Source organism: Micromonospora echinospora, assembly GCF_014203425.1.
Classification (GTDB): domain Bacteria; phylum Actinomycetota; class Actinomycetes; order Mycobacteriales; family Micromonosporaceae; genus Micromonospora; species Micromonospora echinospora_A.
The window spans coordinates 5,488,142-5,601,812 of record NZ_JACHJC010000001.1; the positions used below are offsets into that span (position 1 = coordinate 5,488,142).

Annotated in this window: 102 protein-coding genes (2 of these 102 cut by a window edge); 38 read left to right on the forward strand and 64 right to left on the reverse strand. The window is 72.8% G+C overall.

Annotated features, from left to right (window positions below; translation table 11 throughout):
- The 3 genes from FHU28_RS24455 to FHU28_RS24465 form a co-directional block, all read left to right on the forward strand.
- Positions 1 to 2,146, forward strand: partial view of an aconitate hydratase gene (locus tag FHU28_RS24455; protein WP_184686766.1) — the 3' portion only. Its footprint begins 710 nt before the window's first position; only the last 2,146 of its 2,856 coding nucleotides appear in the window; its start codon lies off the left edge, out of view; it ends in the stop codon at positions 2,144 to 2,146.
- Between the two features lie 248 nt (positions 2,147 to 2,394).
- Positions 2,395 to 3,360 (forward strand): trypsin-like serine peptidase, encoded by a 966-nt coding sequence (locus FHU28_RS24460; RefSeq protein WP_184686767.1) that lies wholly within the window; start codon positions 2,395 to 2,397, stop codon positions 3,358 to 3,360.
- Between the two features lie 76 nt (positions 3,361 to 3,436).
- Positions 3,437 to 3,640, forward strand: coding sequence for a hypothetical protein (locus FHU28_RS24465; RefSeq protein WP_184686768.1), 204 nt, complete (start codon positions 3,437 to 3,439; stop codon positions 3,638 to 3,640).
- Positions 3,641 to 3,689: 49 nt separating this feature from the next.
- On the opposite strand, the gene FHU28_RS24470 is transcribed toward FHU28_RS24465, so the two are convergent.
- On the reverse strand, positions 3,690 to 4,094 hold the full coding sequence (locus FHU28_RS24470; RefSeq protein WP_184686769.1) for an SRPBCC family protein: 405 nt from the start codon (positions 4,092 to 4,094) through the stop codon (positions 3,690 to 3,692).
- Positions 4,095 to 4,178: 84 nt separating this feature from the next.
- Here FHU28_RS24470 and FHU28_RS24475 point away from each other — a divergent pair, with 84 nt between their 5' ends.
- Complete coding sequence (locus FHU28_RS24475; protein ID WP_260413091.1) at positions 4,179 to 4,649, forward strand: YfbM family protein; 471 nt, start codon at positions 4,179 to 4,181, stop codon at positions 4,647 to 4,649.
- A gap of 79 nt (positions 4,650 to 4,728) precedes the next feature.
- Positions 4,729 to 5,505: a hypothetical protein gene (locus tag FHU28_RS24480; RefSeq protein WP_184686771.1), complete on the forward strand. Its 777-nt coding sequence runs from the start codon at positions 4,729 to 4,731 to the stop codon at positions 5,503 to 5,505.
- Between the two features lie 10 nt (positions 5,506 to 5,515).
- On the opposite strand, the gene FHU28_RS24485 is transcribed toward FHU28_RS24480, so the two are convergent.
- Positions 5,516 to 6,247: an SDR family oxidoreductase gene (locus tag FHU28_RS24485; RefSeq protein WP_184686772.1), complete on the reverse strand. Its 732-nt coding sequence runs from the start codon at positions 6,245 to 6,247 to the stop codon at positions 5,516 to 5,518.
- A gap of 95 nt (positions 6,248 to 6,342) precedes the next feature.
- On the opposite strand from FHU28_RS24485, the gene FHU28_RS24490 reads away from it, so the two are divergent.
- Complete coding sequence (locus FHU28_RS24490; protein WP_184686773.1) at positions 6,343 to 7,191, forward strand: LysR family transcriptional regulator; 849 nt, start codon at positions 6,343 to 6,345, stop codon at positions 7,189 to 7,191.
- Between the two features lie 9 nt (positions 7,192 to 7,200).
- Here the strand turns inward: FHU28_RS24490 and FHU28_RS24495 are convergent, their stop codons facing one another.
- From FHU28_RS24495 to FHU28_RS24530, 8 genes are all read right to left on the reverse strand, one after another.
- Positions 7,201 to 7,683 carry a GNAT family N-acetyltransferase gene (locus FHU28_RS24495; RefSeq protein WP_116507209.1) on the reverse strand — a complete coding sequence of 161 codons (483 nt, stop codon included), beginning with the start codon at positions 7,681 to 7,683 and terminating at the stop codon, positions 7,201 to 7,203.
- 63 nt (positions 7,684 to 7,746) lie between these two features.
- Positions 7,747 to 8,355, reverse strand: coding sequence for a GTP-binding protein (locus FHU28_RS24500; RefSeq protein ID WP_184686774.1), 609 nt, complete (start codon positions 8,353 to 8,355; stop codon positions 7,747 to 7,749).
- Positions 8,336 to 8,725, reverse strand: a complete 390-nt coding sequence (locus tag FHU28_RS24505) for a DUF742 domain-containing protein (protein WP_184686775.1) — start codon at positions 8,723 to 8,725, stop codon at positions 8,336 to 8,338. The genes FHU28_RS24500 and FHU28_RS24505 overlap by 20 nt, the downstream gene beginning before the upstream one ends.
- On the reverse strand, positions 8,722 to 9,147 hold the full coding sequence (locus FHU28_RS24510) for a roadblock/LC7 domain-containing protein (RefSeq protein WP_091420341.1): 426 nt from the start codon (positions 9,145 to 9,147) through the stop codon (positions 8,722 to 8,724). The genes FHU28_RS24505 and FHU28_RS24510 overlap by 4 nt, the downstream gene beginning before the upstream one ends.
- Positions 9,148 to 9,212: 65 nt before the next feature.
- A complete protein-coding gene (locus FHU28_RS24515) occupies positions 9,213 to 11,666 on the reverse strand; it encodes a sensor histidine kinase (RefSeq protein WP_184686776.1) in 2,454 nt (817 codons plus the stop codon).
- A 94-nt stretch (positions 11,667 to 11,760) separates the two neighbouring features.
- A complete protein-coding gene (locus FHU28_RS24520) occupies positions 11,761 to 13,287 on the reverse strand; it encodes a prenyltransferase/squalene oxidase repeat-containing protein (RefSeq protein WP_184686777.1) in 1,527 nt (508 codons plus the stop codon).
- Positions 13,284 to 14,159, reverse strand: a complete 876-nt coding sequence (locus FHU28_RS24525) for a terpene synthase family protein (RefSeq protein ID WP_184686778.1) — start codon at positions 14,157 to 14,159, stop codon at positions 13,284 to 13,286. Before FHU28_RS24525 ends, FHU28_RS24520 begins: the two co-directional genes overlap by 4 nt.
- The gene (locus tag FHU28_RS24530; RefSeq protein WP_184689863.1) at positions 14,156 to 15,493 is read right to left on the reverse strand and encodes a cytochrome P450; all 1,338 of its coding nucleotides are present in this window, start codon (positions 15,491 to 15,493) and stop codon (positions 14,156 to 14,158) included. The genes FHU28_RS24525 and FHU28_RS24530 overlap by 4 nt, the downstream gene beginning before the upstream one ends.
- A gap of 322 nt (positions 15,494 to 15,815) precedes the next feature.
- On the opposite strand from FHU28_RS24530, the gene FHU28_RS24535 reads away from it, so the two are divergent.
- A complete protein-coding gene (locus tag FHU28_RS24535; protein WP_184686779.1) occupies positions 15,816 to 16,064 on the forward strand; it encodes a DUF2630 family protein in 249 nt (82 codons plus the stop codon).
- A gap of 52 nt (positions 16,065 to 16,116) precedes the next feature.
- Here FHU28_RS24535 and FHU28_RS24540 read toward each other — a convergent pair whose 3' ends face one another.
- The 3 genes from FHU28_RS24540 to FHU28_RS24550 form a co-directional block, all read right to left on the reverse strand.
- On the reverse strand, positions 16,117 to 17,043 hold the full coding sequence (locus tag FHU28_RS24540; RefSeq protein ID WP_184686780.1) for a serine protein kinase RIO: 927 nt from the start codon (positions 17,041 to 17,043) through the stop codon (positions 16,117 to 16,119).
- 246 nt (positions 17,044 to 17,289) lie between these two features.
- Complete coding sequence (locus tag FHU28_RS24545) at positions 17,290 to 17,934, reverse strand: HAD family hydrolase (RefSeq protein ID WP_073831388.1); 645 nt, start codon at positions 17,932 to 17,934, stop codon at positions 17,290 to 17,292.
- 56 nt (positions 17,935 to 17,990) lie between these two features.
- Positions 17,991 to 18,836 (reverse strand): carbon-nitrogen hydrolase family protein, encoded by an 846-nt coding sequence (locus FHU28_RS24550; RefSeq protein ID WP_184686781.1) that lies wholly within the window; start codon positions 18,834 to 18,836, stop codon positions 17,991 to 17,993.
- 104 nt (positions 18,837 to 18,940) lie between these two features.
- Between FHU28_RS24550 and FHU28_RS24555 the strand changes: the two genes are divergently transcribed.
- The 6 genes from FHU28_RS24555 (at position 18,941) to mug (ending at position 23,397) form a co-directional block, all read left to right on the forward strand.
- A complete protein-coding gene (locus tag FHU28_RS24555) occupies positions 18,941 to 19,513 on the forward strand; it encodes a TetR/AcrR family transcriptional regulator (RefSeq protein ID WP_184686782.1) in 573 nt (190 codons plus the stop codon).
- Positions 19,514 to 19,616: 103 nt separating this feature from the next.
- Positions 19,617 to 20,537 carry a TIGR04222 domain-containing membrane protein gene (locus FHU28_RS24560; RefSeq protein WP_184686783.1) on the forward strand — a complete coding sequence of 307 codons (921 nt, stop codon included), beginning with the start codon at positions 19,617 to 19,619 and terminating at the stop codon, positions 20,535 to 20,537.
- On the forward strand, positions 20,534 to 21,352 hold the full coding sequence (locus FHU28_RS24565) for an MbnB/TglH/ChrH family RiPP precursor modification enzyme (protein ID WP_184686784.1): 819 nt from the start codon (positions 20,534 to 20,536) through the stop codon (positions 21,350 to 21,352). Before FHU28_RS24560 ends, FHU28_RS24565 begins: the two co-directional genes overlap by 4 nt.
- On the forward strand, positions 21,349 to 21,795 hold the full coding sequence (locus FHU28_RS24570) for an SCO6045 C-terminal-like domain-containing protein (RefSeq protein WP_184686785.1): 447 nt from the start codon (positions 21,349 to 21,351) through the stop codon (positions 21,793 to 21,795). The genes FHU28_RS24565 and FHU28_RS24570 overlap by 4 nt, the downstream gene beginning before the upstream one ends.
- 32 nt (positions 21,796 to 21,827) lie before the next feature.
- Positions 21,828 to 22,589 carry an SDR family oxidoreductase gene (locus FHU28_RS24575; protein ID WP_184686786.1) on the forward strand — a complete coding sequence of 254 codons (762 nt, stop codon included), beginning with the start codon at positions 21,828 to 21,830 and terminating at the stop codon, positions 22,587 to 22,589.
- 187 nt (positions 22,590 to 22,776) lie between these two features.
- Positions 22,777 to 23,397, forward strand: a complete 621-nt coding sequence (gene mug / locus FHU28_RS24580; protein WP_116507226.1) for a G/U mismatch-specific DNA glycosylase — start codon at positions 22,777 to 22,779, stop codon at positions 23,395 to 23,397.
- A 42-nt stretch (positions 23,398 to 23,439) separates the two neighbouring features.
- On the opposite strand, the gene FHU28_RS24585 is transcribed toward mug, so the two are convergent.
- The 3 genes from FHU28_RS24585 to FHU28_RS24595 form a co-directional block, all read right to left on the reverse strand.
- Positions 23,440 to 25,422 carry an ABC transporter ATP-binding protein gene (locus FHU28_RS24585; protein WP_184689865.1) on the reverse strand — a complete coding sequence of 661 codons (1,983 nt, stop codon included), beginning with the start codon at positions 25,420 to 25,422 and terminating at the stop codon, positions 23,440 to 23,442.
- A 136-nt stretch (positions 25,423 to 25,558) separates the two neighbouring features.
- Positions 25,559 to 26,326 carry an enoyl-CoA hydratase/isomerase family protein gene (locus FHU28_RS24590; RefSeq protein WP_184686787.1) on the reverse strand — a complete coding sequence of 256 codons (768 nt, stop codon included), beginning with the start codon at positions 26,324 to 26,326 and terminating at the stop codon, positions 25,559 to 25,561.
- Positions 26,327 to 26,372: 46 nt separating this feature from the next.
- Positions 26,373 to 26,600: a helix-turn-helix domain-containing protein gene (locus FHU28_RS24595; RefSeq protein WP_007072022.1), complete on the reverse strand. Its 228-nt coding sequence runs from the start codon at positions 26,598 to 26,600 to the stop codon at positions 26,373 to 26,375.
- Between the two features lie 549 nt (positions 26,601 to 27,149).
- Between FHU28_RS24595 and FHU28_RS24600 the strand changes: the two genes are divergently transcribed.
- Positions 27,150 to 27,755, forward strand: coding sequence for a cadmium resistance transporter (locus FHU28_RS24600; RefSeq protein WP_184686788.1), 606 nt, complete (start codon positions 27,150 to 27,152; stop codon positions 27,753 to 27,755).
- Positions 27,756 to 27,924: 169 nt separating this feature from the next.
- Here the strand turns inward: FHU28_RS24600 and FHU28_RS24605 are convergent, their stop codons facing one another.
- The gene (locus tag FHU28_RS24605) at positions 27,925 to 29,532 is read right to left on the reverse strand and encodes an ABC-F family ATP-binding cassette domain-containing protein (protein WP_184686789.1); all 1,608 of its coding nucleotides are present in this window, start codon (positions 29,530 to 29,532) and stop codon (positions 27,925 to 27,927) included.
- Between the two features lie 247 nt (positions 29,533 to 29,779).
- Between FHU28_RS24605 and ypfJ the strand changes: the two genes are divergently transcribed.
- The gene (gene ypfJ, locus FHU28_RS24610) at positions 29,780 to 30,694 is read left to right on the forward strand and encodes a KPN_02809 family neutral zinc metallopeptidase (RefSeq protein ID WP_184689867.1); all 915 of its coding nucleotides are present in this window, start codon (positions 29,780 to 29,782) and stop codon (positions 30,692 to 30,694) included.
- 68 nt (positions 30,695 to 30,762) lie between these two features.
- Here ypfJ and FHU28_RS24615 read toward each other — a convergent pair whose 3' ends face one another.
- From FHU28_RS24615 to FHU28_RS24670, 12 genes are all read right to left on the reverse strand, one after another.
- On the reverse strand, positions 30,763 to 31,974 hold the full coding sequence (locus tag FHU28_RS24615) for an RCC1 domain-containing protein (RefSeq protein ID WP_184686790.1): 1,212 nt from the start codon (positions 31,972 to 31,974) through the stop codon (positions 30,763 to 30,765).
- Positions 31,975 to 32,136: 162 nt separating this feature from the next.
- Positions 32,137 to 32,775 carry an acVLRF1 family peptidyl-tRNA hydrolase gene (locus tag FHU28_RS24620; RefSeq protein WP_184686791.1) on the reverse strand — a complete coding sequence of 213 codons (639 nt, stop codon included), beginning with the start codon at positions 32,773 to 32,775 and terminating at the stop codon, positions 32,137 to 32,139.
- 85 nt (positions 32,776 to 32,860) lie between these two features.
- Entirely contained in the window at positions 32,861 to 36,553 is a 3,693-nt protein-coding gene (locus FHU28_RS24625) for a reprolysin-like metallopeptidase (protein WP_260413093.1), read from the reverse strand.
- A 206-nt stretch (positions 36,554 to 36,759) separates the two neighbouring features.
- Positions 36,760 to 37,386 (reverse strand): LysE family transporter, encoded by a 627-nt coding sequence (locus FHU28_RS24630; RefSeq protein WP_184686792.1) that lies wholly within the window; start codon positions 37,384 to 37,386, stop codon positions 36,760 to 36,762.
- 582 nt (positions 37,387 to 37,968) lie between these two features.
- Complete coding sequence (locus FHU28_RS24635; protein ID WP_376700825.1) at positions 37,969 to 38,424, reverse strand: metal-sulfur cluster assembly factor; 456 nt, start codon at positions 38,422 to 38,424, stop codon at positions 37,969 to 37,971.
- On the reverse strand, positions 38,421 to 38,894 hold the full coding sequence (gene sufU, locus FHU28_RS24640) for a Fe-S cluster assembly sulfur transfer protein SufU (RefSeq protein WP_184689874.1): 474 nt from the start codon (positions 38,892 to 38,894) through the stop codon (positions 38,421 to 38,423). The genes FHU28_RS24635 and sufU overlap by 4 nt, the downstream gene beginning before the upstream one ends.
- Positions 38,894 to 40,198, reverse strand: a complete 1,305-nt coding sequence (locus FHU28_RS24645) for a cysteine desulfurase (protein ID WP_184686793.1) — start codon at positions 40,196 to 40,198, stop codon at positions 38,894 to 38,896. The genes sufU and FHU28_RS24645 overlap by 1 nt, the downstream gene beginning before the upstream one ends.
- Before the next feature lie 8 nt (positions 40,199 to 40,206).
- The gene (gene sufC, locus FHU28_RS24650) at positions 40,207 to 40,980 is read right to left on the reverse strand and encodes a Fe-S cluster assembly ATPase SufC (RefSeq protein WP_184686794.1); all 774 of its coding nucleotides are present in this window, start codon (positions 40,978 to 40,980) and stop codon (positions 40,207 to 40,209) included.
- On the reverse strand, positions 40,980 to 41,324 hold the full coding sequence (locus FHU28_RS24655; protein ID WP_013475890.1) for a non-heme iron oxygenase ferredoxin subunit: 345 nt from the start codon (positions 41,322 to 41,324) through the stop codon (positions 40,980 to 40,982). Before FHU28_RS24655 ends, sufC begins: the two co-directional genes overlap by 1 nt.
- Positions 41,324 to 42,466, reverse strand: coding sequence for a Fe-S cluster assembly protein SufD (gene sufD / locus FHU28_RS24660; protein ID WP_184686795.1), 1,143 nt, complete (start codon positions 42,464 to 42,466; stop codon positions 41,324 to 41,326). Before sufD ends, FHU28_RS24655 begins: the two co-directional genes overlap by 1 nt.
- Positions 42,467 to 42,526: 60 nt before the next feature.
- A complete protein-coding gene (sufB, locus tag FHU28_RS24665) occupies positions 42,527 to 43,957 on the reverse strand; it encodes a Fe-S cluster assembly protein SufB (protein ID WP_184686796.1) in 1,431 nt (476 codons plus the stop codon).
- Positions 43,954 to 44,730 (reverse strand): helix-turn-helix transcriptional regulator, encoded by a 777-nt coding sequence (locus FHU28_RS24670; RefSeq protein ID WP_184686797.1) that lies wholly within the window; start codon positions 44,728 to 44,730, stop codon positions 43,954 to 43,956. Before FHU28_RS24670 ends, sufB begins: the two co-directional genes overlap by 4 nt.
- A gap of 97 nt (positions 44,731 to 44,827) precedes the next feature.
- On the opposite strand from FHU28_RS24670, the gene FHU28_RS24675 reads away from it, so the two are divergent.
- Together FHU28_RS24675 and FHU28_RS24680 are read left to right on the forward strand one after the other, a co-directional pair.
- On the forward strand, positions 44,828 to 45,793 hold the full coding sequence (locus tag FHU28_RS24675) for a COX15/CtaA family protein (protein ID WP_184686798.1): 966 nt from the start codon (positions 44,828 to 44,830) through the stop codon (positions 45,791 to 45,793).
- A gap of 73 nt (positions 45,794 to 45,866) precedes the next feature.
- Positions 45,867 to 47,534 carry a right-handed parallel beta-helix repeat-containing protein gene (locus FHU28_RS24680; RefSeq protein ID WP_184686799.1) on the forward strand — a complete coding sequence of 556 codons (1,668 nt, stop codon included), beginning with the start codon at positions 45,867 to 45,869 and terminating at the stop codon, positions 47,532 to 47,534.
- Positions 47,535 to 47,564: 30 nt separating this feature from the next.
- Here the strand turns inward: FHU28_RS24680 and FHU28_RS24685 are convergent, their stop codons facing one another.
- From FHU28_RS24685 to FHU28_RS24695, 3 genes are all read right to left on the reverse strand, one after another.
- Positions 47,565 to 48,479, reverse strand: coding sequence for an ATP-grasp domain-containing protein (locus tag FHU28_RS24685; RefSeq protein WP_184686800.1), 915 nt, complete (start codon positions 48,477 to 48,479; stop codon positions 47,565 to 47,567).
- Between the two features lie 9 nt (positions 48,480 to 48,488).
- Complete coding sequence (locus FHU28_RS24690; RefSeq protein WP_013287454.1) at positions 48,489 to 48,821, reverse strand: hypothetical protein; 333 nt, start codon at positions 48,819 to 48,821, stop codon at positions 48,489 to 48,491.
- A 219-nt stretch (positions 48,822 to 49,040) separates the two neighbouring features.
- Entirely contained in the window at positions 49,041 to 50,000 is a 960-nt protein-coding gene (locus FHU28_RS24695) for a heme o synthase (protein ID WP_184686801.1), read from the reverse strand.
- 263 nt (positions 50,001 to 50,263) lie between these two features.
- Between FHU28_RS24695 and tkt the strand changes: the two genes are divergently transcribed.
- The 6 genes from tkt (at position 50,264) to pgl (ending at position 58,781) form a co-directional block, all read left to right on the forward strand.
- Positions 50,264 to 52,402, forward strand: a complete 2,139-nt coding sequence (gene tkt / locus FHU28_RS24700) for a transketolase (RefSeq protein ID WP_184686802.1) — start codon at positions 50,264 to 50,266, stop codon at positions 52,400 to 52,402.
- Positions 52,403 to 52,418: 16 nt separating this feature from the next.
- Positions 52,419 to 53,597 (forward strand): transaldolase, encoded by a 1,179-nt coding sequence (gene tal, locus FHU28_RS24705; protein ID WP_184686803.1) that lies wholly within the window; start codon positions 52,419 to 52,421, stop codon positions 53,595 to 53,597.
- 197 nt (positions 53,598 to 53,794) lie between these two features.
- Positions 53,795 to 55,363, forward strand: a complete 1,569-nt coding sequence (locus tag FHU28_RS24710) for a glucose-6-phosphate isomerase (protein ID WP_184686804.1) — start codon at positions 53,795 to 53,797, stop codon at positions 55,361 to 55,363.
- A gap of 50 nt (positions 55,364 to 55,413) precedes the next feature.
- Positions 55,414 to 56,928, forward strand: a complete 1,515-nt coding sequence (gene zwf, locus FHU28_RS24715) for a glucose-6-phosphate dehydrogenase (protein WP_184686805.1) — start codon at positions 55,414 to 55,416, stop codon at positions 56,926 to 56,928.
- Entirely contained in the window at positions 56,925 to 57,941 is a 1,017-nt protein-coding gene (locus tag FHU28_RS24720) for a glucose-6-phosphate dehydrogenase assembly protein OpcA (protein WP_184686806.1), read from the forward strand. Before zwf ends, FHU28_RS24720 begins: the two co-directional genes overlap by 4 nt.
- 69 nt (positions 57,942 to 58,010) lie before the next feature.
- Positions 58,011 to 58,781, forward strand: coding sequence for a 6-phosphogluconolactonase (pgl, locus tag FHU28_RS24725; protein ID WP_184686807.1), 771 nt, complete (start codon positions 58,011 to 58,013; stop codon positions 58,779 to 58,781).
- A gap of 67 nt (positions 58,782 to 58,848) precedes the next feature.
- Here the strand turns inward: pgl and FHU28_RS24730 are convergent, their stop codons facing one another.
- The 8 genes from FHU28_RS24730 to rapZ form a co-directional block, all read right to left on the reverse strand.
- Complete coding sequence (locus FHU28_RS24730; RefSeq protein WP_073831415.1) at positions 58,849 to 59,193, reverse strand: RNA polymerase-binding protein RbpA; 345 nt, start codon at positions 59,191 to 59,193, stop codon at positions 58,849 to 58,851.
- A 130-nt stretch (positions 59,194 to 59,323) separates the two neighbouring features.
- Complete coding sequence (secG, locus tag FHU28_RS24735) at positions 59,324 to 59,584, reverse strand: preprotein translocase subunit SecG (RefSeq protein ID WP_073831416.1); 261 nt, start codon at positions 59,582 to 59,584, stop codon at positions 59,324 to 59,326.
- A gap of 95 nt (positions 59,585 to 59,679) precedes the next feature.
- Positions 59,680 to 60,471: a triose-phosphate isomerase gene (gene tpiA / locus FHU28_RS24740; RefSeq protein ID WP_184686808.1), complete on the reverse strand. Its 792-nt coding sequence runs from the start codon at positions 60,469 to 60,471 to the stop codon at positions 59,680 to 59,682.
- Positions 60,472 to 61,671: a phosphoglycerate kinase gene (locus FHU28_RS24745; protein ID WP_184686809.1), complete on the reverse strand. Its 1,200-nt coding sequence runs from the start codon at positions 61,669 to 61,671 to the stop codon at positions 60,472 to 60,474.
- Positions 61,668 to 62,672 (reverse strand): type I glyceraldehyde-3-phosphate dehydrogenase, encoded by a 1,005-nt coding sequence (gene gap / locus FHU28_RS24750; protein ID WP_184686810.1) that lies wholly within the window; start codon positions 62,670 to 62,672, stop codon positions 61,668 to 61,670. The genes FHU28_RS24745 and gap overlap by 4 nt, the downstream gene beginning before the upstream one ends.
- Before the next feature lie 264 nt (positions 62,673 to 62,936).
- Complete coding sequence (gene whiA, locus FHU28_RS24755) at positions 62,937 to 63,917, reverse strand: DNA-binding protein WhiA (RefSeq protein ID WP_030503240.1); 981 nt, start codon at positions 63,915 to 63,917, stop codon at positions 62,937 to 62,939.
- A gap of 54 nt (positions 63,918 to 63,971) precedes the next feature.
- Positions 63,972 to 64,979, reverse strand: coding sequence for a gluconeogenesis factor YvcK family protein (locus tag FHU28_RS24760; RefSeq protein WP_184686811.1), 1,008 nt, complete (start codon positions 64,977 to 64,979; stop codon positions 63,972 to 63,974).
- On the reverse strand, positions 64,976 to 65,899 hold the full coding sequence (rapZ, locus tag FHU28_RS24765) for an RNase adapter RapZ (RefSeq protein ID WP_376700827.1): 924 nt from the start codon (positions 65,897 to 65,899) through the stop codon (positions 64,976 to 64,978). Before rapZ ends, FHU28_RS24760 begins: the two co-directional genes overlap by 4 nt.
- A 171-nt stretch (positions 65,900 to 66,070) precedes the next feature.
- Here rapZ and recQ point away from each other — a divergent pair, with 171 nt between their 5' ends.
- Positions 66,071 to 67,927, forward strand: a complete 1,857-nt coding sequence (gene recQ / locus FHU28_RS24770; RefSeq protein ID WP_184686812.1) for a DNA helicase RecQ — start codon at positions 66,071 to 66,073, stop codon at positions 67,925 to 67,927.
- Between the two features lie 115 nt (positions 67,928 to 68,042).
- Here the strand turns inward: recQ and FHU28_RS24775 are convergent, their stop codons facing one another.
- The 5 genes from FHU28_RS24775 to rsgA form a co-directional block, all read right to left on the reverse strand.
- A complete protein-coding gene (locus FHU28_RS24775) occupies positions 68,043 to 68,702 on the reverse strand; it encodes a C39 family peptidase (protein ID WP_184686813.1) in 660 nt (219 codons plus the stop codon).
- A 1,000-nt stretch (positions 68,703 to 69,702) separates the two neighbouring features.
- Positions 69,703 to 71,646 (reverse strand): excinuclease ABC subunit UvrC, encoded by a 1,944-nt coding sequence (gene uvrC / locus FHU28_RS24780; protein ID WP_184686814.1) that lies wholly within the window; start codon positions 71,644 to 71,646, stop codon positions 69,703 to 69,705.
- A 74-nt stretch (positions 71,647 to 71,720) separates the two neighbouring features.
- A complete protein-coding gene (locus tag FHU28_RS24785) occupies positions 71,721 to 72,209 on the reverse strand; it encodes a Rieske (2Fe-2S) protein (RefSeq protein WP_184686815.1) in 489 nt (162 codons plus the stop codon).
- A 100-nt stretch (positions 72,210 to 72,309) separates the two neighbouring features.
- Positions 72,310 to 75,255, reverse strand: coding sequence for an excinuclease ABC subunit UvrA (gene uvrA / locus FHU28_RS24790; RefSeq protein WP_184686816.1), 2,946 nt, complete (start codon positions 75,253 to 75,255; stop codon positions 72,310 to 72,312).
- Between the two features lie 211 nt (positions 75,256 to 75,466).
- Complete coding sequence (rsgA, locus tag FHU28_RS24795; RefSeq protein ID WP_184686817.1) at positions 75,467 to 76,546, reverse strand: ribosome small subunit-dependent GTPase A; 1,080 nt, start codon at positions 76,544 to 76,546, stop codon at positions 75,467 to 75,469.
- A 222-nt stretch (positions 76,547 to 76,768) separates the two neighbouring features.
- Between rsgA and FHU28_RS24800 the strand changes: the two genes are divergently transcribed.
- Together FHU28_RS24800 and FHU28_RS24805 are read left to right on the forward strand one after the other, a co-directional pair.
- The gene (locus tag FHU28_RS24800) at positions 76,769 to 77,485 is read left to right on the forward strand and encodes a maleylpyruvate isomerase family mycothiol-dependent enzyme (RefSeq protein ID WP_184686818.1); all 717 of its coding nucleotides are present in this window, start codon (positions 76,769 to 76,771) and stop codon (positions 77,483 to 77,485) included.
- 8 nt (positions 77,486 to 77,493) lie between these two features.
- Complete coding sequence (locus tag FHU28_RS24805) at positions 77,494 to 78,147, forward strand: MBL fold metallo-hydrolase (RefSeq protein ID WP_184686819.1); 654 nt, start codon at positions 77,494 to 77,496, stop codon at positions 78,145 to 78,147.
- A gap of 45 nt (positions 78,148 to 78,192) precedes the next feature.
- Here FHU28_RS24805 and FHU28_RS24810 read toward each other — a convergent pair whose 3' ends face one another.
- Together FHU28_RS24810 and FHU28_RS24815 are read right to left on the reverse strand one after the other, a co-directional pair.
- A complete protein-coding gene (locus FHU28_RS24810) occupies positions 78,193 to 78,807 on the reverse strand; it encodes a DedA family protein (protein ID WP_184686820.1) in 615 nt (204 codons plus the stop codon).
- A gap of 89 nt (positions 78,808 to 78,896) precedes the next feature.
- Complete coding sequence (locus FHU28_RS24815) at positions 78,897 to 79,571, reverse strand: class I SAM-dependent methyltransferase (protein WP_184686821.1); 675 nt, start codon at positions 79,569 to 79,571, stop codon at positions 78,897 to 78,899.
- Between the two features lie 181 nt (positions 79,572 to 79,752).
- Between FHU28_RS24815 and FHU28_RS24820 the strand changes: the two genes are divergently transcribed.
- Positions 79,753 to 79,956, forward strand: a complete 204-nt coding sequence (locus FHU28_RS24820) for a cold-shock protein (protein WP_184686822.1) — start codon at positions 79,753 to 79,755, stop codon at positions 79,954 to 79,956.
- 51 nt (positions 79,957 to 80,007) lie between these two features.
- Here FHU28_RS24820 and FHU28_RS24825 read toward each other — a convergent pair whose 3' ends face one another.
- The 5 genes from FHU28_RS24825 to FHU28_RS24845 all read right to left on the reverse strand — a co-directional run bounded on the left by FHU28_RS24825 (position 80,008) and on the right by FHU28_RS24845 (position 85,265).
- Positions 80,008 to 81,282 (reverse strand): MFS transporter, encoded by a 1,275-nt coding sequence (locus FHU28_RS24825; RefSeq protein WP_184686823.1) that lies wholly within the window; start codon positions 81,280 to 81,282, stop codon positions 80,008 to 80,010.
- Positions 81,283 to 81,334: 52 nt separating this feature from the next.
- Positions 81,335 to 81,910: an ArsR/SmtB family transcription factor gene (locus FHU28_RS24830; RefSeq protein ID WP_184686824.1), complete on the reverse strand. Its 576-nt coding sequence runs from the start codon at positions 81,908 to 81,910 to the stop codon at positions 81,335 to 81,337.
- A gap of 96 nt (positions 81,911 to 82,006) precedes the next feature.
- The gene (locus tag FHU28_RS24835) at positions 82,007 to 82,915 is read right to left on the reverse strand and encodes a hypothetical protein (protein WP_184686825.1); all 909 of its coding nucleotides are present in this window, start codon (positions 82,913 to 82,915) and stop codon (positions 82,007 to 82,009) included.
- A 167-nt stretch (positions 82,916 to 83,082) separates the two neighbouring features.
- Complete coding sequence (locus FHU28_RS24840; protein WP_376700828.1) at positions 83,083 to 84,735, reverse strand: CocE/NonD family hydrolase; 1,653 nt, start codon at positions 84,733 to 84,735, stop codon at positions 83,083 to 83,085.
- Between the two features lie 2 nt (positions 84,736 to 84,737).
- Positions 84,738 to 85,265, reverse strand: a complete 528-nt coding sequence (locus FHU28_RS24845) for a MarR family winged helix-turn-helix transcriptional regulator (protein WP_184689881.1) — start codon at positions 85,263 to 85,265, stop codon at positions 84,738 to 84,740.
- 134 nt (positions 85,266 to 85,399) lie between these two features.
- Here FHU28_RS24845 and FHU28_RS24850 point away from each other — a divergent pair, with 134 nt between their 5' ends.
- A complete protein-coding gene (locus FHU28_RS24850; RefSeq protein ID WP_184686826.1) occupies positions 85,400 to 87,535 on the forward strand; it encodes an MMPL family transporter in 2,136 nt (711 codons plus the stop codon).
- Between the two features lie 76 nt (positions 87,536 to 87,611).
- Here FHU28_RS24850 and FHU28_RS24855 read toward each other — a convergent pair whose 3' ends face one another.
- Both FHU28_RS24855 and FHU28_RS24860 read right to left on the reverse strand, forming a co-directional pair.
- The gene (locus FHU28_RS24855; RefSeq protein ID WP_184686827.1) at positions 87,612 to 88,466 is read right to left on the reverse strand and encodes a lytic transglycosylase domain-containing protein; all 855 of its coding nucleotides are present in this window, start codon (positions 88,464 to 88,466) and stop codon (positions 87,612 to 87,614) included.
- Between the two features lie 32 nt (positions 88,467 to 88,498).
- The gene (locus FHU28_RS24860; RefSeq protein WP_184686828.1) at positions 88,499 to 89,956 is read right to left on the reverse strand and encodes a DedA family protein; all 1,458 of its coding nucleotides are present in this window, start codon (positions 89,954 to 89,956) and stop codon (positions 88,499 to 88,501) included.
- A 131-nt stretch (positions 89,957 to 90,087) separates the two neighbouring features.
- On the opposite strand from FHU28_RS24860, the gene typA reads away from it, so the two are divergent.
- On the forward strand, positions 90,088 to 91,956 hold the full coding sequence (typA, locus tag FHU28_RS24865) for a translational GTPase TypA (RefSeq protein ID WP_184686829.1): 1,869 nt from the start codon (positions 90,088 to 90,090) through the stop codon (positions 91,954 to 91,956).
- Positions 91,957 to 92,581: 625 nt separating this feature from the next.
- Here the strand turns inward: typA and FHU28_RS24870 are convergent.
- The gene (locus FHU28_RS24870; RefSeq protein WP_184686830.1) at positions 92,582 to 93,247 is read right to left on the reverse strand and encodes a class I SAM-dependent methyltransferase; all 666 of its coding nucleotides are present in this window, start codon (positions 93,245 to 93,247) and stop codon (positions 92,582 to 92,584) included.
- 73 nt (positions 93,248 to 93,320) lie between these two features.
- Here FHU28_RS24870 and FHU28_RS24875 point away from each other — a divergent pair, with 73 nt between their 5' ends.
- On the forward strand, positions 93,321 to 94,187 hold the full coding sequence (locus FHU28_RS24875; RefSeq protein WP_184686831.1) for a serine hydrolase: 867 nt from the start codon (positions 93,321 to 93,323) through the stop codon (positions 94,185 to 94,187).
- 4 nt (positions 94,188 to 94,191) lie between these two features.
- Here FHU28_RS24875 and FHU28_RS24880 read toward each other — a convergent pair whose 3' ends face one another.
- Entirely contained in the window at positions 94,192 to 94,989 is a 798-nt protein-coding gene (locus tag FHU28_RS24880; RefSeq protein ID WP_184686832.1) for a tyrosine-protein phosphatase, read from the reverse strand.
- Between the two features lie 44 nt (positions 94,990 to 95,033).
- Between FHU28_RS24880 and FHU28_RS24885 the strand changes: the two genes are divergently transcribed.
- Positions 95,034 to 96,131 carry a mandelate racemase/muconate lactonizing enzyme family protein gene (locus FHU28_RS24885; protein WP_184686833.1) on the forward strand — a complete coding sequence of 366 codons (1,098 nt, stop codon included), beginning with the start codon at positions 95,034 to 95,036 and terminating at the stop codon, positions 96,129 to 96,131.
- Between the two features lie 59 nt (positions 96,132 to 96,190).
- Entirely contained in the window at positions 96,191 to 97,099 is a 909-nt protein-coding gene (locus FHU28_RS24890) for a C40 family peptidase (protein WP_184686834.1), read from the forward strand.
- Positions 97,100 to 97,159: 60 nt separating this feature from the next.
- Here the strand turns inward: FHU28_RS24890 and FHU28_RS24895 are convergent, their stop codons facing one another.
- Positions 97,160 to 98,158, reverse strand: a complete 999-nt coding sequence (locus FHU28_RS24895; RefSeq protein ID WP_184689883.1) for a TerC family protein — start codon at positions 98,156 to 98,158, stop codon at positions 97,160 to 97,162.
- A gap of 415 nt (positions 98,159 to 98,573) precedes the next feature.
- On the opposite strand from FHU28_RS24895, the gene FHU28_RS24900 reads away from it, so the two are divergent.
- The gene (locus tag FHU28_RS24900) at positions 98,574 to 98,867 is read left to right on the forward strand and encodes an antibiotic biosynthesis monooxygenase family protein (RefSeq protein WP_184686835.1); all 294 of its coding nucleotides are present in this window, start codon (positions 98,574 to 98,576) and stop codon (positions 98,865 to 98,867) included.
- 173 nt (positions 98,868 to 99,040) lie between these two features.
- Here FHU28_RS24900 and FHU28_RS24905 read toward each other — a convergent pair whose 3' ends face one another.
- From FHU28_RS24905 to uvrB, 4 genes are all read right to left on the reverse strand, one after another.
- Complete coding sequence (locus FHU28_RS24905; protein ID WP_184689885.1) at positions 99,041 to 99,937, reverse strand: DUF5753 domain-containing protein; 897 nt, start codon at positions 99,935 to 99,937, stop codon at positions 99,041 to 99,043.
- A gap of 95 nt (positions 99,938 to 100,032) precedes the next feature.
- Positions 100,033 to 100,401, reverse strand: coding sequence for a VOC family protein (locus FHU28_RS24910; protein WP_184686836.1), 369 nt, complete (start codon positions 100,399 to 100,401; stop codon positions 100,033 to 100,035).
- A gap of 24 nt (positions 100,402 to 100,425) precedes the next feature.
- Complete coding sequence (locus tag FHU28_RS24915; RefSeq protein ID WP_184686837.1) at positions 100,426 to 101,259, reverse strand: helix-turn-helix transcriptional regulator; 834 nt, start codon at positions 101,257 to 101,259, stop codon at positions 100,426 to 100,428.
- A 25-nt stretch (positions 101,260 to 101,284) separates the two neighbouring features.
- Positions 101,285 to 103,390, reverse strand: coding sequence for an excinuclease ABC subunit UvrB (gene uvrB, locus FHU28_RS24920; protein WP_184686838.1), 2,106 nt, complete (start codon positions 103,388 to 103,390; stop codon positions 101,285 to 101,287).
- A 347-nt stretch (positions 103,391 to 103,737) separates the two neighbouring features.
- On the opposite strand from uvrB, the gene FHU28_RS24925 reads away from it, so the two are divergent.
- On the forward strand, positions 103,738 to 105,309 hold the full coding sequence (locus FHU28_RS24925) for a hypothetical protein (protein WP_311773646.1): 1,572 nt from the start codon (positions 103,738 to 103,740) through the stop codon (positions 105,307 to 105,309).
- A gap of 56 nt (positions 105,310 to 105,365) precedes the next feature.
- Here the strand turns inward: FHU28_RS24925 and coaE are convergent, their stop codons facing one another.
- Positions 105,366 to 106,544, reverse strand: coding sequence for a dephospho-CoA kinase (coaE, locus tag FHU28_RS24930; protein ID WP_184686839.1), 1,179 nt, complete (start codon positions 106,542 to 106,544; stop codon positions 105,366 to 105,368).
- A gap of 162 nt (positions 106,545 to 106,706) precedes the next feature.
- A complete protein-coding gene (rpsA, locus tag FHU28_RS24935; RefSeq protein WP_184686840.1) occupies positions 106,707 to 108,236 on the reverse strand; it encodes a 30S ribosomal protein S1 in 1,530 nt (509 codons plus the stop codon).
- Positions 108,237 to 108,548: 312 nt separating this feature from the next.
- Between rpsA and FHU28_RS24940 the strand changes: the two genes are divergently transcribed.
- The 4 genes from FHU28_RS24940 (at position 108,549) to FHU28_RS33325 (ending at position 111,277) form a co-directional block, all read left to right on the forward strand.
- Positions 108,549 to 109,352, forward strand: coding sequence for a class I SAM-dependent methyltransferase (locus tag FHU28_RS24940; RefSeq protein WP_184686841.1), 804 nt, complete (start codon positions 108,549 to 108,551; stop codon positions 109,350 to 109,352).
- A 90-nt stretch (positions 109,353 to 109,442) separates the two neighbouring features.
- Entirely contained in the window at positions 109,443 to 109,661 is a 219-nt protein-coding gene (locus tag FHU28_RS24945) for a hypervirulence associated TUDOR domain-containing protein (protein WP_030503817.1), read from the forward strand.
- A complete protein-coding gene (locus tag FHU28_RS24950) occupies positions 109,648 to 109,995 on the forward strand; it encodes a DUF3140 domain-containing protein (RefSeq protein WP_184686842.1) in 348 nt (115 codons plus the stop codon). The genes FHU28_RS24945 and FHU28_RS24950 overlap by 14 nt, the downstream gene beginning before the upstream one ends.
- Positions 109,996 to 110,035: 40 nt before the next feature.
- Positions 110,036 to 111,277: a hypothetical protein gene (locus FHU28_RS33325; RefSeq protein WP_425326179.1), complete on the forward strand. Its 1,242-nt coding sequence runs from the start codon at positions 110,036 to 110,038 to the stop codon at positions 111,275 to 111,277.
- Between the two features lie 81 nt (positions 111,278 to 111,358).
- Here FHU28_RS33325 and polA read toward each other — a convergent pair whose 3' ends face one another.
- On the reverse strand, positions 111,359 to 113,671 hold the 3' portion of the coding sequence (gene polA, locus FHU28_RS24965) for a DNA polymerase I (RefSeq protein ID WP_184686844.1). Its footprint extends 387 nt past the window's final position; the window shows 2,313 of its 2,700 coding nt (coding positions 388-2,700); the start codon falls outside the window, past its right edge — the gene reads right to left on this strand; its stop codon occupies positions 111,359 to 111,361.

Consider the following 113,671-nt stretch of genomic DNA (forward strand, 5'->3'; position numbering starts at 1 on the left):
GCCGGTCAGCATGCTGATCCCCCGCGTCGTCGGCTTCAAGCTCTCCGGCGAGATGCCGGCCGGCACCACCGCCACCGACCTGGTACTGACCATCACCGAGATGCTGCGCAAGCACGGCGTGGTCGGCAAGTTCGTCGAGTTCTACGGCCCGGGCGTGAGCGCGGTGCCGCTGGCCAACCGCGCCACCATCGGCAACATGTCGCCGGAGTACGGCTCGACTGTGGCGATCTTCCCGATCGACGCCGAGACCGTCCGGTACCTGGAGCTGACCGGCCGCGACGCGTCTCAGGTGGCGCTGGTCGAGGCGTACGCCAAGGAGCAGGGCCTCTGGCACGACCCGGAGCGCGAGCCGGAGTACTCCGAGCGCCTGGAGCTGGACCTGAGCACCATCGAGCCGTCGCTGGCCGGCCCGAAGCGCCCGCAGGACCGGGTGCCGCTGGGCAGCGCCAAGACGCTGTTCCGCGCCGCGCTCAGCGACTACGTGGCCGCCGACGAGACCGGCGGCGACCCGGGCCGCAAGCCGGGCGTGCCGCAGCAGGAGAAGCCGTTCGGCGCCGACGGCCCGGCCGACGAGGCGTCCGCCGAGTCCTTCCCGGCCAGCGACTCCCCCGCCAACGGCGTGAACGACCCGGCGGACGCGCCGCGCGACCTGGAGACCGCCGCGGTGGGCGCGGGCGGCCGGGCCAGCAATCCGGTACGCGTGACGGGCGCCGACGGCGCCGAGTACGAGCTGGACCACGGCGCGGTGGTGATCGCCGCGATCACCTCCTGCACCAACACCTCGAACCCGCAGGTGATGATCGGCGCCGCGCTGCTGGCCCGCAACGCGGTGGAGAAGGGCCTGGCCCGCAAGCCGTGGGTGAAGACCACCCTGGCGCCGGGCTCGAAGGTCGTCATGGACTACTACGACCGCGCCGGCCTCACCCCGTACCTGGACAAGCTCGGCTTCAACCTGGTCGGCTACGGCTGCACCACCTGCATCGGCAACTCCGGCCCGCTGCCGGAGGAGGTCTCCGCCGCCGTCAACGACGGTGACCTGGCCGTCGTGTCGGTGCTGTCCGGCAACCGGAACTTCGAGGGCCGGATCAACCCGGACGTCAAGATGAACTACCTGGCGTCCCCGCCGCTGGTGGTCGCGTACGCGCTCGCCGGCACCATGGACATCGACCTGGCCAACGAGCCGATCGGCGAGGACTCCCAGGGCAACCCGGTGTACCTGCGGGAGATCTGGCCGAACAGCGCCGAGATCCAGGACGTCATCGCCTCGGCGATCGGCGCGACCGGCTTCAGCGCCGCGTACGCCGACGTGTTCGCCGGTGACGAGCGCTGGCAGTCGCTGCCCACCCCGACCGGTGACACGTTCTCCTGGGACGGCGAGTCGACGTACGTGCGCAAGCCCCCGTACTTCGAGGGCATGCAGCAGGAGCCGGCCCCGGTGCAGGACATCGCCGACGCGCGGGTGCTGGCGAAGCTGGGCGACTCGGTGACCACCGACCACATCTCCCCGGCCGGCTCGATCAAGGCGGACTCCCCCGCCGGCAAGTACCTGGCCGAGCACGGCGTGGCCCGGCACGAGTTCAACTCGTACGGCTCCCGCCGGGGCAACCACGAGGTGATGATCCGGGGCACGTTCGCCAACATCCGGCTGCGCAACCAGCTCGTCCCGGGTGTCGAGGGCGGCTTCACCGTCAACCACCTGACCGGTGAGCAGACCTCGATCTACGACGCCTCGATGGCGTACCAGGAGGCGGGCGTCCCGCTGGTCATCCTGGCCGGCAAGGAGTACGGCTCCGGGTCGTCGCGTGACTGGGCCGCCAAGGGCACCATGCTGCTGGGCGTGAAGGCGGTCATCGCCGAGTCGTACGAGCGGATCCACCGCTCGAACCTGATCGGCATGGGCGTGCTGCCGCTGCAGTTCCCGGGCGGCGAGACCGCCGAGTCGCTGGGCCTGACCGGCACGGAGACGTTCTCGATCAGTGGCGTCACCGCGCTGAACGACGGTGACACCCCGCGCACGGTGAAGGTCACCACCGACACCGGCGTGGAGTTCGACGCCGTGGTCCGTATCGACACCCCGGGTGAGGCGGACTACTACCGGCACGGCGGCATCCTGCAGTACGTGCTGCGCCGGATGATCGCCAGCTGATCGCGTACGGCTGACGAAAGGGCCGCTTCCCGCTCCGGCGGGGAGCGGCCCTTTCGCGTATCCCGCTCATTGCGCAATTGCCATTCAATGAAATCCCTCGGCCCCCCGATCGCACATCCGACACTGCAAACAATCGACGTTGATGATTCATTGACGTGCGCCGACATCCGTCGATACGTTGCCGATATCGCGATGAACTGTGGGGCGCTCCAGTTTCGATCCAGGAATCGAACACTGGGAAGGATTTCATGAAAACGACTATCAGACTCCTGGCCCTGCCGGCCCTGATCCTGCCGGCCATCCTCGCCGGCACTCCGGCACTGGCCACCACCGGCACCACAGCGGGCACTGCAGCTCCGGCCGCTGTCACGTCGATCGAGCGCAAGGCGGGGTCGTCCTCGCAGGCCAGGGCCTACTGGACGGCCGAGCGGATGGCAGCCGCCACCCCGGCGGACGAGGTGGAGAAGTCCGCCGGCCCGGTCACCCAGAGCCCCACACCGGAGCGGGTGCGGCGCTTCGCGGAGTCGGTGGCGCCGAAGGACGGCAGCGGCTTCGGCGCCCAGCTCAACGAGTCGATCACGGTGGGGAAGATCTTCTACACCAGCTCGACCGACGGTCTGGGCCACTACTGCTCCGCGAGCGTGGTGAACAGCGCGGCGCGCAACATGGTCTTCACGGCCGCGCACTGCGTCCACGACGGGCCCGGCCGGGACTGGCACACCGCGAACTGGATGTTCGTGCCGTCCTACCGCAACGGCGCGCAGCCGTACGGCACCTGGGACTGGTCCACGCTCGCGGTGCCGAGCGGCTGGATCAGCACCCGCGAGCGGCAGTACGACGTGGCGGTGGCGCTCGTCTACGGCAGCCGGTCGGTCGTGGACGCGGTCGGCGCGAACGGGCTGCTCACCGGCGGTGGCCGGGCGTACCACTACGACGTCTTCGGCTACCCGAGCAACAAGGACAGCGGCGAGATCCAGTGGGTCTGCTCGGGCACGTCGCGGGACGCGGGCAGCAACCGCATCGAGATGAACTGCGGCTTCGGCGGTGGTTCCAGCGGTGGTCCGTGGTACTACAGCTATGACAACACCACCAGGCGTGGTGACGTGCACGGGGTGATGAGTTACTCCAGCGGCTCGAACACGAACGGCTCGCCCTACTTCTCCGCCGCTGTGGTGGGGACGCTCTACAACACGTACGCGAACGACACCTGGTGAACGACGGTCTGCCTGGTGTGCCGAGCGGCACGCCAGGCAGACCGGCACCCGACCCGAAGGCCCGCAGGGAGGCGACATGTCACACCGGGTGCTGCTCGGCGCGGCGGGCGCGGCGGCGCTCGCAGTGGCCGTCGCCGTCGTGGTCGTCGCGACGCGCGACACCGGGACGACGCGTCCCGCGCCCGGCCCGGTGGTCGCCACACACAATCCGAGTCCCGGCGCCACCGATCCGTCCGAATACTGGACGAGGGAAAGAATGCGGGACGCGATCGGCGACTGAATCGACATTACGCTTCGCGGAAATCGTCGGCGCAATTCTCGTCCCGGCCTCAGCCGACGGCGCTCTCCAACACGGCCTTGAGCCGGGCCAGATCCCCCTCTACGAGCGCGGTGTCCCGGTCGAAGTCCGCGTCGCTCATGCCGGGCATCCGCCGCAGGCTGAACACCACCTCGGTGGCGTCGCCGTCGGCGATGGCGCGCAACGGCACGTACACAGTTTCGCCGGCCGGCGTCAGCACCTCGTGGTCGAGCACGCCGTACTCGTTTGCCGGCGCGAACGTCAGTCGCGCCCGCCCCTCGGGTGTGTCCACGAACCACTGGCCGTCGACCCGGGCCACCGAGCCGCCGAGGCCCGGCGCCCAGCGGGGCAGGTTCGCCGGGTCGGCGGCGAAGGCGTACACCTGCGCGACCGGCCGGTCGATGTGGACGCCGAGGTGCCGGGTGTCAGTGGCCATGCGCCGATGGTGCCATGCCTGTCGCACGCGCACGCTACGCTGCCGCCGATTCCGACAGGCACCCCGAGAGGCAACCCCATGGGCATGATCTTCAACGCACGCCGGCTGTCCGCCGAGGAGCTGGCGGCGGTGCTCGCCGACCCGGAGAAGGTCGGCACCCTGTTCCAGGGTGGCCCGGACGAGCTCGACCTCGACAAGGCGTGGCACGGGCTGCACTACCTGCTGAACGGCACCACGTACGAGGTCCGGGGCGACGCCGGCCCGGCGATCATCGGGGGCGACCCGATCGGCCCGGATCTCGGGATGGGCCCGGCCCGGCTGCTCATGCCCGACGCCGTGCGCGCCGTGGCCGCCGGGCTCGACACGTTGGACGAGGCGACGCTGCGGGACCGCTTCGACCCGGCGGCCATGTCGGAGGCCGAGATCTACCCCCACATCTGGGAGGACGGCGACGACGAGTTCGACGGCTACCTGCTGCCGAACTTCACCGCGCTGCGCGACTTCTACCGCGCCGCGGCCGAGCACGGGGACGGCGTGCTGCTCGCCATCACCTGACCCGCCGGCAACGAGCCGCCGCAAACGAGCCGCCGGAAACGGGTGCGCACCGACGGCCGGGCGCCGGTAGCGTGCCGGCGTGGGACTCGACGCGTTCGTGTACTGCCGGTGCTGGCAGGACGGCCTCACCACGCTCTGCCCGGTCGAACCGGTCGGCATCGACGAGGAGGGCTATCTCGCGCTGTTGCTGCAGTGGGAGGGCAACAAGGCCGCGCACCGCACGTTCGACGCCTGGCAGGCGGAGGCGTGCCCGCACAAGGCCATGGAGCAGGCGAGCGAGCACGTGTCCAACTGGGCCGGTGTGCGGCTGTTCCAGCAGGCGCTACGCGCCGCCGGCCCGGAGCACTTCCCGACGCTCGCCACCGCGCTCCCGAACCTCAACGGCGGCTCGCTGCCGGCCGACCGGGCGGCGGTGGCGCTCGCCGAGCTGGACGCGTTCGCGCGCACCGACCGGATCACCGACGAGGTCGAACTGATCGACGAGGCGACCGGCCGGGTGCTGATGCAGTACGTCGAGAGCTACCACGGGGTGTTCATGTTCGGCCCGGACTACCAGGCCGGGGTCGATCCGGACGGCTTCTTCGTCCTCGACCGCGCCGATCCGCCCGCCACGCTGTTCCGGGCCGTCCGGTTCGGCCAGCGGCCGCTGCCCGGCGACCGGGTGGAGCTCACCGCCGGCGGGACGCGGACGGTGCTGGCGATGCGGCCGGTGGGCACGCACGGCGAGCCGCCGCCCGAGCGGCTCGCGGTACGGTCCCGGAGCCGGTCGGGCGACGACTTCGCCTACATCGTGGAGCCGCTGCGCCGGCTGTGTGCGGCGTCCGTGGCCACCGGCAACCCGGTGATGTGGGTCTGACGCGCCGCACTCACCACGGGATGACGCCCGCGTCCTCGAAGTAGCCGCCGGTCGGACCGTCGTCGGGCAGCGTCGCCAGCCGGATCGCGATCGCCGCGCCCTGTTGCGGCGTCCGCACACCGCGGAAGCCGTTCAGGTCGGTCGCTGTGAAACCCGGGCAGCCGGCGTTGATCAGGAGGCCCGTGCCGGCCAGCGCCCGCGCGTACTGGATGGTCACCGCGTTGAGCATGCTCTTCGACGGCGAGTACGCCACGGACAGCGGCCCGGTCTGATGCTCGCCCTCCGAGGCGCTCTGCCGGGTCAGTGAGCCGACGCCGCTGGACATGTTGACGATCCGGGGCGACGCCGAGCGGCGCAGCAGCGGCAGCATCGCCTCGGTCACCCGGACCACCCCGATCACGTTGACCTCGACGGCGGTCCGGATGGTCGCGAGGTCGACGTCACCCGGGTGCTGCGGCACGCCACCGGTCACGCCCGCGTTGTTGACGAGCACGTCCAGGCCGCCGGCCTCCGCCTCCAGCAGCCGGACGGCGGCGGTCACGCTCGCGTCGTCGGTGACGTCCAGCGGTACGCCGAACGCGTCCACGCCGCCCGCGCGCAGCTTCGCCACCGCCTCGGCGAGCCGCCGCTCGTCGCGGGCGCCGACGCCCACCCGCCAGCCGAGCGCGCCCAGGCCGGCCGCGATCTCGTACCCGATTCCCTTGTTCGCGCCGGTCACCAGCGCAATCGTCCGTTCACTCATGCCCTCGATCCTGGCCGCGGGCCGCACGGGCCTCCAACACCGCTTCGGTGGCGTGCGATACCTGGCGGGTATCGATCCGGGGGTACGGTGACGGAATGGAGACGCGGGAGCTTCGCTACTTCGTGGCGGTCGCCGAGGAGCTGCACTTCGGCCGGGCCGCGCGCCGCATCGGCATCGCCCAGCCGCCGCTGTCGCGGGCGATCCGGCAGCTCGAACGCCGCCTCGGCGTGACCCTGCTGGAGCGGGACAGCCGCAGCGTCGCGCTCACCGCGGCCGGGTCGGTGCTGCTGCGGGAGGGCCGGGCCGCCCTCGACGCCGTGGACGCCGCCGACCGCCGCACCCGCCGCGCCGGGCAGGCCGCGACCGGTGGCCCCGGGCTGGTGCTGGCGACCAAGGCGGGGGCGTCGAGCGAGCTGCTGCCGAAACTGCTCGACGCGTACGCCGCCGAGCCGGACGCGGTCCCCGTCGAGGTCCTGCTGTGCGGCATCGGCGAACAGGAACGGCTGCTGCGCGACGGGCGCGCCGACGTGGCGCTGCTGCACCTGCCGTTCGACTCGACGACCGGGCTGGACACCGAGGAGCTGATCACCGAACCACAGGTGGCGATCCTGCCGACCGGACATCCGCTGGCCCGGCGGCCGCACCTGCTGATGGCCGAGGTGGAGGCGCTGCCGGACCTGCCGATGCCGCGCTGGCCCCGGGCCGACGGGTCGTACCCGGACGGGCCGGGCCCCGAGGTCCGGGACCACGCCCAGTTGTTCCAGCTCATCGCGCTCGGCCGGACCGTGGTGGTGCTGCCGGAGTCGGCCCGGTCGCTGCTGCTCGCCGACCTGGCCGCGGTGCCGGTGCCGGACGCGCCCGCGGTGACCACAGTCATCGCGTGGCCACCGCACAGCCGGTCCCGGGCGCTGGCCGGCCTGATCCGGACCGCCACCCGCCTCTGACGACGGCTCCTAGGCGGGCAACTCCTTGCGCATCTGCTGGGTGACCACCCGGTATCCCGACGTCTCGTACAGCTTGCGCGCCGTCTCGTTGGCGCCGAAGACGTTCAGCTCCAGCGCCTGGGCCCCGTGCTCTCGGGCCGCCCGCTCCCCGGCCGTGAGCAGCGCCCGCCCGAGCCCTCGGCCCCGGTGCCCGGCCGCCACCTCGATGTCGTAGAGGTAGGCGCAGCCGGCGAGGCCGCGCGGATGGGTGAGGCTGATCCACAGGCGTCCGACCGGCGAGCCGTCGGCCAGCACGCCGAGCAGGAACAGCATGCCGGGCGTGGCCATGCCCTGCGGCAGCAGCACGGCGTTCGCCTCCCGTGCGCGGTCGGGCGCCTCCTCCGGAGTCCAGTTGCCGGCGGTGACGTGCTCCCGCGCGTACTCCGCGGTCAACTCGTCCTGCCAGCTGTCGAACTCCTCCGGGGTCATCGCCCGGACGCTCAGCTCGGTCATGCGGCTCAGGCTCTCACGATTCGCCCGCCCGGGCTGCCCCGGGAATCCGTGGCGGCGAGGCGCTCAGTCGGTGGCGGCGCGACGGCGGGCCTCGCGCACCTTCATGGCGTGCTCCAGCAGCGTGATCAGCACCTCCTTGGCCGACTCGCGCTTGCGCGCGTCGCACAGCACCACCGGTACGCCCGGGTCCAGGTCGAGCGCGGCCTGCACCTCGTCGAGCCGGAACTTCTTGGCGCCCTCGAAGCAGTTCACCGCCACCACGAACGGCGTGCCGCGCCCTTCGAAGTAGTCGATCGACGGGAAGCAGTCCGCCAGACGGCGTGTGTCGGCGAGCACCACCGCCCCGAGCGCGCCGAGCGCCAGCTCGTCCCAGACGAACCAGAACCGGTCCTGCCCGGGCGTGCCGAACAGGTAGAGCACCAGGTCGTCGCTGATGGTGATCCGGCCGAAGTCCATCGCCACAGTGGTGGTCGACTTCTCCTCCACGCCGGACAGGTCGTCGATGCCGATCCCGGTCTCGGTCAGCACCTCCTCGGTGCGCAGCGGTTTGGTCTCGCTGACCGCGCCCACCATGGTGGTCTTGCCGACGCCGAACCCGCCCGCGATCAGGATCTTGATCGCGGTGGGCAGCGGCGCGGCGCCCGCCGGCCGCTCAGAGCGCCCGTAGTCCATTGATTACCGCCTCGAAAACGTGCTCGTCGGGAAGGCCGGCGGCGGTCGCGCGCGGCTCGCGTACCTGCACCAGGCTGCGGGCGGCCAGGTCTCCGAGGAGGACCCGGACCGTGCCCACCGGCAGGTCGAGATGAGCGGCGATCTCGGCCACGGAGAGAATCCGCTGGCAGAGGCCGACTATCGCCACATGCTCCGGGCCCAGCCCGGAATCCGATCCGACCTCCGCGCGGGTCGCGGTGACCAGCGAGATCAGGTCGAACGTGCCGGTCACCGGGCGGGCCCGGCCGCCGGTCACCGCGTACGGGCGCACCACCGGGCCGGCGTGGTCGTCCACCCACTCCTGCTCCGCGGAGTCCCCCCGGCCGGTCATCGTGCCGTGTTCTCGCCGAGGGGCTGTTCCCGGGTCGGTGACGCGACGAACCGGCCGACCCGGGTGACCAGCATGGCCATCTCGTACGCGATCAGGCCGACGTCCGCGTCCTCCGAGGCCAGCACCGCCAGGCAGGCGTTGCGCCCGGCCGCGGTGACGAACAGGAAGGAGGACTGCATCTCGATGATGGTCTGCTGTACGTGCCCGCCGCCGAATCGCTTGCCCGCGCCACGGGCCAGGCTCTGGATACCCGCCGCCATGGCGGCCAGGTGCTCGCCGTCGTCCCGGCTCAATCCGCGGGACGAGGCCATCAGCAGTCCGTCGGTGGAGAGCGCCACGGCGTGCTCCGCCTGCTTGACCCGGCCGACCAGGTCATCCAGCAGCCACGTCAGATCCGCGCTCGAAGCCGTCTTCTGCGCCACTCGTCGTCCTCTTCTTCCCGGCTGTGTGCCGTTCTCTTCCGGTTTGCGTCGCGTCGACGTTCCGGTCAGGTGACCTGCTCGTCCGCGTCGGCCGGCGCACCGCCGGCCCCCTGCGCCCTGCCGAGCAGGCGCGCGGCATCGGTACGGCCGCGTCGGGTGCCGCTCTGGTAGGAGCTCATCATCCGGCGCACCTGCTCCGGTGCACGCGCCGTGTCGTCGTCGTCGGCGGCGTCCTCGTCCGCCTCGGTCTGGTCGTGTCGCAGTTCCGGCGCGAGGCTGGCCTGGCGTACCCGGACCGGCAGCCCGGCGTCGGTCACCGGCGACGCCTCCGGCTCAGCCGCCGGAGAGGGAGTCGGCTCGGCGGCCGGACGGCGTTCCACCACCGCCAGCTCCGTGGTCGGGCCCGCCACCGCCGGCTGCCGCTTACGGGTACGGGCGGGCAGCCCGGACGGGGTCAGCCGGGGCGCCTGCGTCGCCGGCTCCGGCACGGGCGGGGCCGGCTCGGCCGGGTCGTCCGGTTCGGCGCCACCGTCGGCGCCGGACGCGGTGGCCGGTTCGGTACCGGCGTCGGCCGGTGTGCTCTGGGTGGCGGGCACGGCCCGCTCGGCGGCCGGAGGGCCGTCGGATCCACCGGCGCCGTCGGCGGTGGTGATCAGTTCGCGCGGGATCAGCACCACGGCTGTGGTCCCGCCGTACGCGGATTCCTTGAGCTGCACCTTGACGCCGTGCCGCTCGGTGAGCCGGCTGACCACGAACAGGCCGAGCCGGGCGGCGTCGGCCAGGTTCAGCTCGGACCGGTCGACGATGCGCGCGTTGGCGGCGGCCATCTCGTCGTGGCTCATGCCGAGGCCCCGGTCCTCGATCTCGATGGCGAAGCCGTTCGCGACGAGCTGACCGCGGACCTCCACAGTGGTCTGCGGCGGCGAGAAGGAGAGCCCGTTCTCGATCAGCTCGGCCAGCAGGTGGATGACGTCGCCGACGGCGCGGCCGGTCAGCGACACCTCGCCGAGCGGACGCACTGTCACCCGGGTGTAGTCCTCGACCTCGGCGACCGCGCCGCGGACCACGTCGACCATCGGCACGTTGCGTCGCCAGGCCCGGCCGGGCGTCGAGCCGGAGAGCACGATCAGGTTCTCGGCGTTGCGCCGCATCCGGGTGGCCAGGTGGTCGACCCGGAACAGGTCCTCCAGCTCCTCGGCGTCGTGTTCCCGCCGTTCCATCGCGTCCAGCAGCGTGAGCTGCCGGTGCACGAGCGCCTGGGTGCGCCGGGCCAGGCTGAGGAAGACCTCGCGTACGCTGCGGCGCAGCTCGGCCTGCTCGACGGCGGTGCGGACGGCGGTCTCCTGCACGACGTTGAACGCCTTACCCACCTGGCCGATCTCGTCGTCACCGAACTGCAACGGCGGCGCCTCGCGGGCGACGTCCACCTCCTCGCCGCGGCCCAGCCGCTCCACCACGCTCGGCAGCCGCTCGTGCGCCAGGTGGAAGGCCGCCTCCCGCAGCCGTTCGAGCTGCCGCACAAGCGCCCGCGCCGTGGTGATCGAGACGACCACGGAGGCGATGACGGCGAGCAGGCCGAGACCGGCGGCGAGCACCAGCCGCACGATGACGCCGATCGCGACCGGCATGGCGCGGGCCACGATGTCCTCACCGCCGGCCAGGATCACCCCGCGCAGGTCGGCCATCGCCTGCTCGGCGGCGGCCTGCCACGCCGCGGCGGTCACCGGCGGGCGCACGTCGGCGCCCTTGGCCGCGAGGACCCGGTCCTGCAGTGTCCGCAGCTGCTGGAACGCGTCGCCCTCGACCATCCGTTCGAAGCGTGCGCGGTCGGTCGGGGCAAGGTCCCGGGCGGTGCGGTCGGCGAGGAACCACTGCGCGCCGACCAGGCGGGCGAACGCGGTCTGCTCGGCCACGGTGATCCGGTTGGCCGCGATCGCGCCGGTGATCAGCGCGTCCTGTTGGGACAGCAGTTCCCGGGACCGGTTGAGGTCGATGAGCGCGGCGGTGTCCTTGGCGATCTCGTCGTCGTCGAGACCACCGAGCGCGTCGAAGACGGCGAAGATCGCGTCGACCGCCTCGTCGTACGCGGCGAGCGTGGCGGTCCGGTCGATGGTCTTGCGGCTCACGTCGGCGCGTACCTGGCCGATCTGGTCCAGCTCGGTCTTCAGCTCACCGAGCCGCTGCATCAGCTCCTCGCTGGCCGGGACCTCGGTGCGCCAGTCCTGCACCGAGCGCCACAGCGCGGCGGCGGTCTCGTCGGTACGCGCGCGCTGGGCGTCCAGCTCCCGCAGCCGGACCGGGTCGGACTCGCCCAGGTAGCGCAGCGACAGCCGCCGCTCGGCCTGCAGGTCCTGCAGCAGCGGGTCGCTCGGCTCGAAGACGCGCGCGTTGAGCGCCTGCACTCCGAGCAGGTTGAACCCGTCCCGCACGGTCACCCACGCGGCGAACGCCCACAGCGCGATCAGCGACGCCAGCAGCGCGATGATCTTCGTACGGAGATTCGTACTGCGGGAACCCATCACACCGTCCTGGCCCGGTCTACGGTCGGTCCGAAATCCGATCGACTCCGGCGCACGCTAGCAGCCGTCGTGAACTCCGTTCAAGCGATCCTGATCATGGTGGTCCGGCCTCGACGGCGCGGCCGGAGGCCGCCAGCACCGCCGCGCGCACGATCTGCGTCGGGCGGTAGAGATCCTTGTCGTGCCATAGTGCCGGTTCGTCGTCGCATCCGTCCAGCTCGGACAGTCGACGTCGGCCGCGGGCGAGCGCCGCGACGATCCGCGCGTCCCCGGAACGGCCCGCGCCGGCCAGGGCGAGCACCGCGTACGCGGTCTCCTCGGCGGTGCCGTGCCATCGTCCCCAGGAGCCGTCCGGGCGCTGCGTGTCCAGCAGCCAGGCGACGCCGCGCTCGACGGCGGTACGCGCCGTGCCGTCGGGCGCGTGGTCGGCCAGCGCCAGCAGCACCGCGTAGGTGGCGTAGTAGGCCGAGGCGTGCCAGCGGTCCTCCCACCGCCCGTCCGGCTCCTGCCGTTCGAGCAGCCACGCGGTGACCCGGCGGCGCGCCCCGGTGACCCCGGGTCCGCTCGGCTGCTCGCCGAGCGCGTCGAGCACGTGCGCGTTGGTGGTCAGCGAGGCGCCGTCCTCCCCCGGCCAGGTGCAGAAGTGCCGCCCGGTGTCGAACCCGGCCAGCGGCCCTACGCCCGGCGCACGGCCCAGCCGGGCCAGCGCGTAGAGCGCGACCGCCGTGGTGTCCGCGTCGGCGGGCAGGCCGGGCGCGGTGGCCGCGCCGGCCGGGCCGACGGCGGCGCGCAGCTCGGTGAGCACCGGCTCGGGCGCGCCGACCGGCACACCGGCCCGGACCAGGATGCCGAGCACCCAGGCGCGCTCGAACACGGTGATCGGGCTGGCGCAGGGCACCGGGCCGGGCCGGGCCACCGCGCGCAGGTAGTCCAGCGCCGCTCCGGGCTCCGGCCGGCCCAGCCAGGCGGCCGTGGCGGCCGGGGAGGCGCCCACCGCGCCGCTGGCCGAGGGACGCACTCCGGACGCCCGGTACGCCAGCTCACCGGCGACCTCCAGCGCGTGCGCCAGCTTCTCCGGCACAGCCCGCCCGGCGGCCAGCAGCCCGCGTACCCGGGTCAGCCGGGCCGGGTCGAGACCGGCCGGCAGCGGCAGGCGGGGCCGGCCGGCCCACTCGGCCAGCCCGGGTGGTGGCCCGGCCGGTCCGGCGAGGTGCCGGTCCACGGCTGTGAGCAGCGCCGGCACGATCAGGTCGGTGGCCGGGAGGTCGGGCGGGGCGCCGCCGCGCAGCGCGCGGGCCAGGAACGCCAGGCCCCGGTGCGCCGCGGCGGCCGGCGCGGCGGCGGGGCCGGCGCGGCGCAGCACTGTCAGCAGCGCCTCGACCGCGCTCAGCGTCGGCACCAGCGCGTAGCCACCGGCGCCGCCCCAGCCGCCGTCCGGCCGCTGCTGGCCCAGCAGCCAGGCCAGGCGCCGGTCGTGGCCGTCCAGCCAGGGCGCGAGCGCGACCAGCCGGGCGCTCTCGTAGATCGACGGAGACGTCTGCCCGGACGGCTCACCGGTGAGCGCGGCGACCAGGTCACGCGCGGGCGCGGGCCGGGTGGCCGGGCCGGCGGTGAGCGTCACCGCACGCCCCAGAAGTCGGTGCTCCGGTAGAAGCCGGTGGTGAAGCCGAGCTGCCGGGACAGGAAGTCGGCCTCCCGGGGCGCCTCACCGGCCAGCTTCGCCAGCAGGACGCGGCAGTGGTCGACCTGTTCGGCGAACCGCCGCTCGACCTCCGCCGGGTCGTCCACCAGCAGCAGCGCGTTGAGGTCGCCGGACTCGGCGTCCCGGCGGTGGGTGCCGAGGTCGTTCACGAGCCGCAGGGCCCGCTGCACCTCGTCGCTCACCGGAACGACCCGATCCATCGCCTCGGCGGTGGACACCGATCCGGTGTGGATCCAGTGCGCCACGTTCACCACCGTCGCGGCGAGGTTGTCGGCGTTCGCCAGGTAGTCGGCGAGCGTGGGACGGCCGGTGCGCCGCCAGTCCCACTCGCGGGCCATCGCGTCGAGCGTGCGTTCCATCGCGGCACGCCAGTGGCCGCGCAGCGCCGGGTAGCCGGGCGCGGCCGCCACGTCGTCGCGCAACTCGGCCAGGAACCGGCCCAGCGGGTCGTCGGCGCCGGCGCCGTCGAGCACGTCCAGGCAGGTGCGGGTGACCCGGTCGACAGCCGCCCGGCTGGTCGCCTGGTGGTCGACCAGCCAGTCCACGGCGAAGCCCCAGAGCACCGCGCGGTTGGTCACGGCCAGCTCGGCGGCGCTGTGCCAGGGGGCGCTGAACGCCATCGCCTGCGCGATACTGCTGAACAGCGTCGCGTCGAACGGGTCCGCGGGGAACAGCTCGGGGTGCGCGGCGGCGGCCTTGCGCAGGCCGCGCTGGCCCTGCGCGGCGAGCGCGCAGACCCGGCCCTGCTCCGCCGCGGCGGCCAGCGGATCCGGTGTCGGCCCGTCGGTCATGCCCGCTCCGCCCGCCCGGCCGCGACGAGCGTCAGCTCCACCCGCTCGCGCGGCCGCAGCGCCGCGGCCAGCCGCAATCCGGGTACGCCGGGGCGGTGCAGCCGGAACCGGTAGCGGCTGAGCATGGTGGCGAGGATGAGCTGCGCCTCCAGGTAGAACAGGTACATGCCGAGGCACTGGTGCGGCCCGCCGCCGAACGGGAAGTGGGCGTACCGGTGGCGGGCCCGGACCCGCTCGGGCCGGAACCGTTCGGGGTCGAACTCGTCCGGGCGGTCCCAGAACTGCCGCATCCGCTGGGTGATCAGCGGGCTGACCGCCATCGTGGCGCCGGGCTCGATCGGCACGCCGTCGATGACGTCCTCGGCGACCGCGCGGCGCGGGATGATCCATCCGATCGGGTAGAGCCGCAGCAGCTCGTCCAGCACCATCCGGGTGTACGTGAGCCGGCTCAGGTGCTCGCGGCGTACCGGCTCGTCGCCGACCACCTCGTCGATCTCGGCGTAGAGCCGCTCGGCCACCTCGGGGTGCTCGTCCAGGTGCGGCCAGGCCCAGGTCAGGACGTTGATGGTGGTCTCGGTGGTGGCGGCGAACATCGCCACGGTGTCGTTGCGGACCTGCCGCTCGTCGAGCTGCCGCCCGTCGTCGGTGCGGGCCTGCCAGAGCGTCGAGATGACGTCGTCGCCCTGGTCGGCGGACTCGCGGGTCTCGCGGACGACCGGCACCAGCACGTCGTCCACGATGCGTACGGCGCGGGCGAACGTCCGGTCCCCCGGCATCGGCAGGGACAGCGGCGCGAACGGCACGATGATGCGCGGGATGACGGCGGTGGCGATCCGGTCCTGCGCCTCGATCACGCGCATCGCGTCCGGCACCGAGATCCGGTCGGCGAAGAGCACCTTCATGATCGCCCGGCTGACGATGCGCGCCTGCTCCACGCCGATGTCGACCGGGCGTCCGGCGCGGGCCGGCTCGTCCAGCTCGTCGACCGCGTCGCGGATCGCGTCGGCCATGCCGTCGACGAGCGCCTCCACCCGCTTGGCGGTGAACATCGGCTGGAGCATGCGGCGGCTGGCCGACCAGATCTGCCCCTCGCCCAGGATGCCCTCGCCGAACAGTCGCTTCACCGGGCGCCAGAACAGCCCGTCACCGGCCCGTTCGTAGTTGTCCGCCCGGTCGCGCAGCACGTGCTGCACGTGCCTGGGGTGGGTGACCAGGTACGGCCGGAACGAACCGAGGTTGAGCCGGACCAGCTCGCCGTCGGTACGGTTACCGATGTCGATGAGAGCCCGGGCGGGATCGCGGAGCGCCGCCGGCAGGATCTTCCGCAGCGGCACGGTTCGGGGTCGGCCGGTGGGCCCCGGTGTGTCCGTCGGTTCGGGCACCTGAACGCTCCCTCGGTTGACTCAGGGTCGCGACTCCGTATCGAGCCGTAATGTTGCTCGCGAGCATGCCATCCTGAGCCGCAGATCAAAAGGCAGGTCGGAGGATATTTCACGTAACAACAATCCCTTTGTCGAGAATGGAGACGGTGGGATGTACGTCACGTGCGTACACAGTGGTGAGTCCCGCGGAATGCGAGCCCGCCTCACCTGTCCCGGTACGGCCGACGCCGCCAGAACCCGGGCGGCGACCCGCCCGCTGTGCCAAGCTTCGGGCATGGACGACAAGACCATCCTGAGCCGGATCTCCGAACTCGTCGACGAGGAGCACCGGCTGCGGGCCGACGCGCAGCAGCACGAGTCCGGCACCGACGGCGAGGCCCGGGAGCGGCTGCGGGCCCTGGAGGAGTCCCTGGACCAGTGCTGGGACCTGCTGCGCCGTCGCCGTGCCGCGCGCCAGGCGCACGGCGACCCGGACGCCCAGGGCGAGCGCCCGGTGCCGGAGGTCGAGCGCTACCTGCAATGACCCGCACGGGTGGGCGTCCCGGGCGGTCGAGCCGCCCGGGACACCCGCCCCGTCAGCGGATCCCCGCCTCCCGCAGCAGCGCCTCGGTGAGCGCCTCCGGGTCGGTGACGGTGGCGGGCATCCCGCGGGCCGCGAACCAGGCGGCCACCACCCGCACGTCCCGGGCCAGGAACTCGCCGCCCTGCGGGTTGGCCACCACGTCCACCACCTGCGGCAGGTCGATCAGCACCAGCCGGCCCGCGTGCACCAGCAGGTTGTACGGGGACAGGTCGCCGTGGGCGTACCCGGCCCGGGCCAGCACGGTCAGCGCCTCGACCAGCTGATCCCACAGATCGCGCAGCTCGGCGGCGTCGGGGCGGACCTGCGCCAGCCGCGGCGCGGCCTCCCCCGCCCCGGCGTCGCCGACGAACTCCAGCATCAGCTCGGTGCCGAGCATCTGCACCGGATAGGGCACGGCGATCCGCCCGGAGGCGGCGCCGATCTCCCAGAGCTGGGACAGCGCGGCGAACTCGGCCGCCGCCCACTGCCCGGCGATCATCTGCCGGCCGAACGCGGTACGGCCGGTCATCGCCCGCATCTCCCGCGACCGGCGCACCCGGCGGCCCTCCAGGTAACCGGCGTCGCGGTGGAAGAGCCGGTGCTGGGCGTCGCGGTACCGCTTGACCGCCAGCAGGCAGGAGCGGTCGGTGTCCGGCACGGCGCGGCGGACCAGGTGGACGTCCGCCTCCTTGCCGGTCTTGAGCACCCCGAGCTCGGTGTCCCGGGCGGCCAGTTCGGTGACCAGCCAGTCCGGGTAGGGCTCCGGGCCGTGGACGGCCTGGTCCCAGGAGGACCAGCTGTCCTCCGCGTCGGGCTCGGCGTCCGGGTCGGTGAGGGTCGGCGTGGGCCGCCCCCGCTTCAGGAAGTCGGGTTCGTCGTCGTCGAAGCGGCTCTTGCCGCGGCCACGGCGCTGCGGCGCCGGGAAGTCGTGATCGCGCACGGGTGGATCTGTCCTTCGATCGAGGCTGGTGGAGGCAGGTGGAACGACCCTGCGAAGACGGCCATGACCGACCTCCTCTCCTCGACCGGGCATCACCCGGCTGCGCACTCGCGCGGCACCATGCTCGTCCGCGGCCCGGTGTGGGTCAACGGATTTTCCGCCGGTGTGCGGCCTGCCCGTCCGGCCGCCGTGCGGCCCGTCGATCCGGCCGTGGTGCCGCCGGGCGGCCTGTCGATCGGCCGCCGGTCAGCCGGCCAGCACGGCCGCGACGGCCGCGATCAGCCCGTCCTCGATCCGGGTCGGTGCGAACCGGGGGTCCGACCAGCGGCGTCCCCGATGCAGCCAGACGCTGGGCAGACCCACTGCTGTCGCGCCGCCGATGTCCGCCTCCGGGCTGTCGCCGACCACCCACGCGCCGCGCAACGGCATCCGGGCCCGCTGGGCGGCGAGCGCGAAGATCCTCGGGTTCGGCTTGCTGACGCCGGCCTCCTCCGAGATCACCCAGTCGGCGACGTAGCGGTCCAGGCCGGTCTTGCGGATCTTGGCGTCCTGTTGACGGGTAGCGCCGTTGGTGACCACCACCGGCACCCAGCCGGCGTCGGCGGCGATCCGCAGCGCGCAGGCCACCAGCGGATCGAGCCGCATGTGCGCCACCACGCCGTCGTGCAGCTCGTCGACCAGGTCGATCGAGGGGATGCGCAGCGCGTACCGGTCGCGGATCGCGTCCGCCACGTCCCACCGGTTGGTCAGTCCGTCGGCGTCCACGGACACCAGCCAGTCGAGGTCGACGGGCGGCGCGCCGATGCCCGCCAGGAAGCGTTCTCCCCAGACACGGAACGGCCCGTCGCGGTCCAGCAGGGTGTTGTCCAGATCGAGCAGGAGCAACGGCACTTGGGCACCCTACGGGAACGCTCGGAGCACCGACAGGGCCCCGGGGGCGGCCACGGTCAGGCGACGAACGCGGCGCGGGCGGCCCCGGCGTCCACCGGCCGGTCGAGCAGCATGGTGTGCGCTGCGCGGGTGGCCGCCAGCGCGTCCGGGTCCAGCGTCGCCACCAGCACGTCCTCTCCGGTGTCGGCGCCCCGCGCCAGCGGCCGGCCCTCCGGGTCGTACACCGCCGCGCCGCCGTTGAACCGCCAGGGATCCGCGCCGCCGACCACGTTGGCGAACACGACGTACATCGTGTTGTCCAGCGCCCGGGCGGCGTAGTAGAGGTCGCGGCGGTGCGCCGAGCCGGCCAGGTAGCCGCTCGGGCAGAGATACCCGTGCGCGCCGTCGCCGGCCGCGGCCCGCGCGTGCTCCGGGAAGCAGCCGTCGTAGCAGACGCCCAGGCCGAGCCGCCACGTCTCGACGAGCAGCGTGGCGCCGCGCCGGCCGGCGTCGAACATCTCGCGCTCGCCACCCCAGAGCTGCTGCTTGTCGTACGCGGCGGTGACCGTGCCGGCCGGGTCCACGACGAGCGAGGAGATCGTGCGCCGCCGGTCGGGGTGGCGGACGGCGGCGCCGATCACCACGGCGGCGCCCGCGTCTGCGGCAGCGGTACGCAGCGGGTCCAGCCGGGGGTCGGCGACCCGGCCGTTGGCGTCGGCGGCCACGTCGGTCGCGTCCGGGTCGGCGCCCAGCGTCGGCGGGTGATACGCCGGCAGGAACAGCTCGGGCAGCACCACGACCCGGGCGCCCACGGCGCGGCCGACGAGGCGGGCGGCGGCGCGGGCGTTGCCGGCGACGTCGCCGGGCTCCGGCTGAGCCTGGACGGCGGCCACTGTCAGCGGATCACTGGGGAGGGGGGTCACCCGCCGATCCTAACCACCGGACACCGGCGGATGATCATCCCGAATCGCATCTCAAGCCGTACGTACGGTTTGCATCACGCGGTCCCGCCTGCGACGATCCACAGGTGCCCAGAGTAAGCCAGGACCAGCTCGACGCGCGCCGGCAGGAGATTCTCGCGGCGGCGCGGGCGTGTTTCGCCCGGCACGGCTACGAGGGCGCCACAGTGCGGCGGCTGGAGGAGGCCACCGGCCTGTCCCGTGGCGCGATCTTCCACCACTTCCGGGACAAGGACTCCCTGTTCCTGGCCGTCGCCGAGGACGACGCCGCCGCCATGGTGGAGACGGTGGCCCGCAACGGCCTGGTCCAGGTGATGCGGGACCTGCTCGCCCGGGCGGTCTCGCCGGACACCACCGGCTGGCTCGGCAGCCAACTGGAGGTCTCGCGCCGGCTGCGTACCGACCCGGCCTTCGCCAAGCGCTGGACGGAGCGTTCCGAAGCCATCGCCGGGGCGACCCGGGAACGCCTGGTGCGTCAGCGCGAGGCCGGCGTGCTCCGCGACGACGTCCCGATCGACGTGCTGGCCCAGTTCCTGGAGCTGGCCTACGACGGGCTGGTGCTGCACCTGGCGATGGGCCGCCCGGCCGGCGACCTGGCCCGGGTGCTCGACCTGGTCGAGGAGGCCGTGCGCCGGCACTGAGCCGCGCCGGTCTCGGTCCGGTAACTGCGCCACTTGAGGAGATCGACTCTGGCGCGCCTGCTCCACAATGAGCCGCGACCCCTCCGCGCGACAGGAGCAGCCGATGAGCCTCCCCTCGGACGACACCTGGGGCATCCCCGGCCCCACCTTCCTGCGCTGGTACCTGCTTGTCGCCGTCGTCCTGGTGGTCGGTGCGATCGTGTACCGGCGTCGCATGCTGGCCGGCACGCCGGTGACCGACCACGGCGCGTTGGGGCCGCAGCAGGTCGCGTACCTCAACGGCGGTGACCAGCTCGCCGTCTGGGCCGCGCTCGGCGCGCTGCGCCACGCCAGCGCGGTCGGCGTACGACCGGACCGGCGGCTCACCACCGGCGGTCCGCTGCCGGCCGGGGCCACCCCGCTGGACCAGGCGGTCCACTACGCGGCGAGCCGCGGCCTGCGTACCCGGGACCTGGCCGCCGACGAATGGGTGCGGCGGGCGATCGACGAGCTGCGCGACGGTCTGGTCCGCCGGGGCCTGGCACTGGACCAGGAGCGACGCCGGACGCTGCGGCGCGGCGCGCTGCTGATCGGCTTCCTGCTGGTGATCGGCATCGCCCGCGCCGTCTTCGGGCTGCTCAACGGGCGGCCCACCGGCTGGCTCCTGCTCAGCCTGGTCGCGCTCGGCATCGCGTTCATGCTGCTCAACCGCGTGCCCTGGCGTACCCGGGCGGCGACCGCCGCGCTCGACGACATGCGCCGCCGGCACGCCTGGCTACGGCCGGCCGCCTCCCCCGCGTACGCCACGTACGGCGCGACGGATGTGGCGCTGGGCGTGGCGCTGTTCGGCACCGCCACGCTCTGGACCATGGACCCGGGCTTCGCCGAGCAGGCCGAGATCCAGCGGCAGGCGATGGGCAACGCGGGCGGCGCCAGCTCCGGCACCTCGTGCGGCGGCGGAGCAACCGCCGGCGGCGGCTCCTGCGGGGGCGGCAGCTCCTGCGGCGGGGGCGGTGGCTGCGGCGGAGGCGGGTGCGGCGGATGACCGGCCCGGCCGGCGTCGGCATCGGCTGGCGCCCCGAGATCGCCGGATTCGTCGCCGGGCTGCCCGGGTTGCGGTTCGTCGAGGTGGTCGCGGAGACGGTCACCCCGGCCGGTCCGCTACCGGACGGGCTCGCCGAGCTGCGCGCGCGCGGCGTCGACGTCGTACCCCACGGGGTGCGGCTGTCCCTCGGCGGCGCGGAACCGGTCGACCCGGCGCGGGTGACGCACCTGGCCGCGGTGGCGGCGGCGCTGGACGCGCCGCTGGTCAGCGAGCACATCGCGTTCGTGCGGGCCGGTGGTCTGGAGGCCGGGCACCTGCTGCCGCTGCCGCGCAGCCGCGAGGCGGTGGCCGCCGTGGTGGCGAACGTGCGGCGGACGCAGGCGGAGCTGCCGGTGCCGCTGGCCCTGGAGCCGATCGCCGCGCTCTTCGACTGGCCCGACGACGAGCTGGACGAGGCGGACTTCCTCACCGAGATCCTCGACGCCACCGGCGCGCTGCTGCTGCTCGACGTCGCGAACGTGCACGCCAACGCCCGCAACCGGGGCGACGACCCGACCGCGCTGCTGGACCGGCTCCCGCTGGAACGCATCGCCTACGCGCACATCGCGGGCGGCGCCGAACACGGCGGCTTCTACCACGACACGCACACCGATCCGGTGCCCGCCGCCGTGCTCGACCTGGTCCGCGAGTTGTGTCAGCGGCGCCGGCCGCCCGCGTTGCTGCTGGAACGCGACGGGCACTACCCGCCCGCCGCCGAGCTGCGCGCGGAACTGGACGCGCTCGCCGCCGCCTCCGGCCACCCGGTGGTCACGTGAGCGGCGACCTGGCGGCCCGGCAGGCCGAGCTGGTCGCCGCGCTCGTCGCCGGTGGGCCACTGCCGCCCGGCTTCGCCCCCGCGCCGGTCGAGGCGGCCCGCCGGGCGCTGCTGCGCAAACGCTCCGGCGACGTGGCCCGGCACTGGCCGCTGCTCGCCGCCGGCCTCGGCGCGGACTGGCCGGCGACGTTCACCGCGTGGGCGGACGGACGGCCGACGAACGGCTCCCTGCGCGACGGCTGGGACCTGGCCCGGAAGCTGAGCGACCAGGGCACGCTGCCGCCGCTGGGCGCGGAGGAGCTGGCCGCGCGCGAGGCCGCCAGCCACTACGACGGTCACCGCCCACCCCGGCCCCGCCGGATGCCGGCCGTCGCCCGGGCCGGCGGCGCCGTCGCGGCCCAGTTCGCCGGCCGGGTACGCCTGCTGCGGCCCGCCCCGCGCTGACACGCGCCCTCCGGTACGGCAGGATCGGGCGTATGGATCTCGGACTCGCCGACCGGGTGTACGTGCTGACCGGCGCCTCCGGCGGCCTCGGCTTCGCCACCGCCGAACAACTCGTCGCCGACGGCGCCAGGGTGGTCATCGCCGCGCGCGCCCCGGAACGGGTGGCCGCCGCGATCGAGGCGCTCGGCGACCCGCAGCGGGCGATCGGACTGACCGCCGACCTCGCCGACCCCGGCACCCCGGACCGCCTCGTCGCCGCCGCCCGCGAACACTTCGGCCGGCTCGACGGCGCGCTGATCTCGGTCGGCGGCCCGCCGCCCGGCACCGCCGCCACTGTCACCGACGAGCAGTGGCGCGAGTCGTTCGAGACCGTCTTCCTGGGCAGCGTCCGGCTCGCCCGCACGGTGGCCGGGGCGCTCACCGACGGCGGCGCGATCGGTCTGGTGCTGTCCACCTCGGTACGCGGACCGCTGCCCGGGCTCGGCATCTCCAACGGCCTGCGGCCGGGCCTGGCCGGCGTGGCGAAGGACATGGCCGACGAGTTCGGGCCGCGCGGCGTACGCGTGGTCAGCCTGTTGCCAGGACGGATCATGACCGACCGCAACCGGGAGCTGCTGGCCGGCTCCGGCGACCCCGAGCGGGCCCGAGCCCAGGCCGAGGCTGCGATCCCGCTGGGGCGCATCGGCGACCCGGCGGAGTTCGGCCGGGTGGCGGCGTTCCTGCTCTCCCCCGCCGCCGGGTACGTCACAGGGGTGACCGTCCCGGTCGACGGCGGCGCGCTGCGCGGGCTGTGACCGTGGCTGCTGTGAGTCGGCTTTCCGCGACGGTGGGTGCGGTGATTGGGCTTCCCGCCGCCGTTGCGTCGGTGAGCGTGCTTTCCGCGGCCGTGGCTCCCGTGAACGCGCTTCCCTCGGCGGCTGCGGTGAGCCGGGTGCGGACGGCGGCTCCCGCGGTGGATCGGACACCCTGGTCGGTGGGTCGGTGAGCGACCGACGGCGGCCGGGCGGTGGACGGCCCGAGGCGGCCCCGGGGCCGGGCACGCCCGCCCGGCGGCACCCACGCCCCAGCCGCGAACAGCTCGCGGCGGCGGCCGACCGGCTGCTGCCGGACGTCATCGCGCCCGGCCTGGACGTGCTCTTCGTCGGCATCAACCCGGGTCTGTGGTCGGCTGCGACCGGCTGGCACTTCGCCCGTCCGGGCAACCGGTTCTGGCCCGCCCTGCATCGGGGCGGCTTCACCCCGCGTCTGCTGCACCCCAGCGAGCAGGACACGCTGCCCGCGCTCGGCCTCGGCATCACCAACATGGTGGCTCGTGCCAGTGCCCGCGCCGACGAGCTGACCGCCACGGAACTTGTCGACGGCGCCGCCACGCTCACCGCGAAGGTCGAGCGGTACCGGCCACGCTGGGTGGCGGTGGTCGGCGTGACCGCGTACCGGATCGGGTTCACCCGGCCGAAGGCCGGCTTCGGGCCGCAGCCCGAGACGCTCGGGCCGGCCCGGCTGTGGGTGCTGCCCAACCCCAGCGGCCTGAACGCCCACTTCACCCCGGAGACGCTCGGCGCCGCGTTCGCCGAGCTGCGTGCCGCGGTCGTGGCGGGTTAGGGCTCCGGTCGTCCGGCGCCGGCCGGGTCGCCGCCGGGTCCGCTAGTTGGCCGCCGCCGGGGGCAGTGCCTCGTGGGCGACGTAGGTGCCCATCGGCACCGTGGTGACCACCGGCTCGGGCTGCTCCGCCTCGGCGTGGGGCGTCGGCGAGTCGGTGACCGCGAACTGGGTGCGGTACAGCTCGGCGTACAGGCCGCCGACGGCCACCAGTTCGTCGTGCCGGCCGCGCTCCACGATCCGGCCCTCGTCGAGCACGAGGATCTGATCGGCGTCGCGCACTGTGGAGAGCCGGTGCGCGATCACCAGCGCGGTACGCCCGGTCAGCGCCACCGACAGCGCCCGCTGCACCGCCGCCTCGCTCTCCGAGTCCAGGTGTGCGGTGGCCTCGTCCAGGATCACGATCGACGGGGCTTTGAGCAGCAGCCGGGCGATGGCGATGCGCTGCTTCTCGCCGCCGGAGAAGCGGTAGCCACGCTCGCCGACTGTCGTGTCGAGCCCGTCCGGCAGCGCCCGGACCAGGTCGGCCACCTGCGCGCCGGCCAGGGCGGCCCAGATCTCGTCGTCGGTGGCGTCGGGCTTGGCGTAGCGCAGGTTCTCCCGGATGGTCTCGTGGAACAGGTGCGAGTCCTGGGTGACCACACCGATCTCGTCGCGCAGCGAGGCGAGCGTGGCGTCCCGCACGTCGACGCCACCGACAAGCACCTGGCCCTCGCTGACGTCGTAGATCCGGGAGATCAGCATGGACAGCGTCGACTTGCCGGCGCCGGAGGGGCCGACAAGGGCCACCATCTGCCCGGGCTCGACGGCGAACGAGACGCCCTTGAGCACCGGCTCGTTCACCGTACGGTCGAGGGTCGAGACCTCCTCCAGCGACGCGAGTGACACCTCGGCGGCGCTCGGGTAGCGGAAGCGCACGTCGCGGAACTCGACGCGGCCGCTGCGGCGCGGCACCGGCACCGCGTCGGACTTCTCGGTGATGGACGGGCGCAGGTCGAGCACCTCGAAGACGCGGTCGAACGAGACGAGCGCGCTCATCACGTCGACCCGGACGTTGGAGAGCGCGGTGAGCGGGCCGTAGAGGCGGGTCAGCAGCAGCGCCAGCTTGACGACGGTGCCGGCGCTGACAGCCCCGGTCACCGCCAGCCAGCCGCCGACCCCGTAGGTGAGCGCCTGGGCCAGCGACGCGACGAGCAGCATCGCCACGAAGAACGTCCGCGAGTACATCGCGGACTGGATGCCGATGTCGCGCACCCGCTCGGCCCGGCGGGCGAACCGGTCGGCCTCGACCTCCGGCGCGCCGAACAGCTTGACCAGCAGCGCTCCGGCCACGCCGAACCGCTCGGTCATTGTCGCGTTCATCTTGGCGTCGAGGTTGTACGACTCGCGGGTGATCTCGGCCAGCCGCCGGCCCACCCGGCGGGCCGGGATGATGAAGATCGGCAGCAGCACCAGCGCCAGCACGGTGATCTGCCAGGACAGCACGAGCATCGCGGCGGCGGTGAGCACGAGCTGGATGACGTTGCTGACCACGCCGGACAGCGTCGAGGTGAACGCCCGCTGCGCGCCGAGCACGTCGTTGTTGAGCCGGCTCACGAGCGCGCCGGTCTGCGTGCGGGTGAAGAACTGCAGCGGCATCCGCTGGACGTGGTCGTAGACCCGGGTGCGCAGGTCGAGGATGATGCCCTCGCCGATGCGGGCCGAATACCACCGCTGGACCAGGGAGAAGAGAGCGTCGGCCACGGCGAGCGCGGCGATGATCAGGGCGAGCCGGACCACTGTCGCGCGGGCGTCCGGGCCGGCCCCGGCGATCGCGTCGATGACGTCGCCGGCGAGCAGCGGGGTGGCCACGCCGATGACCGCGGCGACGATCACGGTGATCAGGAAGACGACGATGTCACGCCGGTAGGGCTGGGCGAACGCGACGATCCGCCGGGCGGTGCCGCGCTTGAGCTCGTGGGCGGAGACCTCGTCCCGGTTACGCAGCGACCGGAGCATGCTCCAGCCGCCCATGCCGCCGCCGGCCATCGGGTGGGACACGCGTCACCTCCGGGTCGTCAGGCAGCATGAATCGTCGGAGTCCATTCTCCAGACGCCTGTGACAACCTCGCGAGTAACCCAGTTCTTCCCGAACGGTCCTTACGAAATCGCGCTTCCGGGCCGGCTACTCGCCCCGGCCGGCCAGGTCCCGGATGCGCCGGGTCTGCGCCTCCCGCTCGGCGCGCTGCTGCTCGGCGTGCGAACGGTTGGCCGCGCCCGCCAGGAGCGCCTTGATCTCGACGATCGCGTCCCGGTTGTTGGCGAGCAGCCCGGCCGACAGGTCACGCACCGCGGCGTCCAGCTCGTCATTCGGCACCACGAGCGTGGCCAGGCCGATCCGGTCCGCCTCGGCGGCGTCCATCCGGCGGCCGGTGGCGCAGATCTCCAGGGCACGCGAATAGCCGACCAGCTCGACCAGGCGGCGCGTGCCGGCCAGATCGGGCACCAGGCCGAGCGTCACCTCGGCCATCGAGAGCTTGGCGTCGGCGGCGAGCACACGCATGTCGCAGGCGAGCGCGAGCTGGAAACCGGCGCCGATGGCGTGGCCCTGCACCGCGGCGATCGACACGACGTCCGGCCGGTGCAGCCAGGTGAAGCCGCCCTGGTATTCGACGATCCGGTCGGCGCATTCCGCCTCCGGGAGCGCGGCCAGTTCGGCGAAGGAACCCGGCCCGGTGGCACCGGCGACCGCCAGGTCCAGGCCCGCGGAGAAGGCTCGCCCCTCGCCGCGTACGACGACCACGCGGACGTCGCCGGGCAGGTCGCGGGAGAAGTCGCTCATCGCGCGCCACATCGCCGGGGTCTGCGCGTTGAGCACGTCGGGCCGGCACAACGTCACCGTCGCGACCGGCCCGTCGCAGTCGAAGCGCACTCCGGTCGTCTCGGCGGTCACCGGACGGCCCGGAACATTGCGCTGATGGACGACGCTGGGCGGCGGGTCACGCCTTCTTCCGGCGCCGGGCGCCGCCGCGCTGCCGCAGCTGCACGCCGGATTCGGTGAGCACACGGTGGATGAACCCGTAGGAACGGCCCGTCGAGGCCGCCAGAGCACGGATGCTCTCACCCCCGGTGTACCGCTTTACCAGGTCTTTGGCGAGCGTCTGACGCTCGGCCCCGACGATCCGGCGACCCTTCTCAGTGCTGGTGGCTGTGCCGGTGGCTGCCATGCTGATCCCTCACGTCCCAGACTGTGCGGTTCGGATACGGTCCCACCTATTAGACCGCCTCGGACGATCATGCGCCAGATATCAACTATTCGCCAACCGACACGCTACGCAATGTCAGCTTCCCGATAGAGTGATCCTTCCGACCGGCTGATCCGTACCGGCCCGCCCGACGAGCCCCTCCGCGGCAGTTCGGCGAGGTGGCGGCATCGCAGCGGGTGGACGGCCCCACGCCCGCCCGGTGACCGGCCGTCCATGCCGGCGAAAGCACGAGAGGTGCCGCCAACCGGCCCACCGATCGACAGGCGACGATTCGCTTCGCGCCACTTCGGCGAAGTGGCGGCATCCTCCCGCATGATCGACACCACTTCCCGGAAGTGGCTGCATCACCGCGCTCCGGACACCTCCACTTCGGCGAACTGGTGTGGATCATGCGGATGGTGCGTGCGCGGGGAAGGCCACCAAGGCAGTCCGGCGGGCCGAGCCGGCGAGCGGGGTCCGGTGGCTTGGGTGCGCTGGGACGACCGGTGTGACGGGCCGTATCGTGCTCGGGTGATTGACGTGATCACGGCCGCGGTGGGTGCTGCCGGTGTCTTCGCCGCCACGAACCTCGACGACATCGTCGTGCTCACCGTGCTGTTCGTAGCTGCCCGGCACAGCGGCCGCCCCCGGCCGTGGCAGATCGTCGCCGGGCAGTACGCGGGTATCGGCGCGCTCGTCGCGATCGCGGTGGTGGCCGCCGCCGGGCTGCTCGTGGTGCCGGACCCGTGGCCCGGCCTGCTCGGGCTGCTGCCGATCGGGCTCGGCATCCGCGCGTTGCTGTCCCGCGCCGACGACGACGAGCCGCCGCCGGCGGTGGTCGGCAGCCTGCTGGGCGTCGCCGGGGTGACCGTGGCGAACGGCGCGGACAACATCGCCGTCTACGTACCGGTGTTCCGCTCCCTCGACCCGGCCACCGGTCTGGTCTGGCTGCTGGTGTTCGCGCTGCTGGTGGCCGTGTGGTGCGCGGTCGCCGCAGCACTCGGCGGGCACCCCCGGGTGGTGGCCCTGGTCGGCCGCGCCGGCCACTGGCTGGTCCCGGTGATCTTCATCGTCATCGGCGCGACCATCCTGCTCACCTCCGGCGTCCTCCCCCACCTGGCCGCCCTCCTGACCTGACCGGCACTCCGGCCGCCCGGCCAACCGACCCAGCCCCGCTCAGCCCGGCGCGGCACGGCCCCTACCCGACCCGTCGATCATGAGGTTGACGGCGATGTGGATCTCCAGCGGTGCCGCCAACCTCATGATCAACGAGGAAGAGGTCGGGGAAGGCCGACCACGAGCGAGGTCAGGCCAGCTCTACCAGTTCCAGCAGGTCGTCGGACCAGGCGTCCTCGTCGCCGTCGGGCAGCAGGATGGCGCGGTCCGGCTTGAGCGCGCTGACCGCGCCCGGGTCGTGCGTGACCAGCACGATCGCGCCCGGGTAGCGGGCGATCGCGTCGAGCACCTGCTCGCGGCTGACCGGGTCGAGGTTGTTCGTCGGCTCGTCCAGCAGCAGCACGTTGGCGCCGGAGCAGACCAGCGTGGCCAGCGCCAGCCGGGTCTTCTCGCCGCCGGAGAGCACGCCGGCCGGCTTGTCCACGTCCTCGCCGGAGAACAGGAACGCGCCGAGGATCTTGCGCAGGTCGGTGTCGGTCTGATCCGACGCGGCGCTGCGCATGTGCTCCAGGATCGTCCGGTCCACGTCGAGCGTCTCGTGCTCCTGGGCGTAGTAGCCCAGCCGCAGCCCGTGCCCGGGGCGCACCTCGCCGGTGTCCGGTTCCAGCAGCCCGCCGAGCATCCGCAGCAGCGTGGTCTTGCCGGCGCCGTTGAGGCCGAGGATGGCCACCCGGGAACCGCGGTCCACCGCCACGTCGACGTCGGTGAAGATCTCCAGCGACCCGTACGACTTGGACAGGCCGGTGGCGGTCAGCGGCGTCTTGCCGCACGGGGCGGGGCTCGGGAACCGTACCTTGGCGACCTTGTCCGCGACGCGGACCTCGTCCAGGCCGGAGAGCAGCCGCTCGGCGCGCCGGGCCATGTTCTGCGCGGCGACGGTCTTGGTGGCCTTGGCCCGCATCTTGTCCGCCTGCGCCATCAGCGCGCCGGCCTTCTTCTCGGCGTTGGCCCGCTCCCGGCGGCGGCGCCGCTCGTCGGTCTCCCGCGCCTCCAGGTACGCCTTCCAGCCCAGGTTGTACGTGTCGACCACGGACCGGGTGGCGTCCAGGAACCAGACCTTGTTGACCACTGCCTCCAGCAGCGAGGCGTCGTGGGAGATCACGATCAGGCCGCCCTTGTGGTTGGCGAGGAAGCCGCGCAGCCAGGTGATCGAGTCGGCGTCGAGGTGGTTCGTGGGCTCGTCGAGCAGCAGGATGCCGCCGCCGTTCTCCCCGGCGTCGCGGAACAGGATCCGGGCCAGCTCGATGCGGCGGCGCTGACCGCCGGAGAGCGTGCCGATGGTCTGCGCCAGGGCGCGGTCGGGCAGGCCGAGGTTGGCGCAGATCCGGGCCGCCTCGGCCTCGGCCGCGTAGCCGCCGAGTGAGGCGAACTGGTCCTCCAGCGCGCCGTAGCGGCGGACCAGCCGCTCGTCGTCGGCGCCCTCGGCGAGCTTGTTCTCCAGGTCCTTCATCTGCGCCATGAGCACATCCAGGCCACGGGCGGAGAGCACCCGGTCCCGGCCGGTGACGTCCAGGTCGCCGGTACGTGGGTCCTGCGGCAGGTAGCCGATGGCGCTGCGCCTGTCGATCTGGCCGCCGTACGGCTGGCCCTCCCCGGCGAGCACCTTGAGTGTGGTGGTCTTGCCGGCGCCGTTGCGGCCGACCAGGCCGATCCGGTCCCCCGGCTGCACCCGCAGGGTGGTGTCGGACAGCAGGATCCGGGAACCGGCGCGCAGTTCGAGGCCGGTGGCAGTGATCATTTCGGAGTACTCGCTCTCGGGTCCGGAAGGGCTGACTCAGGGCACGCGAAAGCGCCGGCGGGTGGTGATTTCCCGTCGGCGCGGGGCCGTTCAGCCTTCGCAGCGCAGCACGGGAGCAAGTGTACCGGGCCCCGCGGGCCCCTTCCGCCGGATTACCGGGCAAGATCATCGGGTACCGAGAACGCCGTCCGGACCCGGTCCGGTACCGCAACCACCACAAACGGACACATCGGTGATCGGGGTCAACATGGAGCTGAACGAGAACGCGCGCGTCGACACCAGCCAGGTGGACGACCGGCGAGGGTCCGGCGGAGGCGGCGGGATGGGCATTCCGATCCCGATCGGCGGTGGCCGGGGCGGAATCGTGGGCATCATCATCGCCGTGCTCGTCGCCCTGGTGGGTGGCGGCTTCGGCCTCAACGCCGCCACCAACGGCGGCGGCTCCGAGCAGGGTGACAACACCTCGCTGGAGCAGAAGTGCTCGGCGCAGGACGCGCTGGAGCAGCTCGACTGCCGCAACACCCTCTACGTCAACTCGATCCAGGCGTACTGGCGTACCGCGATGCCGGAGGCGTTCGGCGAGCAGTACAAGCCGTCGAAGACCGTGTTCTTCAGCCAGAACGTCAGCACCGCCTGCGGCGCCGCCGACTCCGGCGTCGGCCCGTTCTACTGCCCGGCCGACGACCAGGTCTACATCGACCTCACGTTCTACCGGCTGCTGGCCGACCAGCTCGGCGCCAAGGGCGAGTTCGCCCAGCCGTACGTGCTGGCCCATGAGTACGGCCACCACGTGCAGGACCTGCTCGGCACCGAGGCGCAGATGCGCCGCCAGCAGGAGCGCGACCCGCAGAGCGCGAACGCGCTGTCGGTGAAGCTGGAGCTGCAGGCCGACTGCTACGCCGGCGCCTGGGCGAAGAACGCCACCGGCACCGCCGACGAGGGCGGGCAGAAGATCTTCAAGAGCATCACCGAGGAGGACATCTCGCAGGCCATCGACGCCGCCGAGAAGATCGGCGACGACGCGATCCAGGAGCGTTCCGGCCGGCCGGTGAACCCGGACGAGTTCACCCACGGCACCTCGGAGCAGCGCAAGCAGTGGTTCACCAAGGGCTTCACCACCGGTGACCCGAAGTCCTGCGACACCTTCGGCGCCGGGGCCTGATCCCCGCGCCGCGCATCGGCCCGCACCGCCGCAGACGGCGGTGCGGGCCGATGTCGTTTCCGGACCGGTCAGGCCGGCACTGTCACCTGAGCCGGAGTGGACCGGTTGGCGGTCGTCCCGTCACCGAGCTGACCACCGCTGTTGTCGCCCCAGCACCACAGGCCGGCGTCGGTACGGATCGCGCAGCCGTGGTCGGTGACCGCGAGGCCGCCGGTCCAGCTGGTGGCGGTACCGACCTGGGCGGGCGCGGACCGGTGGGTGGTGCTGCCGTCGCCCACCTGCCCCGCCGAGTTCTTGCCCCAGCACCACAGGGTGCCGTCGGTGCGGGACGCGCAGGTCGTGTCGCTGCTCGCGGCGATCCGGCTCCACGTGGTGGCGGTGCCGATCTGCACCGGCGCGGTCCGGTACGAGCCGGTCACGCCGAGCTGCCCGTATCCGTTCTCACCCCAGCACCACAGCGCGCCGGCGCGGATCCCGCAGGTGTGCGCGTACCCGGCCGCGACGCCGGTCCACCCGGTCGCGGTGCCGACCTGCGCGGGCGCGGTCTGGGGCGCCAGGTTGCCGAGCCCGAGCTGGCCGTCCGAGCTGGACCCCCAGCACCAGAGCGTGCCGCCGGTACGGACACCGCAGGTGTGCCCGTAGCCGGTCGAGACGCTCACCCAGTCGGTGGCCGTGCCGACCTGCAACGGGGTGTTCGCGACGTACGGCGAGACGCCGACGCCCAGCTGGGTGGTCCGGTTGAAGCCCCAGCACCAGAGCGTGCCGTCGGTGCGTATCGCGCAGGTGTGCTGGGGGCCGGCGTCGACCCGGGCCCAGGTGGTCGCGGTGCCGACCTGCACCGGGGTGCTGCGGCTGGTGGTGCTCCCGTCGCCGAGCTGGCCCCGGAAGTTCGAGCCCCAGCACCACAGCGTCGCGTCCGTGCGGACCGCGCAGGTGTGCCCGGAGCCGGCGTCGACGTTCGTCCAGGTGGCGGTGCCGACCTGCGTCGGGGCGCTGCGGTTCGTGGTGGTCCCGTCGCCGAGCTGACCGCCGTAGTTCGAGCCCCAGCACCACAGTCCCCCGTCGGTGCTGATCGCGCACGTGTGCGCGCCGCCCGCGGTGACGCTGCTGACGGTGGGCGCGGCGAGCGCGGCGCGCTGCACCGGGCTCGCGTTCGCCGTACCCGCTGTCAGCGTGGCGGTGAGCACGAGGCTTCCGGCGCTCATTGCCGCCGCTACGACGAGGAGTCTCGTCGCACGGCGCCACCGGGCCCGCAGGCGGCCGTCCTGATATCCGCTCATGAAGTTGTTCTCTCCCAACGATGTCGGCGCGTGATGGCGGAGGCGAAGCTGCCCTGCGGGTCGCCCGGAGACCCGGCTTCGTGACACCGACGATAGGCATCGAGTCGATTCGATGCACCATCGAGGAGCGGGATTGAGCCGTCTTGAGGTGATCTTTCCTGTTCAGCGGACCAGGATGTGGACCGCCCGGGCGGCGGCGACGGCGGCCACCAGGACGGCGTGCCGGGGCTCCGGCACGTCGAGCAGGCGCGGCGCGCGCAGCGCCGCCAGCGGGGCCAGCCGCCGGTCGGCCAGCACCGTGTCCACCGCGCGCCGGTCGCCGCCGCACGCCAGCGTCGTCAGCGTGCCCGCCTCCGGCAGCAGCAGGCGTACGGCCAGCTCGGCCGCGTCACCCAGCGCCGCCTTCGCCTGGTTGTCGCGCCGCCGGGCGAACCGCTGCTGGGACCAGCCGCCCGCCGCGGTACGGCCCTGCACGTACCGGGTGTCCACCTTGGAGACCACCAGGTCGGCGCCGTCGGCGATACCGACCGCGACGGCGCCCTTGCGGGCCAGGAGCAGACCGATCCGGCGGGCCGCCGTGGCAGAAGCGACGAATCCGGGTACGTCCGCCGACGCGCTCGCGCCGGGCGGGGTGTGCAGCTCGGCGGTGGCGTCGTCCGGGGCGGTGAGCAGCAGCCCGTACTCCTGGACGGTCGTCGCCGGCGGGCCGTGCCGGTCGGTGAAGCCCTCGACCCAGCGGGTGACGCGGCCGGGGTCGACCTCGACCCACCGGCCGCCGCCGGCGGCGGGTCGGCTGCTCATGGCCCGACGGTACGCCATCGCCGGACCCGGGAACGCAACGCGGGAGGACACCGTGACCGGCGCCCTCCCGCGTCTACCGCGTGGATCAGTGGACGGTGAGGTTGCCGCCCTTCAGCGTGACCTCGGCGGTGCCGCCGCCCGTCCAGTCGGACGAGAAGAGCAGCGAGCCGCCCTTCCACAGGGTGACCCCGACGGTGTCGTTCCTACCGGGGGCGCCCCGGTCGGTCACCGTCACGGCGAGGGTCAGGCCGGAGGCCACCAGCTTGCCCTTGCTGTCGTAGAGGGCGGCCTGGTAGCGCACCTGGGCGGCCTTGCCCGCAGAGGTGACGCCGAGCGCGTCGACGGTGTCAGCCTTGATCGTGTACGACTTCCCGCCGGAGCGGAACTCGATCTCGGCCTTGCCCGTGGCGGGCTTGTTCGCCTTGCCCGGCTTCGCGTTCAGCTCCACCTCGACTGTGGAGTTCACGTCGGCCGGGTAGGTGCCCGCCGAGCGGGTGGCGGTGAGGTGACCGCCGCCGGTGAGGAACCCGCCGTCGGAAACGGCGACTGTCACCTGGGCGGTGGTGCTGCCCGTGTAGTTGCCGCCCACAGTCGCGGTGACGGTGTGCGTGCCCTTCGGCAGGGTGGCCGTGCACGCCGCGGAGGCGCTCGTGGTCGCCGTGCCGAGCAGGTCGAGCACACCGGTGCAGAGCGTCGCGCCACCCGAGGTGAAGGTGACGGTGGCGGTCCGGATGTCGCCCGCGGTGGTGTCTGTCGCTCCGGGCAGCACCGAGCTGTCCCGGATCACGGCCCGCAGCAGGGCCTTGCCGGAGGCGCCGCTGGTGGCGGTGTTCACCAGCGTGTCACCGGCCCAGCTCACCGCCGCGTCCTCGGCGGCGACCGTGATCGTGAACGAGGTGCTGCCGGTCAGGCCCGAGCCGTCGGCGACGGTCACCGTGACCGGGTAGTCACCCGGGGCCGCCGTCGTGGTGCCGGCGACCGTCCAGGTACGCGAGCCCGGCCGCGCGTCGGTCGCCGAGGTGCTCGTGACGGCCAGGGACAGGCCGGCGGGCAGCCCGGTGGCCGCAGCGGTCAGGTCCGCGCCGGCGGTGTCGCCGTCGGTGGCGGTGACCGTGACAGCAGGCGAGAGCGCGTCGCTGTACTGCACGCGTACGCCGTCCGGGGCGGTGCTGGTGACGGCCGGGGCGGACCGGACGGTGAAGTCGGCGTCGTTGACGTCGAAGAAGACGTTGCCAACCGCCTCGATCTTGATCCGGGCCTTCTCGGTCGCCACGTTCGGCAGCGTCACCGTCGCCGAGCCGGTGTTGGCGGTCTGCTCCGCCAGCACGTACGGGAAGGTCAGCCCGCCGTCGGCGGACAGCGAGATCTTCACCTGCGCGGCGTTCACCGGCGCCGCGTCGGTGCCGGCCACGTCCCACGTCACGGTCTGGGCCGAGCCACCGTCCACGACGGCGGCGGCGCCCTGCGAGGTCACCAGGAACGGACCCGCGTCCGGTGCCAGCACCACGGCGACGTCGCCGCTGCCGATGCCGCCGCCACCCAGCCGCCCGTCCCGGGCGGTGAGCTTGAAGTGCAGGGTCCGGTCGCCCGCGATGCCGACCCAGTCGCGGGTGGGCAGGAACTCGGAATAGCAGTCGACCAGCTCGACCGGCACGTTCGAGGCGCCACCGGTGGCCGGCGGCGCCGGGGGCGACGGGCAGGCGCCGGTGGCCGCGTTGGTGTTGCCGGCCAGGATCTGCCGCATGTCCGGGAAGACCCGGGTCGAATCGGTGGTGACCGCGTTCAGACCCGGCGAGTAGTACTTCAGCGTGTCGGTCGGCGACACGATCGCCGCCTCGCCGAACACCCGGAACAGCGGGCCGTTGACCTTCGTGTTGTTCGTCAACGCGGTGCCGGTCGTGGCGCCCCTGTCGTTCTGCTCCCACAGGTACGTGACAGTGTCGCCGTCGGCGTCGGTGGCGCTGCCGGTCAGCGCGAACGGCGTACGCACCGGGATGGTGACGGTCTCCGGCACGGTGACCACCGGGGCGTGGTTGGTGGTCTCCTCGACCAGCCAGCCGCCGTTGTCGATGGCGCCGCCCTTGGCCGTCTCGCCGACGAAACCGGAGGCGCCGGAGACGTCGGTCAGCTCCAGCGACGCCACGTTGGTGGTGGCGAGCGTGCCGCCGAAGGTCACCTGGAAGCCGTTGTCGTTGAGCGTGCCGCTGCCGCCGAAGGCGGCCACGGTGACCGTCGCGCCGGCCGGCCAGCCGGCAATGCCCTCGATGGCGGCCTTGATGCCGGCGGTGGTGTAGTTGACGCCCCGCACGATCGGCGCCGAGTCGTTGCCCGCGTAGCGGACGGTGAACGAGTCGCCGTCGGCGTCGAACCCGTACAGCGAGACGTTCTGCACCTCGTTGATCGCCGGTCGGTTCGACGTGACGTAGTTGGTGATCTCGGTGTAGCTACGGTGCGACCAGTACGGGTCGCTGTGCGGCTGGAGGTTGTCCTGCTGGCAGATGCCCGCGTACGCCATGATCGACGAACCGCTGCCCGGCTCGTACGAGTTGGCCGCGCTGCGGTTGCCGCCCGAGCAGTTGTACTGCGTGCCGTTGAAGGTGTGGTTGCCGGCGAACTGGTGACCCATCTCGTGCGAGACGTAGTCGACCGCGTAGAAGTCGCCGACCGGTGTCGGCAGGCCGGTGCAGCCCTGCGCCTTGCCGTTGCCGCCGATCACGCCGAGGCTGGCCACGCCGCCGCCGTTGACGCCCAGGCCGATGTGGCCCACGTCGTAGTTGCTCGCGCCGACCAGCTGGCCGAGCACGATCCGGTTACGGCTGAGCGTGCCGCTGCCGCAGGAGGTGAGCTGCGCCGGCGTGAAGCAGGCCGCCGCGCCGCACGGGCCGTTCGGCTCGGTCGCCAGGGCCGGCGTGTTCAGGTTGGTCTTGTCGGTGTCGTTGATCAGCACGAGCCGGATCGCGGTCTCGTCCTCGTAGATCTGCGTGACCCGGTTCATCAGCGTCACCTTCGCGGCCGTGACGTTCTCCGCGCCGAAGTAGGTGGCGTACGACGGGTCGGTCACCAGCGCCACCCGGTAGGTGCGCAGCTTCACCAGCGGCCCGGCCGGGACCTCCGCCTCGGCGATCTCCTCGGCCAGGGCGTGCGCCTCCTGCGTGACGTCCTCACGCTCGACGAACTCGCCCTCGGGGTGCTCCAGGTCGCGGGCGAAGTAGCTCGCGTACAGGCTCTGGTCGCGCTGGTAGTACGGGTCGATGTACCAGTTGCCCTTCGCCGAACGGACCGAGGCGTGGAACCCGAGCGGGGTGAGGTCCGCGCGGATGGTCGCGGTCGGGTCGTCAAGGCCCTTGCCGGCGTACGTGGTGATCTCCGGATACCTGGCGGCCAGGCCGGCCTCCATGACCGGCGAGTCGACCAGCTCGAAGCGCTGGAGCGTGCCGTCCGGAGCGGGCAGCGACACCACCTGCTTCGGCACCCGGGCCACCGCCACGCGCTTCTCGGCCGGCGCCTTGTCCAGCAGGCCCTTCATGGTGCCGCGGTCCAGCTTGTACGCGGCCAGCCGCTTGGCCTTGACGGCGGCCTTGCGGCCCGCCTTCGTGGCCGCCGGCTTGCCGTCCACCTTCTGCCACGGTCCGTGGACGCCGGGTGCGGCGGAGGCGGGCGCGGGCGCCGCGAGAACGGGAAGCGTCGCCGCGGCCAGCGCGGCGACGAGGAGGGCAGCGGTTCGTCCGCGCCGGGCGGGTTGCCGGTCGCGCGGCGTACGCCACAGGGTGATCCTCAAGTCTTCTCCCTGCCGGGTCGAGTGTGGACCGACGGACGACCGGCGGGGATGACCGGAATGCACGTCGATGGTCCACGGATTGTTCCGTGACCCTAGGACCACTCGCGAGCCCGAACATCACCCGCAAAGACGATGCGGTTCCACCTCGACGGTGCTTCGGGTCGTCCCCGGCTCGCGGGATCCGCGCTTCACAACGCCGAGACGAGTCAGACACCGAGCACTGTGGCGACCGCGAGGGCGGCGATGATGACGCTGGACAGCAGCGCGGTGACCCGCCGCCCACGGGGACCGGTGAGGGCCCGGCCAATCAGCGAGCCGCCCCCGGCGATCAGCAACTGCCAGCTGGCCGAGGCGAGGAACACCCCGGCGGTGAAGGCGGCCGCGCGAAGCGGGGCGGATCCGAGCACGTCGCCCCGGCCGAGGACGAGCGCCACGAAGTAGACCACTGTGGCCGGGTTGAGCAGGGTCAGCGCGAGAACCGCGGCGAACGCCCGCACCGGCGTGTCCAGCCCACCCCGCGCGCTCGGCTGTTGCGTGGTGGCCGGCGGGCGCAGCGCGCGCCAGGCGGTGAGGCCGGCGAGGGCCAGCAGCACGCCCGCGGCGATCAACCGCAGCGGACCCGCGAACGGCGCGAGGCCGCTCGCCACCGCGGCCCCGCCCAGCGCCGCCACGGCAGCGTAGAGACCGTCGGCGGTGGCCACGCCGAGCGCCGCCGCCGCACCGACCCGGAACGAGGTACGGGCGCTGAGCCCGAGAATGAGGATCGCGATCGCGCCGACCGGAATGGCGACGCCGTAGCCGGCGACCAGGCCGGCCAGGAACGCCCCGCTCACAACGACGGGAGGTGGGGCGAGGCGGCCGGCGGCAGGGCGCGCTGTCGACGCGCGGCGGTGGCCGCACGGACAGGAGCCTGCTTCGGGTACGCCTCGATCACCCGCTCATCCTGCACTCCGCTCCCCCACCCCGCGACCACTTTTCCCGCGCCCGCGCCCGCGCCCGCGCCCGGGCTGGGCTGGGCTGGGCTGGGCTGGGCTGGGCTGGGCTGGGCTGGGCTGGGCTGGGCTGGGCTGGGCTGGGGATCTTGGCACGAGATCTAGCTGTTTTCTGGCCCCGCCGCCAGTGACGGTGCAGTCATCCCACCTTGATCGACACCATTACGCCGATGTGGCGGCATCAGCGCCACTCCGACCACGCCACTTCGGCGTAATGGTGCCGATCATGCGAACATGTGACGGCTTTCCCAGAATGAGGGAGCCGCGTCTCGGCATGAGGGAGGCGGAGAGATCTTGGAAGGAAGTGGCCCTCCGAGGGGCTCCGAGGGGCCGTCTCCTTCCAAGATCTCCCGGGGGCAGCAGGACGCTGCGGGCGCGGCACCCCTGAGGGGTGCCGCGCCCGTGGCGGGACCGGGAGAACTGTCAGACGTTGAAGCCGAGCGAGCGGAGCTGGTCGCGCCCCTCGTCGGTGATCTTGTCGGGGCCCCACGGCGGCAGCCAGACCCAGTTGATCCGGATGTCGTTCACGAGGCCGCCGCCGGGACCGGTGGTCAGCGCCTGCCGGGCCTGGTCCTCGATCACGTCGGTCAGCGGGCAGGCCGCCGAGGTCAGCGTCATGTCCAGGGTGGCGATGTTGTCGTCGTCGACGTGGACGCCGTACACCAGGCCCAGGTCGACCACGTTGATGCCCAGCTCGGGGTCGACGACGTCCTTCATCGCCTCTTCGATGTCGCCAACCGCGGCCTTGCCGCCGGCCGACGCCGCCGCACCCGCGGCCGCGCCGTCAGCAACAGTCCCGTTGACGGCCGCGCCACCGGCAACCGTGCCGTCGGTCGCCACCGCGCCGGTCTCCGAGGTCATGTTGGTCTCGTCGCTCATGCCTTCACCTCCGGGCTCACGCCCACCCCGGCGCGTGCCGCGGCGTCCTTGAACGCCATCCACGACAACAGCGCGCACTTGACCCGGGCCGGGTAGCGCGCGACACCCGCGAACGCCACCCCGTCACCGAGCACGTCCTCGTCCGGCGTGACCTGGCCCCGTCCGGACATCAACTGCACGAACGCCTCGTGCACCACGGCGGCGTCGCTCGCGGCCCGGCCGCGCAGCAGTTCGTGCAGGATGCTCGCCGACGCCTGGCTGATCGAACAGCCCATTCCGTCGTACGAGATGTCGGTGAACACCGTGCCGTCGGTCGCCACCCGCACGGTGATCTCGTCGCCGCAGGTCGGGTTGACGTGGTGCGCCTCGCCGACCCGGGCCGTCGGGTCCGCCGACTCCCGCAGGCCGCGGCCGTGCGGGTGCTTGTAGTGATCCAGGATGATCTCCTGGTAGAGCTGGTCGAGTTGCATCACTCGAACACCTTCCGCACCTGTTCCAGACCCGCCACCAGGGCGTCGATCTCCGCGGTGGTGGTGTAGAGGTAGAACGACGCCCGCGTCGTGGCCGCCACCCCGAACCGGGTGCACACCGGCCGGGCGCAGTGGTGGCCCACCCGCACCTGCACGCCGAGCGAGTCGAGCACCTGCCCGACGTCGTGCGGGTGCACGTCACCGAGCGCGAAGGAGATCGTCCCGCCCCGGCCCACCGGCACGGTCGGACCGAAGATCCGCAGGCCGGGCACGGTGGCGAGGGCGTCCAGCGCGTACGCCGTCAGCTCCTTCTCGTGCCACTGGATGGCAGGCATGCCGATCGCGGTGAGGTAGTCCACCGCCGCGCCGAGCGCGACCGCCTCGGCGATCGGCGGGGTGCCCGCCTCGAACCGGGCCGGCGGCGCGGCGAACGTCGAGCCCGCCATGGTCACCGTCTCGATCATCGAGCCGCCGCCCATCACCGGGGGCATCGCGGCGAGCAGCTCGCCCCGGCCCCAGAGCACACCGATGCCGGTCGGGCCGCACATCTTGTGCCCGGTGAAGACGATGAAGTCGGCGTCGTAGTCGACCACGTCCATCGGCAGGTGCGGCACCGACTGCGAGCAGTCGAGCAGCAGCAGCGCGCCGACCTCACGGACCCGCGCGGTGATCCGCGAGGTCGCGTTGACGGTGCCGAGGATGTTCGACATGTGCACCAGCGAGACGATCTTCGTCCGCTCGGTGACCAGGTCGTCCAGGCCGGACTCGTCGAGCCGGCCCTGGTCGGTGACCGGGAACCAGCGCAGCGTCGCGCCGGTGCGCTCCGCGAGCAGCTGCCACGGGACGATGTTCGAGTGGTGCTCCATCTCGGAGATCACGATCTCGTCGCCGGGGCCCAGCCGGAACCGCGGGTCGCCGTCCGCGCGCAGCGAGGCGTTGGAGAACGCGTACGCCACGAGGTTGATCGCCTCGGTGGAGTTCTTTGTGAACACCACCTCGTCGACGCTCGGCGCGTTGATGAACGCGGCGATCTTCGCCCGCGCGCCCTCGTACGCCTCGGTGGCCTCGGTGCCCAGCGTGTGCACCGAGCGCGACACGTTGGCGTTGTGCAGCGCGTAGTGCTCGGTGAGCACGTCGAGCACCTGCCGCGGCTTGTGCGAGGTGTTGGCGCTGTCCAGGTAGACCAGCGGGTGGCCGTTCACCTCCCGGTCGAGGATCGGGAAGTCGGCCCGCACCTTCGCCACGTCGAAGCGCGGCACGTCGTCGTACTGCGGCATGCCCGCCGGGATGGCCATCGAGGTCATGTCGAGTCTCAGGCCCGCGCCGCGCCGGCTCCGGCGAGGTACCGCTCGTAGCCCTCTTCCTCGAGCTTGTCGGCCAGCTCCCGGCCGCCCTGCTCGACGATCCGGCCGGCCACGAAGACGTGCACGAAGTCGGGCTTGATGTAGCGCAGGATGCGGGTGTAGTGGGTGATCAGCAGCAGGCCGGTGTCACCGGTGTCGCGCACCCGGTTCACGCCCTCGCTGACCACGCGCAGCGCGTCCACGTCCAGGCCGGAGTCGGTCTCGTCGAGGATCGCGATCTTCGGCTTGATCAGCTCCAGCTGCACGATCTCGTGCCGCTTCTTCTCGCCGCCGGAGAAGCCCTCGTTGACGTTGCGCTGGGCGAACGCCGGGTCCATCTGGAGCTTCTCCATGGCGCCGCGCAGCTCGCCGGCCCAGGTGCGCAGCTTCGGCGCCTCGCCGTCGATGGCGGTCTTGGCGGTACGCAGGAAGTTGGCCACCGACACGCCGGGGACCTCGACCGGGTACTGCATGGCCAGGAAGAGGCCGGCGCGGGCGCGCTCATCGACGGACATGGACAGCACGTCCTCGCCGTCGAGGGTCACCTCGCCGCCGGTGATCTCGTACTTCGGGTGGCCGGCGATCGAGTACGCCAGCGTCGACTTGCCGGAGCCGTTCGGGCCCATGATCGCGTGGGTCTCGCCGGAGCGCACGGTCAGGTCGACCCCGTGCAGGATCGGCTTGAGCTCACCCTCGGGCAGCTTGACCGACACCTTCAGGTCGCGGATCTCCAGGGTGCTCATCAGCGGGTCACTCCATTGCTCGGCAGCGGACGGCCGTCGCCGTCCACGGAAAGGTAGATGTCGCCGTCACGGACTTCGACGGGATAGACGGGTACGGGTTCGGTCGCGGGCAGGCCGGTGGGCTCACCGGTACGCAGGTCGAAACGGGATCCGTGCAGCCAGCATTCCAGCGTGCAGCCCTCGACCTCGCCCTCGGACAGCGCCACGGCGGCGTGCGAGCACTCGTCGTGCACGGCGTAGAACACGTCGTCCTCGCCGTGCACGATCGCGACCTGCACGCCGTCCACGTCGGCGCTGATCGCGGTGCCCTTCGGCACGTCCTCGGTGGAGCAGATCTTGAGCATCAGGCGCCGGCCTTCGCCAGCCGGGCCTCGATGGCGTCGCCCAGGCGCTCGCGCAGGTCCTCGACCGGGATCTTGTTGATCAGCTCGGCGAAGAAGCCGCGCACCACCAGGCGCCGCGCCTCGCCCTCCGGGATGCCCCGGGCCATCAGGTAGAACAGCTGCTCGTCGTCGAACCGGCCGGTCGCGCTGGCGTGCCCGGCGCCGGCGATCTCGCCGGTCTCGATCTCCAGGTTGGGTACGGAGTCGGCCCGCGCGCCGTCGGTGAGCAGCAGGTTCCGGTTGATCTCGTACGTGTCGGTGCCGGTGGCCTCGGCGCGGATCAGCACGTCGCCGACCCAGACCGTGTGCGCGTCGTCGCCCTGCAGCGCGCCCCGGTAGCCGACGTTGCTGCGGCAGTCCGGCACGGTGTGGTCGACCAGCTGGCGGTGCTCCAGGTGCTGGCCGGAGTCGGCGAAGTAGACGCCGTACAGCTCGGCCTCGCCGCCGCGCTGGGTGTACTCCACCGACGTGTACTGCCGGACCAGGTCGCCGCCGAGGCTGACCTGCACGTGCACGATCCGGGCGTCGCGGCCCAGCCGCACCTTGAGGTGCTGCGCCTGCACCGCGTCGTCGGCCCAGTCGGCGACGGTGACCAGGGTCAGCTTCGCCCCGTCACCCACCGACACCTCGACGTTGTCGGCGAGCGTGGCCGAGCCGACGTGCTCGATCACCACTGTGGCCTCGGCGAACCGGTCCACCTCGACGAACGTGTGGCCGAAGGCGAGCGCCTCGGCGTTCTCGCCGACCACCCGCAGGCGCACCGGCTGCTCCACCACCGCGTCGCGGGCGATCCGCACCAGCAGCGCGCCGTCGGCCCCGCCGTACGCGAGCGCGCTGACCCGGTCGAACGGGGTGAGCACGCTGCCCACCCGGGGGTCGTCCCGGCCGATCCGGTCGACGGTGACGCCCTCGGGCAGGTCGCCGTACTCGTGCCGGACCGCACCGGTCGCGCCCTGCGCCGCCGCGGCGAGGCCGCGCAGGCGCTTGAGCGGGGTGAAGCGCCACTCCTCCTCCAGGCCGGTCAGGGCCGGGAAGTCGGCGACGTCGTACGAGCGGAGCGCCTGCGACTTGGTCGTGGGCGGCGCGGAAGCCTGGGTAGTCATCTCTTCCTTGGTCTGTTCTGCGACGAGGTGTCAGGTGAGGCGGAGGGCGGACGGCCGGCGTCAGCCGACCGCACCCTCCATCTGCAGCTCGATCAGGCGGTTGAGCTCCAGCGCGTACTCCATCGGAAGCTCCTTGGCGATCGGCTCGATGAAGCCGCGCACGATCATCGCCATCGCCTCGTCCTCGCTCAGACCCCGGCTCATCAGGTAGAAGAGCTGGTCCTCGCTGACCTTGGAGACGGTCGCCTCGTGCCCCATCGACACGTCGTCCTCACGGATGTCGACGTACGGGTAGGTGTCGGAGCGGGAGATCGTGTCGACCAGGAGCGCGTCGCACTTGACGGTGCTCTTGCTGCTGGTCGAGCCCTCCAGCACCTGGACCAGACCGCGGTACGAGGTGCGGCCGCCGCCCCGGGCGATCGACTTCGACACGATGGTCGAGGAGGTGTGCGGCGCGGCGTGCACCATCTTGGCGCCGGCGTCCTGGTGCTGACCCTCGCCGGCCATGGCCACCGAGAGCACCTCGCCCTTGGCGTGCTCGCCGGTCATGTAGACCGCCGGGTACTTCATGGTGACCTTGGAGCCGATGTTGCCGTCGACCCACTCCATGGTCGCGCCCTCGTGGCACACGGCGCGCTTGGTGACCAGGTTGTAGACGTTGTTCGACCAGTTCTGGATGGTCGTGTAGCGGCACCGGGCGTTCTTCTTGACGATGATCTCCACGACCGCGCTGTGCAGCGAGTCGGAGGAGTAGATGGGCGCGGTGCAGCCCTCGACGTAGTGCACGTACGCGCCCTCGTCGACGATGATCAGCGTCCGCTCGAACTGGCCCATGTTCTCCGTGTTGATCCGGAAGTAGGCCTGCAGCGGGATGTCCACGCGCACGCCCTTCGGCACGTAGATGAACGAGCCACCGGACCAGACGGAGGTGTTCAGCGCGGCGAACTTGTTGTCGCCGACCGGGATGACCGTGCCGAAGTACTCCTTGAACAGGTCCTCGTGCTCCTTGAGCGCGGTGTCGGTGTCCAGGAAGACGACGCCCTGCTCCTCCAGGTCCTCACGGATCTGGTGGTAGACCACCTCGGACTCGTACTGCGCCGCGACACCGGCGACCAGGCGCTGCTTCTCCGCCTCCGGGATGCCGAGCTTGTCGTAGGTGTTCTTGATGTCCTCGGGCAGGTCCTCCCAGGAGGTGGCCTGCTTCTCGGTGGACCGGACGAAGTACTTGATGTTGTCGAAGTCGATCCCGGTGAGGTCGGCGCCCCAGTTCGGCATCGGCTTGCGGCCGAACAGCCGCAGGCCCTTGAGCCGCAGGTCGAGCATCCAGGCCGGCTCGTTCTTCTTGGCCGAGATGTCCCGCACCACCGCCTCGCTGAGGCCGCGCTGAGCGGCCGCCCCGGCGACGTCGGGGTCGGCCCAGCCGTACTCGTAACGACCGAGGGCGGCGAGCTGCTCCTCCTGGGTCAGGGGCTGAACGATCTGCTCGGTCATTTATCTGTCCTCACAGTGGTGACGGTGGAACCGGACTGGGCGGGAATGTGCGTGGTGCACACGCCGTCGCCGTGCGCGATGGTGGCCAGGCGCTGTACGTGGGTGCCGACCAGACGGGAGATGACCTCGGTCTCGGCCTCGCACAGCTGAGGGAACTCGGCTGCCACGTGCGCCACCGGGCAGTGGTGCTGGCAGAGCTGGCCGCCCGAGGCGATCGTGGACGCGTTGGCAGCGTAACCCTCGGCGGTGAGCGCCCCGGCGAGCGCCTCGGCCCGCGCGAGCGGCGCGTCTCCCGCGTCCTCCATGGCCGCCCGGCAGCGGGTCTCCAGCGCGGAGACCTGCTCGGTCGCGAACGCCGCGACCGCCTCGGGGCCGCCGGTGCGGGCGATCCACCGCAGCGCGGCGGTGGCCATGTTGTCGTAGTGGTGGGTGCCGCAGCGGCCCCGGGCCGCCTCGGTGAGCGCGAAGACCTTGGCCGGCCGGCCCCGCCCCCGGCTGCCGCGCACGGCCTGGTCGCGGGCGACCACGTCGCCGTCGGCGAGCATGGCGTCGAGGTGCCGGCGGATCGCGGCCGGGCTGAGGCCGAGCGCCGAGCCGAGCTGCGCGGCGGTGGTCGCGCCGCGCTCCAGCAGGAGCTGGGTGACCCGGTCGCGGGTCGACAGGTCGGCCGGAGCGGACTCCCGCTCGACGGGCCGGACGTCACGACGCGACCGCGAACCGTCGGTGACCGCACTGGTCACCGACGCCCGGGACAGCGCCGCCGCGTTTTTCACAACGGCAACGTTACGTAATTCGCCCGGGGCCCGCAAACCCGGGTCCGGTGATTCCGACCACCGGGGTGGCGGAGTCACCCGATCGGGATCAACTACGGTGCGTAGGATTCGCTCCGTGAAGCGTTCCGTCCGGTTCCCGGTCTCGTCCACGCTGCTGCGCCGCCTCGCGCTCGCCTCGATCATCGCGAACGTCGCGATCGTGGTCACCGGCGGGGCCGTCCGGCTCACCGCGTCCGGCCTCGGCTGCCCCACCTGGCCCCGGTGCACCGACGACTCCTACACCACGACCGCCGAGATGGGCGTGCACGGGGTGATCGAGTTCGGCAACCGGCTGCTCACCTTCGCGGTGGGGATCATCGCACTCGCCGTCGTGCTGGCCGTGCTGGCCCACCGCCCCCGCCGCCGCGGGACGCTGCCGCTGGCAGTGGGCGTGCTGTTCGGCATCCCGGCCCAGGCGGTCCTCGGCGGCATCACGGTGCTGACCAACCTCAACCCGTGGGTGGTCGGGCTGCACTTCCTCGCCTCCATGGCCGTGATCGCCGCCGCGTACGCGCTCTGGCGGCGCCTCGGGGAGCCGGACGGGCCGGTGACCCCGACAGTGCCGGCGCCGCTGCGTACCCTCGCCTGGATCACCACGGCGGTGAGCGCGTCGGTGCTGGTGGTCGGCACCTGGGTGACCGGCAGCGGCCCGCACGCCGGCGACCACGGCGCCGCCCGCAACGGCCTGGACCCGACGCAGATCTCGCAGGTGCACGCCGACGGCGTCTTCCTGCTGATCGGCCTCTCGGTGGCGCTGTACTTCGCGTTCCGGGCAGTCGGCGCGGCGCGGGCGGCGCGGGCCGCCGCGGTGCTGATCGCGGTCGAGCTGGGCCAGGGCGTGATCGGCTTCGTGCAGTACTTCACCCACCTGCCCGCCGTGCTCGTCGGCGCGCACATGCTCGGCTCCTGCCTGGTGCTGCTGGCCACGCTCGGCGTTCTCTTCGCGACGCGGGAGCGGCTGCCGGCCGTCCCGCCGGCCCCGGCCGAGCCGGTCGCCGAGCCGGTGGGCGCCGGCGCCGCCTGAGCGGGGCGTTATCGCACGACGGGAATGGGAAAGCGGTCCGGGTCACGGACCGTACGCCCGAGGGGAGTTCCCGGTGCCGCGCAAGAGCCTCGCCACCACCACGCCGCAACGGCTGACGCCGGTCGCCGGCGCGCCGCTGTGGTGCGACGCCCACGAGCACGGCCTCACCGGCGACGGGGTGACGAACGACCAGCCGGCCCTGGCGGCGCTGGTGGACCGGCTCGGCGCCGGGTACGACGCCGACGGCCGGGCCCGGGTGATCTACTGCCCGCCGGGCCTCTACTCGATCCGCGACGCCGGCACCGTCTGGCGCAGCGGCGTCTCGCTGCTCGGCGCCGGGCCGGCCGCGACCCGGTTCCTGCTCAGCAACGAGGGCAACCGCAGCGAACCGGTCCCGCTGGCGTACTGGACCACCGTGCAGCACGGCGCCGACCGGGACCGGCACATCGCCGACTGCACGTTCGCCGACTTCGAGATCGACGGCTCCGGGGTCGCCCAGACCGCCTACGACTACCTGGCCAAAGGGCTGGGCCTGCAGTACGTGGTGCGCGGCGTGTTCCGCAACCTCTACATCCACCACACCGGCGCGACCGGCCTGGGCTGCGACTTCCTCCAGGACGGCCTGATCGACGGGGTGGTCGCGGTGGGGTGCGGCCGGCTGGACAACGGCGACCAGATGGGCGGCGCCGGGATCGGCATCGGCATCGGCGGCTGGGGCGACGTGGAGCGCCTCACCATCGCCAACTGCACCACCCTCGGCAACGGCACCAACGGCATCTTCCTGGAGCTGCAGAAGGACTACTGGACCCCGCCGCGCGGCATCCGGATCATCGGCTGCCACAGCCAGGCCAACCGGTTCGGCATCTCCGACTGGGGCGCGGACGGGCTGATCGTCTCCGGCTGCACCATGACCAACAACCTGGAGGCCGGCTTCGACGTGTCGGGCAACGGCACCGCCGGGGTGGCCGGGCGGGGCGGCCTGCTCACCGGCTGCGTGATCGACTCGAACGTCGGCGACGGGATCAGCATGGGCAACACCCCCGGCCCGTACACGGTGCAGGGCAACCGGATCAGCCGCAACGGTGGTTTCGGCTACCACGAGCACGACCTGGGCCACGGCTACCGGGGCGCGGCGGCCGACGTGGTGATCCAGGACAACGACATCCGGGAGAACGCGCTGGACGGCATCCGGATCGACCGGCCGATGCTCGACACGTCGATCGTCGGGAACCGGATCCGGGACAACGGCTGCCGCTCCGCCCCGGCCCACAGCGGTTCCGGCGAGGCGGTGCGCTACGGCCCGCGCGAGGTCACCGACGGCAACGCGGACTGGCCGGACGGCGGGCACCGGGGCAAGGTGGTCCGGGTCGGCTCGCGGGACGCTGTGGTGTCCGACAACAGCGCCACCCGGCTCTCCCTGGCGGAGGTACGCCCGGACGGCTCCACCGGCTGGAGCGCGGCCACCCCGATGCCCGGCACGGCGTACGAGCTGCCGGACGGTCCGCCGGCCTGCGGCGGCATCACCATCGCCGCGCCGTTCGACTCGGCCACCGTGCGCGCCAACCGGATCTGGCACCGGGACGCCGACACCCAGGCGTACGGAATCTGGGTCACCGAGGCGGGCAGCTGCGTCTCCTGCGCGTTCGAGGACAACGACCTGGCCGGCACCGCGGCCGCGCTGCGGCTGGACACGCCGCCGATCGGCGGCCGCTGGGCACGCAACCACAGCGACCGCGACTGAGCGTCGTGCGCCGGCCGGTGCCGCCTCGGCTCAGTGGCGTCGCAGGTGGGCGAGCACCGCGCCGGCGAGCCGGTCCGGCGCGCCGTCGGCGTACCCGACGAACAGGCTCGGCTCGGTCAGCTCCAGCTCGACCAGCACGGGCGCGCCGTCCGGGCCGGGGATCAGGTCGACCCGGGCGTACAGCAGCCGCTCCGGGCCACCCGGCACGGTCGCCAGCACCTTCTCGGCGACCGCGCGCTGCTCCGCCGTGGCGGTGCGCGGGTCGATCCGCTCCTCCTTGTAGAGCGCGGCCTCGCCCCGGTCCGGCCCGGTCAGCATCGGCCCCTTGCGGATCGCGTGACTGAACACCAGGCCGCCGGGGTCGGCCAGGAACAGCAGCGCGGTCTCCCCGGCCGTGTCCACCGCCTGCAGGTACGGCTGGACCATGGTGAGCCGCCCCGCGTCGGAGAGCCGCCGTACGTGGGCCACGGCGAGCTCGCGGTGCTCCGGGTCGGTCAGGTCGTAGCGGCCGGTGTCCTGGCTGCCGGCGCTGACCGCCGGCTTGATCACGTGCTCGCCCCCGGCGGGTGGCGTCCACGCCTGCCCCGGCTCGACCCAGACCGTCTCGACGGTGGGCACTCCGGCGGCGGAGAGCTCGGACAGGTAGCGCTTGTCGGTGTTCCAGGCGACCACGTCGGCCGGGTTGGCCAGGGCCGGCACGGTACGCGCCCAGGCCACGAACTCGTCGCGCCGCCGCGCGTAGTCCCACGGGGAGCGGAGCACGACCATGTCGTACCCGGCCCAGTCGACGGCCGGGTCGTCCCAGACCGCGATCTCGGCGGTGACCCCGCGGGCGGCGAGCGGGCCGAGCGCGAGCCGGTCGTCCGGGTCGAGGTCGGGCAGCTCGGCGCAGGTGACGAAAGCGACCCGGGGTTTCCCCCGGGTCGACTGGTGGTGGTTGGTCATTCGGTTATGTCAACGGGCCATCGTGCGCCGGGCCATCGACCGCCACAGGTCGTTGCTCGGACGCATCTGGTCCATCAGTTCACGCTCCCAGGCGTTCTCGACGTCGACCCCGGCCTTGGCGCAGGCCTGCCGCGCCACGTCGGTGCCGTCGGCGAACTGGTCTGCCCATACCCCGTCGGAACCCACGAGGACGATCCGTGCGCCGCGCTTGCCGACGTACTCGATGACCGCCTTTGCGCCGCCGTGTCCGGCGGCGAACGACTTGATGCCCGCGACCAGGCCGTTGGGGGCCTGCTCCGCGGTCTTGTCAGCCGTCAGCGTCGTATCGGAACCATCTGCCATGACGCGAAGCCTAAGCAGACTTCCACTCGGATGTGCGAGAACCATGAACTGAATGTGATGCCAATTACCCGCCGGTTTAAGGAGAACCACAGGCGATTTGCCCCTATATGTCGCTTAAATATGGGCAAATCAGGCAGGCAAGATCGTCACAATCTGTCCAGGTTGGCCCCCTCCGCGGAAGACCGAAAAAAATTTCTGATGAACCGCCGGACGGGCGGGTCAGAGCAGGGCGTCGAGCGCGACGGCGGCGAAGAGGATCGTCAGATACGTGGTGGACCAGTGGAACAGGCGCATCGGCTTGACCGCCTCACCACGCGTGGCCCGCCGGCACAGCTTGTGCGCCTCGACCAGGAAGATCCCACCCACCACGAGCGCCGTCACGCCGTAGATCGGGCTCATCCCGAGCGGCCAGACCGCCAGCGAGGAGAGCACCGTGAGCCAGGAGAAGCCGATGATCTCGGCGTTGACCCGCCGGACCGAGGCCACCACCGGCAGCATCGGCACGCCGGCGCGCGCGTAGTCGTCCTTGTACTTGATGGCCAGCGCGTAGAAGTGCGGCATCTGCCAGAAGAAGACCACAGCGAACAGGCCCCAGGCGGCCGGTGCCAGCGAGCCGGTGACAGCGGCCCAGCCGATCAGCACCGGCGCGGCCCCGCAGATGCCGCCCCAGAACGTGTTCGCCGCTGTGGTCCGCTTCAGCCACAGCGTGTAGACCAGGTCGTAGTAGGCGATCGCGGCCAGCGTCAGCACGGTCGCCAGCCAGTTGGTGGTCGCCGCCATCAGCGCCACCGAGACGGCCGCCAGCACCAGGCCGAAGATCAGCGCGCTGCGCGGCGAGACCGTGTGTGCGGGCAGCGGGCGGCGCTTGGTGCGCCGCATGAGCTGGTCGATGTCCCGGTCGATGTAGCAGTTCAGGACGCTCGCCGCGCCGGCCGCGAGCGAACCCCCGACGAGCACGACGGCGACCAGCCACAGCGACGGCATGCCGCCGTCCGCGAGCATCATCGCCGGCACGGTGGTCACCAGCAGCAGCTCGACGATCCGCGGCTTGGTCAGCGCCACGTACGCCGCCACGACGGCGCGTACGTCCCGCCGGCCGCTCGCCGGCGCCTCCGCCGCCGTGCCCACCGGCGACTGCCCGGCAGGGTTGCTGACGGGGCGCTCGGTGATCATGCTCACGGATTGCCACCTTCCGGCATCGGCGGGGGAGGTCGTTCGGCCCGGACCCTTCGAGGTCCACACACCGCCCCACACACTACGCGGCGTCGTTTTGGCTGCCCCGCGGACCCGGCAACGGTGCGAGCGGTCACACCTGCGGTTGAACGACCGAACGTTCGCGATCCGTACAGAACAGCATGCTGAGATCCCCGGGCGGACGTTTAGCACCGCTCGATAGGGTCATCAGTGAGGGTTCCGCCCATCTGCCGAGGAGCACAACCATCGTGGCTGCCAACCGACCCGAGCTTCCCGCTCTCAACTGGTCCGACCTCGACCGCAGGGCCGTCGACACGGTCCGCGTGCTGGCCATGGACGCCGTGGAGAAATCCGGCAACGGCCACCCGGGGACGGCGATGAGCCTCGCCCCGGCGGCGTACCTGCTCTTCAACCGGGTCATGCGGCACAATCCCGCCGACCCGAACTGGCCCGGACGCGACCGGTTCGTGCTCTCCGCCGGCCACTCCAGCCTGACGCTCTACATCCAGCTCTTCCTCTCCGGCTACCCGCTCGCGCTGGACGACCTCAAGGCGCTGCGCCAGTGGGGCTCGCTCACCCCGGGTCACCCGGAGCACGGCCACACCCCGGGCGTGGAGACCACCACCGGGCCGCTCGGCCAGGGCCTCGGCAACGCGGTCGGCATGGCCATGGCGGCCCGCCGCGAGCGCGGCCTGTTCGACCCCGAGCCGGACCGCGCCGACTCGCCGTTCCGGCACGACATCTGGTGCATCGCCTCCGACGGTGACATCGAGGAGGGCATCACCCACGAGGCCAGCGCGCTCGCCGGTCACCAGCAGCTCGGCAACCTCTGCGTGATCTACGACGACAACGAGATCTCGATCGAGGACGACACCCGCATCGCCAAGAGCGAGGACGTCGCGGCCCGCTACGAGGCGTACGGCTGGCACGTGCAGACCGTCGACTGGCGCAGCGGCGACGCCGACCAGGGCGACTACCACGAGGACGTGGAGGCGCTGTACCAGGCACTGCTGTCCGCCAAGGCGGAGACCGGCCGGCCGTCGTTCATCGCGCTGCGCACGATCATCGGCTGGCCCGCGCCGAACAAGCAGAACACCGGCAAGATCCACGGCTCGGCGCTCGGCGCGGACGAGGTCAAGGCCACCAAGGAAATCCTCGGCTTCGACCCGCAGCGCACCTTCGAGATCGACGAGGAGGTGCTCAAGCACGCACGCCAGGTGCTGGAGCGCGGCGCGCAGGAGCAGGCCGAGTGGACCACCGGGTTCGACGCCTGGGCGCAGGCCAACCCGGAGCGCAAGGCGCTGTGGGACCGGATGGCCACCCGTACCCTGCCGACCGGCTGGACCGACGCGCTGCCCACCTTCGGCGCGGACGCCAAGGGCGTCGCCACCCGGGCCGCCTCCGGCAAGATCCTGGAGGCCCTGGCGCCGGTGCTGCCCGAGCTGTGGGGCGGCTCGGCCGACCTGGCCGACAGCAACAACACCACCATGAAGGGCGAGCGGTCGTTCGTCCCGGCCGCGCACGCCACCAAGGACTTCCCCGGCGACGAGTACGGCCGCACGCTGCACTTCGGCATCCGTGAGCACGCCATGGGCTCGATCCTCAACGGCATCGTCCTGCACGGCGGCACCCGTCCGTACGGCGGCACGTTCCTGGTGTTCAGCGACTACATGCGCCCGGCGGTGCGGCTGGCCGCGCTGATGAAGCTGCCGGTGACCTACGTCTGGACGCACGACTCGATCGGCCTCGGCGAGGACGGCCCGACGCACCAGCCGATCGAGCACCTGACCGCGCTGCGGGCCATCCCCGGCCTGGACGTGGTCCGCCCGGCCGACGCCAACGAGACGGTGTGGGCGTGGCGGCAGGCGCTGGAGCACACCGACCGGCCGACCGCGCTGGCGCTCAGCCGCCAGGCGCTGCCCACCTTCGACCGCACCGACCTGGCCGGCGCCGAGGGCGTCGCCAAGGGTGGGTACGTGCTGGCCGAGGCGTCCGGCGGCAAGCCGCAGGTGATCCTGATCGGCACCGGCTCGGAGGTGCAGCTCTGCCTCACCGCGCGGGAGCGGCTGGAGGCCGACGGCACCCCCACCCGGGTCGTCTCGATGCCCTGCCAGGAGTGGTTCTTCGCGCAGGACGAGGCGTACCGGGAGTCGGTGCTGCCTCGCGGGGTAAAGGCACGGGTGAGCGTGGAGGCGGGCATCGCGATGTCCTGGCGGGCGATCGTCGGCGACAGCGGCGAGTGCGTGAGCATCGAGCACTACGGCGCCAGCGCCCCGCACACCGTGCTCTTCGAGCAGTTCGGGTTCACCCCCGACCGGATCGTGGCCGCCGCGCACGCGGCGCTGACCCGGGTGGGCGACATCACCGGTTTCACGACCGGCAACTGAGGGGAGCGTCGACGTCATGACGGACAGACTGAGCGAGCTGCAGGGCGCCGGGGTGGCGATCTGGCTCGACGATCTTTCCCGGGTACGGCTGAGCTCCGGCGGGCTGGACAAGCTGCGCCGGGAGAGCCACGTGGCCGGGGTGACCACCAACCCGACGATCTTCGCCAAGGCGCTGAGCGACGCCGACGAGTACGACTGGCAGCTTCGTGACCTCGCCGTCCGTGGTGTGGACGTCGAGGAGGCGGTCCGCATGCTCACCACGTACGACGTGCGGTGGGCCTGCGACGTGATGCGCCCCTCGTACGAGACCAGCGCCGGCGTGGACGGCCGGGTGTCGATCGAGGTGGACCCCCGCTCGGCGCACGACGCGGCGAAGACCGTCGCCGAGGCCAAGGCGCTGTGGTGGCTGGTCGACCGGCCGAACCTGTTCATCAAGATCCCGGCCACCGAGGAGGGCCTGCCGGCGATCACCGCGACGCTCGCCGAGGGGATCAGCGTCAACGTCACGCTGATCTTCGGCCTGGACCGGTACTCGCAGGTGATGGAGGCGTTCCTGGCCGGGCTGGAGCAGGCGCAGGCGAACGGGCACGACCTGTCCAAGATCGGCTCGGTCGCCTCGTTCTTCGTCTCCCGGGTCGACAGCGAGGTGGACAAGCGGCTGGAGAAGATCGGCTCCGACCAGGCCAAGGCGCTGCGCGGCAAGGCAGCTGTCGCCAACGCCCGGCTGGCGTACGAGCGCTACGGCGAGGTCTTCTCCTCGGCGCGCTGGCAGAAGCTGGCCGACGCGGGCGCCCACCCGCAGCGCCCGCTGTGGGCCTCCACCTCGACGAAGAACCCGGACTACCGGGACGTCATCTACGTCGAGGAGCTGATCGCGCCCGGCACCGTCAACACCATGCCGGAGCCGGTCGTCCACGCGTACGCCGAGCACGGCGAGACCAAGCCGGACACCGTCACCGTGGCGTACGACGACGCCCGCAAGGTCTTCGCGGACCTCCAGTCGGTGGGCGTGGACCTCTCCGACGTCATCGCCACGCTGGAACGCGAGGGCGTGGAGAAGTTCGAGGCGAGCTGGGTGGAGCTGCTGGAGGGGGTCAAGAAGTCCCTCGCCCAGGCGGCCAAGGGATCGGGCAGCCCGCACCGGGCCGCCGAGGAGAACGCGCAGGCGGCCCAGCAGGCCGGCGGCAACGCGTGACCGACGGCGTCCGACGCGTCCCGGGGCCGGGCCCCGGGACGCGTCGCGCCGTACCGTGGAACGGGTGAGAGGTGGCCCCGTGAGCGCGAGGAGTGAGCCGGGTCTGCGAGCCCCGCAGTCGCGAACTGAGGTAGCCCCGTGAGCGCGAGGAGTGAGCCGGGTCTGCGAGCCCCGCAGTCGCGAACTGAGGGGATGCCGTGAGTGACCTGCTGGCCGGGCGGGCGGACATGGCCGCCGGCCTGGCCGTGCGCGGCGCCGACGCCCTCGGCGCGTCGGCGCGGGCCACGCTCGTCTCCCACGACGTCCCGGCCCGGCTCGCCGCGGGGGACCCGGCCCTCTGGGGGCCCGCCGCCGAGACCGCGGCGCTCACCCGGCTGGGCTGGCTGCACGCCCACCGGCGCAGCCGGGACCTGCTCCCCCAGCTCGCCGAACTGGCCGACGAGCTGGACGATCTGGACCACGTGGTGCTGGCCGGCGACCGCGGCGACACGCTCGCCGCCGAGGTCGTCGCCGAGTGCCTGGGCCGCCGGGTGACGGTGCTCGACACCGCCGATCCGGGGCCGGCGCGGGCCGCGCTCGCCGACCGCCCGGCGCGTACCCTCCTGGTGCTCGCCGCCCGGCACGGCCTGGACCGGACCACCGACGCCCACCTGCGCGCCTACCGGCAGGCGTGGGCCGACGAGGGCCCGGACGCGGCCCGGCACGTCGTGGTGGTCACCGAGCCCGGCACGGAACTCGCGGCGCGCGCCGACGAGCTGGGCGCCGTGGTGCTCCCGGCCGAGCCCGGTGTGGCCGGGCCGTGGGCCGCGCTCACCGCGTTCGGCCTGGTCCCGGCGGCGCTGGCCGGCGCGCCGGTCACCGAGGTGCTGGACGAGGCGGAGGCGCTCACCGGCGCGCTCGACCGGGACCGGGACAATCCGGGCCTCGCGCTCGGCGCGGCCCTGGGCGCGGCGGCCGGCGAGGGTCGGGACACGATCGCGCTGGTCCCCGACGGCACCGGACTCGACGGCCTGGGCCGCTGGGCGCGCGCGCTGCTCGCCGACGCGACCGGCGGGCGGATCCTGCCGCTGGTCGCGGAATCCCCGGGCTCCCCCGGCGCCACCGGGCCGGGCGTGCTCACAGTCGGTCTCGGCGGCGCCCTCGGCGCCGGCGTCGGTCCGGGCGTGGCCGCCGACGTGGCGGTCAACGGGCCGCTCGGCGCGCACCTGCTCACCTGGGCCTACGCCGCCGCGACCGCCGCGGTGACGCTGCGGACCGACCCGTTCGCGGCGCCCGCCGCCGCAGTGGCCGGCGACGAGCCGGACAGCGGGCCGCCGTCGTCGGTCGAGGACGCGATCGAGGTGTACGCCCCGAGCGACGCGCCGGCCGACCTGACCGGCGCGCTGCGCTGGCTGCTCGACGGGCTGGGCGAACGGGAGCACCTCGCGGTCACCGCGTACCTCGACCCGCGGGCCGACGCGGCGGTGGCCGGGCTGCGCCCGCTGCTGGCGCGGCACACCGGACGGCCGGTCACCTTCGCCTGGGGACCGCGCCGGCCGGAGCACACCGACACCCGCGGCCGGCACCTCCAGATCACCGGTGCGGTCACCGATGATCTGGAAGTGCCCGGCCGTCCGTACACCTTCGCGCAGCTCCAGGCGGCCCAGGCCGCCGGTGACCGGCTGGCCCTGGCCGGCCGGGAACGACCGGTGCTGCGACTGCACCTGACCAAGCGGGCGGCTGGCGTCGCCCAGCTGCTGGATACGGCCGGACGGACACGCACGTGACGATCAATGACCTGGAATCAGCGGACCGAGACGCAGGAGGAGGTGGCCCGGTGAACCCGCTGCGCGACGTGCAGGACCGGCGGTTGCCCCGGATCCCCGAGCCGTGTGCCCTGGTGATCTTCGGGGTGACCGGCGATCTGGCCCGCAAGAAGCTGCTGCCGGCGGTCTACGACCTGGCCAACCGAGGGCTCCTGCCGCCCGGGTTCGTGGTGCTCGGCTTCGCCCGCCGGGACTGGGGCGACGGCGACTTCGAGTCGGTGGCGCACGAGGCGGCCAAGAAGCACGCCCGTACCCCCTGGCGGGAAGAGGTGTGGGCCCGGCTGGCCGGCAACATCAAGTTCGTCGGCGGCTCGTTCGACGACGACGCCGCGTTCGACCAGCTCGCCGCCACCCTCGACGAGCTGCGCGACTCGCACGGCATCGCCGGCAACGCCGCCTTCTACTTCTCCATCCCCCCGGCGGCCTTCCCGGTGGTGCTCAAGCAGCTCGCCCGCACCGGCATGGCGGACAACGACAAGTCCGGCGGCTGGCGCCGCGTGGTGGTGGAGAAGCCGTTCGGCAACGACCTGCCCTCGGCCAAGGCGCTCAACGACCTGGTCGACGACGTCTTCACCAGCCAGGACGTCTTCCGGATCGACCACTACCTGGGCAAGGAGACGGTCCAGAACATCCTGGCGCTGCGGTTCGCGAACAACCTGTTCGAGCCGCTGTGGAACTCCAAGTACGTCGACTCGGTGCAGATCACCATGGCCGAGGACGTCGGCATCGGCACCCGGGCCGCCTTCTACGACTCCGTCGGCACCGCCCGCGACGTGCTCCAGAACCATCTGCTCCAACTGCTCGCCCTGGTCGCGATGGAGGAGCCGACCAGCTTCGACGCCGACGAGATCCGCGCCGAGAAGCTCAAGGTGCTCAAGGCGATCACCGTGCCGCGCGACGTCTCCCAGGACACCGTGCGCGGCCAGTACCTGCCCGGCTGGGTGGGCGGCGAGCGCGCCAAGGGCTACCTGGAGGAGGAAGGCGTCCCGGAGGGCTCCACCACCGAGACGTACGTGGCGGTGAAGCTGGGCATCCAGAACCGGCGCTGGGCCGGGGTGCCGTTCTACATCCGGGCCGGCAAGCGGCTGCCCCGGCGGGTCACCGAGGTGGCCATCATGTTCAAGAAGGCGCCGCACCTGCCGTTCAACGCCGCCGACATGGAGTCCCTCGGCCCCAACCAGCTCGTCATCCGGGTGCAGCCGGACGAGGGCGTGGTGCTGAAGTTCGGCTCCAAGGTGCCGGGCACCACGATGGAGGTCCGCGACATCGCGATGGACTTCCAGTACGGCGAGGCGTTCACCGAGTCCAGCCCCGAGGCGTACGAGCGGCTCGTGCTGGACGTGCTGATCGGCGACCGGACGCTGTTCCCGGACGCCGCCGAGGTCGAGCAGAGCTGGCAGGTCGTCGACCCGCTGGAACACGCCTGGGAGGGCACCACGCCGGAGCCGTACCGGGCCGGCGAGTGGGGACCCCGGGCTGCCGACGAGATGCTGGCCCGCGAGGGCCGGGCTTGGAGAAGAGCATGATCGGGCTGTGGGACACCACCGGCAACGAGGTGGTCAAGGCGCTGGCCGCGGAACGGCGCAGCGCGGGCGGGGTGGCCAGCGGCATGGCCCTCACGCTGATCGTGGTGGTGGACGAGAAGCGGGTCCGGGAGGCCGAGGCGGCCGCCACCATCGCCGCGGCGGCGCACCCCTGCCGCCTGCTCGTGGTGGTCCGCTCCGACGTGGAGCGCGACCGCAACCGGCTGGACGCGGAGATCGTCGTGGGCGGCCGGCTCGGGCCGTGCGAGGCGGTGGTGACCCGGATGTACGGGCGGCTCGCGCTGCACGCCGAATCCGTGGTGATGCCGCTGCTGGTGCCGGACGTGCCGGTGGTGACCTGGTGGCACGGCGAGCCGCCGGAGGAGATCGCCACCGACTTCCTCGGTGTGGTGGCCGACCGGCGGATCACCGACTCGGCGCAGGCGGCCGACCCGATCGTCGCGCTGCGGCAGCGGGCCCACGACTACGCCCCCGGCGACACCGACCTGGCGTGGACCCGGATCACCCCGTGGCGCACGCTCGTGGCGGGCGCGTTCGACACCACCCAGGCCCGGGTCACCGAGGCGAGCGTGGTGGCGCCCCAGTCGGACCCGACGGCGGCGCTGATGAGCGGATGGCTCAAGGCCCGGCTCGGCATCGAACCGGCCTGGCAGCGGTCCGACGAGTTCCCGCGGATGCGTCAGGTGCAGCTGCGCTGCGCCAACGGCGACGAGCTGACGCTGACCCGGGACGACAGCATCGCGGTGTTCCGGCGTACCGGGCAGGAGGACCGCACGCTGCCGCTGGTCCGCCGGCCGCTCGGCGACGAGCTGGCCGAGGAGCTGCGCCGCCTCGACGCCGACCAGGTGTACGCGGAGGCGCTCGGCGCCGCGGCCGGGATCACCGGACTCGACCAGCGTCCGGCCCAGCGGGTGCACGTGTGGAAGGATCCGGCGACCGCCCAGCGGGCCGAGGCCGGCGTGACCGCGCACGCGGGCGCGACCGCGAACGAGTGACCGCCCGGACCGGGCGGCCGGAAGCACAGGTGACCGCCGGTGGGCGGCCGGAACGCGAGGGCACGACGGATGACTGAGGCTAGTGTCGCCGTACACGCCGACCCCGACCTGCTCGCGCAGGCGGTGGCGGCCCGGTTGGTGGTGAAGCTGCTCGACGCGCAGGCCGAGCGAGGCCAGGCGTCGGTGGTGCTGACCGGCGGGCGGATCGCCGCGGCGGTGTACCGGGCGGTCGGGCAGCTGCCCGCCCGGGACGCGGTCGACTGGTCCCGGGTCGACGTGTGGTGGGGTGACGAGCGGTTCCTGCCCGCCGGTGACCCGGAGCGCAACGAGACGCAGGCGCGGGCGGCGCTGCTGGACACGGTGCCGCTGGACCCGGCGCGGGTGCACCCGATGCCGGCCTCCGACGGCCCGGCCGGTGACGACCCGGAGGCGGCCGCCGCCGGGTACGCGCGGGAGCTGGCCACCGCCGCCCGGCCCGGGAACGCCGTACTGCCCCACTTCGACGTGCTGATGCTCGGCGTCGGCGAGGACGGACACGTGGCGTCGGTGTTCCCGGAGCACCCGGTGCACCACGACAACCGCCCGGTCAGCGCGGTGCGGGGCAGCCCGAAGCCGCCGCCGGTGCGGACCACGCTGACCCTGCCGACGATCAACACGGCCGAGGAGGTGTGGCTGATCGCCGCCGGGGCGGACAAGGCCCGGGCGGTGGGCATGGCGCTGGCCGGGGCCGGGCCGGTGCAGTTGCCGGCCGCCGGGGTGCAGGGCGTCTCCCGTACCCTCTGGCTGCTCGACCGGGCCGCGGCGGCGAACGTACCCCCGCGGCTGCGCAGCCTCCGCTGAGGTGTAAGGAAGGGCCCCTTCTTAACGCCTCCGGTAGCGAAGGGGCCCCTTCTTAACACGTCTCGGCTCAGGCCCGGCCGCGGCGACGGCGCAGCGCGTCGAGGGCCTCGGCGAGCAGCGCCTCACCCTCCTCCGGCGTGCGCCGCTCCTGCACGTACGCCAGGTGGGTCTTGTAGGGCTCGGCGCGCTGGCGGCCCGGCGGGTCGCCCGGGTCGGGGCCGGCCGGCTCGCCGCAGCGGGGGCACTCCCAGGCGGCTGGCGTCTCGGCCTCGGCGGCGATCAGGAACTCGACCCGGTGCCCGTGGCGGCACCAGTAGACGACCGGGCGGCGCGGGGCGGGCTCGACGCGCTGGTCGAAGCGCTCCGGGGCGGACCCGACCCGGGTGCCGCGGATGACGTTGTTGCTGGGCACTGTTGCTCGCTCCCTGTCGTCGGAGGGGACCGCCGCCGGAGGGGGTGGGCGACGGGCGACGCGCGGAGAAACAAAACTGCGCGCGGTCCGTGACGGACCGCGCGCAGATTGTACGCTTCTCAGCGCCGACTCAGGTGCCGGTGGCCATCTGCAGGCGCAGCCAGAGCCCGAGCCCGACGATGCAGGCGAACCAGACGATTCCCACCAGAACGGTGTAGCGGTCGAGGTTCTTCTCGGCCACGGAGGAACCGGCCAGGCTGGAGCTGACGCCGCCGCCGAACATGCTCGACAACCCGCCGCCCTTACCGCGGTGCAGGAGGATCAGCAGGACGAGCAGCACGCTGGTGATGACCAGCAACGTGATCATCGTGTAGGCGAACCAGATCGGCATGGCGGGGGTCAGTCCTCTCGTTACGATCACTGCCCGGACCTGTCGGGCACTACGGCACCGACCGGTGGACGGGCAGCGTCAAGGATAGCGAGCGATCAGCGGGCGGTGTGCTCCGGGAACCGGCAGATCTTCGCGAACTCCTCCGCGTCCAGGCTCGCGCCCCCCACGAGGGCCCCGTCCACGTCCGGCTGGGCCATGATCGCGGCGACGTTCGACGCCTTGACCGACCCGCCGTAGAGGACCCGAACCTGCTCGGCGGTGTTCTCGTCGTAGGTCTCGGCGATGCGCTGACGCACCGCGCCGCAGACCTCCTGGGCGTCCTCCGGCGTGGCCGTCTTGCCGGTGCCGATCGCCCAGACCGGCTCGTACGCCACGACGACCTTGGTGACCTGCTCGGCGGTGAGCCCCTTCAGCGCGCCGTCGAGCTGGTCGCAGCAGTGCCGCACCTGACCCGACTGCTCCCGGACCTCCAGACCCTCACCGATGCAGAGGATCGGGGTGAGCCCGTTCGCCAGCGCCGCCGACACCTTCGCGTTGACGAGCGCGTCGTCCTCGTGGTGGTACTGCCGCCGCTCGGAGTGGCCGACCACCACGTAGCCGCAGCCCAGCTTGGCCAGCATCGGCCCGGCGATGTCACCGGTGTACGCGCCCGACGGGTGCGGCGACAGGTCCTGCGCGCCGTAGCCGATCAGCAGCTTGTCGCCGTCCACGGCGGTCTGCACCGTACGCAGGTCGGTGAAGGGCGGCAGCACCACGCACTCGACGTCGGTGAGCTGCTTCTCGTTCAGGCTCGCGGCCAGCTTCTGCACCAGCAGGTTGGCCTCGAGGTGGTTCAGGTTCATCTTCCAGTTGCCGGCCATCAACGGCCGGCGGGTCGTGCTCGCCATTCAGTTCTCCAGAGCCGCGATGCCGGGGAGGGTCTTGCCCTCCAGGTATTCCAGGGAGGCGCCGCCACCGGTGGAGATGTGCCCGAACGAGGACTCGTCCAGGCCCAGCGCACGCACCGCCGCGGCCGAGTCGCCGCCGCCGACCACGCTGAACGCGTCGGCCTTGGTGATCGCCTCGGCCACGCCCCGGGTGCCGTTGGCGAACGCCGCCATCTCGAACACGCCCATCGGGCCGTTCCAGAAGACGGTCTTCGCCTGCGACAGCACGGCGGCGAAACCGGCCACCGTCTCCGGGCCGATGTCCAGGCCCAGCCGGTGGCTGGGGATGCCGTCGGCGGGCACGGTGTCGTGCGCGGCGTCCGGCGCGAAGGCGTCGGCGGCCACCACGTCGACCGGGAGCATGATCTTGCCGGGCGCGCGCTCCATCAGGTTGCGGCAGGTCTCGACCATGTCCTTCTCCAGCAGCGACGTGCCCACCTCGTGGCCCTGGGCCTTGAGGAAGGTGAAGCACATCCCGCCGCCGATGAGCAGCCGGTCCACCGTCGGCAGCAGCGCCTCGATCACGGCCAGCTTGTCGGAGACCTTCGAGCCGCCGAGCACCACCACGTACGGCCGCTCCGGCTCGCCGGTGAGGCGGCTGAGCACCTCGACCTCGCGCAGCACCAGCCGGCCCGCGACGTGCGGCAGCCGGGCCGGCACGTCGTGCACGCTGGCGTGCTTGCGGTGCACCGCGCCGAACGCGTCGTCCACGTAGGCGTCACCGAGCGCCGCGAGCTGGTCGGCGAACACGCCGCGCTCCGCGTCGTCCTTGCTGGTCTCGCCCTTGTTGAACCGCAGGTTCTCCAGCAGTGCGACCTGCCCGTCGGCCAGACCGGCCACGGTGGACCGCGCCGAGTCGCCGACGGTGTCCTCGGCGAAGGCCACCGGGGCGCCGAGCAGCTCACCGAGCCGCCCGGCGACCGGGCGGAGGCTGAACTGCGGATCCGGGGCGCCCTTCGGGCGGCCCAGGTGCGAGCAGACGACCACCTTCGCGCCGGCCTGCACCAGCGCGCTCAGCGTCGGCAGGACAGCCCGGATCCGGCCGTCGTCAGTGATCTCCCCGGTCTGCTTGTCGAGCGGGACGTTCAGGTCGGCGCGCACGAGCACGCGCCGACCCGACACCCCCTCGGCGAGCAGGTCGTCGAGGTTACGGATCGTCACAGCGACTGACCCACCAGCTTGACCAGGTCCACCAGGCGGTTCGAGTAGCCCCACTCGTTGTCGTACCAGCCGACGACCTTGACCTGGTTGCCGATCACCTTGGTCAGCGGCGCGTCGAAGATGCACGACGCCGGGTCGGTCACGATGTCGGCGGAGACGATCGGGTCCTCGTTGTAGGTGAGGATGCCCCGCAGCGGGCCCTCGGCGGCGGCCTTGATCGCGGCGTTGACCTCGTCCACGGTGGTCTCCCGGCCGACCGTCACGGTCAGGTCGGTGGCGGAGCCGGTCGGGATCGGCACGCGCAGCGCGTAACCGTCCAGCTTGCCCTTCAGCTCCGGCAGCACCAGGCCGATCGCCTTCGCGGCGCCGGTCGAGGTCGGCACGATGTTGAGCGCGGCGGCGCGGGCCCGGCGCAGGTCCTTGTGCGGCGCGTCCTGCAGGTTCTGGTCCTGCGTGTACGCGTGGATGGTGGTCATCAGACCCTGCTGGATGCCGAACGTGTCCTGCAGAACCTTCGCCATCGGCGCGAGGCAGTTCGTGGTGCAGGAGGCGTTCGAGATGATGTTGTGCTTGGCCGGGTCGTACTGGTCCTGGTTGACGCCCATGACCACGGTGAAGTCCTCGTTCTTCGCCGGCGCGGAGATGATGACCTTCTTGGCCCCGCCGTCGAGGTGCGCCTTCGCCTTGGTGCCGTCGGTGAAGAAACCGGTGGACTCGATGACGACATCCGCGCCGACCTCGCCCCACGGCAGGTTCGCCGGGTCCTTCTCGGCGTACGCCTTGATGGTCTTGCCGCCCACGGTGATCTCGTCGGCGGTGGCCTTCACCTCGTGCGGGAGGCGGCCCAGGATGCTGTCGTACTTGACAAGGTGGGCGAGCGTCGCGTTGTCGGTCAGGTCGTTGACCGCCACGACCTCGATGTCAGCGCCGGACGCCAGCACTGCCCGGAAGAAGTTGCGGCCGATCCGGCCGAAGCCGTTGATGCCAACCCGGATGGTCACAGGTCCCATCTCCTCGCGTTCTGGTCCGCCGGCGCCAGACCGGGGCCGGCGGAGGTGTGTGCGCCGACCGTTGGAGCCGGCCGTCGACATGTCATCTCGGCCACCCCGCCGCGGTCCCGGAGACCTGACCGCCCGAGGCGGTGAGCACGGCGAGGGATGCCTGTGCGCGGCCCCCTTGCCGTACGCAGCGACCATATCCGAGCGTGCGACGTCGCGCTGCGGCGGGTGGTGACCCCGCTCGCGGTGCTCGCCGCCCGAGTCCTATCAGACCACGAGCATGTCGGGCGTGACTGCCGCTTCCGTATCCGGGATGCCCAGGTCGCGGGCGCGCTTGTCGGCCAGCGCGAGCAGCCGGCGGATCCGGCCGGCGATGGCGTCCTTGGTCAGTGGCGGCTCGGCGAGCGCGCCCAGCTCCTCCAGGGACGCCTGACGGTGCTCCAGCCGCAGCCGGCCGGCCGAGGTCAGGTGGTTGGGCGCGTCGTCGGCGAGGATCTCCAGCGCGCGGGTCACCCGGGCCGCGGCGGCCACCGCCGCGCGGGCCGAGCGGCGCAGGTTGGCGTCGTCGAAGTTGGCCAGCCGGTTGGCGGTGGCGCGCACCTCCCGGCGTACCCGCCGCTCCTCCCAGGCCAGCACGCTGGAGTGCGCGCCGATGCGGGTGAGCAGCGCGGCGATCGCGTCGCCGTCCTTGACCACCACCCGGTCCACGCCGCGCACCTCGCGGTTCTTCGCGGTGATGCCGATGCGGCGGGCCGCGCCGACGAGCGCCAGCGCCGACTCCGGGCCGGGGCAGGTGATCTCCAGCGCGCTGGAGCGGCCCGGCTCGGTGAGCGAGCCGTGCGCCATGAACGCGCCCCGCCAGGCCGAGACCGCGCAGCAGACGTTCGCGGCCACCACGTGCGGCGGCAGGCCGCGCACCGGGCGGCCCCGCACGTCGAGCAGGCCGGTCTGCCGGGCGAGCGCCTCGCCGTCCTTGACCACCCGCACGATGAAGTGGCTGCCCTTGCGCAGGCCGCCGGAGGCGAGCACGTGGATCTCGCTCGGGTAGCCGTAGACCTCGGCCACCTCCCGCCGCAGCCGGCGGGCCACCGCGCCGGTGTCCAGCTCCGCCTCGACCACGACGCGGCCCGACACGATGTGCAGACCGCCCGCGAAACGCAGCAGGGCGGCCATCTCCGCCCGCCGACAGCAGGGCTTGGGCACGTCGACCCGACTCAGCTCGTCCTTGACCGCAGCCGTCATCGCCATAGTGCGCCCCCTCACGGACCGGTTCCGGCGTGTCGCCGGTGATTACGTACGTGTCTAACGATCGGCGCGCAGGACAGGCACCAGCGCGGCGCCCAGGGCAGCTGGATCATGACGGGGCGTGCCGTCCAGGACGGCGACGGGAGCGAGGACCAGCCGGGCACCAAGCGATTCTGCCGCACGTTCGACCGCCGCGGGATCACCCACCGCCGTCGAGTCCGCCAGCACCCGGTCCACCTTCAGCTCGGGCAGATAGCGCCGCAGCGTGTCCAGATGGTCGGGCAGGGAGAGCCCGGAGGTCTCCTTCTCCGCCACCAGGTTGAGCGTCACCAGCCGCCGCGCCGGGCTGGAGACGATCGCGTCGGCCAGGCCCGGCACCAGCAGATGCGGCAGCACGCTCGTGTACCAGCTGCCCGGCCCGAAGATCAGCCAGTCCGCGGCGCGTACCGCGGTCACCGCCTCGGCGCACGCGGCCGGCGCGGGCGGGTTGAGCCGCAGCGACTCGACGGTGCCCGGGGTGACCGCAACCTGGTGCTGCCCGCGCACGGTGGACACCTCGTCCGGATGGGCCGGGTCGGCGCCGCGGACCCGCGCCTCGATGCCCACCGGCTGACGGGACATCGGCAGCACCCGCCCCACCGCGCCGAGCATCGCGCCCGCGTGGTCGAGCGCGGCCACCGGATCGCCGAGCAGCTCGGTCAGGCCGTGCAGCAGCAGGTTGCCGACCGCGTGACCGGCGAGCGAGTCACCGGCGCGGGCGGCCGGAACCGGCTCGGCGAGCGTCGGCGCCGGCGGCACGGCGGTGGTGAAGCGGTACTGGAACAGCGCCGCGCTGCGCCGGGTGGCCGGATGGTCGCCGGCCAGCGCGACGAGCGCCTGACGCAGGTCACCCGGGGGCAGGCCGCCGCGCTCCGCGCGCAGCCGCCCGCTGGACCCGCCGTCGTCGCCGACGGTGACCACCGCGGTGATGTCCAGGTCCAGTTCGGGTACGCAGTGCCGCAGCGCCCGCAGCGACGCCGAGAGCCCGTGCCCGCCGCCGAAGGCGACCACCCTGGTCGGGGTCACTCCCGCCCCAGGTCCCGGTGCTGGGCGTTGGCGGCTATGCCGGAGCGGCGCAGCCGGGCGGCCAGTTCCTCGGCGATCGCCACGCTGCGGTGCTTGCCGCCGGTGCAGCCGACCGCCACTGTCAGGTAGCGCTTGCCCTCCCGCTCGAAGCCGGCGGTGGTGGCGTTGACCAGGTCGGCGTACCCGGTCACGAACGCGTCCGCGCCCTCCTGGCCCAGCACGTACGCGCTCACCGCCTCCTCCCGGCCGGTGTGCTCACGCAGCTCCGGCACCCAGTACGGGTTGGGCAGGAACCGGGCGTCCATCACGAAGTCGGCGTCCGGAGGCAGGCCGTACTTGAAGCCGAACGAGATCACGGTGATCCGCAGCCGGCGGGCGTCCTCGCCGCCGAACAGCTCCTCGACCCGGCGCCGCAGCTGGTTCACGTTCAGGTGGCTGGTGTCGATGATCACGTCGGCCTGCTCGCGGGCCTCCTCCAGCAGCGTCCGCTCGACGGCGATGCCGTCGGCCAGCCGCCCGTCGCCCTGCAACGGGTGCGAGCGGCGCACGCTCTCGAACCGGCGGATCAGCACCTCGTCGTCGGCGTCGACGAAGACCACCCGGGGCTGGAAGCCGCGATCGCGCAGCTCCCGGATCGCCCCGGCCAGGTCGGTGGAGAACGCGCGCGAGCGCACGTCCAGCACCATCGCCGTACGCCGGGCCGCGCCACCGGCCTTGAACGCCAGCTCGGCCATGTCGAGCAGCAGCGCCTGGGGCAGGTTGTCGACCACGTAGTAGCCGACGTTCTCCAGCGCCCGGGCCACCGTGCTGCGCCCGCCGCCGGACAGCCCGGTCACCACCACCAGTGAGGTGTCCGACTCGGCCGGCGTCGTCTCCGCCTCGGTCGGCCCCAGGTCTCCCGCTGTACGCGCCTCGCTCACCCGCTACCCCCAGCCGTGGCGCCGCGGCCGGTCGGCCGCGCATGGTCAATCAGCGACTCTAACGGCTGCGACCCGGTCCGGGATTCCACGGGGTGACGACCGGAACATGTCGCCGACCCCGGAGCGGCTCGCCGGGACGGCGCTGTCGGGGGACGCTCGTAGACTGCGCGGATGGTCTCCCCCACCGACGAGCGGACCAACGCCCCCCAGACCGACGACGCGCTGCGGGTGCTGCGGCGGGTCTTCGGGTACGACGCCTTCCGCGGCTTCCAGCAGGAGGTCGTCGAGCACGTGGTGGGCGGCGGCGACGCGCTGGTGCTCATGCCCACCGGTGGCGGCAAGTCGCTGTGCTACCAGATCCCGGCGCTGGTGCGCGACGGCGTGGCGGTGGTCGTGTCCCCGCTGATCGCGCTCATGCAGGACCAGGTCGACGCGCTCACCGCCGTCGGCGTACGGGCCGGGTTCCTCAACTCGACGCAGGACCCGGCGCAGCGGCGCCGGGTCGAGGCGGCCTACCTCGCCGGCGAGCTGGACCTGCTCTACCTCGCCCCGGAAGGGCTCGCCGTGCGCTCCACGCTCGGCCTGCTGGAACGCGGCCGGATCGCCCTGTTCGCGATCGACGAGGCGCACTGCGTCTCGCAGTGGGGGCACGACTTCCGGCCCGACTACCTCAACCTGTCGATGCTGCACGAGCGCTGGCCGGACGTGCCGCGGATCGCGCTGACCGCCACCGCGACCCAGGCGACCCGCACCGAGATCGCCACCCGGCTGCGGCTCACCGAGGCCCGGCACTTCGTGGCCAGCTTCGACCGGCCCAACATCCAGTACCGCATCGTGCCCAAGCGGGAGCCGCGCAAGCAGCTGCTGAGCCTGCTGCGCGACGAGCACCCGGGCGACGCCGGCATCGTCTACTGCCTGTCCCGGGCCTCGGTGGAGAAGACCGCCGAGTTCCTGGTCGCCAACGGCATCCCCGCGCTGCCCTACCACGCCGGGCTGGACGCCACGACCCGCGCCACCAACCAGCAGCGCTTCCTGCGCGAGGACGGGCTGGTCATGGTCGCCACGATCGCGTTCGGCATGGGCATCGACAAGCCCGACGTGCGCTTCGTCGCCCACCTCGATCTGCCGAAGTCGGTGGAGGGCTACTACCAGGAGACCGGGCGCGCCGGGCGCGACGGGCTGCCGTCCACGGCCTGGCTGGCGTACGGGCTGCAGGACGTGGTGCAGCAGCGCAAGATGATCGAGACGTCGGAGGGCGACCTGGCGCACCGGCGCAACCTCGCCGCCCGCCTGGACGCGATGCTGGCGCTCTGCGAGACGGTCCGCTGCCGCCGCGCCCAACTGCTCGAATACTTCGGCGAGACCGGAGTGGCCGCCTGCGGCAACTGCGACACCTGCCTCGACGCGCCGGAGTCCTGGGACGGCACCGTCGCCGCGCAGAAGCTGCTCTCCACCGTCTACCGGCTCGACCGCGAACGCAACCAGCGCTTCGGCGCCGGGCACAGCATCGACATCCTGCTCGGCAAGCACACCGACAAGATCGACCAGTACGGCCACGATGCGCTGAGCACCTTCGGCATCGGCTCCGAGCTGCGCGAGGCCGAGTGGCGTGGCGTGGTGCGGCAACTGCTGGCCGAAGGTCTGCTCGCCGTCGAGGGCGACTACGGCACGCTGGCGCTGACCGAGGCGAGCGCGGACGTGCTCGGCCGCCGCCGTACCGTCACGCTGCGCAAGGAGCCCGAGCGTCCGGCGGCCGGCCGCTCCGCCAAGCCCCGGGGCGCGGCCACAGTCGTCGCCGACCTCTCCCCCGCCGCCGCGCCGGTATTCGAGCGGCTCCGTGTGTGGCGCGCGGCCACCGCCAAGGAGCAGGGCGTCCCCGCTTACGTCATCTTCCACGACGCGACCCTGCGGCAGATCGCCGCCGAGCCACCGGCCTCACTGGCCGAACTGTCCCGGGTCAACGGGGTGGGCGAGAACAAGCTCGCCAAGTACGGCGAGGCGATCCTGGCCGTCCTCGCCGAGTCCTGACGTACGCGCGAAAGGGCCCGACCCCGTGGTGGGGTCGGGCCCTTTCGCGTGCTGTGGCCTCGCTGTTGGCTGCGTGTGTTCTTGCTCTGCAGCCATTGGTGCGGTGGTGTTGGTCTTAGCTGGTGCTGTAGCCGCGGGTGGCGATCCAGTCGGCGAGGTTGTCGATGCTCATGCGGTAGGTGGCGGTGTTCGGGTCGGCGCTGTCGGCGATGGTGACGGTGCGGCCGTCGTCGCGGTAGCCGATGACGCTGATGTAGTGGCCGCCTTCGAAGGAGTGGGTGTTGCCGTCGGTGTCGGTGGCGGTGCCGGCGATGTTGGCGACCACGGCCCGGCCGGCGTCGACGGTCTTCACCACGTCAGCGCGCAGGGTGTCGGTCTGCTTGTCGTCGGCCTTGGGGGTGCTGATCTCGACCGACTTGTAAGCATCCTTGGCGCCGGTCTCCTTGTTCAGCACGGGGGTGATGTCGTTGATGGAGTTGGTGCCGGACTCGGTGGTGCCCATCTCCTTGGCCATGGCGTGCACGTCGATGTTCTTGCCCTGCACGCTCAGCGCGTTGCGGGCGGCGGCGGGGCCGCAGAAGTAGAAGTTGGGCTGCGCCTCGTAGCGCACGTCCAACTCGCGCTCGCCGTGGCCGCTCTTACGGTCGGCCACCACGGCGGTGGTGCCGGTGGTGGGGGCGGCGTGGGCGGCGATGGCGGGGCCGGCGATGCCACCGGCGGTCGCGGCGATGCCGGCGGCGGTCAGGACGGTCTTGCGCAGCAGAGTGGTAGCCATGGTGGTTGCCTTCCTGAAGTGGGGGATGACGCGGCACAAGGGGGTATGCCGCGAAAGGGGGAAAGTTTGGGGGGGTGCCCGTGGGGAGAGGGCTGGCACGCGGGCGGCTCGGGGGCCTGCTCGGCGCGGCTCTGGGGGTGTAACGACCTGCGGGCGGGGCTCATTCCCGCCGGGCGTGGCTCCCGGCCGGGTTGACCGGGGGCGTGGCCTGGGGGATGTAACGACGACCGGGCCGGGGTCATTCCCGGGGGACGGCGGCGTGCCCGTGGCTCGGGGGGTGTAACGACGTCCGGGCCGGGCCGATTCCCTCACCTGCCGCAGGGTGCTCGGCGGGCCGGTGTTCGGCGGCTGGTCCCGGTGCCCGGGCGGTCAGCCATGTACAACGCCCCGCACCCGCCGCCGATTCCACCCTCCCGGTGGCACCGACCACACCCCCGCCAAGCCCAGCCCAGCGAACCGGACACCGCTCACCACACCCCCGCCAAGCCCACGCCGCGAACCGGACACGGCTCACCACACCACCCGCCCTCGGCTGCGATGCCCCGCCCGGGTGCGCATGGAACCCTCGAAACGCACAGCCTCGAACCCCACGCCGTCACAGCTCCACCGCGGCCGCATGCGCGATCTTGCACTTTGGTGCCTGGCAAACCTCGCAAACCCGGCATCCCTGGGGCGCTAACTGCAAGATCGCGTGGGCGTGGGCCGTAACCCCGTGACAAGCACTCGCGTCCAGGACTGGGCTGTGGTTTCGCGGCCACCGGCACAAGCCCTGAGCGGTGAGCGAGATCTTGGTAGCGAATGGCCCTATGGGGGGCGCTTCCGTACCAAGATCTGCCCCGCCTCTCAGAACGTGCGACAAAGTTCGCGCCAGCTGGGAAGCCCGCCGTCAGTGGAACGTCATGGGTGTCAAACGGGGGCGGAGACACCCATGGGGTTCCACTCGGGCGTTGGCGGTGACGTGCCGGCAAACCGGACAGGGAGCGCAGCCGGGCAGCGGACGTCAGGAAGGGGTCGTGGCGTCGGCCGGGGAGCCGTCCAGCGCGGCCAGGATCGCCTCCGCCGTACGCCTGCCGACGCCGGGGACCTCGGTGATCTCCTCCACGGTGGCGGTGGAGAGCCGCTTCAACGAGCCGAAGTGCCGCAGCAGCGCCTTGCGGCGTACCTCGCCGAGGCCGGGCACGTTGTCCAGCGCCGACTCGGTCATCCGCTTGGAGCGGCGCTGCCGGTGGAACGTGATGGCGAAGCGGTGCGCCTCGTCGCGTACGCGTTGCAGCAGGTAGAGCGCCTCGGACGTACGGGGCAGGATCACCGGGAACTCGTCGTCGGGCAGCCAGACCTCTTCCAGCCGCTTGGCCAGCCCGCACAGCGCCACGTCGTCGATGCCCAGCTCGGCGAGCGCCTTCGCGGCGGCGGCGACCTGGGGCGGGCCGCCGTCGACCACCACGAGCTGCGGCGGGTACGCGAACTTGCGCGGCCGCCCGGTGGTCGGGTCGATGCCGGGTCGGTCGGGGTCGGAGGCGGTCTCCTCGCCCAGCTCACCGGTCTCGGCGCGCGCGTCGAGGTAGCGGGCGAAGCGCCGCCGCAGCACCTCGGACATGGCCGACAGGTCGTCGGTGGCGCCGCGCACGATGAACCGGCGGTATTCGCTCTTGCGGGGCAGCCCGTCCTCGAACACGACCATGCTGGCGACCACGTCGGTGCCCTGGATCTGGGAGACGTCGAAGCACTCGATGCGCAGCGGCGAGGTGTTCATGGCCAAGGCGTCGGCGATCTCGTCCAGCGCCTGGCTGCGCGTGGTCAGGTCACCTGCCCGCTTGAGCTTGTGCCGGGCCAGCGCGTCCTTGGCGTTGCGCTCGACCGTCTCCAGCAGCGACCGCTTGTCGCCGCGCTGGGGCACCCGCAGCGACACCCGGCTGCCCCTGCGGGTGGAGAGCCAGTCCGCGAGCGCATCGGCGTCGCCCGGCAGCTCGGGGACGAGCAGCTCACGTGGCACGTCGGCCTCGCCCTGCTCGCCGCCGTACACCTGGGTGCAGAAGTGGTGCACGAGGTCGCCGGTGCTCAGCTCCTCGGTCTTCTCCACCACCCAGCCGCGCTGGCCGCGCACCCGGCCGGCGCGTACGTGGAACACCTGCACGGCGGCTTCGAGCGGGTCGTCGGCGAAGGCGACCACGTCGGCGTCGGTGCCGTCGCCGAGCACCACCGTCTGCTTCTCCATCGCCCGACGCAGCGCCGCGACGTCGTCGCGCAGCCGGGCGGCCCGCTCGAACTCCAGCTGCTCGCTGGCGTCGAGCATCTCCTTCTCCAGCCGGCGGACCATGGTGTCGGTGCGGCCGGCCATGAAGTCGCAGAAGCCGTCGACGATCTCGCGGTGCTGCTCGGCGGTGACGCTGCCGACGCACGGCGCGGAGCACTTGCCGATGTAACCGAGCAGGCAGGGCCGCCCGACCTGCCCGGCCCGCTTGAACACCCCGGAGGAGCAGGTCCGCGCCGGGAACACCCGCAGCAGCAGGTCGAGCGTCTCGCGGATCGCCCAGGCATGGGAGTACGGCCCGAAGTAGCGCACCCCCTTGCGCTTGACGCCGCGCATCACCTGAAACCGGGGGTATTCCTCGTCGAGCGTGACCGCGAGATAGGGGTACGACTTGTCGTCGCGGTAGCGGACGTTGAACCTGGGGTCGTACTGCTTGATCCAGGTGTATTCCTGCTGGAGCGCCTCGACCTCGGTGGCGACGGTGATCCAGTCGACCGACTCGGCGGTGAAGACCATCTGCCGGGTGCGCTGGTGCAGGCCGACCGGGTCGGCGAAGTAGGAGTTGAGCCGGCTGCGCAGGTTGCGCGCCTTGCCGACGTAGATCACCCGGCCGGTGCCGTCGCGGAAGCGGTAGACCCCTGGCGACTCCGGGATGGTGCCGGGCGCGGGACGGTAGGTCGAGGGGTCAGCCACGCTCTCAAGCCTAGTCCGCACCCCTGACACCCGGCCGCCGCCGCGCCCCCGGGTGACCGGGGGCGCGGCGGGGGTCAGGCCAGGCGGATCTGGTCGCCGTCGACAGTGATCTCCTTGGCCGCGAGCGGCTTGGTGGCCGGACCGCCCTTCACCGAGCCGTCGGTGATGGAGAACCGGCTGTTGTGGCAGGTGCAGTTGATCGTGCCGCCGTCGACGTTCGACACCGGGCAGCGCTGGTGCGTGCAGATCGGGTCGAACGCCTTGAACTGGCCGGCCTCGGGCTGGGTGATCACCACGCCCTGGCTGGCGAAGACCGCGCCGCCGCCGACCGGGATGTCCGAGGTGCGGGCCACGGCGTTGCTGCCGGCCCGGTCACCGCCACCGGCGTCACCGGTGGCGGTGGCGCCGGGCGGGCCACCGCTGGTCGGGGCGAGCCCGGGCGACGCGTCGTCGTCGCTGCCGCAGCCCGCGAGCACCACGGCCGCGCCGACCGCACCGGCGCCGGCCAGCAGGGTACGGCGGCTCTGGGTGACCGGTCGGGTCAACGCCTGGTCATCACTCATATCCGGCCTTTCTCTCGACTTACTGCGGAACACGCACCAGCGTGGGACACGGTTCATACTGGCGCGTCAACGAACCGGGCACCGCGGTGGAGGACGTCGGTCAGCGCGCCCCGGCCGGCACCTTGCGGGCGGCCCGCGGCTTGGCGCCGCCGTTGGCCTTGGCCGCCCGGGTGGTGGCCGCCTTGGCGCCCTTGGCCTGGCCGTCGAGCTTGAGGATCGGCCGCAGGAACTGCCCGGTGTGGCTCTCCGGCACCTCGGCGACCTCCTCCGGCGTGCCGGTGGCGATGACGGTGCCGCCCCGGTGCCCGCCCTCGGGACCCATGTCGATGAGCCAGTCGGCCGTCTTGATCACGTCGAGGTTGTGCTCGATGGTGATGACCGTGTTGCCCTTGTCGACCAGGCCCTCCAGCACCATCAGCAGCTTGCGGATGTCCTCGAAGTGCAGGCCGGTGGTCGGCTCGTCGAGCACGTAGACGGTGCGGCCGGTGGAGCGCTTCTGCAGCTCCGAGGCGAGCTTGACGCGCTGCGCCTCACCGCCGGACAGCGTCGGCGCGGGCTGGCCGAGGCGCACGTAGCCGAGGCCGACGTCGACGAGCGTCCTGAGGTGCCGGTGGATGGCCGGGATGGCGGAGAAGAACTCGGCCGCCTCCTCGATCGGCATGTCCAGCACCTCGGCGACCGTCTTGCCCTTGTAGTGCACTTCCAGCGTCTCGCGGTTGTAGCGCGCGCCCTTGCACACCTCGCAGGGGACGTAGACGTCCGGCAGGAAGTTCATCTCGATCTTGATGGTGCCGTCGCCGGAGCACGCCTCGCAGCGCCCGCCCTTGACGTTGAACGAGAACCGGCCCGGGCCGTACCCCCGCACCTTGGCCTCGGTGGTCTCGGCGAAGAGCTTGCGGATGTGGTCCCAGACCCCGGTGTAGGTGGCCGGGTTGGAGCGCGGGGTACGCCCGATCGGCGACTGGTCCACGCCGACGACCTTGTCCACGTTCTCCAGGCCGGTGACCCGGGTGTGCCGGCCGGGCACCAGCCGGGCGCCGTTGATCTGGTTGGCCAGCACGGCGTAGAGGATGTCGTTCACGAGCGTCGACTTGCCCGAGCCGCTGACCCCGGTGACCGCGATGAGCTGGCCGAGCGGGAAGCTCACGGTGAGGTCGCGCAGGTTGTGCTCGCGCGCGCCGTGCACCACCAGCTCGCGCCCCGGCGTCTGCGCGCGGCGGTCGGCGGGCGTCGGGATGGACTTGCGCCCGGACAGGTACGCCCCGGTGACCGACTCGGCGTTGTCCAGCAGCGCCGGCACCGAACCGCTGTGCACGATCTCGCCGCCGTGCTCGCCGGCGCCCGGGCCGATGTCGACGATCCAGTCGGCCACCCGGATGGTGTCCTCGTCGTGCTCGACCACGATCAGCGTGTTGCCGAGCCCGCGCAGCCGCAGCAGCGTCTCGATGAGGCGGTGGTTGTCCCGCTGGTGCAGGCCGATGGACGGCTCGTCGAGCACGTAGAGCACGCCGACCAGGCCGGAGCCGATCTGGGTGGCGAGCCGGATGCGCTGCGCCTCGCCGCCGGAGAGCGTGCCGGCGGGCCGGTCCAGGGAGAGGTAGTCCAGCCCGACGTCGAGCAGGAACTTCAGCCGGGCGTTGATCTCCTTGAGCACCCGCTCGGCGATCATCTTCTGCCGGTCGGTCAGCTCGATGCCGGCCAGCAGGTCGGCCGCCTCGCCGACGGAGAGGTTGCAGACCTCGGCGATGCTCTTGCCGGCCAGCGTGACCGCGAGCACCTCCGGCTTGAGCCGGGCGCCGCCGCAGGCCGCGCAGGGCACGTCCCGCATGTAGCCCTCGTACTTGTCGCGGGACCACTCCGACTCGGTGTCGGTGTGCCGGCGCTCGATCCACTGCACCACGCCCTCGAAGCCGGTGTAGTAGGAGCGCTCGCGGCCGTACTTGTTGCGGTAGCGCACGTGCACCTGGTCGTCGGAGCCGTGCAGGATCGTCTTCTGCGCCCGCGACGGCAGCGCCCGCCACGGCGTGTCGATGTCGAAGTGCTCGGCCTCGCCCAGCGCCTCCAGCAGCCGCAGGAAGTATTCGAGGTTGTGCCCGGTGGCCCACGGCTGGAGCGCGCCCTCGCGCAGCGTGCGCTCCGGGTCGGGGATGACCAGCTCGGGGTCGACCTCCTTCTTCGTGCCCAGGCCGGTGCACTCCGGGCAGGCGCCGTAGGGGGCGTTGAAGGAGAAGACCCGGGGTTCCAGGTCCTCGATGGCGAGGGGGTGGTCGTTCGGGCAGGCCAGGTGCTCGGAGTAGCGGCGCTCGCGGGCCGGGTCGTCCTCCGGCAGGTCGACGAAGTCGAGCAGCACCAGGCCGCCGGAGAGCCCGAGCGCGGCCTCGACCGAGTCGGTCAGCCGCTGCTTGGCGCTCGGCTTGACGCTGAGCCGGTCGATCACCACCTCGATGGTGTGCTTCTCCTGCTTCTTGAGCTTCGGCGGCTCGGTCAGCGGGTGCACCACGCCGTCGACCCGGGCCCGGGCATAGCCCTTGGCCTGCAGCTCGGCGAACAGGTCGACGTACTCGCCCTTGCGGCCGCGCACCACCGGCGCGAGCACCATGAACCGGGTGCCCTCGGCCATGGCCAGGAGGCGGTCGACGATCTGCTGCGGGCTCTGCTTGGAGATCCGCTCGCCGCAGATCGGGCAGTGCGGCTCGCCGATGCGGGCGAACAGCAGACGGAGGTAGTCGTAGACCTCGGTGATGGTGCCGACGGTGGAGCGCGGGTTGCGCGAGGTGGACTTCTGGTCGATGGAGACGGCGGGGCTGAGGCCCTCGATGAAGTCGACGTCGGGCTTGTCCATCTGGCCGAGGAACTGCCGGGCGTACGACGACAGCGACTCGACGTAGCGGCGCTGCCCCTCGGCGAAGATGGTGTCGAACGCCAGGCTCGACTTGCCCGAACCGGAGAGCCCGGTGAAGACGATCAGGGCGTCCCGGGGCAGGTCGAGACTGACGTCACGCAGGTTGTGCTCGCGCGCGCCACGGATGATCAGTCGGTCGGCCACGGTGCGTGTGCTCCCGGAAGAAGGGTATGAGGCGGATCTGTGCACCAGACGCCGGGTCTGGGTGTTTTTCACAGGTTGTCGGGGCGCAGAAAAGACGCCTCGGCAACTCTAGCCCCGACGTGTGACAACTTCCGTCGCGCGAACATTCCCCCAGCTCAGGCCGGTCGGGCGGGAACCACGCAGGTCCACCCGACCGGCCCGGGCGGCGGGCTCAGAATGCCCCGGGAGCCGGGGGCGTCGCCGGACGCCCGGTGCGTCGCCGCCCGCCACGCCAGCCGCGCCGCCGTTCGGCCGCCAGCCGGGCCGCGCGCCGGCCGCCCTCGTACTCGATCTCGCGCTGCAGCCGGCGCCAGCTCTCCCAGCGGCGCACCGGCAGCGCGCCGTCCTCCAGCGCGTCCCGCACCGCGCAGCCCGGCTCGGCGTCGTGGGCGCAGTCGCCGTACCGGCAGCCGGCGGCCAGCTCGGCGATGTCGGCGAAGGCGCGGTCCAGACCGGCGGCGCCGTCGAGCAGGCCGACCGCCCGTACGCCGGGGGTGTCCAGCACCGCTCCCCCGCCCGGCAGCGGCACCAGCGACCGCCAGGTGGTGGTGTGCCGGCCCTTGCCGTCGACCCGGCGGATCGCCTGGGTCCGCATCACGTCCGCCCCGGCCAGCGCGTTGACCAGGCTCGACTTGCCGGCGCCGGAGGGGCCGAGCAGGCCGAGCGTGCGCCCCGGGCCGACGAACCGGCGCAGCGGCGCCAGCCCGGCGCCCCGCTCGGCGCTGACCGGCAGCACCGGCACGCCCGGCGCGAGGTCGGCCAGCTGCCGGGCCACCGCCGCCGGGTCCGCGGCCAGGTCGGCCTTGGTGAGTACGACGAGCGGCTCCGCGCCGGATTCGTGCACCAGGGAGAGCAGCCGCTCGATCCGCGCGGCGTCCGGCTCCGGGTGCACCGGTTCGACCACCGCGGCGGCGTCGAGGTTGGCGGCCAGCACCTGGCCGCTGGCGTCCTTGCCGGCGGTACGCCGCACCAGCGCGGTACGCCGGGGCAGCACCGCCTCCACGGTGACCGGGCCGTCCGGCCAGGTGGACAGCAGCACCCAGTCGCCCGCGCAGGGCAGCGCGGTCAGGTCACGGGCGGCAGCGGCGAGCACGCCGCCGCCGAGGCTGGCCCGTACCGGCCCCTGCGGGCTCAGCACGGTGCAGACGCCCCGGTCCACCCGGGCGACCCGCCCGGGACGGTGGCCGGCACGCCGGTCGAGGTGGGCCGCCCAGCCGGCGTCCCAGCCGAGGGCGGTCAGATCGAGAGTCATGGTGTCCTCATCGGTGTCGAGGGGGTGCATGGCGGAACACACGCGCTGCGACCGGCATTCGCACCACCTCCCCTCCGACTCCGGTGCCGCGTTGGCGACGACGCGGACCGGGCGGCCCGAGGTCGTCGGCCCCGACGGTAGGTGGCGCGCCGACGCGCCGAAAGCGATTTCCCCGGCGGCGCGGCCCGCCCGGGCCCGCTAGGGTCGAACCGTGAGAACGAGATGACCGCCGACCCCCTGCTGCTGACCGGCCCGCTGGCCGAGGCGAACGACCGGCTCCTGCGTACCGTCTCCGGCCTGACCGCCGCGGACGTCGCGGCGCCCTCACTGCTGCCGGGCTGGTCCCGGGCGCACGTGCTCACCCACCTGGCCCGCAACGCCGACGGCTTCGTCAACCTGCTCACCTCGGCGCGCACCGGCGAGGACATCCCGATGTACGCCTCGACGCAGGCCCGCGCCGCCGACATCGACGCCGGCGCCGAGCGCGGTCCGGCCGACCTGCTCGACGACGTACGCCGTAGCGGTCAGCGCTTCGACGCGGCGGTCGCGGCGATGCCCGTCGACGCCTGGGGCGCCACCGTGCAGACCCGGCGCGGCCCCTGGCCGGCGGCGATGCTGGTCTGGGGCCGGCTGCGCGAGGTCGAGGTCCACCACGTCGACCTGGCGGCCGGTTACCGGCCGGCGGACTGGCCGGAGGCGTTCGCCCAGCGGCTGCTGCACGAGGTGGTGACCGGGCTGTCCGGCAATCCGGCCGCGCCGGCCATGGTGCTGCGCTTCGACGGCGCGGCCTCCGAACTCGTCGTGGGCGACCCCGAGGGGGCGCCCACGGTCACCGGCCCCGCGCCGGAACTCGCCGCCTGGCTGACCGGCCGGGGCGCGGGCGAGCTGCTCACCGTCGACCCCGACGGCCCTCTGCCCAACCCACCGGAATGGATCTGAGCATCGTCATGACCTACACCGGAGACGTCACGCCCGGCGGGCCGCCGGCCGTGCGCGAGCTCGACCGGCTCACCGTCAGCAAGCTGTCGGTGGGCCCGATGGACAACAACGCCTACCTGCTGCGCTGCCAGGCCACCGGCGAGCAGGTGCTGATCGACGCGGCGAACGAGGCGCCACGACTGCTGGAGCTGGTCGGCGACGGCGGGCTGTCCGCCGTGGTGACCACGCACCGGCACATGGACCACTGGGTCGCGCTGGAGGAGGTGGTGGCCAAGACCGGTGCGCGCGCGCTCGTGCACGCCGACGACGCGGAGGGCCTGCCCATCGAGGCCGAGCGGCTCAGCGAGGGCGACACCGTGACGGTGGGCGACTGCGCGCTGGAGGTCATCCACCTGCGCGGGCACACGCCGGGCTCGATCGCGCTGCTCTACCGCGACCCGGCCGGCACCCCGCACCTGTTCACCGGGGACTCCCTCTTCCCGGGCGGGGTCGGGAACACCGAACAGGACCCGGAGCGCTTCGGCCGGCTCATCGACGACGTCGAGGCCAAGCTCTTCGACCGCCTGCCCGACGACACCTGGTTCTACCCGGGGCACGGCAAGGACAGCACCATCGGCGCCGAGCGGCCCGCGGTGCCGCAGTGGCGCGCCCGCGGCTGGTGAGCACGACCGGCCCGGCCTCCCCCGTGGCGGCCGGGCCGGTCGCGGTCAGCCGGTGACCGTGACCGGCCGCAGCCGGCGCCGGGTGGCGAGCAGCACCGGCCCGGCGAGCAGCAGCCCGACCGCCATGGTCAGCACCGTGGGGTTCAGCGCGCCGGGAAGCAGCCCGGTCAGCGCCCGCGCGGTGAGCCCGAGCGCCACGTAGAGCCCGGCCCAGGCGGTCGCCCCGGCCGCCGCGCAGGCCAGAAACCGCCGGTACGACATCCGCAGCCCGCCGGCGGCCAGCGGCAGCAGCGCGTTGAACACCGGCAGGAACGGCGCCACCAGCACGATCCGTCCGCCACCGCGGTGCAGCAGCGTCTCGGCGGCGGTCCACCGGGACTCGCCGATCCAGCCGCCCACCCGGCTGTCCCGCAGCTGCCCGCCCCAGCGCCGTCCGGCGAAGAAGCTCAGCGACCAGCCGGCCAGGCAGCCGGCGACCACCGCCGCGACGGTCAGCGCCCCGCCGGCCGGGCGACCGGCGCCGACCGCGGCGAGCACCGCGGCGTCGCCGGGCACCAGCACCCCGATCAGGGGTACGGCGTCGGCGAGCATCACGATGCCCAACAGCCCCATCAGGAGGGTGGTGGGCAGCTCGCCGGCGGCGGCCACGAGATCGTTCATGAGCTGCACGCTATGGCCCGCCGGTCACCTGACACATCGGGCATGATCCCCCAGTGGCCCCCGACACCCGACCCGGAGATCCCTGAGGGTCATCGGGGGCGCAGCACCTGCACCCGGCGTACCGGGGAGTCGACGGAGGGCTCGGTGGTCGGCACCGGGTAGCTGGCCACCAGCTCCAGCCCGTCCGGCGGCAGGTGGCCCCGGTCCGGGTCGCCGACCAGCACCTCGACGCCGTGGTCGGCGCAGCGCCGCAGGTAGGGCAGGACCCGCGCGGCCAGTCCGGCGTCGTAGAGCGCGTCCCCGGCGACCAGCAGGTCGGCGTCGGCTACGCCGTCGAGCAGGTCGTCGCTGTCGGCGGCGACCCGGACCCGGTTGGCGCGGGCGTTCACAGTGACGGCCGCCACCGCGTACGGGTCGATGTCGTTGGCGACCACCTCGTCCGCGCCGGCGAGCGCGGCGGCGATGGCGACCAGCCCTGATCCGGCGGCCAGGTCGAGCACCCGCCGCCCGGCGGCCAGTTCGGGGTGGTCGAGCAGGTGCCGGGCCAGCGCCTGCCCGCCGGCCCAGACCGACGCCCAGTACGGCGGCGGCAGCGACCGCCCGGCGGCGGCCTCCATCCGGGCCCACCACAGGATGGCGTCCTCGGCCAGGTGCAGGCGTACCTCGGGCACGAACGGCGTGTCGACCAGGCGCAGGCGGTCCGGGCCCGCGCCGGGCGCCGCGATCTCCTGCTCCAGGTCGGCCAGAGCCGTCTGCGTGCTCATCGGGGCAAGCATGCCGCGCCGCGCCGGACGCCGGGGTCATTTTCCCGGCGTGGCACGTATTCACGGGCGCGCCGCGCGCTTCCGGCAGCGGATTGCGGCCCGGACGGTTACTGTCAGGGTGGTACAGGGCGACTGCCGGCCGCGGGGCCGGTGCTCGCCCGCATTGAACAGGGAGAGACGCATGGCAACCGGCACGGTCAAGTGGTTCAACTCGGAAAAGGGCTTCGGCTTCATCGAGCAGGACGGCGGAGGCCCGGACGTGTTCGTCCACTACTCGGCCATCCAGAGCAATGGCTACCGCGAGCTGAACGAGGGTCAGAAGGTCGAGTTCGAGGTGACCCAGGGCCAGAAGGGCCCGCAGGCGGACAACGTCCGTCCGATGTAGTGACGTGCCGGTGACGGCGGTCGGGGCTCCGACCGCCGTCGCAGCGCATCATCAGGACGGCGCGGCCGGCAGGTCGCGCCGTCTCCGTAGTGGCCCGGCCAGCAGGATCAGCGGGGTCAGCGCCAGCCACGCGGTCATCGCCCGGATCGCGCCGCCCGGCCCCCAGGCCGCGCCCAGCGTGCCGGCGAGCAGGGCGGCCAGTGGAATCGTGCCGTAGTTGAGCAGGTGCATGCTCACCGTGACGCGGCCGAGCAGCCGGTGCGGCGTGTACGTCTGCCGGAAGCTGCCCTTCACCACGTTGCCGACCGCGACGCCCAGGCTCACCAGCACACCGCCGAGCACCAGCCACGCCGTGCGCCCGCCGGGTCCGGCCAGCGGGATGAGCAGCGCGGGCGGCCCGGTGAGGGCGCCGGCGACCAGCACCGTCCGGGCGCTGCCGATCCGGCGGGCCAGGCGCGCGGCGAGCGCGGCCCCGATCACGCCGCCGAGGCTGGCGAGTCCGATCAGGAGGCCGACCAGGCCCGCCGGGAGTTCGGCCGAGCGCACCAGGAACACCACGAGCACCGCCTGGTAGCCGGTGAGCCCGATGTTGCTCGCCGCCCCGAAGACCGTCAGCACCCGCAGGTACGGGTCGCGGACGACGAACCGCAGTCCGGCGGCGACCTCGCGGCGCAGCGACGTCGACCCGTCCGGACGGTGCGGGCGGACCTCGACCGCGCTGATCCGGCGCAGGCAGAGCGCGGACAGCAGGAAGGTGAGCGCGTCCAGCGCCACAGCGGTCACCGCGCCGACGAGCTGGGCGACGAGACCGGCCAGTCCGGGCCCGACGAGGTAGCTCGCGGTCTGTGTGGCGTGCAGCCGGGCGTTGGCCTCGGGCACCTGCTCGGGACGCAGCAGCGTGGGCAGGTAGACCTGGTCGGCGGTTTCGAAGAAGACCCGGGCCAGGCCGGCGCCGAGCGCCACCATCAGCAGGTGCCCGATGGTGAGCAGCCCGGCCAGGGCGGCCAGCGGCACGCTGGCGAACAGCGCCGCGGCGGCGAGGTCGGCGGCGATCATCACCGGGCGGCGGCGGACCCGGTCGACCCACGCCCCGACCGGCAGGCCGGCGAGCAGCCAGGGCAGCCACGCCGCGGCGGTGAGCACCGCCACCTGGAAGGTGGTGGCGTCGAGCACCGCGACCGCGACCAGGGGCAGCGCCACAGTGGTCATGTTGCTGCCCACGGCGCTCACCGTGTGGCCGGTCCAGAGCAGCCGGAAGTCGCGGTGCCGGAACAGCCCGCCGCGCGGCGGGGCGGCCGGCCCGGCCGTGGACGCGGGGGCGGTCACGACGGGCGCCCCGGTAAGGCGCGCGCGGGCGGCGCCGGAACGGTGCGGGCGGTCACGGCCGGCCCGGGACGCCGTGGGCGAAGACGAAGACCGGCTCGCGGCGCTGCCCGTCGTCGGGGATCGGCCGGTCGGCCCATCGGGTGAGCAGGGCGATCACCTCGCGGCCGAGCGCGTCCAACTCTTCCGGGGTCAGGTGCAGCCAGTGGTCGGTGCTGAACGGGGCGTCGTTCCACGCGGCGTGCGTCTCGTCGGACGCGGTGTGCCAGGCCCGCACCAGCTCGGTGTGCCGCTCCAGGTTGAGCGAGCCGGCGGCCTCGACGACCACCCGGGTGGACGGGTCGTCGCCGAAGTCGGACTCGGACCAGCGCACGCCCCGGTTGCGGGGCTTCCACCAGCGTTCCCGACGGTCGCGTGCCAGCTCGGGCGCCTCGACCAGCAGGTCGGCGGCGGCCAGCACCTTGAGGTGGTGGCTCACGTTCGCCGGCGCCTGGTCGGTGCGCTCGGCGAGCATGCCGACGGTGCACGGGCCGTACACCTTGAGCACGTCCATGAGCCGGCGGCGCAGTGGGTGAGCGAGCGCGGCGAGCACCCGCGAGTCGGTGATCTGCCGGACGGTCGGCTGTTCCATGCGCCGAGTCTCACATCGGCAAGAGCTGTTGCGCAACACCTCTTGCCGAATTTCCCCGCCGACGGCGCCGCGACCCGCGGTCGCGGCGCCGGACGGTCAGGCGGTCAGCCGCCGGGACAGCTCGTCGGCGACGTCCCGGGCGATCTGCGGCGGGATAGCCTCGGCGATCTTCTCCGGTGGCAACCCGGCCAGCACGCCGGAGACGATCTGCTGCTCGTCAGTGAAGTCCTTGCCGGACAGCTCGTTGACCTGTGCCACGAGCGCCGGCCAGGCGCGCAGCATCGCCAGCATCTGCTGCAACGGCGAGTTGGGCATGGGCGGGTTGACGAGCCCGGTCGTGTTGGCCGGCGAGATCAGCCAGTTGCGCAGGTTCTGCAGGTCGGCCAGGACGTCGCCGACGGTACGGTTCCTCGATCCGGTGTCTTTGATGAGCCGGTCGCTCTGTTCCATGTCGTCCTCCGGTTTCGCGATGGCGATCATTCCGATCGCGGTCAGGTAGCGGCGGAACAGCGGGGTCTGGTCACGTCCCGCTTTGGTCGAGTCGCGGAAAAAGCTGAAGTGGGTGTGGAACAGGTGGCTGCTGTCGCCGCCGGTACGCCGTCCCAGCCGGTCCCAGCGCCGCACGGTCCGCCCGTCCGGGGAGTAGATGATCTCCCTGATGTCCCGGGTGTCGGCCGCGTTCGCCGCGCACTGCGCCACCATCCAGGCGGAGAACGTCCGCAGGTTGTGGGTGCCGCCGCCGGAGCGGACGGAGAACGTGCCGACGTCCAACCCGGACGCGTGCAGGGTCAGCCCGTTCCGGTCCCGGCTGGACTCCACCACGGAGTAGTCGTTGCGCACGACGCGGTCGGAGCCGCAGTGGTAGCCACCCCGGTGGTTGACGTCGCCGACGATGCCGACCTCCGCCGGCTCCAGGTCGTCGCCGCGTACGGCCTTCTTGTCGACGTTGAGGTAGGTGAGCAACAGGTTCCGGACGGCCAGCAGGTTCGCCGGGGCCGACGTCATGGCAGATCCCCTTCCGATCGATGACCGGCGAGGGCACGACAATCACACCGCGTCATGACATGCGATCCGCGGACGCGCCCCGCCGGATAACTGCACGGCACCGGGCACTTGCCCCGAGCTTAACCACGGTTAGGCAGAAGTGCCCAGCTCAGGAGCGGTTTTTTGGACTATCCGCCTGCTGTGGACGGTGTCCGCAGGAGCGGCAGCGCCAACCCCGAGGGATGCTCACGATCATGGAGGATCTCTCGCCAGCCAGCACGAAGAGTCACGGCCGTGCCGAGTGGCTCGCCGGTGCCGGGGTTGCGCGCGTAGCGGGGGTGGGCGCCACCGCAGACCTGGACCCGCAGCCGGTGCCCGGGCGCGAAGCGGTACGCGGTCGGCCAGAGCGTCACCGGCACCGTGACCACACCGGACGGATCACGCGGGAACCGCCCGGGCTCGACGCGGACCAGTCCGTCGCAGATGTTCCAGGAACGCCCCCGCCGGTCCACGTCGCACAGACGCACGAACACGTCCAGGTACGACAGTTCGCTGCGCAGGTGGATCTCGGCGCGTACCGGGCCGGCCACCTCGACCGGCTCCGCCAGCGGCTCGCTGGTGTAGGTGAGCACGTCCGGCCGGGCCTCCACCGGCCGGTTGTCCACCGCGCCGGCCCGCTGGGCCACGAGCAGCGGCCCGCCCAGCGACGGGGTCGGGTCGGCCGGGTCGTACCAGAAGCGGTCCGGCGTGCCGTGCTCCGGCGGTTGCGGGGCGAGTCCGCCGCCGGAGCACAGGTGCCACCGGACGGGCGTGGCGGGCGGCGGCCAGTCCGGCAGGTCACGCCAGCCGCCGCCGGCGCCGCCGACGTGCACCCGCACCGGCGCGCGCTGCGGCGCGGGCCGCCCGGCCAGGTGCGTGTCGAGCCAGTCCAGCCCTTCCCGCAGCGACGCCACGAGCAGGCCCGGACTGCCGTGGGTCCAGGGACCGACGACCAGGCGGGGTCGCACTCCGGCGGCCCGCAGGCGGGCGTAGTCGTCGAGCTGGGCCGGCAGGAAGATGTCCTGCCAGCCGCTGACCATGGCGACCGGGGCGCGCACCTCGGTGATCCGTTCGCCGAAGACCCGGGTACGCCAGTAGTCGGCGTCCGGGGTGTGGTGGCGCAGCCACTCCTGGAAGAACGGCACCGTGACGCCGGTGGCGACCCGGTCCGCCTCGGCCAGCGGCAGGTGCGCCAGGGCGCGGGCGAGCCGGGGCTGGCCGCGCTTGAGTTCCCACTGCCGGGCCAGCCAGGGCACCGTCTGCGCCTGGAGCAGCTCGGCCCACGTGAGCACCGTGTCCAATGCGAACGACTCCCCCGCGTACGTGGAGTCGCGGGTGGCCGAGGCGGTCACCACGGCGACCATCGCGCGCAGTTCCTCGCCCGCGTCGGCGGCTACCGCCCACTGCACGAAGCCCTGGTAGCTGGCGCCGAACATGCCGAGCGCGCCGGTCCACCACCGCTGGCGGCGCAGCCAGTCCAGCGTGTCCAGCCCGTCGTCGCGCTCGTGCACCAGCGGATCGAACTCGCCGCCGGAGCCGTACGTGCCGCGGCAGGACTGGATGACCACGTGGAAGCCCCGCTCGGCGATCAGGCGGCCGAGCAGCCGGATCGGGCCACCCCGCCCGTACGGGGTGCGGATCAGCACGCAGTGCGCGCCGGGCAGGTCGGGCGCGTAGTGGTCGGCGCGCAGCGTCACCCCGTCGCGGACCCGGACCGGGATGTCCCGGGTCACGGTGACCCGCCCGGCGCGGGCGGCCGGCAGTCGCAGCGCCGCCGCGGCGGCCCGGGTGACCAGCCGCACGGTCAGTCGTCCCCGTGCGGGCCGGCAGCCGCAGCGCCGCGGCGGGGCGCGGCGCGGATCTCGTCGCGGTGGGTCCGCATGGAGTGCACCATCTCCGCCATGAACCGCTGCACCACGGCCAGCTCGTCGTCGCTGAAGCGGTCCATCACCTCGTCGGTGCGGCGCCCGAGCGGGCCGAAGAAGCTCTGCGCCAGCGTGGCGCCACGGTCGGCGTAGTGCAGGAGGATCTTGCGGCGGTCGGCGGTGTCCCGGTCGCGGCGGATGTGACCGCCGCGTTCCAGGCGGTCGACGAGCGCGGTCACCGATCCGGAGGAGATGTTGAGCGCCTCACCGAGGCGGCCGGGGGTGATCGGGTCGCCGACCAGCTCGGCCTCCATCACCGCGATCAGCGCCTGCAGGTCGGTGGCGTTGAGCCCGTGCAGTCCGGCGAAGGCGTGCCCGATGTGCTGGGCGTCGACCGAGTAGCGGCGCAGGTCGTTGGTGATCTCGGCGATCATCCGCCCGCGCGGGTCGTCCCGTCGCCGGTACATCCTGTGCGCCACCGCTCGCCGCCACCCCCCTGTCCGGACCGGTCCGGTTGCAGCATAGAACCACCCCGGATAATCTCGCTTATCAAGATACTCGTTCAGAGAGAATCCTCCGCGACCAATAGTGAGGGCATCCGATGTCACTGTTCTCCCGCGTCGTCCGGGGCCGGCTCGCCGCCTGGCTCACCCTGGCCGTCGCGCTCGTCGTCGGCGTAGTCGCCTTCGGGCTGCCGAAGCCGGACAATCCCGACCCGGTCTCCGGCACCGGCCTGTCCGTGGAGTGGCAGTCGACGCAGGTCGAACGGCTGCAGGACCAGTTGCCCTCCAAGGACGCCCAGACCGCCCTGGTGGTGGTCAGCCGAGCCGACCAGGCGCCGCTGAGCGGGGCCGACCGCAGCACGCTCGACGGCCTCTCCGGCCAGCTGAGCTCGCTCGCCGCCGGCGGGCGGGTCTCCCCCGCCCAGGTCTCCCCGGACGGGACCGTGGCGCTGGTCGCGGTGCCGCTGTCCACCGAGGGCGGCCCGTCGGCGGTGGTCGACGAGGTGGAGAAGCTCCGCGAGGCGGTCGGTGACCTGCCCGGCGAGCTGACCGTCGAGGTCACCGGCGGCCCGGCGTTCACCGCCGACCTGGGCAAGGTGTTCGAGGGCGCCGACACGACGCTGCTGCTGTTCACCGCCGCCGTGGTGGCGGTGCTGCTGCTGATCACCTACCGCAGCCCGTTCCTGTGGCTCGTACCGCTGCTCGTGGTGGGCGCGACCGAGCAGATCACGCTGCGCGTGGTGGAGTCCCTCGTGCCCGCGTTCGGCATCTACCTGCCCAGCGGACAGGTGACCGGCATCGCCAGCGTGCTGGTGTTCGGCGCCGCGACCAACTACGCGCTGCTGCTCATCGCGCGCTACCGGGAGGAACTGCGCCGGGAGGAGGACCGGTTCGCCGCCATGCGGTCCGCGCTGCGTCGTACCGCCGAGCCGATCCTGGCCAGCGGCAGCACCGTCGTCCTCGGCGTGCTCACGCTGTTGCTGTCCGAGCAGGAGACCAACCGGGCGCTCGCCCTGGCCTGCGCCACCGGTGTGATCCTCGCCATGCTCTCCGCCCTGTTCGTGCTCCCCGCCGCGCTGCTGCTCTTCGGCCGGGGCCTGTTCTGGCCGTTCGTCCCCCGCGTCGGCAGCGCCGCGCGCGAGGGCCGGATCTGGGGCCGCCTGGGCGAGATGGTCATCCGCCGGCCGCTGCCGGTCGCCGGGCTCGCCGTCCTGCTGCTCGCCGGTCTGGCCCTCGGCGGCCTCGGCATCCGCACCGGCCTGTCCGAGACCGAGCAGTTCAGCGAGAAGCCGGAGGCGGTCGCCGGGGCGGAGACGCTCGCGCGGGCGTTCCCGGCCGGCAGCACCCAGCCGGTGGCGGTGCTCACCAACCCGCAGGCCGCCCAGGCGGTGCTCGCCGCCGCCTCCGACGTCGACGGGGTCGCCTCGGCCCGGCCGGGCGCCGCCGGAGACCGGGTCGCCCAGATCGACGTGGTGCTCACCGCCGAGCCGGGCAGCGCCGCCTCCGACCGGGCCGTGGTGGCGCTGCGCGACGCCGTGGCCGCCGTACCGGATTCCGCGCCGCCCGCCGTGGACGGCGCGGACGCCCCCGACGGCGCCCTGGTCGGTGGTTCGGTCGCCGCGACCTACGACTCGAACGAGGCGAACACCAGGGACCTCCAGCTGATCCTGCCGCTCATCCTGCTGCTGGTCGGCGCGGTTCTGGTGCTGCTGCTGCGCGGGATCCTGGCGCCATTGCTGCTGGTGGTGACCGTGATCGCGTCGTTCTTCGCCAGCCTCGGCGCGGCCTGGCTGCTCTTCGACCACGTGCTGAACTTCCCGGCACTGGACAGCGGGGTGCTGCTGCTCGCGTTCGTCTTCCTGGTGGCGCTCGGCGTCGACTACAACATCTTCCTGGTCACCCGGGCCCGGGAGGACGCCCGGCGCACCGGTACCCGCGACGGCATGCTGTCGGCGCTGCGGGTCACCGGCGGCGTCATCACCAGCGCGGGCGTGCTGCTCGCCGCGGTCTTCGCGGTGCTCGGCGTGCTGCCGCTCATCACGCTCACCCAGATCGGCATCATCGTCTGCATCGGTGTGCTGCTGGACACGCTGCTGGTCCGTACCGTGCTGGTGCCGTCGCTGGCGTTCCTGCTCGGCGACCGGTTCTGGTGGCCCGGCCGGATCAAGCGGGACGCCGACGCGCCCAGCGACGCCGTCGACGCGCCGGCCGAGCCGGTGCCCGCGCGGGACTGACCTGGACGGACAGTGCGGGGGCCGGCACGTTCGTCGGCCCCCGCACTGTTGTCCGCTCGTTCATTAGTCCGCTCGCTCAGAAGCTCAGGCACTCGCACTCGGTCATCAGCGCCCGCACGTTGCGCACGTACTGCGGGTTGGGGATGGTCAGCGGCTTGTCCTTCTCCGCCACCTTGCCGTGCCCGAAGTTGTAGGCCGCGATCACGGCGTTGAGCAGACAGGACTCCAGCTGCGCGGTGCACAGCGAGGCGTCGAGGCGGTAGTCGGCCTTGAAGTACATGTCCCCGATGTACTTGGTCAGCCAGGCCAGGTAGCTGCCACCCAGATAGGCGTTGTCCTGGTAGTCCTCGACGTCGTACGACTGGCCGAACCGCTGGTTCATCCACTCCGCCGTGTCCGGCATGACCTGCATCAGCCCGATTCCGGTGTCGCAGGCGACGATGTTGGACTGCCACCCGCTCTCCTGCCATGCCGTGGCCTTCATCAGGGCCGACGGGATGCGGATGTCCGGCGCCGAGGTGGGCCAGTAGGTGCGCGCCGCGGCATCGGCGAGCGCCGCTTTCACCTGGCTCCGGCTCGCCGCTGTGCCCCGGTAGCTCGGCTTGCAGCCGGCCACCGGCTTGCGCGGGGGCGGCGGAACCTTGGTCTCGGTCGGCGGATCCGGCTTGGCGAGCGGCCCGGTGGACGTGCGGGACGGCTTGGCCCGCGGGCTGGCCGACGCGCTCGGGCTGGGACGCCCACCCATCGCCGCCACCGCCGGTGGCTCCTCGCTCGGCGCGTCGGCGGGCGCCTCCTGCGGCTGGTCCACCGGCGCCGCCGTGGGCAGGTCCGCGGCGACCGGCCGTTCCCCCTCGCCGCACGCAGTCAGCGTGCCCGCCGCGAGCAGCGCCGCCACCGCCACCACGGCCCACCGGCCGAGTATTCGCCGCATCCGACCTCCCCCGTCGTCCCCGTCGGCGCACCCTAACAAGGATCGGCGGGCCCGCGGGGTACCCGAGACGCCGGCCTGCGCCGCCGGGGACGGGGCGGCGTGTCCCGTCGGGCCGGGTCGCCGTCCGTCGCGGCCGGCCGCTCGTCACCGTCGGCCAGCCGGTCCCGGGTCGCCCACGCCACCACGAACACGGTGGTCCAGGCGATGCCCAGCAGAACCGCCGTGACGGTGCCGCTCGCGGTGCTGAGTCCCAGGTAGAGCCGCGCGCCGGTGACCATGACCACCCCTGCCGACGCGGCCGTCCAGACCGCCACGCCGACCGGCCAGCGGACGCCGCGTGACAGCAGCCAGGCCAGCGTGCCGAGGCTCGCCGTGACCACCGCGTTCTGGGTCGGGAACAGGTCACCGGCCCGGTCCGGGCCACCCGGATCGGTCAGATCCGCGACAACGACGAGCAACACCAGCGGCACTGCCGCGCCCACAGTGCCCAGCACCCCGAGCGGATCGGCCCGCCACGGCCGGCCCCGCCCCGTCACCACCGCGGCCACCACGGCGACCGCGGCGATGAGCAGCCAGCCGCGCAGCCCGGACACCGCGGCCTGCGCCGCGTCGACCACCCCGGGGGTACGCCGGGCGGCGAACCAGTCGGCGACCAGCCCGTCGAGGACGCCCAGCCCGCTGTGCCGGACCACCGCCTCCAGCAGCAGTGCCACGGCCAGCCCGGCGACGAACAGCAGCGCCAGCCCCAGCACCAGATTGGTCAGCAGGCTCCAGGCCGGGCCGACCCGCATCGCGACCAGGAAGAACAGCACCCCGTACCGGGACCGCAGCCAGCGCAGCGGCGGCAGCGCGGCGGCCCGCGCGGCCAGCGCGCGCACCGGGTCCGGGTTGCGCCCCAGCCAGCGGCCCGCCAGCACCACACCCAGCAGGCACAGCAGCAGGGCCAGCACCGCCCCGGTGGCCTGGCCGAGCAGCTTCGACACCCGCTCGTACGACTCTCCGGCCAGGTAGCCGGCCAGCACCGAGGCGCCGACCCAGCTCGCCACCCCGGCCAGGTTCCACGGGGCGAACCGCCGGTACGGCATCCCGGCCGAACCGGCCAGCCGGGGCGCCAGCGTGCGGGCGAACGCGATCCAGCGGGCGGCCAGCACACCCCGGCCGCCCAGCCGGTCCAGCAGCGAGTCGGCGCGCCGCCACCGGTGCGCCCCGATCCGGGCGCCGACGCCCGAGGCGCGCAGACGGGGTCCGTACCGCCGCCCGGCCCGCCACGCGAGTGTGTCTCCGATCACTGCGGCGGCGGTCATGGCCACCAGCACGGGCGCGAGGCGCAGCGTCCCCGCGTACGCTAGGAAGCCGACCAGAAGCAGGGTCGCCTCGCCGGGCATCAGCAGCCCGACGATCACCGCGGTCTCCGCCGCGACGATCGCCGCGGCGGCCAGGTAGATCAGCAGGGGCGGCAGCTCCTGCAGCCAGCTCAGCAGGTCAGGCATCGGGCACCCCGCACGGGTGTCAGCATGCCAGGCGCTGGAACGGTCGGCACAGCACTTTCGACGCAGATCCGGGCGATCTCGGGGTGACCCCGAGGCGTGCCCGGGCAACCGCAGACAGGAGTATGGAGGGTATGCAGCTACGCACCGACCTCCGCAACGTCGCCATCATCGCCCACGTCGACCACGGCAAGACGACCCTGGTCGACGCCATGTTGCGGCAGGCCGGCGCCTACGGCGCCCGCGGTGAGAACACCGATCGGGTCATGGACTCGATGGACCTCGAGCGGGAAAAGGGCATCACCATCCTCGCCAAGAACACCGGTGTGCGGTACACGCCGGCGGACGGCTCGGAACAGGTCACCATCAACATCATCGACACCCCCGGTCACGCCGACTTCGGCGGCGAGGTCGAGCGCGGCCTGACCATGGTCGACGGTGTGGTGCTGCTGGTCGACGCCAGCGAGGGCCCCCTGCCGCAGACCCGGTTCGTGCTCCGCAAGGCGCTGCGCGCCCGGCTGCCGATCATCCTGGTGATCAACAAGGTCGACCGTCCGGACGCCCGGATCAAGGAGGTCGTGGACGACACCTACGAGCTCTTCCTCGACCTGGACGCCGACGAGGAGCAGATCGACTTCCCGATCGTCTACGCCTGCGCCCGCGACGGCATCGCCTCGCTGACCCAGCCCGCAGACGGCGCGGTCCCGGACGACAGCCACAACCTGGAGCCGCTGTTCCGCACCCTGCTGGACACCATCCCGGCGCCCTCGTACGACGAGGGCGCGCCGCTTCAGGCCCACGTCACCAACCTCGACGCCTCGCCGTTCCTGGGCCGGCTCGCGCTGTGCCGGGTCCGCCAGGGCACCATCAGCAAGGGCCAGAGCGTGGCCTGGTGCCGCACCGACGGCAGCACCCAGCGGGTCCGCATCTCCGAGCTGCTGATGACCGAGGGCCTGGAGCGCAAGCCCGCCGAGTCCGCCGGGCCGGGCGACATCATCGCCGTCGCCGGCATCCCGGAGATCATGATCGGTGAGACGCTCGCCGACGCCGAGAACCCGGTGCCGCTGCCGCTGATCACCGTGGACGAGCCGGCCATCTCGATGACCATCGGCACCAACACCTCGCCGCTCGTCGGCCGGGTGAAGGGCGCCAAGGTCACCGCCCGGATGGTCAAGGACCGGCTCGACAAGGAACTGGTCGGCAACGTGTCGCTGCGGGTGCTGCCCACCGAGCGGCCGGACGCCTGGGAGGTGCAGGGCCGCGGCGAGCTCGCCCTGGCGATCCTGGTCGAGCAGATGCGCCGCGAGTCCTTCGAGCTGACAGTCGGCAAGCCGCAGGTGGTCACCCGGGAGATCGACGGGAAGACCTGCGAGCCGGTCGAGCGGCTGACCATCGACGCCCCGGAGGAGTACCTGGGCGCGATCACCCAGCTGCTTGCCACCCGCAAGGGCCGCATGGAGCAGCTGGTCAACCACGGCACCGGCTGGATCCGGATGGAGTGGCTGGTCCCGGCGCGCGGCCTGATCGGCTTCCGCACCGAGTTCCTCACCGAGACCCGCGGCACCGGCATCCTGCACCACGTCTTCGAGTCGTACGAGCCGTGGTTCGGCGAGCTGCGCACCCGCAACAACGGGTCGCTGGTCGCCGACCGGGCCGGCGCGGTCACGGCGTTCGCCATGACCAACCTCCAGGAGCGCGGCCAGCTCTTCGTCGACCCGGGCACCGAGGTGTACGAGGGCATGATCGTCGGCGAGAACTCCCGCTCCGACGACATGGACGTCAACATCACCAAGGAGAAGAAGCTCACCAACATGCGCTCGTCGACCGCCGACGAGACCGAGAAGCTGATCCCGCCGCGCAAGCTGTCGCTGGAGCAGGCCCTCGAGTTCTGCCGCGAGGACGAGTGCGTCGAGGTCACACCGGCCGCGGTGCGCATCCGCAAGGTGGTGCTGGACCAGACCCAGCGCGGCCGGATGGCCGCCCGCCGCAAGCACGCCGGCTGACCCACCCCACCCGCCCCACCCGGAGCCCGGCCCGCCCTAGGCGGACCGGGCTCCGCCGTCTCCGCCTCCCGCTCTCCTCACCCTCTCGCCCCGTCCCCCGCCGCAGCCGTAGCCGTAGCCGCGTTGTGCCCATGCCCGTGCCTGGTCCCACCCCGCCCCGATATCCGTCCCCGTTTCGGTCCCGAGTCCTGTCCCCTGCCCTGCCCTGCCCTGCCCTGCCCTGCCCTGCCCTGCCCTGCCCTGCCCTGCCCTGCCGATCATGAGGTTGGCGGCGATTTCGATCTCCGCAACCGCCGCCAACCTCATGATCGACTGAGAAGCGCGAGATCTTGGTACGAAATGGCCCCTCCAGGGGCCGATTCCTACCAAGGTCTACGTGGATCTCGGGATGTGGCCGCGATATCCCGGTGAACGGGAGGTCGGCGGGTGAGCGGACGCGGCAGCGGGACGAGCGCAGCCGACAGCGGTGGGAGCGGACGTGGGAGCGGACGAGCGCAGCCGACAGCAGTGGGAGCGCACGCGGCAACGGTGCGAGCGCAGCTGGCAGCGGTGGAAGCGGACGCGGCAGCGGTGAGCGCGGGCGCAGGCATCTGCGCGAGGCCGGGAGGATGACGGGAAAGGGGCGTCAGCGGGGTTTGGTGGCGGCGATCGCCAGGGCGTCGGGCACGGGGCCGGAGCCGGACTCGACCACCCGGGTCACCACCAGACCGGCCGCGGCCACGGCGTTGAGCAGGTCGGCCAGGGGCAGGTGCCAGGCGCCGACACGCGCCCGCACCCCGACGGCGTTCCACGACCGCAGCGTGTGCTCCCGTGAGGCGTACCCGCCGTCGATGACGATCCGCTCCGGCTCGGACCGGTCGGCGAACGCACCGACGTAACACGGGTGCACCCCGACGTGCACCAGCCGACCGCCGGGCGCCAGCACCCGCGCCGCCTCCGCGAGCGCGGCCGGATAGTCGGGCATGTCGGTGTGCGCGAGTACGCACACAGCTGCTGTCACCGCGCCGGTGGCCAGCGGCAGCGCTGTCGCGTCGGCCCGGGCCACCGGCAGCCGGGACCGGGCGTGGCGCAGTTGCCCGCCGGACAGGTCCACGCCCACCGGTGTCCATCCGAGACGGCGCAGCTCGGCCGCGTGCGCGCCGGTGCCGCAGCACAGGTCGAGGCAGCGGCCCGGGCCCTCGCCCAGCAGTCCGGCCAGCACCGACCGGATCCGGTCCATGTAGACCGACGAGGTCTCGCTGGCGTACTCCTCGTACCAGTCGGCGATGTCGTCGTACAACGGGGTCGTCATCTCCGCACGCTAGCCCCGCGCCCATGGTCACCGCTGTCCCGCGTAGACCCCGAAGATCGGCTACGGTGCCCCCATGACCTGGGAGGAGCTCGACGCGCACCTGGACAAGGTGCCCGGCACCGTCTCCGCGTACGTGGGCCGCCCCGGCGCGCGGCCCACGTGGACGCGGCGCGCCGACGCCACCCACTACGCGGCGAGCACCATGAAGCTGGCCGTGCTGGTGGCGCTGTTCCGCGCCGCCGAGGCCGGCCGGCTCGACCTGGACGCGCCGGTGCCGGTGCGAAACTCGTTCGACTCCGCGCTGCCGGGCGCGCCCCGGTTCGCCAACGCCCGGGACTACGACAACGACGAGGCGGTCTGGGACCGGGTCGGCGGGGACGCGCCGCTGCGCTGGCTCGCCGAGCGGATGATCGTCCGGTCCAGCAACCTGGCCACGAACATCTGCATCGGCCAGGTGGGGCTGCCCGCGGTGGCGCAGGCGTGGAGGCTCGCCGGTGCCCGGCACAGCGTCACCGGCCGCGGCATCGAGGACTTCGCCGCCCGCGACTCCGGCATCGACAACCTGGTCACCGCCGCCGACCTGGCCGCCCTGCTCGGCGAGCTGGCGCTCGGCGCGACCCGGCCCGGCCCGCTCGCCTCGCCGTCCGCCTGCGCCGCCATGCTCGACGTGCTCGCCGCCCAGGAACACCGCGAGGACCTCGCCGCCGGGCTGCCCGACGGCACCCGGATCGCGCACAAGAACGGCTGGGTACGCGGTGTGCGCCACGGCGCGGGCGTGGTGTTCCCGGACGACGCGCCGCCGTACACGATCGTCGTCTGCACCACCACCGACCTGGCCGACGGCGGCGCGGACGGCGACGAGGTGGAGGACGACGCCTGCCGGCTGATCGCGCACGTCTCCGAGCGGGTCTGGGCCGCCCGGCACGACCTGGCCGGCTGACCGGCTACTCCAGCAGCCGCTCGCGCAGCGCCGCGCGGTCCGCGTCGGTCACCCCCAGACCGTCCCGCAGGTACGCCTCGAACGAGCCGTGCGCCCGGCGCACCTCGTCGTAGGCGGCGTCCAGGTATTCCGGGCGCACCTCCAGCAGCGGCCGCGCCGCCGCCGGGTCCAGGTCCGGCCGGCGCCGGATCATCGCCGACAGCAGCACCTCGCGCAGGCTCTCGGTCAGCTCGTTGTGCACCAGGTAGTCGGCGCGGATCGCCTCCTCCTCCACGCCCAGCACGGTCAGCAGCACCACCGACAGCCAGCCGGTGCGGTCCTTGCCGGCCGAGCAGTGGAACAGCAGCGGCAGGTTCGCGTCCTCGACGGCCAGCCGCACCGCCGCGCTGAAGCCGGCCCGCGCCGACTCGCCGGTGACGAACCAGCGGTAGATCGCCGTCATCGCCCCCGGCATGCCCTCCCGGGCCAGCGCCGCGTAGGCGTTCAGGTCGTGGCCCTGCAGCACTGCCGAGACGTACGTGAACACGGGATGCGCCGCGTCGTAGACCGGCAGATGCACCACGCGGGGCGCACCGGCCAGCCGGTCCGGCGGTGCCACCGCCTGCTCGTGGGCGTCGCGCAGGTCCACCACGCAGGCCGGGCCGAGTTTGCCCAGCACCGGCAGGTCCTCGTCGGTGAGCCGGCCCAGCGCGGGCGTGCGGATGAGCCGTCCGGCGCGTACCCGCCGCCCGTCGGTCGTCGGCAGTCCGCCCAGGTCACGCGCGTTCGGCGCACCAACCAGCTCCCATTCCCGCCCGGTCATCGGCCCTCCCCTGCTCGCCGCCAGTTGGCTATAGGGTGCCCCACATGACCATCGCCGCGGTACGCACCCACCGTCTGTCGGCCCCCTTACACACCCCGTTCGTCACCGCGCTGCGCCGTACCACCACCGTGGACACGCTGGTCGTGGAGGTGATCGACGGCGACGGCCGTTCGGGTTTCGGTGAGTCGCCGCAGGTCTGGCAGGTCACCGGCGCGTCGGTGGCCGGCGCCGAGGCGTGCGTACGCGAACTGCTCGCGCCGCTGCTGATCGGCCGGGACGCCGACGACCTCCAGGCGGGTTGCGCGCTGCTGCGTCGCGCCGTGGTGGGCAACGAGTCGGCGAAGGCGGCGCTCGACGTGGCGCTGCACGATCTGGCCGCGCGGCGGCTCGGCGTACCCCTGGTGCGCCTGCTCGGTGGCACGGCGCTGCGCGTGCCGACGGACGTCACGCTGGCCGCCGGCGACGCGGTCGACCTGGCCGCGACGGCGGCGCGGCGCGGCGCCGAGGGGTTCGGGGTGCTCAAGCTCAAGGTCGGCACCGACGCCCGCGGCGACCTGGACCGGGTCCGCGCGGTGCGGGCCGCGGTCGGGCCGGACGTACGGATCCGGCTGGACGCCAACCAGGGCTGGACGCCGCGGGAGGCGGTCCGGGTGATCCGCGCGATCGAGGACGCGGGGCTCGACGTCGAACTGGTCGAGCAGCCGGTGCACCGCCGTGACCTGGACGGACTGGCCTGGGTCAGCGACCGGGTCGGGCTGCCGATCCTGGCCGACGAGTCCGTCTTCGACACGCGTGACCTGGTCGAGGTGATCCGGCGGCGCGCGGCGGACATGGTGAACGTGAAGCTGGCCAAGTGCGGCGGCCTGCAAGCGGCCCGCACGCTGCTGGACCTGGCCGCCGCGCACGGCATGGGCACCATCGTCGGCTCGATGATGGAAGGGCCGGTCGGGGTCGGCGCCGCCGCCAGCCTGGTCGCCGCCTACGGCACCACGGCGGTGTCGGACCTCGACGCCGCGTGGTGGCTGGCCTGGTCGCCGGTCACCGGCGGCATCCGGTACGAGGGCGCGAGCGTGCTGCTGCCGGACGCGCCGGGGCTCGGCGTCACCGGCCTACGTGAAGCTAAAATTCAGTCACATGGTTGAACGGCGGCAGAATCTTTCATAGGGTCGCCCGGAGAACCACTGCAGAGAGGGGTACGCGCGTGGCGCCTCAACCGTGCCGGCAGGCCGTCGTACGGGTGCCGGTGGCGACCCTGTGGACAGCACCCGACGCGGTGCGCCCGATCGACCGGCCCGCTCTCGCCGACTCCCCCGACATCGCCGCCTGGATCGCCGGCATGGACCGCGAGCAGCAGGTCGACGACTGCGTCCTGACCCAGTTGCTGCTCGGCGAGCGGGTACGGGTCACCGAGACGCGGACGGACGGCTGGACCCGGGTGGTGGCGCTCGGGCAGCCCGCCGCGAAACACGGCGCCGACGGCTACCCGGGCTGGGTGCGGACCGCCCACCTGACCGCTGCCGAGCCGGTCGACGCCGCGCTGACCGTCGACGTCGCCCACACCACGCTGCGCGTCACGCCGGGCGGCGCTGCGGCGCTCAGCGGAGTGGTGCTCGGCACCCGCCTCGCGTCGGCCGGGCGACCGGTGGACGGCGGGCGACCGGTCCGCGTACCGGGTCGGGCCGACCCGCTGTGGGCCCCGGAGGGCGACCTGGTGCCGCTGCCGGCCGAACGCCCCGAGGCCAAGGAGGTGCTCGCGGTCGCCGAGCGGCTGCGCGACCTGGTCTACGTCTGGGGCGGCCTGTCCACCGACGGCATCGACTGCTCCGGGCTGGTCCACCTGGCCTGGCGGCGGTACGGGATCTCGCTCCCCCGCGACGCCGACGACCAGGCGGACGCGACGACGCCGGTGGCGCTCGACGACGAGCGTCCCGGTGACCTCTACTTCTTCGCGCGGCCCGGCCGGCGCGTCCACCACGTCGGGATCGTGTCGGCCGAGCCGCACAGCGGCCGGCGCCGGATGCTGCACGCCTGCTACCTGACCCGCCGGGTGGTCGAGGAGGAGCTGCCCGCCGACCGGGTCGCCACACTCGTCGGCGCGCACCGCGTCTGACCTTCCGGAAACGCCGCTGGGCGCCCCCGGCACGAGGACGCCCAGCGGATGGTGATCCGGTCAGCGGGGGGCCTTGACCAGCTCCCGTCGCCGGTCCCGCGACGACTTCGCCAGGCTTGCCACAGTGGCCAGGGCCAGGGTGCCGAGGATGACGGTGAGCGACAGCCAGATCGGGATGTGCGGGGCCCACCCCACGGGCTCGCCGCCGTTGATGAACGGCAGGTGGTTGTCGGCGAGCGCCTCCAGCACCAGCTTCACGCCGATGAAGCCGAGCACCACCGCCAGCCCGTAGCTGAGGTAGATGAGCCGGTCCAGCAGGCCGCCGAGCAGGAAGTAGAGCTGCCGCAGCCCCATCAGCGCGAACACGTTCGCGGTGAAGACCAGGTACGGCTCCTGGGTGATGCCGAAGATCGCCGGGATCGAGTCGAGCGCGAAGATCAGGTCGGTGGTGCCGATCGCGATCATCACGATCAGCATCGGGGTGAAGAGCCGCCGCCCGTGTTCCCGGGTGGTGATCTTCGCCCCGTCGTAGTCCCGGGACAGCGGCAGCGCCCGGCGGCTCCACCGGATCAGCAGGTTCTCGCTGAACTCGTCCTCGTCCGGCTCGCCCTGCCGGGCCAGGTTCACCGCGGTGTAGATGAGGAACGCGCCGAAGATGTAGAAGACCCAGGAGAACTGGGAGATCAGCGCCGCGCCGGCCGCGATGAAACCGCCGCGCATGACCAGCGCCAGGATGATGCCGACGAGCAGCACCTTCTGCTGGTACTGCCGGGGCACCCCGAAGCGGGCCATGATGATGACGAAGACGAAGAGGTTGTCCACCGAGAGGCTGTACTCGGTGAGCCAGCCGGTGTAGAACTCGCCCGCCACACCGGCGCCCGAGGTCAGCCAGAGCACCGCGCCGAAGACCAGTGCCAGGCCGACGTAGAAGCCCACCCAGAGGCTCGATTCGCGGACGCTGGGCTCGTGCGGTCGCCGGCCGATGATGAACAGGTCGGCGAGCAGGACCGCGATCATCGCGATCAGCGTTACCGCCCACACCAATGCGGACACGTTCAAATCCATCCTCCGGCAGACACGCGGCGTCGGGCACACCGTACGCCGGGTGGGGTGCCGGGGTGCGTCGACGCTGACAGGGGTGACTGTCGGAGGTCTCTTCCGCCGGAGCCCGGTAGCCGGTTCCGACCGACGGAGCCGGGTCGGGCCACCGTGGGGGTACCGGGGGCTCTTCCGTGCTGACGACTCCGCCGCGAGGGAATACTCCCCTCCTCGGCCGCCATTGTTCACCATCACACCCATGCGCCGCATCTCCGGGCCGTCGTCCGGCTCGGTGACGTGTGCTGCCTCACGTCTCGCAGCGCGTCCTAGGAGGCTAGCCCATCAGTCTGGGGACGAAGTCGCGGGGGAGCCTCGCCCCGGACGGGATCTCCCCCGGGGCGTACCCTCCGGCGGGGTGGCATGGCAGGCTGCGGGCATGGTTCTTGAGGTCGCGCTTATCGATGTGACGCCCGGAAACGAGGACGACTTCGCCGCCGCCTACGCGCAGGCGCGGCCGATCCTCGCCGGCGCCGAGGGCTGCCGTTCCGTGCGGATGACCCGGGGCGTGGAGTCGCCCTCCCGGTTCGTCCTGCTGGTCGAGTGGGACTCGGTCGAGGCGCACGACGTGAACTTCCGCCAGACCGAACGGTTCGCGCAGTGGCGCGGGCTGATCGGCCCGTACTTCGCCGGGCCGCCGCTGGTCGAGCACTTCACCGACGTCCCGGCCTGAACTGTCGTACCCGTGCCGTAGCCTGCGCGCTGCGCGGCCACCGGCCCCGACGGTCATCGGGGGCGCCGGGCCCGGTGGTCGCGCCAGGTCGCGCCGGTCAGTCCAGGTCGTACGGGTCAGTCCAGGTCGTACGGGTCAGTCCAGGTCGTACGGGTCAGTCCAGGTCGTACGGGTCAGCCCAGGTCGTGCGGATCGCGCTGACGGGGCACCGGCGCTGCGCCCAGCCGCCGGGCCACCAACTCGGCCGTGGCATCGGGTGGCAGCGCGACCGCGAGCAGCAGTTCGATGACCCGCTCGTAGTGGGTCACGTCCGTCTCGGACACCAGGCGCACGTCGGTGGTGAGCGTCTCCACCAGCACGGTGCGCGGGTCCGCCGGATCGGGGTAGGCGTAGTAGGAGAACGGCGCGAGCGGGTGCGGGCCGTCGCCGCAGGATGCGCCGGGCAGCAGCCGGACGCTGACGCGTGGCCGCTCGGCGAGGGCGAGCAGATGCCGCATCTGGTCGCGCCACACGTCACCGGGCAGGCCGTCCGGGTCGCAGACCCGCTCGTCGATCAACGCCGTGTAGTGCGGCGGGTCCGGCCGGATCAGCAGCTCCTGACGCGCCGCGCGGGCGCGGACCTCGGCCTCCACGTCGACGTCGCCGGTCAGCGCCGCGCCCGCCGACACACGCAACCGGGCGTACGCCGGGGTCTGGAGCAGGCCGGGCACGAGCGCGCACTGGTACTCGACGATGCGCTCGGCGCCCGCCTCCAGCTCGACGTACGCCCGCTGCCGTTCGCCCATCTCGCCGAGCGCCCGGGACCAGCCGCGTCCGGTGGCGGCGTCCCGGGCGATGACGATCAACTCGTCCCGCTGCGGTGACGGCACCTGGTAGACGTCGAGCAGGTCGAGCACGTCGGCCAGGTCGGGCCGGCTCTGCCCCAGCTCGATGCGGGACAGCTTCGAGGTGGATGCCCAACCCAGCCGGACGCAGACCTGCTCCAGCGTGAGCGACTCGCGACGGCGCAGCCGGCGCAGCTCCACACCGAGCCGCGCCCTCCGGACCACGGGACTTGCTGACAACGGCATGCACGCCTCCCAGGGGAGGAGCGTACGCATGACCATCACGCTCGGCAATACTTCACCCACACAGCGCTACCACGCGCGAAGTAGGCGCCAGTCGTTCAGGGGCGGTAGGTGCCGAACGACCAGACCACGCCGGACAGGTCGCGGGCGATGTAGTCACGGGAGCCGTAGTCGGTGTCGAACGGCGCCCGGACGATCTCCGCGCCGGCCGCCCGGGCCCGCTCGTGATGGGCGTCGACGTCGTCGATCGCCAGGTAGACGCGGTAGTCGTCGTCGGCCGGGCGGGGCTGCGGCGCCGGCCCCGGGCCGAGCATCACCAGGTCGCCGGCGTACTCCAGCTCGACGTGGACGAGGGTGCCGTCGGGCAGCTCGTGCAGTTCACGCACGGTGAGGCCGAAGGCGGAACAGAGGAAGTCGACTGCTGCTCGTACGTCGGGATACCGCAAGACGGGATAAACGCTCTGCATGCCGCCAGTCTGCCGGGCGGCCGGTCAGGCCGGATTGGACGAATGGGATCCCGGCCCGGCCAGCGCAGCCGGGGTGGCCCCGGCGAACTCGCGGAACTCACGGATGAGATGCGACTGGTCGTAGTAGCCCCACCGGGCCGCCCGCTCCGCCCAGCCGGTCTCGTCCGCCACGGCGGCGGGCGCGGTGAGCACGGTGCGGCCCAGGCTCGCGTACGCCCGGTCGAAGCGCAGCAGGCGGGCGACGGTCCTCGGCGGCAGGCCGAACTCCCGCCGGAACCGGACCGACAGGTGGCGGCGCGACCAGCCCAGCTCCTGGGCCAGCGTGGCCACGCCCACCCCGCCTTCGCCGGCCAGCCGCCGCCAGGCCGCCAGCAGGTACGCGTCCACCGGCGCGGTCTCCGCCAGCCGCGCGGCAAGGACGGCGTCGAGCCGGGCGAAGCGCTGCGGCCAGTCCCGCGCTCCGGCCAGCTCGTCGCGCAGCCGGACCAGCCAGCCCGCCACCGCGTCGACCGGCACCGCCCGGTTGGCCAGGTCGGCCAGCGGCAGCCCGAGCAGGCGGCGAGCCGCCGGGGCGGTCAGCAGCACCTGGACCCCGGTGCCCGTCCCCACGGTGCGGGTAACGCACCAGCCGTCGAACGGACCGGCCAGAAAGGCGTTCGTGCCGTACGCGCCCCGGGCCGGGTCACGCGGATCGGTGACGTCCAGCGGGTCGCCCCAGCCGAGGATCAGCACCACGAACGCGCCCGCCACCTCCCGGCGTGCAAGCGGGACGGGCACGTCCTCGCGGTAGCCGAGGTAGCGGTCCACCCACTGACGCAGTCGCGGGTCGGGGCGCGCGACGACGGCCTCGGTCAGCATCGCGCCGCCCCGGCCGTCGCGCCGGTCACCGGACCCCTGCGGCGTCCATCCCGCGCAACTCCTTCTTGAGGTCGGCGACCTCGTCCCGGATCCGGGCGGCCAGCTCGAACTGCAACTCCCGCGCGGCGGCGAGCATCTGGTCGTTGAGCTCCTGGATGAGGTTGGCGAGGTCGGCACGGGCCATCCCCTCGCGCGACGGGGTCCCCGCGGCGCCGCGGCGGCTGCGCGTCTCCTTCACCGGCGCCTTGCCCCGGGAGAGCTGCCGCACGGCCCCGCCGACGTTGCTGTTCTCGGTGTCCTCCGCCTCGCGGTAGATGTCGTCGAGGATGTCGTGGATCTTCTTGCGCAGCGGCTCCGGCCTGATGCCGTTCGCCTCGTTGTGCGCGATCTGCTTGGCCCGGCGCCGGTTGGTCTCGTCGATCGCGTTCGCCATCGACGGCGTGATCTTGTCGGCGTACATGTGGACCTGGCCGGAGACGTTACGGGCCGCCCGGCCGATGGTCTGGATCAGCGACCGGCCGCTGCGCAGGAACCCCTCCTTGTCGGCGTCGAGGATCGCCACCAGGGAGACCTCGGGCAGGTCGAGACCCTCCCGGAGCAGGTTGATGCCGACGAGCACGTCGTAGTCGCCCTTGCGCAGCTCGCGCAGCAGCTCGACCCGGCGCAGCGTGTCGACCTCGGAGTGCAGGTAGCGCACCCGGATGCCGTTCTCCAGCAGGTAGTCGGAGAGGTCCTCGGCCATCTTCTTGGTGAGCGTGGTGACGAGCACGCGCTCGTCCCGCTCGGTGCGCAGCTTGATCTCGTGCATGAGGTCGTCGATCTGGCCCTTGGTCGGCTTGACCACCACCTCGGGGTCGATCAGGCCGGTGGGGCGGATCACCTGCTCGACGAACTCGCCCTGGGACCGCTCCAGCTCCCACGGGCCGGGGGTGGCGGAGAGGTAGACCATCTGGCCCACCCGCTCCAGGAACTCGTCGAAGCGCAGCGGCCGGTTGTCCGCGGCGCTCGGCAGCCGGAAGCCGTGGTCGACGAGCATCCGCTTGCGGGAGGCGTCGCCCTCGTACATGCCGCCGATCTGCGGGATCGTCACGTGCGACTCGTCGATCACTGTGAGGAAGTCGTCCGGGAAGTAGTCGAGCAGGCAGTGCGGCGGGCTGCCGGGCAGCCGGCCGTCGATGTGCATGGAGTAGTTCTCGATGCCGGAGCAGAAGCCCACCTGGCGCATCATCTCGATGTCGTAGGTGGTGCGCATGCGCAGCCGCTGGGCCTCCAGCAGCTTGCCCTGCCGCTCCAACTCGGCCAGCCGCTCGCCCAGCTCGGCCTCGATGTCGCGGATCGCCCGTTCCATCCGCTCCGGACCGGCGGCGTAGTGCGTGGCCGGGAAGATCATCAAGCTGTCGACCTCGCGGACCACGTCGCCGGTCAGCGGGTTCAGGTAGTAGAGCTTCTCGATCTCGTCACCGAACAGCTCGATCCGGACCGCCAGCTCCTCGTACGCCGGGATGATCTCCAGCGTGTCGCCGCGGACCCGGAAGGTGCCGCGCTGGAAGGCCATGTCGTTGCGGGTGTACTGGATGTCGACCAGCCGCCGCAGCAGCCGGTCGCGGTCGAGCTCCTGCCCCACCTTGACCCGGACGGCGCGCTCGAGGTATTCCTCCGGCGTGCCCAGGCCGTAGATCGCCGAGACGGTGGCGACCACGATGACGTCCCGCCGGGTGAGCAGCGACATGGTGGCCGAGTGCCGCAGCCGCTCGACCTCCTCGTTGACCGAGGAGTCCTTCTCGATGTAGGTGTCGGTCTGCGGGATGTACGCCTCGGGCTGGTAGTAGTCGTAGTAGGAGACGAAGTACTCCACCGCGTTGCGCGGCAGCAGCTCGCCGAACTCCTTCGCGAGCTGGGCGGCGAGGGTCTTGTTGGGGGCGAGCACCAGGGTCGGCCGCTGAAGCCGCTCGACCAGCCACGCCGTGGTGGCGCTCTTGCCGGTGCCGGTCGCGCCGAGCAGCACCGTGTTGCGGTCGCCGCGCCGCACGCGACGCTCAAGCTCGTCGATCGCCGCCGGCTGGTCACCGGCCGGCTGGAACTCACTGACGACCTGGAAGCGGCCGTCGAGCCGGGGAATGTCGAGCGCCATGCCACCAACGGTACGCCCGAGGTCCGACACTTCGGCCACGACCACGGACCGTCCCTGATCAGCTTCGATATTCCCATTGTGTGGCTCATCTCACGGGTTTACCCTCGTACCGTAGGCCGCTCGCGGCGGCCGACCGGGCCGGCGACCGCCCCCTTCCGGGGCCCGGTTGCCCCCGGCGCCAGGGCCGCAGCACCCGGGTCGACCGGCGTGCGCGCCGACGGTGGTCGCGCGCAGGCGCTGACCGGCCGCCGCGAGCGCCCCTGCTCGTCACCGAAACCCCGCTCTCGCGTTTTCCACTCGTGGGGACCTCTCCCGACCGCCGGCCGCGACACGAACCCGACACCGGCGTGCCCCTGCCCGCTGACGACGCCGGCCGGCCGCGCGGCGCGGGTCGTCCCCACCGGCTCACCGCCCGTGGGGGCGGCGACCAGGCCGTGCCCCGTGAGCCCGGTCGGCGGCACCGCCGCGCCCGCACCAGCTCACCGGCCCGGCCCGCCACCGTGGCCGGCCGGCGCCGCCGCGCCGAGGCCGGCCTCGGCCGCTCCCCCGCTCTCCCGGCCCGGCCGGGAGGCGACCCGGAACTGGACGGCGCCGACGACCCACCGGACGGGCCGGGCCACCGGCGGATCATGCTCGCCGCGCTCGCGGGCGCCGCCGTGATCTCCGCGACGGCCCTGGTCGCCGCGCTGCTGGCCTGGGTACCCGGACGGAGCGAACCGGCCGGGACGGCCCGCCCGCTCACCCCGGCCGAGGTCGACCGGGTGGCCGCGCTGCGGGTCACCAACCTGCGCGACGTGCGCGCCGGCGTCCGGATCACAGTGGGCGCCGGCGGCGCTCGTACCGAACTGGTCGGCTGGATCGACTGGGCCCGTCCCCTGGTCTACCTGGACGTCGGCGGTCCCGGCGCGGGCGCCGACCGGGGCCTGGCCCAGGCCACCACGTCCGCGCTGCTCGTGCGCCCCGACCCCGCGGCGCTCCCCACGCCGGCCCGGCCCCCGCTGGTGCCGCCCACGGACCGGTGGCGGATGCGGGACCCGGCCGGCGGGCACGGCCTGGGCGCGGTACGCGACCTGCTGATCGGGCTGGGCGCCACGCGGGTCGACCCGCCCGGCACGGACGGCCGGTGGCTGCGTCACGACAGCGTCGACGGTGTGCCGGTGGACGTGCTCCAGGCGCCGCTCCCCGTGTCGGGCGACCCGCGGCTCACGCTCTGGCTGGACGCGGACGCCCGCCTGCACCGGCTCGCCGGACGGCTGGCCGACGGCACCCCGGTCACCGTCGAGCTGAGCCGCGCGGACCGGCCCACGCTGCACCCGGTGGACGCCCTCGGTGGCCGGCCCGGGCAGCCCCGTGACCTCACCGACGACGAGGCCGAGCGGCTGGCCGCGCTGCCCGCCCGGTTACGCGCCGTCGGCGGCGCGGCGGTGACCGCGACCGCCCCGCTCGGCCCGTCCGCCACCCTGCGCGGTACGGGCACGCTGAGCTGGACGACCTCGTCGGCGTACCTGGTGGTGATCGAGGACGACAGCGGCCGTCGCACCCTGCGCTGGGCCCGGCCGGGCCGGGTGGCCGAGGTGCACCGGTCCCCCGACGGGCCGGCGACGCCCCGGACGCCGGTACCAGCCGCGCTGCTCTCGGCGCCTGCGCGCCCGCCCGGCGACGACCTGGACCGGCTGCTCGACGCGGCGCTGCGGGCCGCGGTGCACGCGCCGCAAGGCGCTGCCGTCCGGGTGCGGGAGGACCGGCTCGCCGACCGGGCCGTCGACGTCGTCGAGGTGCCGGGCGGCAGGCGCTGGTGGCTCGACCGGGGTGGGCTGCCGCACCGGCTGGAACTGCGTGCCGGGTCCGGCGTCTGGGTCCGGCTCGACCTCGCGCCGGGCCGCGTGCCCGCCGGTTCACCGGCCCCGACGTCGCGGTGACCCACCCGGCGCCGCGAGCCGGATCCGTGCGGGGACGCGGCGGGGCGGGAGTGCGGTCAGGGGCGCCAGCCGGTCTGCGCGGCCCACTCCTCGGCGCGCAGGCGCTCCTCGTCGAACCACGGGTCGTTGACTGTGCCCCACGCGGCGCGCTCCGGCGCGGTGGCCGCCAGATCCCGCTTCACCTGCAGGTAGTCGCCCCGCCGCGCCGGGTCGGCGCGCAGGTGGTCGCGCATCAGCAGCGCGTGCCGCCAGCCGGGTGAGCCGGCCTCGCGCAGGTGCAGCCGCACCGGACGCCCCGGGTCCGCGCCGCCGTGCAGCCGCTTGGCCCAGCGCGCCGGCTCGGGCTGGCGGGGCGCGTCCCACCACTCGCCCGGCAGCCGGGGGAAGCCCGCATCGGCCAGCCGCTGCGCGAGCGGGCCGTCCGCCTCGTCCAGCGAGGAGACGGTCACCTGGATGTCGATCACGTCCGGCGCGGCGAGCCCCGGCACCGCGGTGGAGCCGACGTGGTCGACCCGGATGTCGCCGCCGGCCGCGTGGCGGATCCGGGCGGCCAGCCGGGCGTACTGCTCGGGCCAGGTCGGGTCCGGGCCGGCGAGCGCCGCCGGGTCGGGCGGCACGGCGCGGCGCTCGCGGACGTTGCGCTCGTAGGGTGCCAGGCGGTCCCGCCAGAGGGCGTCCACGGCGGCGTGCAGCTCGGTGAGCGTGCCGTCGTTGGTGAGCAGCACGTCGGCGACCGCGCGGCGGGTGGCGTCGTCGGCCTGCGCGGCGATGCGCCGCTGCGCCTCCGCCGCGGCCATGCCCCGGTCGCGGGTCAGCCGGGCCATCCGGGTCGGCACGGCCGTCTGCACCACGACCACCAGGTGGTACGTCGGCGCGAGTCCCACCTCGACCAGCAGCGGCACGTCGTTGACGACTATCGCGTCGGCGGGAGCGGCGGCGACCAGTTCGGCGCTGCGCGCGCGTACCCGGGGATGGGTGATCCCTTCGAGCGTGCGGCGGGCGGCCTCGTCGCCGAAGACCAGCGCGCCCAGGGCGGCCCGGTCCAGCGCCCCGTCGGCGTCCAGGATCTTCTCGGAGAAGGCCGCGACCACCTCGGCCAGCCCGTCGGTGCCGGGCGCGACGATCTCGCGGGCGATGCGGTCCGAGTCGACGATCACCGCGCCCAGCGCGGCGAGCCGGCTCGCCACCGCGCTCTTGCCCGATCCGATTCCGCCGGTCAGCCCCACCTTCAGCACCCGGACAGTCAACCGGATCCGTCGTCCGCATGCCAAACCCGCCCGGCACACGACGCGGGCCCCGCCCCCGGCGCTCCGCTGGTGCGGAACGCGGGGACGGGGCCCGTCGTTCAGAGGCAGTCGCCGGCTCGTCCGGTGGGACGAGCAGGCGTCAGCGTCCGGTCACTTGCCGCCGGCGAGCTTCTCCCGCAGCGCGGCGAGCGCCTCGTCGGTCGCGAGCGTGCCAGCCGGCTCCTCGGCCTGACGGCTCGGGGCCGAGGTCGAGGTGGTGGTGCTGCTGGTGGCGGGCGGAGCCGGGTTGGCAGCGGCCTCGGCGTCGGCGGCGCGGGAGGTCTGCACCTGCTTGGTGTGGGCCTCCCAGCGCTGACGCGCCTCGGCGTACTGCTGCTCCCAGGTCTCGCGCTGCTTGTCGTAGCCCTCGAGCCACTCGCCCGTCTCCGGGTCGAAGCCCTCCGGGTAGATGTAGTTGCCCTGCTCGTCGTAGGTCGCGGCCATGCCGTAGAGGGTCGGGTCGAAGTGCTCCTCGCCCTCGACGAAGCCCTCGTTGGCCTGCTTGAGCGACAGCGAGATCCGGCGGCGCTCCAGGTCGATGTCGATGACCTTGACCATGACCTCGGAGCCGACCTGCACGACCTGCTCCGGGATCTCCACGTGGCGCTCGGCCAGCTCGGAGATGTGGACCAGGCCCTCGATGCCGTCGTCCACCCGGACGAACGCACCGAACGGCACCAGCTTGGTGACCTTACCCGGCACGATCTGCTGGATCGCGTGGGTGCGGGCGAACTGACGCCACGGGTCCTCCTGCGTCGCCTTCAGCGACAGCGAGACCCGCTCGCGGTCCAGGTCGACGTCCAGGACCTCGACCTCGACCTCCTGGCCCACCTCGACGACCTCGGACGGGTGGTCGATGTGCTTCCAGGACAGCTCGGAGACGTGCACGAGGCCGTCCACGCCGCCCAGGTCGACGAACGCGCCGAAGTTGACGATCGAAGAGACGACGCCCTTGCGGACCTGCCCCTTCTGCAGCTTGTTGAGGAACTCGGTGCGCACCTCGGACTGCGTCTGCTCCAGCCAGGCCCGGCGGGACAGGACCACGTTGTTGCGGTTCTTGTCCAGCTCGATGATCTTGGCTTCGAGCTCGCGGCCGACGTACGGCTGCAGGTCACGCACACGCCGCATCTCGACGAGCGACGCGGGCAGGAAGCCGCGCAGGCCGATGTCGAGGATGAGACCACCCTTGACGACCTCGATGACCGAGCCGCGGACGACGCCGTCCTCGTCCTTGATCTTCTCGATCGTGCCCCAGGCCCGCTCGTACTGCGCCCGCTTCTTGGAGAGGATCAGCCGACCCTCCTTGTCCTCCTTCTGGAGGACGAGGGCCTCGATGTGGTCACCCACCGAAACGACCTCGGCCGGGTCCACGTCGTGCTTGATCGACAACTCCCGAGAGGGGATGACACCCTCGGTCTTGTAGCCGATGTCGAGCAGGACCTCGTCCCGATCGACCTTGACGACGGTGCCTTCGACAATGTCGCCGTCGTTGAAGTACTTGATGGTCTCGTCGATCGCGGCGAGGAAAGCTTCCTCAGAGCCGAGGTCGTCGTGGGTGACCTTGTTGGCGCTCGAGGTGGCCTCGATGCTGCTCGTCATGTGGGCGGTTGCTCCGGTCGGATGGGTTGTCACAGCGGGCATGGGTGTCGCAGTGACTCTTCCGCGCCAACGGATCCGTCGCCGGGCACACCGAACGATCGACGCGAGAAGATCATTAGTGGCTCCGGTGACCGCGCACCTGCTCCCTGCCGAGGCACACGATCCGCGAGCGCATCGTCTAGCCTACCCGCTGCATTACCACAGCGTGCAAGCCCTCCCGGGTCCGCGCGAACTCATCGTCTGCGAAAGCGGAGATTTTGCGCGGTAAGGTGCCACAGCTGTCTCGTCCGTCACATCCGTCCCAACCGCCACCCCACCCGACCGGCCCGGCGCCACCGGACCTAGCGTGGACGGGTGGACGACGACAGGGTGACCCGCCGACGGGTCGAGGCCGGTGAGATCCGCCGCGCCAACCGCGGCTGGTGGGACACCGACGCCGACGCGTACCAGGCCGAGCACGGCGCGTTCCTCGGCGACGTCGACTTCGTCTGGTGCCCGGAAGGACTGCGCGAGGCCGACGCCCAGCTGCTCGGCGACGTGACCGGCCGCCGGATCCTCGAACTCGGCGCCGGCGCGGCCGCCGCCGCCCGCTGGCTCGCCGCCCAGGGCGCCCGGCCGGTCGCGCTGGACCTCTCCGCCGGCATGCTGCGGCACGCCGCCGAAGCCGCCGACCGCACCGGGGTACGCGTGCCGCTGGTGCAGGCCGACGCGCTCGCCCTGCCGTTCGCCGACGCCGCGTTCGACGCCGTCTGCACCGCCTTCGGCGCGATCCCGTTCGTGGACGACTCGGCGGCGGCGATGCGCGAGGTGGCAAGGGTGCTACGCCCCGGCGGCCGGTGGGTCTTCTCGGTCACCCACCCGATGCGCTGGATCTTCCTGGACGACCCGGGCCAGGGCGGGCTGACCGCCGTGCACTCGTACTTCGACCGCTCCCCCTACGTCGAGCAGGACGAGCACGGCGTGGCCACGTACGTCGAGCAGCACCGCACGCTCGGCGACCGGATCCGGGAGCTGGTCGGCGCCGGTTTCCGCCTGCTGGACCTGGTGGAGCCGGAGTGGCCGGCCGGGCACCAGGGGATCTGGGGCCAGTGGAGCCCGCTGCGCGGACAACTCTTCCCCGGCACCGCGATCTTCGTGGCCGAGAAGCCGACGAACTGACCGGTTCCCCTTCGCGATCAAGCTGCCGATCGTGGAGATCCGGCCCTGACGACGCCGTTACTCGGTATCCCCGGCGGGTAACCGTCCGGCATGGCCGAGAAGGAGTTCCGCGCCGGCGACCACGTCTCCTGGGCCAGCCACAGCGGCCGGGCGTACGGGGTCGTCAAGGAGAAGCTGACCGAGCGCACCCACGTCCGCGGGCACACCGTGAACGCCTCCCCGGAACAGCCGCAGTACCGGATCACCAACGACGACTCGGGCCGCGACGTCGCCCACCGACCGGAGGTGCTGCGCCATGAGTCGCGCTGAGGACCCGCAGCAGACGTACCGGGAGTTCACCGACGCGGTGAACATGAAGCCCGGCGAGCTGTCCCGCTGGCTGGAGACCGACGAGTCCAAGCACGTCGGCTGGCACAAGAAGGGCACCCAGGGCGGCGAGTCGGTCGGGCACGACTCCGGCCGCCGGATCGTCGACCTGCTGCGGCGCAAGCGCGCCGACCTCACCGCCGCCGACTACAAGCACATGCGCAAGGTGATCGGATACGTCCACCGGCACCTGGCCCAACGCCCCTCCGGGGACGTCCGCGACACGAGGTGGCGCTGGTCGCTGATGAACTGGGGTCACGACCCGCTCAAGAGCTGAGCCGGCCGGTCGTTCGCCCCACGTTGGTACCGTGCGGGCGATGACGACAGACGTCTCGACCGCCGGCCGTCATCCCCGCGCCGGGCGGGTGGTCCTCCTGGCGGGCCTCGGGCTCATCGCCGTCGCGGTGATCGTCCTGGTGGCGACCGGGAACACCGGTGTCCGGTACAGCGCCGACCACGACGGCACCGTACCGATGTGGAGCCGCTGGATCCCGGCGCTGGCCGGGATCGCGCTGATCCGCCTGATCCCACCCGCGTCCGACCCGAGGTGGCCGGACCCGGTCGCGCCGTACCGCGAGGCGGTGCCGCTGCTGCTGGCCGGGATCGCGTTCGCCGCCGTCATGCCGCTGCTGGGCGGCGAGCCCGCGTACACGGTGTTGAAGCTCGCGCTGCTGCTCGGCGTACCGGCCGCTGTGTTCCTGGCCGCGCGCCGCCGGCCGCCGCGGTGGCGGCCGGGCCCGGCCCCGGCGGACGCCGCCCACCGGTGGGGTCCGGCGCTGCCGGTGGCGGTGTGGCTGGTGCTCAGCTACGCGACGCCGCTGGCCGTGCCGGCCAGCGACTGGGGGCGGACCGTCACGCCGGTCGAGCTGGTAGTCACGCTGCTGGTGGCCTTCGCGGTGAACGCGCTGCTGGAGGAGGTCTTCTACAGGCGGTGGCTGCAGACCCGGTGGGAGTCGCTGCTGGGCGGCGATCGTGCTCGCGTCGCTGGTGTGGGCGGTCTGGCACGTGGCCATCCAGGGCACCGGACGGCCGGGCGTCGAACTGGCCACAGTGCTGGTCAACCACGGGGTGCTCGGGCTCTTCCTCGGCTACCTGTGGTCCCGGTACCGCCGGATGTGGCCGCTGCTGGTGGTGCACGGCGCGCTCAACGCGATGCCCACGCTGCTCGGTCTCTGACCGGCCCGCTTGATCCCGGCATCGGCCACGATCCCTCAAGCGGTGACCGGGCGGCGGCAGCCGCCCGGAGCGGAGCCGCCACGGCTCAGCCAGCCGTCTGGTACCACACCTCCTGCACCGACCACTTCGGCAACGGGCAGGTCGCCGTGGACACCCCGCCGACCGCCACTCTGGGGCCCGAGCGGCTCCACTCATCTCCCCAGATGCTCATGCAGTGGACCGTCACCCAGACGGTGCCGGTGCCGCCGGTGCAGGTCGCGTACCCGACGCCGGCCAAGTCCCAGGCGCTGCACCCGGTCGGGGCCGCCTGCGCCGCCGTGGCGGGCGTGAGGGCCGCCACGCTGGCCAGCAATCCGGCCGCCGCCAGCCGGCTCACCATCTGACGTACACCCATCGCCATCCACCCCTTCGAAGTTGATGAATATCGACCACTATAAGGATGGCGATGGCGCGGACAAGAACGACTAGTGGTCGGCGCTGTTCCAGTCGCGGCCCTCGCCCACCGACACCTCCAGCGGCACCGACAGCGGGTACGCCTCGCCCATCTGCTTACGCACCAGCGCCTCCAGCGTCTCCCGCTCGCCCGGCGCGACCTCGAAGACCAGCTCGTCGTGCACCTGCAACAGCATCCGCGACCGCAGCCCGGCGTCGCGCAGCGCGCTGTCGACGTGCAGCATCGCGACCTTGATGATGTCGGCCGCCGAGCCCTGGATCGGGGCGTTGAGCGCCATCCGCTCGGCCATCTCCCGGCGCTGCCGGTTGTCGCTGACCAGGTCGGGCAGGTAGCGGCGGCGGCCCAGGATGGTGGAGGTATAGCCGTCCTGGCGGGCGCGGGCCACCACCTCCTGGAGGTAGTCGCGGACCCCGCCGAACCCGGCGAAGTAGTTCTCCATCAGCCCGCGCGCCTCCTCGGCGGAGATGCCGAGCTGCTGGGACAGGCCGAACGCGCTGAGCCCGTACGCCAGGCCGTAGTTCATCGCCTTGATCTTGCGGCGCTGATCGGCGGTGACCTCGCCGACCTCGACGGTGAAGACGGACGACGCGGTGGCGGCGTGGAAGTCGTGCCCCGAGTTGAACGCCTCGATCAGCGCGTCGTCCGAGGACAGGTGCGCCATGATCCGCATCTCGATCTGGCTGTAGTCGGCGGTGAGCAGGCACTCGTAGCCCTCGCCGACGACGAACGCGCGCCGGATCCGCCGCCCCTCCTCGGTGCGGATCGGGATGTTCTGCAGGTTCGGCTCGGTGGAGGACAGCCGCCCGGTCGCCGCCACCGTCTGGTTGAACGTGGTGTGGATCCGGCCGTCGTCGGAGACCGACTTGAGCAGGCCGTCCACTGTCGACTTGAGCTTGGCCACATCCCGGTGGCGCAGCAGGTGGTGCAGCAGCGGGTGCTCGGTCTGCGCGTAGAGCCACTGGAGCGCGTCGGCGTCGGTGGTGTAGCCGGTCTTGATCCGCTTGGTCTTCGGCAGGCCCAGCTCGGTGAAGAGGATCTCCTGCAGCTGCTTCGGCGAGCCGAGGTTGAACTCGCGGCCGACCACCTCGTACGCGCTCTGGGCGGCGGCCTTCACCTCGGCGGCGAAGTGCGCCTCCAGCTCGGAGAGGTAGTCGGTGTCGGCGGCGATGCCGGTGCGCTCCATGGTGGCGAGCACCCGCATCAGCGGCAGCTCGACGCCGGCCATCAGCCGGGCCGACTGCTCGCCGTCGCGGGACAGCTCGGCGTCGATCGCGTCGGCCAGGTCGAGCGTGGCGCGGGCCTGGAGCATGAGGTTCTGCTCCGCCACCCCCTCGTCGCCGAGCCCGTCGAGCGTGAGCTGCCCGGTCTCCGGCGCGTCGACACGCAGCTCCCGGTGCAGGTAACGCAGCGCCAGGTCAGTCAGGTCGTAGGAGCGCTGGTCGGGGCGGGCCAGGTAGGCGGCGATCTGCGTGTCGCGGGCGATGCCCTGCAGCTCCCAGCCGTGCGCGGCGAACGCCAGCACCGCCGGTTTGCTGTCGTGCAGCACCTTCGGGCGCTCGGCGTCGGCGAGCCACCCGGCCAGCGCGGCCTCGTCATCGGCGCCCAGGGCGCTCGGGTCGAACCAGGCGCCCGCGCCGCCCGCGGTGGCCAGCGCCATAGCGGTCACCGTGGCGGTGTGCCGGCGGTTGGGGCCGGTGTCGAGCGTGACAGCCAGACCCACCGGGGCGCCCGCCGGGGCATGCGTGTCGAGCCAGCCCGCGAGCGCGCCCGGCTCGGTGAGCACCTCGCCGTCAAGGTCGAAGCCCGCCTCGGCCTCCGGCTCGACCGCCTCCAGGTACTGGTAGAGCCGGTCGCGCAGGATGCGGAACTGCAGCGTGTCGAAGACCTGGTGCACCGCTTCGCGGTCCCAGCCCTGCCAGCGGGCGTCTTCGGGGCGTACCGGCAGCTCCAGGTCGGAGACCAGGCGGTTGATCTCGTAGTTGCGGATCACGTCGGCGAGCCGCTCGCGCAGGCTGTCGCCGGCCTTGCCCTTGATCTCGTCGGCGCGGGCCACCACGCCCTCGACGCCGCCGTACAGGTTGATCCACTTAGCCGCGGTCTTCGGGCCGACGCCCGGCACGCCGGGCAGGTTGTCGCTGGTCTCGCCGACCAGCGCGGCCAGGTCGCGGTAGCGGTCCGGGGTGACGCCGTACTTCGCCTCGACCGCGGCCGGGTCCATCCGGGCCAGGTCGGAGACGCCCTTGCGCGGGTAGAGCACAGTGACCTGCTCCCCGACGAGCTGGAACGCGTCCCGGTCGCCGGTGGTGATCAGCACGTCCATGCC

What these genes read in the sequence shown, in the direction of transcription:
- FHU28_RS24830 (WP_184686824.1), bottom strand. Translation starts at nt 81,910, where the DNA reads ATGGAACAGCCGACCGTCCGGCAGATCACCGACTCGCGGGTGCTCGCC.
- FHU28_RS24575 (WP_184686786.1), top strand. Translation starts at nt 21,828, where the DNA reads ATGGATCTCGGACTCGCCGACCGGGTGTACGTGCTGACCGGCGCCTCC.
- uvrB (WP_184686838.1), bottom strand. Translation starts at nt 103,390, where the DNA reads ATGGCGCTCGACATTCCCCGGCTCGACGGCCGCTTCCAGGTCGTCAGT.
- FHU28_RS24470 (WP_184686769.1), bottom strand. Translation starts at nt 4,094, where the DNA reads ATGGCCACTGACACCCGGCACCTCGGCGTCCACATCGACCGGCCGGTC.
- FHU28_RS24690 (WP_013287454.1), bottom strand. Translation starts at nt 48,821, where the DNA reads ATGGCAGATGGTTCCGATACGACGCTGACGGCTGACAAGACCGCGGAG.
- FHU28_RS24720 (WP_184686806.1), top strand. Translation starts at nt 56,925, where the DNA reads ATGATCGGGCTGTGGGACACCACCGGCAACGAGGTGGTCAAGGCGCTG.
- recQ (WP_184686812.1), top strand. Translation starts at nt 66,071, where the DNA reads ATGGTCTCCCCCACCGACGAGCGGACCAACGCCCCCCAGACCGACGAC.
- FHU28_RS24685 (WP_184686800.1), bottom strand. Translation starts at nt 48,479, where the DNA reads ATGACCAACCACCACCAGTCGACCCGGGGGAAACCCCGGGTCGCTTTC.
- FHU28_RS24860 (WP_184686828.1), bottom strand. Translation starts at nt 89,956, where the DNA reads ATGCCTGACCTGCTGAGCTGGCTGCAGGAGCTGCCGCCCCTGCTGATC.
- FHU28_RS24485 (WP_184686772.1), bottom strand. Translation starts at nt 6,247, where the DNA reads ATGAGTGAACGGACGATTGCGCTGGTGACCGGCGCGAACAAGGGAATC.
- FHU28_RS24885 (WP_184686833.1), top strand. Translation starts at nt 95,034, where the DNA reads ATGACCATCGCCGCGGTACGCACCCACCGTCTGTCGGCCCCCTTACAC.
- tpiA (WP_184686808.1), bottom strand. Translation starts at nt 60,471, where the DNA reads ATGGCGAGCACGACCCGCCGGCCGTTGATGGCCGGCAACTGGAAGATG.
- FHU28_RS24805 (WP_184686819.1), top strand. Translation starts at nt 77,494, where the DNA reads ATGACCTACACCGGAGACGTCACGCCCGGCGGGCCGCCGGCCGTGCGC.
- tal (WP_184686803.1), top strand. Translation starts at nt 52,419, where the DNA reads ATGACGGACAGACTGAGCGAGCTGCAGGGCGCCGGGGTGGCGATCTGG.
- FHU28_RS24655 (WP_013475890.1), bottom strand. Translation starts at nt 41,324, where the DNA reads ATGCTCAAGATCTGCTCCACCGAGGACGTGCCGAAGGGCACCGCGATC.
- rsgA (WP_184686817.1), bottom strand. Translation starts at nt 76,546, where the DNA reads ATGACTCTCGATCTGACCGCCCTCGGCTGGGACGCCGGCTGGGCGGCC.
- FHU28_RS24785 (WP_184686815.1), bottom strand. Translation starts at nt 72,209, where the DNA reads ATGAGTGATGACCAGGCGTTGACCCGACCGGTCACCCAGAGCCGCCGT.
- FHU28_RS24505 (WP_184686775.1), bottom strand. Translation starts at nt 8,725, where the DNA reads ATGACCGGCCGGGGGGACTCCGCGGAGCAGGAGTGGGTGGACGACCAC.
- FHU28_RS24905 (WP_184689885.1), bottom strand. Translation starts at nt 99,937, where the DNA reads ATGCCGTTGTCAGCAAGTCCCGTGGTCCGGAGGGCGCGGCTCGGTGTG.
- FHU28_RS24645 (WP_184686793.1), bottom strand. Translation starts at nt 40,198, where the DNA reads ATGACCTCGATGGCCATCCCGGCGGGCATGCCGCAGTACGACGACGTG.
- sufC (WP_184686794.1), bottom strand. Translation starts at nt 40,980, where the DNA reads ATGAGCACCCTGGAGATCCGCGACCTGAAGGTGTCGGTCAAGCTGCCC.
- FHU28_RS24875 (WP_184686831.1), top strand. Translation starts at nt 93,321, where the DNA reads ATGACCTGGGAGGAGCTCGACGCGCACCTGGACAAGGTGCCCGGCACC.
- FHU28_RS24525 (WP_184686778.1), bottom strand. Translation starts at nt 14,159, where the DNA reads ATGACCGACGGGCCGACACCGGATCCGCTGGCCGCCGCGGCGGAGCAG.
- FHU28_RS24850 (WP_184686826.1), top strand. Translation starts at nt 85,400, where the DNA reads ATGTCACTGTTCTCCCGCGTCGTCCGGGGCCGGCTCGCCGCCTGGCTC.
- FHU28_RS24855 (WP_184686827.1), bottom strand. Translation starts at nt 88,466, where the DNA reads ATGCGGCGAATACTCGGCCGGTGGGCCGTGGTGGCGGTGGCGGCGCTG.
- FHU28_RS24900 (WP_184686835.1), top strand. Translation starts at nt 98,574, where the DNA reads ATGGTTCTTGAGGTCGCGCTTATCGATGTGACGCCCGGAAACGAGGAC.
- FHU28_RS24620 (WP_184686791.1), bottom strand. Translation starts at nt 32,775, where the DNA reads ATGAGCAGCCGACCCGCCGCCGGCGGCGGCCGGTGGGTCGAGGTCGAC.
- FHU28_RS24585 (WP_184689865.1), bottom strand. Translation starts at nt 25,422, where the DNA reads ATGGCCGGCGGCGGCATGGGCGGCTGGAGCATGCTCCGGTCGCTGCGT.
- FHU28_RS24475 (WP_260413091.1), top strand. Translation starts at nt 4,179, where the DNA reads ATGATCTTCAACGCACGCCGGCTGTCCGCCGAGGAGCTGGCGGCGGTG.
- FHU28_RS24500 (WP_184686774.1), bottom strand. Translation starts at nt 8,355, where the DNA reads ATGGACTACGGGCGCTCTGAGCGGCCGGCGGGCGCCGCGCCGCTGCCC.
- FHU28_RS24460 (WP_184686767.1), top strand. Translation starts at nt 2,395, where the DNA reads ATGAAAACGACTATCAGACTCCTGGCCCTGCCGGCCCTGATCCTGCCG.
- FHU28_RS24495 (WP_116507209.1), bottom strand. Translation starts at nt 7,683, where the DNA reads ATGACCGAGCTGAGCGTCCGGGCGATGACCCCGGAGGAGTTCGACAGC.
- FHU28_RS24490 (WP_184686773.1), top strand. Translation starts at nt 6,343, where the DNA reads ATGGAGACGCGGGAGCTTCGCTACTTCGTGGCGGTCGCCGAGGAGCTG.
- FHU28_RS24915 (WP_184686837.1), bottom strand. Translation starts at nt 101,259, where the DNA reads ATGCTGACCGAGGCCGTCGTCGCGCGCCCCGACCCGCGACTGCGTCAG.
- FHU28_RS24870 (WP_184686830.1), bottom strand. Translation starts at nt 93,247, where the DNA reads ATGACGACCCCGTTGTACGACGACATCGCCGACTGGTACGAGGAGTAC.
- sufD (WP_184686795.1), bottom strand. Translation starts at nt 42,466, where the DNA reads ATGACTACCCAGGCTTCCGCGCCGCCCACGACCAAGTCGCAGGCGCTC.
- FHU28_RS24820 (WP_184686822.1), top strand. Translation starts at nt 79,753, where the DNA reads ATGGCAACCGGCACGGTCAAGTGGTTCAACTCGGAAAAGGGCTTCGGC.
- secG (WP_073831416.1), bottom strand. Translation starts at nt 59,584, where the DNA reads ATGCCGATCTGGTTCGCCTACACGATGATCACGTTGCTGGTCATCACC.
- FHU28_RS24845 (WP_184689881.1), bottom strand. Translation starts at nt 85,265, where the DNA reads ATGTACCGGCGACGGGACGACCCGCGCGGGCGGATGATCGCCGAGATC.
- FHU28_RS24560 (WP_184686783.1), top strand. Translation starts at nt 19,617, where the DNA reads ATGAGCCTCCCCTCGGACGACACCTGGGGCATCCCCGGCCCCACCTTC.
- FHU28_RS24835 (WP_184686825.1), bottom strand. Translation starts at nt 82,915, where the DNA reads ATGACGTCGGCCCCGGCGAACCTGCTGGCCGTCCGGAACCTGTTGCTC.
- FHU28_RS24515 (WP_184686776.1), bottom strand. Translation starts at nt 11,666, where the DNA reads ATGGGTTCCCGCAGTACGAATCTCCGTACGAAGATCATCGCGCTGCTG.
- pgl (WP_184686807.1), top strand. Translation starts at nt 58,011, where the DNA reads ATGACTGAGGCTAGTGTCGCCGTACACGCCGACCCCGACCTGCTCGCG.
- FHU28_RS24815 (WP_184686821.1), bottom strand. Translation starts at nt 79,571, where the DNA reads ATGAGCACGCAGACGGCTCTGGCCGACCTGGAGCAGGAGATCGCGGCG.
- FHU28_RS24800 (WP_184686818.1), top strand. Translation starts at nt 76,769, where the DNA reads ATGACCGCCGACCCCCTGCTGCTGACCGGCCCGCTGGCCGAGGCGAAC.
- FHU28_RS24605 (WP_184686789.1), bottom strand. Translation starts at nt 29,532, where the DNA reads ATGATCACTGCCACCGGCCTCGAACTGCGCGCCGGTTCCCGGATCCTG.
- rpsA (WP_184686840.1), bottom strand. Translation starts at nt 108,236, where the DNA reads ATGCCCGCTGTGACAACCCATCCGACCGGAGCAACCGCCCACATGACG.
- FHU28_RS24775 (WP_184686813.1), bottom strand. Translation starts at nt 68,702, where the DNA reads ATGGCTACCACTCTGCTGCGCAAGACCGTCCTGACCGCCGCCGGCATC.
- sufU (WP_184689874.1), bottom strand. Translation starts at nt 38,894, where the DNA reads ATGCAACTCGACCAGCTCTACCAGGAGATCATCCTGGATCACTACAAG.
- FHU28_RS24465 (WP_184686768.1), top strand. Translation starts at nt 3,437, where the DNA reads ATGTCACACCGGGTGCTGCTCGGCGCGGCGGGCGCGGCGGCGCTCGCA.
- whiA (WP_030503240.1), bottom strand. Translation starts at nt 63,917, where the DNA reads ATGGCGATGACGGCTGCGGTCAAGGACGAGCTGAGTCGGGTCGACGTG.
- typA (WP_184686829.1), top strand. Translation starts at nt 90,088, where the DNA reads ATGCAGCTACGCACCGACCTCCGCAACGTCGCCATCATCGCCCACGTC.
- ypfJ (WP_184689867.1), top strand. Translation starts at nt 29,780, where the DNA reads ATGGAGCTGAACGAGAACGCGCGCGTCGACACCAGCCAGGTGGACGAC.
- FHU28_RS24910 (WP_184686836.1), bottom strand. Translation starts at nt 100,401, where the DNA reads ATGCAGAGCGTTTATCCCGTCTTGCGGTATCCCGACGTACGAGCAGCA.
- FHU28_RS24880 (WP_184686832.1), bottom strand. Translation starts at nt 94,989, where the DNA reads ATGACCGGGCGGGAATGGGAGCTGGTTGGTGCGCCGAACGCGCGTGAC.
- FHU28_RS24565 (WP_184686784.1), top strand. Translation starts at nt 20,534, where the DNA reads ATGACCGGCCCGGCCGGCGTCGGCATCGGCTGGCGCCCCGAGATCGCC.
- FHU28_RS24615 (WP_184686790.1), bottom strand. Translation starts at nt 31,974, where the DNA reads ATGAGCGGATATCAGGACGGCCGCCTGCGGGCCCGGTGGCGCCGTGCG.
- FHU28_RS24945 (WP_030503817.1), top strand. Translation starts at nt 109,443, where the DNA reads ATGGCCGAGAAGGAGTTCCGCGCCGGCGACCACGTCTCCTGGGCCAGC.
- FHU28_RS24810 (WP_184686820.1), bottom strand. Translation starts at nt 78,807, where the DNA reads ATGAACGATCTCGTGGCCGCCGCCGGCGAGCTGCCCACCACCCTCCTG.
- FHU28_RS24595 (WP_007072022.1), bottom strand. Translation starts at nt 26,600, where the DNA reads ATGGCAGCCACCGGCACAGCCACCAGCACTGAGAAGGGTCGCCGGATC.
- FHU28_RS33325 (WP_425326179.1), top strand. Translation starts at nt 110,036, where the DNA reads ATGACGACAGACGTCTCGACCGCCGGCCGTCATCCCCGCGCCGGGCGG.
- sufB (WP_184686796.1), bottom strand. Translation starts at nt 43,957, where the DNA reads ATGACCGAGCAGATCGTTCAGCCCCTGACCCAGGAGGAGCAGCTCGCC.
- FHU28_RS24635 (WP_376700825.1), bottom strand. Translation starts at nt 38,424, where the DNA reads ATGAGCGACGAGACCAACATGACCTCGGAGACCGGCGCGGTGGCGACC.
- FHU28_RS24535 (WP_184686779.1), top strand. Translation starts at nt 15,816, where the DNA reads ATGGACGACAAGACCATCCTGAGCCGGATCTCCGAACTCGTCGACGAG.
- FHU28_RS24950 (WP_184686842.1), top strand. Translation starts at nt 109,648, where the DNA reads ATGAGTCGCGCTGAGGACCCGCAGCAGACGTACCGGGAGTTCACCGAC.